Source organism: Paraburkholderia sp. A3BS-1L, assembly GCF_051125215.1.
Taxonomy (GTDB): Bacteria; Pseudomonadota; Gammaproteobacteria; order Burkholderiales; family Burkholderiaceae; genus Paraburkholderia.
On sequence record NZ_CP120443.1, the window covers coordinates 1,368,983 to 1,484,325 of the forward strand.

97 protein-coding genes, 1 pseudogene and 1 riboswitch (2 of these 99 running past the window's edge) are annotated in these 115,343 nt (G+C 65.8%); of the genes and pseudogenes, 46 read left to right on the forward strand and 52 right to left on the reverse strand.

The window, feature by feature from the left end:
- The 4 genes from gsiD to P5W99_RS21400 all read left to right on the forward strand — a co-directional run.
- Positions 1–35 carry the 3' portion of a glutathione ABC transporter permease GsiD gene (gsiD, locus tag P5W99_RS21385; RefSeq protein ID WP_421025404.1) on the forward strand. The gene continues 865 nt to the left of window position 1, outside the view, so the window shows 35 of its 900 coding nt (coding positions 866–900); its start codon lies beyond the left edge, outside the window; its stop codon occupies positions 33–35.
- 41 nt (positions 36–76) lie between these two features.
- On the forward strand, positions 77–1,201 hold the full coding sequence (locus P5W99_RS21390) for a P1 family peptidase (RefSeq protein ID WP_434662846.1): 1,125 nt from the start codon (positions 77–79) through the stop codon (positions 1,199–1,201).
- 3 nt (positions 1,202–1,204) lie between these two features.
- Entirely contained in the window at positions 1,205–2,023 is an 819-nt protein-coding gene (locus tag P5W99_RS21395; RefSeq protein WP_434662848.1) for a M55 family metallopeptidase, read from the forward strand.
- 217 nt (positions 2,024–2,240) lie between these two features.
- Positions 2,241–3,065 (forward strand): GntR family transcriptional regulator, encoded by an 825-nt coding sequence (locus P5W99_RS21400; RefSeq protein ID WP_421025407.1) that lies wholly within the window; start codon positions 2,241–2,243, stop codon positions 3,063–3,065.
- 27 nt (positions 3,066–3,092) lie between these two features.
- Here P5W99_RS21400 and P5W99_RS21405 read toward each other — a convergent pair whose 3' ends face one another.
- The 6 genes from P5W99_RS21405 to P5W99_RS21430 form a co-directional block, all read right to left on the reverse strand.
- Complete coding sequence (locus P5W99_RS21405) at positions 3,093–4,448, reverse strand: MFS transporter (protein ID WP_421025408.1); 1,356 nt, start codon at positions 4,446–4,448, stop codon at positions 3,093–3,095.
- A gap of 34 nt (positions 4,449–4,482) precedes the next feature.
- Complete coding sequence (locus P5W99_RS21410; RefSeq protein WP_421025409.1) at positions 4,483–5,778, reverse strand: MFS transporter; 1,296 nt, start codon at positions 5,776–5,778, stop codon at positions 4,483–4,485.
- Between the two features lie 37 nt (positions 5,779–5,815).
- Positions 5,816–6,640: a GntR family transcriptional regulator gene (locus tag P5W99_RS21415; RefSeq protein ID WP_421025410.1), complete on the reverse strand. Its 825-nt coding sequence runs from the start codon at positions 6,638–6,640 to the stop codon at positions 5,816–5,818.
- A 22-nt stretch (positions 6,641–6,662) separates the two neighbouring features.
- A complete protein-coding gene (locus P5W99_RS21420) occupies positions 6,663–7,508 on the reverse strand; it encodes a TauD/TfdA dioxygenase family protein (protein WP_421025411.1) in 846 nt (281 codons plus the stop codon).
- A 264-nt stretch (positions 7,509–7,772) separates the two neighbouring features.
- Complete coding sequence (locus tag P5W99_RS21425) at positions 7,773–8,147, reverse strand: BON domain-containing protein (RefSeq protein WP_421025412.1); 375 nt, start codon at positions 8,145–8,147, stop codon at positions 7,773–7,775.
- Between the two features lie 28 nt (positions 8,148–8,175).
- The gene (locus P5W99_RS21430) at positions 8,176–9,297 is read right to left on the reverse strand and encodes a porin (protein ID WP_421025413.1); all 1,122 of its coding nucleotides are present in this window, start codon (positions 9,295–9,297) and stop codon (positions 8,176–8,178) included.
- A gap of 286 nt (positions 9,298–9,583) precedes the next feature.
- Between P5W99_RS21430 and P5W99_RS21435 the strand changes: the two genes are divergently transcribed.
- Together P5W99_RS21435 and P5W99_RS21440 are read left to right on the forward strand one after the other, a co-directional pair.
- On the forward strand, positions 9,584–10,642 hold the full coding sequence (locus P5W99_RS21435; protein ID WP_421025414.1) for a 3-keto-5-aminohexanoate cleavage protein: 1,059 nt from the start codon (positions 9,584–9,586) through the stop codon (positions 10,640–10,642).
- Positions 10,643–10,674: 32 nt separating this feature from the next.
- Positions 10,675–11,658 (forward strand): quinone oxidoreductase family protein, encoded by a 984-nt coding sequence (locus P5W99_RS21440; RefSeq protein WP_421025415.1) that lies wholly within the window; start codon positions 10,675–10,677, stop codon positions 11,656–11,658.
- Between the two features lie 139 nt (positions 11,659–11,797).
- On the opposite strand, the gene betA is transcribed toward P5W99_RS21440, so the two are convergent.
- The 4 genes from betA to speB all read right to left on the reverse strand — a co-directional run bounded on the left by betA (position 11,798) and on the right by speB (position 17,722).
- A complete protein-coding gene (betA, locus tag P5W99_RS21445; protein WP_421025416.1) occupies positions 11,798–13,510 on the reverse strand; it encodes a choline dehydrogenase in 1,713 nt (570 codons plus the stop codon).
- A 37-nt stretch (positions 13,511–13,547) separates the two neighbouring features.
- Complete coding sequence (locus P5W99_RS21450; RefSeq protein WP_421025417.1) at positions 13,548–15,080, reverse strand: purine-cytosine permease family protein; 1,533 nt, start codon at positions 15,078–15,080, stop codon at positions 13,548–13,550.
- A gap of 72 nt (positions 15,081–15,152) precedes the next feature.
- The gene (locus P5W99_RS21455; protein ID WP_421025418.1) at positions 15,153–16,667 is read right to left on the reverse strand and encodes an aldehyde dehydrogenase family protein; all 1,515 of its coding nucleotides are present in this window, start codon (positions 16,665–16,667) and stop codon (positions 15,153–15,155) included.
- Positions 16,668–16,747: 80 nt separating this feature from the next.
- Positions 16,748–17,722, reverse strand: a complete 975-nt coding sequence (speB, locus tag P5W99_RS21460; protein WP_213302973.1) for an agmatinase — start codon at positions 17,720–17,722, stop codon at positions 16,748–16,750.
- Positions 17,723–17,897: 175 nt separating this feature from the next.
- Between speB and P5W99_RS21465 the strand changes: the two genes are divergently transcribed.
- Positions 17,898–18,848, forward strand: a complete 951-nt coding sequence (locus P5W99_RS21465; protein ID WP_421025419.1) for a LysR family transcriptional regulator — start codon at positions 17,898–17,900, stop codon at positions 18,846–18,848.
- A gap of 72 nt (positions 18,849–18,920) precedes the next feature.
- Here P5W99_RS21465 and P5W99_RS21470 read toward each other — a convergent pair whose 3' ends face one another.
- The 4 genes from P5W99_RS21470 to P5W99_RS21485 form a co-directional block, all read right to left on the reverse strand.
- Complete coding sequence (locus P5W99_RS21470; RefSeq protein WP_421025420.1) at positions 18,921–20,174, reverse strand: D-amino acid dehydrogenase; 1,254 nt, start codon at positions 20,172–20,174, stop codon at positions 18,921–18,923.
- A 150-nt stretch (positions 20,175–20,324) separates the two neighbouring features.
- Positions 20,325–20,424, reverse strand: a riboswitch (glycine riboswitch).
- Between the two features lie 116 nt (positions 20,425–20,540).
- Positions 20,541–21,278, reverse strand: a complete 738-nt coding sequence (locus P5W99_RS21475; protein ID WP_421025421.1) for an ABC transporter ATP-binding protein — start codon at positions 21,276–21,278, stop codon at positions 20,541–20,543.
- Positions 21,279–21,330: 52 nt separating this feature from the next.
- Complete coding sequence (locus tag P5W99_RS21480) at positions 21,331–22,350, reverse strand: taurine ABC transporter substrate-binding protein (protein WP_421025422.1); 1,020 nt, start codon at positions 22,348–22,350, stop codon at positions 21,331–21,333.
- 24 nt (positions 22,351–22,374) lie between these two features.
- Positions 22,375–23,202: an ABC transporter permease gene (locus P5W99_RS21485; RefSeq protein WP_421025423.1), complete on the reverse strand. Its 828-nt coding sequence runs from the start codon at positions 23,200–23,202 to the stop codon at positions 22,375–22,377.
- A 507-nt stretch (positions 23,203–23,709) separates the two neighbouring features.
- On the opposite strand from P5W99_RS21485, the gene P5W99_RS21490 reads away from it, so the two are divergent.
- From P5W99_RS21490 to P5W99_RS21510, 5 genes are all read left to right on the forward strand, one after another.
- Complete coding sequence (locus tag P5W99_RS21490; protein ID WP_421025424.1) at positions 23,710–25,284, forward strand: PLP-dependent aminotransferase family protein; 1,575 nt, start codon at positions 23,710–23,712, stop codon at positions 25,282–25,284.
- A gap of 155 nt (positions 25,285–25,439) precedes the next feature.
- On the forward strand, positions 25,440–25,844 hold the full coding sequence (locus tag P5W99_RS21495; protein WP_421025425.1) for a nuclear transport factor 2 family protein: 405 nt from the start codon (positions 25,440–25,442) through the stop codon (positions 25,842–25,844).
- A gap of 148 nt (positions 25,845–25,992) precedes the next feature.
- Positions 25,993–27,804: a sulfoacetaldehyde acetyltransferase gene (gene xsc, locus P5W99_RS21500; protein WP_421025426.1), complete on the forward strand. Its 1,812-nt coding sequence runs from the start codon at positions 25,993–25,995 to the stop codon at positions 27,802–27,804.
- Positions 27,805–27,895: 91 nt separating this feature from the next.
- Positions 27,896–28,945, forward strand: coding sequence for a phosphate acetyltransferase (gene pta / locus P5W99_RS21505; protein ID WP_434662861.1), 1,050 nt, complete (start codon positions 27,896–27,898; stop codon positions 28,943–28,945).
- Positions 28,942–29,703 (forward strand): sulfite exporter TauE/SafE family protein, encoded by a 762-nt coding sequence (locus P5W99_RS21510; RefSeq protein WP_421025428.1) that lies wholly within the window; start codon positions 28,942–28,944, stop codon positions 29,701–29,703. The genes pta and P5W99_RS21510 overlap by 4 nt, the downstream gene beginning before the upstream one ends.
- 71 nt (positions 29,704–29,774) lie before the next feature.
- Here the strand turns inward: P5W99_RS21510 and P5W99_RS21515 are convergent, their stop codons facing one another.
- The 4 genes from P5W99_RS21515 to P5W99_RS21530 form a co-directional block, all read right to left on the reverse strand.
- On the reverse strand, positions 29,775–31,517 hold the full coding sequence (locus P5W99_RS21515; protein WP_421025429.1) for a cobaltochelatase CobT-related protein: 1,743 nt from the start codon (positions 31,515–31,517) through the stop codon (positions 29,775–29,777).
- Positions 31,514–32,500, reverse strand: a complete 987-nt coding sequence (locus tag P5W99_RS21520) for an AAA family ATPase (RefSeq protein WP_421025430.1) — start codon at positions 32,498–32,500, stop codon at positions 31,514–31,516. Before P5W99_RS21520 ends, P5W99_RS21515 begins: the two co-directional genes overlap by 4 nt.
- Before the next feature lie 47 nt (positions 32,501–32,547).
- Positions 32,548–34,008: an amino acid permease gene (locus P5W99_RS21525; RefSeq protein ID WP_421025431.1), complete on the reverse strand. Its 1,461-nt coding sequence runs from the start codon at positions 34,006–34,008 to the stop codon at positions 32,548–32,550.
- A 177-nt stretch (positions 34,009–34,185) separates the two neighbouring features.
- Entirely contained in the window at positions 34,186–35,601 is a 1,416-nt protein-coding gene (locus P5W99_RS21530) for an NAD(P)/FAD-dependent oxidoreductase (protein ID WP_421025432.1), read from the reverse strand.
- Between the two features lie 314 nt (positions 35,602–35,915).
- On the opposite strand from P5W99_RS21530, the gene P5W99_RS21535 reads away from it, so the two are divergent.
- From P5W99_RS21535 to P5W99_RS21545, 3 genes are all read left to right on the forward strand, one after another.
- Entirely contained in the window at positions 35,916–36,779 is an 864-nt protein-coding gene (locus tag P5W99_RS21535) for an IclR family transcriptional regulator (RefSeq protein WP_421025433.1), read from the forward strand.
- 217 nt (positions 36,780–36,996) lie between these two features.
- Positions 36,997–38,634: a GMC family oxidoreductase gene (locus tag P5W99_RS21540; protein ID WP_434662865.1), complete on the forward strand. Its 1,638-nt coding sequence runs from the start codon at positions 36,997–36,999 to the stop codon at positions 38,632–38,634.
- Positions 38,635–38,752: 118 nt separating this feature from the next.
- The gene (locus P5W99_RS21545) at positions 38,753–40,072 is read left to right on the forward strand and encodes an MFS transporter (RefSeq protein WP_421025435.1); all 1,320 of its coding nucleotides are present in this window, start codon (positions 38,753–38,755) and stop codon (positions 40,070–40,072) included.
- A gap of 58 nt (positions 40,073–40,130) precedes the next feature.
- Here P5W99_RS21545 and P5W99_RS21550 read toward each other — a convergent pair whose 3' ends face one another.
- The 7 genes from P5W99_RS21550 to sauS form a co-directional block, all read right to left on the reverse strand.
- Entirely contained in the window at positions 40,131–41,150 is a 1,020-nt protein-coding gene (locus tag P5W99_RS21550; RefSeq protein WP_421025436.1) for a CobW family GTP-binding protein, read from the reverse strand.
- Positions 41,147–42,823 (reverse strand): amidohydrolase, encoded by a 1,677-nt coding sequence (locus P5W99_RS21555; RefSeq protein WP_434662870.1) that lies wholly within the window; start codon positions 42,821–42,823, stop codon positions 41,147–41,149. The genes P5W99_RS21550 and P5W99_RS21555 overlap by 4 nt, the downstream gene beginning before the upstream one ends.
- Positions 42,824–42,838: 15 nt before the next feature.
- Complete coding sequence (locus P5W99_RS21560) at positions 42,839–44,251, reverse strand: sodium:solute symporter family protein (RefSeq protein ID WP_421025438.1); 1,413 nt, start codon at positions 44,249–44,251, stop codon at positions 42,839–42,841.
- Between the two features lie 132 nt (positions 44,252–44,383).
- Entirely contained in the window at positions 44,384–44,587 is a 204-nt protein-coding gene (locus P5W99_RS21565) for a DUF3311 domain-containing protein (RefSeq protein ID WP_421025439.1), read from the reverse strand.
- 224 nt (positions 44,588–44,811) lie between these two features.
- Positions 44,812–46,194, reverse strand: a complete 1,383-nt coding sequence (locus P5W99_RS21570; RefSeq protein WP_434662872.1) for an MFS transporter — start codon at positions 46,192–46,194, stop codon at positions 44,812–44,814.
- Positions 46,195–46,255: 61 nt separating this feature from the next.
- Positions 46,256–47,917, reverse strand: coding sequence for an AMP-binding protein (locus P5W99_RS21575; RefSeq protein ID WP_434662874.1), 1,662 nt, complete (start codon positions 47,915–47,917; stop codon positions 46,256–46,258).
- Positions 47,914–49,359, reverse strand: a complete 1,446-nt coding sequence (gene sauS / locus P5W99_RS21580) for an acylating sulfoacetaldehyde dehydrogenase (RefSeq protein ID WP_434662875.1) — start codon at positions 49,357–49,359, stop codon at positions 47,914–47,916. Before sauS ends, P5W99_RS21575 begins: the two co-directional genes overlap by 4 nt.
- Before the next feature lie 217 nt (positions 49,360–49,576).
- Here sauS and P5W99_RS21585 point away from each other — a divergent pair, with 217 nt between their 5' ends.
- Both P5W99_RS21585 and P5W99_RS21590 read left to right on the forward strand, forming a co-directional pair.
- Positions 49,577–50,341 (forward strand): IclR family transcriptional regulator, encoded by a 765-nt coding sequence (locus P5W99_RS21585; RefSeq protein WP_421025443.1) that lies wholly within the window; start codon positions 49,577–49,579, stop codon positions 50,339–50,341.
- A 127-nt stretch (positions 50,342–50,468) separates the two neighbouring features.
- Entirely contained in the window at positions 50,469–50,897 is a 429-nt protein-coding gene (locus P5W99_RS21590) for a DUF3293 domain-containing protein (RefSeq protein WP_421025444.1), read from the forward strand.
- A 7-nt stretch (positions 50,898–50,904) separates the two neighbouring features.
- Here P5W99_RS21590 and otnI read toward each other — a convergent pair whose 3' ends face one another.
- Positions 50,905–51,702, reverse strand: a complete 798-nt coding sequence (otnI, locus tag P5W99_RS21595) for a 2-oxo-tetronate isomerase (protein WP_421025445.1) — start codon at positions 51,700–51,702, stop codon at positions 50,905–50,907.
- 83 nt (positions 51,703–51,785) lie between these two features.
- Positions 51,786–52,667 (reverse strand): LysR substrate-binding domain-containing protein, encoded by an 882-nt coding sequence (locus tag P5W99_RS21600; RefSeq protein ID WP_421025446.1) that lies wholly within the window; start codon positions 52,665–52,667, stop codon positions 51,786–51,788.
- Positions 52,668–52,854: 187 nt separating this feature from the next.
- Between P5W99_RS21600 and P5W99_RS21605 the strand changes: the two genes are divergently transcribed.
- Positions 52,855–54,057 (forward strand): amidohydrolase family protein, encoded by a 1,203-nt coding sequence (locus P5W99_RS21605; RefSeq protein ID WP_434662878.1) that lies wholly within the window; start codon positions 52,855–52,857, stop codon positions 54,055–54,057.
- 18 nt (positions 54,058–54,075) lie between these two features.
- Entirely contained in the window at positions 54,076–55,536 is a 1,461-nt protein-coding gene (locus P5W99_RS21610) for an amidohydrolase family protein (RefSeq protein ID WP_421025448.1), read from the forward strand.
- A gap of 22 nt (positions 55,537–55,558) precedes the next feature.
- Here P5W99_RS21610 and P5W99_RS21615 read toward each other — a convergent pair whose 3' ends face one another.
- From P5W99_RS21615 to P5W99_RS21645, 7 genes are all read right to left on the reverse strand, one after another.
- Positions 55,559–56,407, reverse strand: coding sequence for a bifunctional allantoicase/(S)-ureidoglycine aminohydrolase (locus P5W99_RS21615; RefSeq protein WP_421025449.1), 849 nt, complete (start codon positions 56,405–56,407; stop codon positions 55,559–55,561).
- 85 nt (positions 56,408–56,492) lie between these two features.
- Positions 56,493–57,719, reverse strand: a complete 1,227-nt coding sequence (locus tag P5W99_RS21620) for an amidohydrolase family protein (RefSeq protein WP_434662880.1) — start codon at positions 57,717–57,719, stop codon at positions 56,493–56,495.
- 198 nt (positions 57,720–57,917) lie between these two features.
- Positions 57,918–59,468, reverse strand: a complete 1,551-nt coding sequence (locus P5W99_RS21625) for a gamma-glutamyltransferase family protein (RefSeq protein WP_434664465.1) — start codon at positions 59,466–59,468, stop codon at positions 57,918–57,920.
- 243 nt (positions 59,469–59,711) lie between these two features.
- Complete coding sequence (locus P5W99_RS21630) at positions 59,712–60,248, reverse strand: DUF1097 domain-containing protein (protein WP_434662882.1); 537 nt, start codon at positions 60,246–60,248, stop codon at positions 59,712–59,714.
- 46 nt (positions 60,249–60,294) lie between these two features.
- Entirely contained in the window at positions 60,295–61,563 is a 1,269-nt protein-coding gene (locus P5W99_RS21635) for an amidohydrolase family protein (protein WP_421025452.1), read from the reverse strand.
- A gap of 211 nt (positions 61,564–61,774) precedes the next feature.
- Positions 61,775–62,422, reverse strand: a complete 648-nt coding sequence (locus tag P5W99_RS21640) for a response regulator (RefSeq protein WP_434664467.1) — start codon at positions 62,420–62,422, stop codon at positions 61,775–61,777.
- Positions 62,407–63,567: a PAS domain-containing sensor histidine kinase gene (locus P5W99_RS21645; protein ID WP_421025453.1), complete on the reverse strand. Its 1,161-nt coding sequence runs from the start codon at positions 63,565–63,567 to the stop codon at positions 62,407–62,409. Before P5W99_RS21645 ends, P5W99_RS21640 begins: the two co-directional genes overlap by 16 nt.
- 397 nt (positions 63,568–63,964) lie before the next feature.
- Here P5W99_RS21645 and P5W99_RS21650 point away from each other — a divergent pair, with 397 nt between their 5' ends.
- A complete protein-coding gene (locus tag P5W99_RS21650; protein WP_421027004.1) occupies positions 63,965–64,288 on the forward strand; it encodes a helix-turn-helix domain-containing protein in 324 nt (107 codons plus the stop codon).
- Positions 64,288–65,619, forward strand: a complete 1,332-nt coding sequence (locus tag P5W99_RS21655) for a type II toxin-antitoxin system HipA family toxin (protein ID WP_421025454.1) — start codon at positions 64,288–64,290, stop codon at positions 65,617–65,619. Before P5W99_RS21650 ends, P5W99_RS21655 begins: the two co-directional genes overlap by 1 nt.
- Before the next feature lie 79 nt (positions 65,620–65,698).
- On the opposite strand, the gene cyoD is transcribed toward P5W99_RS21655, so the two are convergent.
- The 4 genes from cyoD to cyoA are packed head-to-tail and all read right to left on the reverse strand — an operon-like array spanning position 65,699 to position 69,639.
- Entirely contained in the window at positions 65,699–66,085 is a 387-nt protein-coding gene (gene cyoD, locus P5W99_RS21660) for a cytochrome o ubiquinol oxidase subunit IV (RefSeq protein WP_421025455.1), read from the reverse strand.
- Positions 66,082–66,687 (reverse strand): cytochrome o ubiquinol oxidase subunit III, encoded by a 606-nt coding sequence (gene cyoC, locus P5W99_RS21665; protein WP_421025456.1) that lies wholly within the window; start codon positions 66,685–66,687, stop codon positions 66,082–66,084. Before cyoC ends, cyoD begins: the two co-directional genes overlap by 4 nt.
- A gap of 3 nt (positions 66,688–66,690) precedes the next feature.
- Positions 66,691–68,703, reverse strand: coding sequence for a cytochrome o ubiquinol oxidase subunit I (cyoB, locus tag P5W99_RS21670; protein ID WP_421025457.1), 2,013 nt, complete (start codon positions 68,701–68,703; stop codon positions 66,691–66,693).
- A gap of 6 nt (positions 68,704–68,709) precedes the next feature.
- Positions 68,710–69,639, reverse strand: a complete 930-nt coding sequence (gene cyoA, locus P5W99_RS21675) for a ubiquinol oxidase subunit II (protein WP_421025458.1) — start codon at positions 69,637–69,639, stop codon at positions 68,710–68,712.
- Positions 69,640–69,976: 337 nt separating this feature from the next.
- Between cyoA and P5W99_RS21680 the strand changes: the two genes are divergently transcribed.
- The 3 genes from P5W99_RS21680 to P5W99_RS21690 all read left to right on the forward strand — a co-directional run bounded on the left by P5W99_RS21680 (position 69,977) and on the right by P5W99_RS21690 (position 73,499).
- Positions 69,977–71,419: a PLP-dependent aminotransferase family protein gene (locus P5W99_RS21680; RefSeq protein ID WP_421025459.1), complete on the forward strand. Its 1,443-nt coding sequence runs from the start codon at positions 69,977–69,979 to the stop codon at positions 71,417–71,419.
- Between the two features lie 307 nt (positions 71,420–71,726).
- On the forward strand, positions 71,727–72,623 hold the full coding sequence (locus P5W99_RS21685; protein ID WP_421025460.1) for a fructose bisphosphate aldolase: 897 nt from the start codon (positions 71,727–71,729) through the stop codon (positions 72,621–72,623).
- Between the two features lie 135 nt (positions 72,624–72,758).
- Positions 72,759–73,499 (forward strand): transglycosylase SLT domain-containing protein, encoded by a 741-nt coding sequence (locus tag P5W99_RS21690; protein ID WP_421025461.1) that lies wholly within the window; start codon positions 72,759–72,761, stop codon positions 73,497–73,499.
- A gap of 95 nt (positions 73,500–73,594) precedes the next feature.
- On the opposite strand, the gene P5W99_RS21695 is transcribed toward P5W99_RS21690, so the two are convergent.
- Positions 73,595–74,617, reverse strand: coding sequence for a ProQ/FINO family protein (locus P5W99_RS21695; RefSeq protein ID WP_421025462.1), 1,023 nt, complete (start codon positions 74,615–74,617; stop codon positions 73,595–73,597).
- A gap of 214 nt (positions 74,618–74,831) precedes the next feature.
- Here P5W99_RS21695 and P5W99_RS21700 point away from each other — a divergent pair, with 214 nt between their 5' ends.
- The gene (locus P5W99_RS21700; RefSeq protein ID WP_421025463.1) at positions 74,832–75,602 is read left to right on the forward strand and encodes an SDR family oxidoreductase; all 771 of its coding nucleotides are present in this window, start codon (positions 74,832–74,834) and stop codon (positions 75,600–75,602) included.
- 44 nt (positions 75,603–75,646) lie between these two features.
- On the opposite strand, the gene opgC is transcribed toward P5W99_RS21700, so the two are convergent.
- Positions 75,647–76,735 (reverse strand): OpgC domain-containing protein, encoded by a 1,089-nt coding sequence (gene opgC, locus P5W99_RS21705; protein WP_421025464.1) that lies wholly within the window; start codon positions 76,733–76,735, stop codon positions 75,647–75,649.
- 321 nt (positions 76,736–77,056) lie between these two features.
- Here opgC and P5W99_RS21710 point away from each other — a divergent pair, with 321 nt between their 5' ends.
- The 7 genes from P5W99_RS21710 (at position 77,057) to P5W99_RS21740 (ending at position 85,011) form a co-directional block, all read left to right on the forward strand.
- On the forward strand, positions 77,057–79,441 hold the full coding sequence (locus P5W99_RS21710) for a bifunctional salicylyl-CoA 5-hydroxylase/oxidoreductase (RefSeq protein WP_434662890.1): 2,385 nt from the start codon (positions 77,057–77,059) through the stop codon (positions 79,439–79,441).
- A gap of 2 nt (positions 79,442–79,443) precedes the next feature.
- On the forward strand, positions 79,444–80,223 hold the full coding sequence (locus tag P5W99_RS21715) for an SDR family NAD(P)-dependent oxidoreductase (RefSeq protein ID WP_434662893.1): 780 nt from the start codon (positions 79,444–79,446) through the stop codon (positions 80,221–80,223).
- On the forward strand, positions 80,220–80,780 hold the full coding sequence (locus P5W99_RS21720) for a MarR family winged helix-turn-helix transcriptional regulator (RefSeq protein ID WP_421025467.1): 561 nt from the start codon (positions 80,220–80,222) through the stop codon (positions 80,778–80,780). Before P5W99_RS21715 ends, P5W99_RS21720 begins: the two co-directional genes overlap by 4 nt.
- A 28-nt stretch (positions 80,781–80,808) precedes the next feature.
- Positions 80,809–81,666 carry an enoyl-CoA hydratase family protein gene (locus P5W99_RS21725; protein ID WP_421025468.1) on the forward strand — a complete coding sequence of 286 codons (858 nt, stop codon included), beginning with the start codon at positions 80,809–80,811 and terminating at the stop codon, positions 81,664–81,666.
- A 4-nt stretch (positions 81,667–81,670) separates the two neighbouring features.
- Positions 81,671–82,858: an acyl-CoA dehydrogenase family protein gene (locus tag P5W99_RS21730; protein ID WP_421025469.1), complete on the forward strand. Its 1,188-nt coding sequence runs from the start codon at positions 81,671–81,673 to the stop codon at positions 82,856–82,858.
- Positions 82,855–83,271: a RidA family protein gene (locus P5W99_RS21735; protein ID WP_421025470.1), complete on the forward strand. Its 417-nt coding sequence runs from the start codon at positions 82,855–82,857 to the stop codon at positions 83,269–83,271. Before P5W99_RS21730 ends, P5W99_RS21735 begins: the two co-directional genes overlap by 4 nt.
- Before the next feature lie 102 nt (positions 83,272–83,373).
- Positions 83,374–85,011, forward strand: coding sequence for an AMP-binding protein (locus P5W99_RS21740; protein ID WP_421025471.1), 1,638 nt, complete (start codon positions 83,374–83,376; stop codon positions 85,009–85,011).
- 77 nt (positions 85,012–85,088) lie between these two features.
- On the opposite strand, the gene P5W99_RS21745 is transcribed toward P5W99_RS21740, so the two are convergent.
- The 3 genes from P5W99_RS21745 to P5W99_RS21755 all read right to left on the reverse strand — a co-directional run bounded on the left by P5W99_RS21745 (position 85,089) and on the right by P5W99_RS21755 (position 88,354).
- Positions 85,089–85,853 (reverse strand): ParA family protein, encoded by a 765-nt coding sequence (locus P5W99_RS21745; protein WP_421025472.1) that lies wholly within the window; start codon positions 85,851–85,853, stop codon positions 85,089–85,091.
- A gap of 218 nt (positions 85,854–86,071) precedes the next feature.
- Positions 86,072–88,006 carry a YadA family autotransporter adhesin gene (locus tag P5W99_RS21750; RefSeq protein ID WP_421025473.1) on the reverse strand — a complete coding sequence of 645 codons (1,935 nt, stop codon included), beginning with the start codon at positions 88,004–88,006 and terminating at the stop codon, positions 86,072–86,074.
- 3 nt (positions 88,007–88,009) lie between these two features.
- On the reverse strand, positions 88,010–88,354 hold the full coding sequence (locus P5W99_RS21755; protein ID WP_421025474.1) for a hypothetical protein: 345 nt from the start codon (positions 88,352–88,354) through the stop codon (positions 88,010–88,012).
- A gap of 57 nt (positions 88,355–88,411) precedes the next feature.
- Here P5W99_RS21755 and P5W99_RS21760 point away from each other — a divergent pair, with 57 nt between their 5' ends.
- From P5W99_RS21760 to P5W99_RS21770, 3 genes and pseudogenes are all read left to right on the forward strand, one after another.
- On the forward strand, positions 88,412–89,449 hold the full coding sequence (locus P5W99_RS21760; RefSeq protein WP_421025475.1) for a DUF2827 family protein: 1,038 nt from the start codon (positions 88,412–88,414) through the stop codon (positions 89,447–89,449).
- Positions 89,450–89,475: 26 nt separating this feature from the next.
- Complete coding sequence (locus P5W99_RS21765) at positions 89,476–90,636, forward strand: DUF2827 domain-containing protein (RefSeq protein WP_421027005.1); 1,161 nt, start codon at positions 89,476–89,478, stop codon at positions 90,634–90,636.
- Positions 90,637–90,644: 8 nt separating this feature from the next.
- Positions 90,645–91,814 (forward strand): annotated as a pseudogene (locus P5W99_RS21770) (DUF2827 domain-containing protein).
- Here P5W99_RS21770 and ydiK read toward each other — a convergent pair.
- Positions 91,811–92,890, reverse strand: coding sequence for an AI-2E family transporter YdiK (ydiK, locus tag P5W99_RS21775; RefSeq protein WP_421046095.1), 1,080 nt, complete (start codon positions 92,888–92,890; stop codon positions 91,811–91,813). The pseudogene P5W99_RS21770 and the gene ydiK overlap by 4 nt on opposite strands.
- Before the next feature lie 244 nt (positions 92,891–93,134).
- On the opposite strand from ydiK, the gene surE reads away from it, so the two are divergent.
- Positions 93,135–93,923 (forward strand): 5'/3'-nucleotidase SurE, encoded by a 789-nt coding sequence (surE, locus tag P5W99_RS21780; protein WP_421025477.1) that lies wholly within the window; start codon positions 93,135–93,137, stop codon positions 93,921–93,923.
- Positions 93,924–93,971: 48 nt separating this feature from the next.
- Here surE and P5W99_RS21785 read toward each other — a convergent pair whose 3' ends face one another.
- The gene (locus P5W99_RS21785; protein WP_434662900.1) at positions 93,972–94,751 is read right to left on the reverse strand and encodes a cyclase family protein; all 780 of its coding nucleotides are present in this window, start codon (positions 94,749–94,751) and stop codon (positions 93,972–93,974) included.
- 210 nt (positions 94,752–94,961) lie between these two features.
- Between P5W99_RS21785 and P5W99_RS21790 the strand changes: the two genes are divergently transcribed.
- Positions 94,962–95,411 carry a MarR family winged helix-turn-helix transcriptional regulator gene (locus P5W99_RS21790; protein ID WP_421025479.1) on the forward strand — a complete coding sequence of 150 codons (450 nt, stop codon included), beginning with the start codon at positions 94,962–94,964 and terminating at the stop codon, positions 95,409–95,411.
- A 19-nt stretch (positions 95,412–95,430) separates the two neighbouring features.
- On the opposite strand, the gene P5W99_RS21795 is transcribed toward P5W99_RS21790, so the two are convergent.
- The 4 genes from P5W99_RS21795 to P5W99_RS21810 all read right to left on the reverse strand — a co-directional run bounded on the left by P5W99_RS21795 (position 95,431) and on the right by P5W99_RS21810 (position 100,446).
- A complete protein-coding gene (locus P5W99_RS21795; RefSeq protein ID WP_421025480.1) occupies positions 95,431–95,883 on the reverse strand; it encodes an acyl-CoA thioesterase in 453 nt (150 codons plus the stop codon).
- Positions 95,884–95,914: 31 nt separating this feature from the next.
- Complete coding sequence (locus P5W99_RS21800; protein WP_421025481.1) at positions 95,915–97,459, reverse strand: indolepyruvate oxidoreductase subunit beta family protein; 1,545 nt, start codon at positions 97,457–97,459, stop codon at positions 95,915–95,917.
- A gap of 15 nt (positions 97,460–97,474) precedes the next feature.
- Positions 97,475–99,631, reverse strand: coding sequence for a thiamine pyrophosphate-dependent enzyme (locus tag P5W99_RS21805; RefSeq protein WP_421025482.1), 2,157 nt, complete (start codon positions 99,629–99,631; stop codon positions 97,475–97,477).
- A gap of 224 nt (positions 99,632–99,855) precedes the next feature.
- On the reverse strand, positions 99,856–100,446 hold the full coding sequence (locus tag P5W99_RS21810) for a BPSL1445 family SYLF domain-containing lipoprotein (protein WP_421025483.1): 591 nt from the start codon (positions 100,444–100,446) through the stop codon (positions 99,856–99,858).
- Positions 100,447–100,800: 354 nt separating this feature from the next.
- Here P5W99_RS21810 and P5W99_RS21815 point away from each other — a divergent pair, with 354 nt between their 5' ends.
- From P5W99_RS21815 to P5W99_RS21825, 3 genes are all read left to right on the forward strand, one after another.
- On the forward strand, positions 100,801–101,277 hold the full coding sequence (locus P5W99_RS21815) for a hypothetical protein (RefSeq protein ID WP_421025484.1): 477 nt from the start codon (positions 100,801–100,803) through the stop codon (positions 101,275–101,277).
- Between the two features lie 215 nt (positions 101,278–101,492).
- The gene (locus P5W99_RS21820) at positions 101,493–102,155 is read left to right on the forward strand and encodes a response regulator (protein ID WP_421027006.1); all 663 of its coding nucleotides are present in this window, start codon (positions 101,493–101,495) and stop codon (positions 102,153–102,155) included.
- A complete protein-coding gene (locus P5W99_RS21825; protein ID WP_434662903.1) occupies positions 102,155–105,628 on the forward strand; it encodes an ATP-binding protein in 3,474 nt (1,157 codons plus the stop codon). The genes P5W99_RS21820 and P5W99_RS21825 overlap by 1 nt, the downstream gene beginning before the upstream one ends.
- 47 nt (positions 105,629–105,675) lie before the next feature.
- Here the strand turns inward: P5W99_RS21825 and P5W99_RS21830 are convergent, their stop codons facing one another.
- Complete coding sequence (locus P5W99_RS21830) at positions 105,676–106,014, reverse strand: hypothetical protein (protein WP_434662905.1); 339 nt, start codon at positions 106,012–106,014, stop codon at positions 105,676–105,678.
- A 245-nt stretch (positions 106,015–106,259) separates the two neighbouring features.
- Here P5W99_RS21830 and P5W99_RS21835 point away from each other — a divergent pair, with 245 nt between their 5' ends.
- The 4 genes from P5W99_RS21835 to P5W99_RS21850 all read left to right on the forward strand — a co-directional run bounded on the left by P5W99_RS21835 (position 106,260) and on the right by P5W99_RS21850 (position 111,508).
- A complete protein-coding gene (locus P5W99_RS21835) occupies positions 106,260–106,601 on the forward strand; it encodes a DUF2946 domain-containing protein (protein WP_421025487.1) in 342 nt (113 codons plus the stop codon).
- 242 nt (positions 106,602–106,843) lie between these two features.
- Positions 106,844–109,243, forward strand: coding sequence for a TonB-dependent receptor (locus P5W99_RS21840; RefSeq protein WP_434662907.1), 2,400 nt, complete (start codon positions 106,844–106,846; stop codon positions 109,241–109,243).
- Positions 109,244–109,350: 107 nt separating this feature from the next.
- Complete coding sequence (locus P5W99_RS21845) at positions 109,351–110,934, forward strand: PepSY-associated TM helix domain-containing protein (RefSeq protein WP_434662910.1); 1,584 nt, start codon at positions 109,351–109,353, stop codon at positions 110,932–110,934.
- Between the two features lie 214 nt (positions 110,935–111,148).
- On the forward strand, positions 111,149–111,508 hold the full coding sequence (locus P5W99_RS21850) for a hypothetical protein (RefSeq protein WP_434662912.1): 360 nt from the start codon (positions 111,149–111,151) through the stop codon (positions 111,506–111,508).
- A gap of 26 nt (positions 111,509–111,534) precedes the next feature.
- On the opposite strand, the gene P5W99_RS21855 is transcribed toward P5W99_RS21850, so the two are convergent.
- Positions 111,535–112,245 (reverse strand): SDR family NAD(P)-dependent oxidoreductase, encoded by a 711-nt coding sequence (locus P5W99_RS21855; protein ID WP_421025491.1) that lies wholly within the window; start codon positions 112,243–112,245, stop codon positions 111,535–111,537.
- A 69-nt stretch (positions 112,246–112,314) separates the two neighbouring features.
- Positions 112,315–113,229, reverse strand: a complete 915-nt coding sequence (locus P5W99_RS21860) for a sterol desaturase family protein (protein WP_421027007.1) — start codon at positions 113,227–113,229, stop codon at positions 112,315–112,317.
- 265 nt (positions 113,230–113,494) lie between these two features.
- On the opposite strand from P5W99_RS21860, the gene P5W99_RS21865 reads away from it, so the two are divergent.
- Together P5W99_RS21865 and P5W99_RS21870 are read left to right on the forward strand one after the other, a co-directional pair.
- Positions 113,495–114,463, forward strand: a complete 969-nt coding sequence (locus P5W99_RS21865; protein WP_421025492.1) for a hypothetical protein — start codon at positions 113,495–113,497, stop codon at positions 114,461–114,463.
- Between the two features lie 290 nt (positions 114,464–114,753).
- Positions 114,754–115,343: the 5' portion of a response regulator gene (locus P5W99_RS21870; RefSeq protein ID WP_213302789.1), read on the forward strand. The gene runs 124 nt beyond the window's last position; the window shows 590 of its 714 coding nt (coding positions 1–590); the start codon lies at positions 114,754–114,756; its stop codon lies off the right edge, out of view.

The window sequence follows — 115,343 nt, forward strand, 5'->3', positions numbered from 1 at the left end:
TGCGCGACGCGCTCGACCCCAAACTCGATCGATGATTCCTGCTGGCTCCGGCGCGAGTCATCGGCACAACCCACCCATGTCCGTACAACAACCGCCGGCCCACGCGGCTGGCTTTCCCTCCCCCTGCTCCGGCGACGCGCCGAGAGTGGGCGTGCTTCCTTCGGGGCCGCGCGATTCGATCGGCGACGTAGCCGGCGTGCGCGTGGGCCACGCGACACTCCAGGACGGCGCGCATCAGACCGGCGTGACGGTGGTCGTGCCGCACGAGCGCGACGTCTTCCTTCACAAGACGCCAGCCGCTGCCGCGATCATCAACGGCTTCGGCAAGAGCGTCGGGCTCATGCAGCTGGATGAGCTCGGCGTGCTCGAAACGCCCATTGCGCTGACCAACACGTTCTCCGTCGGTACGCTGGCCGCCGCGCAAATTCGCGCCGCCGTGAGCCGCCATCGCGAGATCGGCCGCAGCTGGCCGACGTTGAGCCCGCTCGTGTTCGAGTGCAACGACGGCTACCTCAACGACATTCAGGCGATGGCCGTTAGCGCAGAACACTACGCACAAGCCTGCGACGCCGCCGCGCCGGAGTTCGCGCAAGGCTCGGTGGGCGCGGGGCGCGGCATGAGCTGCTTCGGTCACAAAGGCGGCATAGGCTCGGCGTCGCGCGTCGCCACGCTTGCCGACGGGCGCGAGTTCGTCCTCGGCGCACTCGTGCTCGCCAACTTCGGCCGCCTGGAAAACCTCACCATTGCCGGTCAGCCGCTGGGCCGCAAACTCGCCGCCATCGAGAACGAGACCGACGACGATCGCGGCGGGCCGGAGAAAGGCTCGATCATCATGATCCTCGCCACCGATGCGCCGCTCGACGTGCGCCAGCTTGGTCGCGTGGCGAAGCGCAGCGCCGCCGGGCTTGCCCGCACGGGCTCGGTCTACGGCCACGGCAGCGGCGACATCGCGCTGGCCTTCAGCTCGGCCTACCAGATTCCGCATCTACCGGACACGCCGATGCCGGCGCTGAGCATGCTGCACGAAACTCAGCTGGACGCGCTGTTCGAGGCGTGTGCCGAGGCCGTGGAGCAGGCCATCGTGCATGCCATGTGGCGCGCCGCTTCGGTGACGGGACGCGATGGCCACTACCGCCGCTCGATAACGGAGGCCGTGCCCGACTGGCGCCGCCTCGCCGACATGAACTCCAGCGAGAACTGAGCCTTGAAGATTCTGATTTCCACCGATATCGAAGGCGTGGCGGGTGTCACGCACGCCGAGCAAACGCACAGCGGCAACCCCGAATACGAACGGGCGCGCGCGTGGATGACCGAAGAAGCTAACGCCGCCATCCGCGGCGCCTTCGAGGGCGGCGCGACGCAGGTATTCGTCAACGACTCGCACGGCAGCTTTCGCAACCTGCTGCTGGACCGGCTCGATGCCCGCGCGCAAACCATTACCGGCAAGCCGCGCTATCTGAGCATGATGACCGGCGTGGATCTCGGTTGCGACGCCGTCTACATGGTCGGCTATCATTCGCGCGCGCAAACCCAGGGCGTGCTCGCACACACGATCAATAGCTTTGCATTCCGAAACGTATCCGTGAACGGCCAGCCGTTCGGCGAGGCGCATCTATATGGTGCGCTGGCCGGCGAGTTCGGCGTGCCGGTGGCGCTGCGCTGCGGCGACGACGTATTCCTGGCGGAGACGGACTCCGCGTTTCCCGGCTCGATCGGCGTGCAGACCAAGCGCGCCCTGGGCAACGGCGTATGCCTGAGTCTCGCGCCGGAACGCGCCTGTACCTTGATCCGCGAGGCCGCGAAGGCGGCCGTCGCGAACATCGCGGACTTGCGGCCGTTCACGGTCGCGCGCCCGATCGAGTGCGAGCTGACGACGCAAACGCCGGCGTTGGCCGACCTGTTCTGTCAATGGCCGCAGCTGCAGCGCACCGAGGCCAGCGCACTGCGCTTTAGCGCCGAGAGCATGCAGTCCGCGGTGCGGATGCTCAACTCGCTCTCGGCGATGTCGTTCATGTTGCGATAGGACCGCCCTCGCCCGTTGAACGCGTCGTCGAGGTGCTCGCACAACGTGCGTCGCCCGTAACGGCTGGCGGCGCTAATCGATCGAGGTGGCGAAGTGCGTGCGTCGAGCTTGCCGGGCGCATCCGGAAGGGATCGCGGGAAATTTTTGTCGACACTACTATGCCGCCGACTATAATGCCAGACGGTAAATTCGATGAATATCGTTTCCGCTTTGCGCCATGGCCCGAAATAAAACGCAAAATCTGCCCGACCTTTCTGCACTTCTTACGCCAAAGAATTCACTGATGCTGGCCGTCGAGCGAGCGGTGCTGCGCGGGCAGGACTGGGCGGCCGCATCGGTGCCAATTGCCGAGCAGATCGCTGCCCGGCTGGCCGGGGTCATTACGCTCGATCTGGTGAAATCCGGGCAACGCCTGCTGGAAGCGGATATCAGCGAAGTGCTGCACGTGAGCCGCGCGCCCGTGCGCGAAGCGCTGCGCATACTCGAGCGGGATCGCCTGGTTGAGTTTCAGGCCCGACGCGGAGCGATAGTGACGGCACCCGACGAAAACGAGCTGCGGGATATTTTCCGTGTGCGCAGCGTACTTTACGTCACGATGCTCGAACAGGTGGCGCGCGAGAATCCCTCGGAGCTCGAGGCATTATTGACCGAATATGTGCCGAGGCTGGCCAAGGCGGCCGACGAATCGGTGGACGCCTACGCAGTGGAAAGCTTCCAGTTGAATTTCGCCACCATCAGTCTGTGCCGCAACCGGCTGCTGGTCGATATCCTGCACTCCATCTCGTTGCGCACGTTCCGTTACGTCCGGCTGGGACTGGTGGCGGCGCCTCAATCGATGCGCGCCTCCCTGAAAGTCTGGCGCGCGCTTCAGAAGGCCGCTATCAAGCGAGACAGCGAGTTGCTGCTGAGTCTCGCCGCCTCGCGCCTGGACGAGGCAAGAGATGCAGCGGTTAGTGCGATTGCCGCAAAGCCCGCTGGCGCTCGCAGCACGCGTGCTGCGAAAATCCCGTCCGCCAAAGGGAAAACCGCCCCTGCGCAATAAGCGGCTCCCTTGGGCCATATCCTGCACTCAGGCCGCAGTGCCGGTGCTCAGGGTATCGGCGAGGGCCGGCGCCGCATCCGGTTGAACATCGGAGATCCTGGCCGCGTCGGTGTCGTAGCTGCGCATTGCGATGACGAAAAAGATCGCAGCCAATACGCTGCACAGCGGAATGACGGTGAGCGCGTGCTGCAACCCCCAGCGGTCCGATAAGGCGCCCGCGAGAACGGGCCCCACGGCCAGACCAAACACGTTCTGAAATAGGGAAAGCACCGCGGCACCCGTCGAGCGCACGCCTGGGTGAACGACGTCCATGGCGACACCTGCAACCACGCCGACGGTACAGTTCATGAAAAAGCCGCCAAGGACGATCAGCTTGAACTGAATAGCCGCCGCGTAAGTACCGCCGAACGCCGCCACGAAAATCACCGAGGTGACGAGGCAGAGCGCGGAGAGCGCGGGCAGCTTGTTGCGCGGTTGGCGACGTGTCAGGCGCCCCACCACGAAGCCCCAGAGCGTGCAGCTGAGCGCGCCGACCAATACCACCACCGCCGCCGCCTTGCCCGCGGCTTCCGGCGTCATGCCGTGAAAACGGTTCAGATAGCTGGGCAGCCACGACCACATGGCCGATACGGTGATCAGTTGAGCCGACGCGCCCGCGCACACCCACAGCAGCGTGCGCGTGCGCGCCAGCGCGCCGAAGATGCGCTTGAGCGTCAGCCCGAGCGACTGATTGGCCGGGTTGGGGTCCGGCGTTAGCGCGACCGTCTTGTAGTCGCGTACGAGCAGATAAAACAATGCCAGCACGAGCCCCGGCACACCGACCACCCCGAATGCGGCTTTCCAGCCCCACCTGGCCGCGATCATCCCGCCCAGCACCACGCCCAGCACCGAACCCAGCGATGGCGCGGCATAGAAGGCGCCGAGCGCGGCGCTGCGCGAGGACTTGGGAAAGAGCGTCGAGATCAGGGCGACGCCCACCGAACCATAGCCTGTTTCACCTAGCCCAACCACTGCGCGCGCCATGAACAACTGGCTATAGTTGGCCGTGAACATGCATGAGATCGTAGCCAGACTCCAGGTGACGGCCATCACGACGATGCTCTTCACACGGCCCATGCGGTCCGCCACCAGCGCGACCGGCAATCCCCCCGCGCCCACCACGATCGAGACGACCGAGACCAGCGAGCCCAGCTGTTTGTCGCTCAGATGCCATTCGCTCTTGATATGAGGAAAGAGCGAAACGATCACCTGCCGGTCGATAAAATCGAAGAACATGAGCGCGAAGGTCATCGCAAAGGCAAACCAGACCTGCCGCCTGCTCGTCAGGTAGCCGCTGTTTTCGCTGGCCGCGCCGGCCTCGGAGTCGTTGGGTATCACGTTCATGCTTGTCTCCCGGGATTGATGAGGTACGCGACGCTTACCCGCGTCGTGCTTCAGCGATATGGCACCGCCGGCCAACGAGGTACACCGCGAGCGGCAGCGCGGCCGCGACCGGAAGCCAGCGCAATGCGCCTTGAAGCCCCACCGCATCCGCTACCACGCCGGTGACAAACGGACCCGCGGCGAGACCGAGAATATTGTTGAAAAGCGTGAGCGTCGCGAATGCCGAGCCATGGATTGCCGGCGGTGTCGCGCCTGCAATGATCGCGCTGCAGGTGCCGAACGAACTGGCGAGAAACAACACCGCGGGTGCGAGGAGCGCGAGTTGCAGATTGCCCGGCGGCAAGCGGAACGCGATTGCCAGCAGGAGGCCCAGCATGAGGCAATAGGCAACCGCCATGTTCCAGCGCTTGAGCGAAGACTCGCCGCTGATCCGGTCGGTCACCACGCCGCACAGAAACTGTCCCAGACCGCTGACAAGGACAAGGCCGGCCGCCACCACGGCTGCCTTGCTGACAGGCATGCCCCAGTAGCGATTCAGGTAGCTGGGCAGCCACACGAAAAGCGTCCCTTGAATGAAGATCTGCAGCGCACTGCCGAGGTACGCACAAAAAACCGAGCGCGACGGAAACAGGCCGGCAAACAGCGTTCGGGGCGTCAGCTTCACAGGTTCATGCAGCGGCATTGCTTTCGCCTCGACTGGATGCGCATGGGCGAGTCTTTTTTCCGTCACGACAAAGAAGTAAATAGTCACCAGCGCAAAACCGAAAATCGCCATGAGCGCCATCGAATAACGCCAGCCAAAGCGGGCCGCAATGATGCCGGAAACCGAAACGCCGAACACCGACCCAAAAGCAGCGGCAGACGTAAAGCCGCCGGCGATGGTCGAGCGCAGATTTCCCGGAAAGATGCTCATGAGCATGGCGAGTCCGACACTTCCGTACGCCGCTTCGCCGACACCGACGAAAATGCGCGCGACGAGCATTTCGTGGTAGCTGCTCGCAATCGCACATCCGAGCGTGGCCAGACTCCAGAGTGCAGCCATCAGGGCGATGCTCCTGGCACGCCCCCAGCGGTCCGCAATCAGCGAAAACGGCAGGGTCAGGACGCCGACCGCCAACGGCACCACGCCGCTAATCGAACCGAGTTGGGTGTCGGACAGCCGCCACTGGACTTTCAATATCGGAAACAAGGCATTGAGCGCCTGCCGCGACATGTAGTCGGACAGCAAGAGGCAGAACATCAATGCAAATACCACCCATGCGTAGGCTCGGGCGTCACGGCTCACCGAACCTGATTCGGCCGTCACTGAATTAACTGTATAAAGGGTCAATTTTGTCTCCTCCAGTCGCGAATTATTTATGAGCGCATTAATTGAAAGGCACGTGCATACGTTGCGGGCCGCATGGCCTTTCGCTCACGGCAAACCCGCTTTCAGCCGACGCTCCGGCAATGGCGCGTATTGCAGCGTCCCTGGCAGTGTCCAGACGCGAGGCCGCAAGGCAAAGCAGTTGTGTGTTGTCCCGCTTGAGCGCAGCGCTGTGCAGATCATTCCAGTCCCTTAACGACGCGAGAATCGACTGAGGCACCGCCACGAATCCCAGCCGGACGTAACGCAGGATTCGCAATGAAAGTGAATGCAGGAGATCGACCAGAAGCCGGTTTCCGCACAAGCTCACCGTGGCGAAATTCAGAAGAAAGCTTTCTACTGCGTACGCGTCGGCCGACTCCGCGGCTGCCCTGGTTAATCTGGGCATATGCATGCCCAACAACGCCTCGAACCCGGCCGGATTTTCGCGCGCCACTTGTTCGAGCATCGAGAGATAAAGCACGCCGCGCACGCGGAAAATATCCCGCAGCTCGTTTTCGTCGGGTGCCGTCACGATGGCTCCGCGCCGGGCCTGAAACTCGATCAAACGGTCCCGCTCGAGCATGCGCATCGCTTCGCGCACGGGCGCGCGGCTGACTTGCAGCACCTCGCTGATATCGTTCTCCAGCAAGCGCTGCCCCGCTTTCACCAGGTCCAGCGTAATGACCCCGGCCAGCCGGACTGCGATCTGCTGCGCAATCGGCGCTGCGGCATACACGCCGTCCTGCCCGCGCAGCACGGCCCGCTCGACGGCCAGCATGAGAGAATTTTTCGGCGTGAGAAGCGTGGAAAAATCGGGAAGGTTCGGGGTTTTGTTTCGGGCCATGGCCTGGGAATACGCAAATTGCTCAATAAGGCGTATCGCCCTCGATGCCCGCCCGCTCCATTTTGCGAGGCGCCGGCCAGTAATCCATGACCGCGTAGTGCTGGGTGGACCGGTTGTCCCACACCGCAACGCTATTCGGCTTCCAACGGAAACGCACCTGATACTCGGGAATCGAAGCCTGGCTTTGCAGATAATTCAACAGAAGGCTCGCGCCTGGTGTCTTGTCCAGACCGTAACGCACGTTCTCGGCGGTGTGGTAATTGACAAAATGGGTGGTGAAGCTACTGACGTACAGGATCTTCTCGCCAGTTTCCGGGTGCGTGCGCACGACAGGATGTTCCACCTCCGGATTCTGCGCCGCGAGTTTCCTTCGCTCTTCGGGATCCATTGCCGCGCCGAACGAGTGTTCAATGCTGCTTTTCGCTCTCAATCCCTCGATGCGTTTTTTGACTTCATCAGGCAGTTGCTTATAGGCCTCGACCATGTTGACCCAGATGGTGTCGCCGCCCACTTCCGGGCACTCGACACAGCGGAGCACGGCCCCCATGGAAGGGTTAGGACGCCAAAGCCCGTCGGTGTGGTAATTGTTCTCGTAAGGGTTCTTTGCTTCCGAGCGATAGATTCGCACGAGCCCCGGGTGTTCCGGATCGCTTCCCGCAACGGGATGATCCTCGAGTTTGCCGAACCTGCGCGCAAACGCGACATGCTCTTCCCGTGAGAGATCCTGGTCGCGGAAAAAAAGGACCCGGTGCTTGAGCAGCAACGCCTTGATTTCCGCAAACAGCGATGCATCCCGGGATGCATCGCCGAGGCTCACGCCAGCCACCTCGGCGCCGATGCATGCCGTCAATCTTTCTACTTTGATCATGAATGATGTCTCCTTGTATCTGGCGGGGTTTCCGCAGCATCTCCACGGTCGCCGCCCCTATACCCGTGGCGGCTTGCCCTGCGAAGCCCTGAAGTTTTGCTGTACTTGTTGTTGAACAAGATATCAGCAATATTTATTTATGTCGACATAAATTGAAAGATTCAGGGGCCGTGGCTGGCCACCCGGATTTGCGGCGGCATCATGAAGCTGGCTGACAAGACGTGTCAGGGCCGACCCCATCCCATCGGCCCCGGCTTGCGTCTCCTACTGGCCGAACGGCCGCTGCACCGTGAGCTTGCTAGTCACTGAGGTAACCCCTGCGACGCCCTTCACGATTTCGACAACGGTGTTGATCTGCGAAGCGTCCGAAACGGTTCCGCTGATCGTCACGGCGCCGCCTTTCGCGGTGATGCCGATGTTGCCCGCGTCGATTTCCTTATGCTTTGCGAGCGTCGCGTACACCTTGCGTTTTAGCGCGCGATTTGCCTGGCGTGTGGTTTTGGCCGTCGCGCCGGCAGAGGCGCTGGGCGGCGCGACAGCCGATGCCGCTGCCGGCGTCCCGTCCTGCGCCCAGGCGCTGATCAACACCATTGCAATCGCGACACCGAGCGCCGCCCTGAGTCCGTGCATCATCTTCATCGTCGTTCTCCGTTTCGTGCTCGAGTCATCAAAAGCTATGGCGCAGGCCAATCATTGCTGCCGTGGTCGATACGCCCGGTGCGACGGGCTGGCCGTACATGATCGTCTGGTTCATGGCGCCGCGGTTGGCGACATATCCGACCTGCGCGGAGAGGATCGTCCGCTTGGACAGGCTGTAATCCGCGCCCACTGCAAATTCACTCGAGTGGTTCGCCGAGTCGTTGCGATCCTTCAGGTAATAGAACCCGGACGTCACCCTGAAGTACGGCGTGAACTGATAGCCGAGGCCGCCGGATATCATTTCGTAATCCGATCGTTTCGTGTTCGAAGGATTTTTGCCGATGCCGTATGACGCCGATACCGAGATTCCCCGGAAGGTGTACTTCGCGCCGAAATAGTAGAAGCGGTTGTTGTCGAGCCCGGTCGGCGTGGCCGCCGCAAGGTTCGTGTCGTGGGCGTTGTAGTAGACGGCGGACAGATTGAGACCGTAGTTCGAATACCTGAGCACCGCGGATTCGCGCGTGCCGCCCTGAATCTGGCCCGGCACGCCTCCCGGCGCGTACTCGAGCGCGGCCGACGCGCCGTGGAATTTCGGCGACTGGTACACCAGCGCATTGCTGTCGTACAGCGCACCGATCGGCACGTTCGTGTTCGTGCCAGGCCAGCCGGCGGCCTGGTTCAGTCCGAGCCAGGCGCCCAGGATGCTGCCGAAGTACTCGGCAGCACGAACGTCGGTATCAGCCATTGCATAGATCATTGGCGTGTACTGCCGCCCGGCGTCGAAGGTGCCGAACGGCCCGGAGACGCCGACGGTCGCCTGCTGGTTGAACACCGCGGCGGCCCCGGTCGTGTCGGCCAGTCCAAGCTTGCCGTTGCTGCTGTTGAACACGCCCTGCATGCGGAAGTTGACCTTGTAGCCGCCACCGACGTCCTCGGTCCCCTTGATGCCCCAGAAGCTTCCGTAGAGGCTGCCGTCCTTGATGCCGAACACATGCCCGTTGTTGTGCGCGTTCGGCGCGAACGACGACGCAGCCGTGCTTTGATAAAAGAAGCCCGAGTCAATCGCGCCGTACAACGTGACCGATGATTGCGCGTGCGATGCACTGGCGAATACCGCGAGTACCGCTGCGCCGCCCCACTTCAATTTCATTGACGTCTCCTCTGCTTTTGTGATGGCCGGGCAAACCCGGCCGGATACGGATAGCGCGATCATCGTCTATATTTTTTGATGTCGACATTAATGTTTATACCGAGTCGGGTCGGGAGACAGATCAAGACATGGGCTTGCGGCAACAGATTCCCTTCTGATATTTATGTCGACATTATTGTTTGGTGGGGATACACTCCGATCCACAGTGCCCTCGCAGCGGTCGCAGCCGTTCTGCAGGCCACCCGTGTTCTGACGACCTCACATCTCAATCCGGAGATCCATCACCATGAACTTTCTTGACGGCCACCTGTACCCCGAGAACCAGCAGCCTTTGATCATCACCGCCGCGCCCTATGCGCCGGGCTGGATTCCCTCGGACTTTCCGGAGGACATTCCTGTCACGATGGAGGAGCAGATCCAGAAGGCGGTGGATTGCTACGAAGCGGGCGCCACCGTGCTGCATCTGCACGTGCGCGAACCCGATGGCCGCGGCAGCAAGCGCCTGTCCATGTTCAATGAACTGATCGCCGGGGTGCGCGAGCGGGTGCCGGAGATGGTGATTCAGGTGGGCGGCTCGATCAGTTTCGCGCCCGAGTCCGAAGGCCAAGCCGCCAAATGGCTCAGCGACGATACCCGCCACATGCTGGCCGAACTCGATCCCAAGCCCGACCAGGTGACGGTGACCGTCAACACGACACAAATGAATGTGACGGAGCATGCCGGGGTGGATGATTTCAGGGGCGTTTCGCGGGGCTTCCCGAATCTTTACGCCACCTACAAGGACATGATCGTTCCCTCGAACCCCAGCTGGGCCGAGGAGCATGTTCGGCGCTTGTCGGCCGCCGGGATCCAGAGCGAGTTTCAGGTCTACAACATCAACAGCTTTGAGACCATCGAGCGGATGATCCGGCGCGGCGTATACAAAGGACCGCTGGTGATGAACTGGGTGGCGATCAGCGGCGGCATGGATCAGGCGAACATCTTCAACCTCGCCAACATGCTGCGTGCGGTGCCCGATGGCGCGGTGGTCACGGTGGAAAGCTCGGTGCTCAATGTGCTGCCCGTGAACATGATCGGGATCGCGCTGGGTCTTCACGTGCGCTGCGGCATCGAGGACGTGCTCTGGAACCAGACCCGCACGGGCAAGATGAGCTCCGTCGAGCAGATCAAGCAACTGGTGCGTATTGCGGGCGAGTTCGGCCGCCCCATCGCGACCGCGAAACAGGCACGCGAGATCATGAAAATCGGCGTCTTCTACGACACGGCCGAGGAGACGCTGCAGGCCAACGGCTTCGCGCCCAATCGCAACGGCGGCAACCAGGGCTTCCTGCGCAAGCCGGACTGAAGCCTTCAAGAAACCATGGAACAGGAGAAAGCATGGCAAAAGTCGTCAAGTTTTACGAAACAGGTGGTCCTGAGGTTCTGCGTTTCGAAGACGTGGACGTGGGAGAGCCGGGGCCGGGCGAAGTACGCATCCGCCACGTGGCGGTGGGTCTGAATTTCGCCGATACCTACTTTCGCGGCGGTACGTACGTGGTCCCGCTGCCTGCCGGCCTCGGCAACGAGGCTGCCGGCGTGGTCGAGGCCATCGGCGCCGGCGTGACCGATTTCGCGGTCGGCGACCGCGTGAGCTACACGGGCTTCATCAACACGCTGGGCGCGTACAGCACGGAGCGGCTGATTTCCGCAGAACTGTTGATCAAGCTGCCGGATGCCATCAGTTGCGAGGCGGCGGCGGCCATGACGATGCGAGGCCTGTCCGCTGCCTACCTGGTGCGCCGCATCTACCCTTTCAAGGCGGGCGACGCCGTGCTGCTGCACGCGGCCGCGGGCGGGGTTGGCCTGATCGTTTCGCAGTGGGCCAAACTGCTCGGGCTGACGGTGATCGGCACCGTGTCCACCAGTGCCAAGGCCGAGGTCGCGCGCGCCCACGGCTGCGATCACACGATCAACTACAGCCATGAAGATGTGGCCAAACGCGTGCGGGAATTGACTGGCGGAGCTGGCGTGTCGGTGGTCTTCGACAGCGTCGGCAAAGACACCTTCATGTCCTCGCTCGACTCGCTCAAACGCCGCGGCCTGATGGTCTGCGTCGGCACCGCATCGGGCAAGATCCCGCCATTCGATCCGCAAATTCTCGCGCGCAAGGGCTCGGTGTACCTGACTCGCCCCGGACTCGCCGACTACATCGCCGATCCCGCCGAAAAGGCGGAACTGGTCGAGGAGCTATTCGGCCACGTGGCTGCCGGACGCATCCGCATCGAGATCAACCAGCGCTATGCGTTGCAGGACGCGGTGCAGGCACATCGGGACCTCGAAGCAAGAAAAACCACGGGCTCCTCCATTTTCGTGGTGGAGTGAGGGTTATTGCGGAACGGCGACGGAACCGCGCTGGAACCGCAGAAGCCGGGATCGATACAAGGTCGTCCGCCGTTCGCCTGGAACACGGCCGCCTTGCCTCGATCGCTGGGTTCGCGGTTCATTTGCCGTTCGTTCAGGGTTAAGACCGCGTATCGCTGTACTCGGCACGATACAGTTGCCGCTTGGGCGCACGCGTACGCTGCCGGGTCTCCCAGCCTTCGGCGAGCCCCACCTCGGCATTCGACGGCGGCAGCATCGGCTTGCCACGCACGAGATCGGAGGCGCGCTCGGCGAGCATGATGGTCGGCGCGTTCAGGTTGCCGTTGGGCTCGGTCGGGAATACCGAGGAGTCGATCACGCGCAAGCCCGTCATGCCGCGCACACGCAACTCGGAGTCGACCACGGCCATGTCGTCCTCGCCCATCCGGCATGAGCCGCACGGATGCATCGTGCTTTCCAGATTCGCCCGCACGAAGGCGTCGATTTCGTCGTCGGTTTGCACGTCGGGGCCGGGCGCGAGCTCGACATCGCGGAAACGGTCCATCGCCGGCTGCCCGATGATCTCGCGCGTGAGCCGCACGCAGCGCCGGAAGCCCTCGCGGTCCTCCTCGCGGTCCAGATAATTGAAGCGGATCTCGGGGTGCGCGTACGGGTCGCCCGACGTGAGCCGCACATGCCCCCGGCTCCTGGGCTTGTTCGGCCCGGTGAGCACCATGAAGCCGTGCCCCTTGAACGGCTTGTCGCCGTCGTAGCGCATCGCGGCAGGCAAAAAGTGGAACTGAATATCGGGCCAGCGCAGCCCCGCCTCGGAGCGGATGAAACCGCCGGCCTCGAAATGGTTGCTGGCGCCGAGACCATCCTTGAACAGCAGCCAGCGCAAGCCGATCAGGAACTTGTGCCACGGGTCCATCTGGCCGTTGAGCGTGACGGGCTCCTTGCAGCCGTACTGGATGTAGATCTCGGCATGGTCCTGCAGATTCATGCCAACGCCTGGCAGAGCGTGCCTGACCTCCACGCCCGCCGCGCGCAATGCGTCGGCAGGCCCGATGCCCGATCGCTGCAGCAGATGCGGCGAGCCGATCGGCCCCGATGAAATCAGCACTTCGGCGCGGCAGCGCGCCGTGTGCGTGACGCCGCCCCGGTCGTAGACCACGCCGACCGCGCGCTTGCCCTCGACGATCACCTGCCGCGTCATCGCATTCGTGACCACGTGCAGGTTGGGACGGCTCATGGCCGGGCGCAGATAGGCGTTGGCGGTGGACCAGCGCACGCCGTCCTTCACCGTCATGTGCATCGCGCCGAAGCCTTCCTGCATGTGTCCGTTGCAGTCGTCGGTATGGATGTAGCCCGCCTGCACGCCCGCTTCGATCCATGCGCCGTACAACGGATTTTTCATGTTATTGCCGTTGTTGGTGGAGAGCGGCCCGCTCGAGCCGCGATACTGGTCGCCGCCGAACTTGTAATTCTCGGCGCGGCGAAAGTACGGCAGGCAGTTGCGGTAGCCCCAGCCGCGCGCGCCCAGTTCCTCCCATTCGTCGAAGTCGTACGCATGGCCGCGAATATAGACAAGGCCGTTGATCGACGACGATCCGCCCAGCACCTTGCCCCGCGGACAGTGCAGTTGGCGTCCGTTCAGATGCGGCTCCGGCGCGGTCTGGTATTTCCAGTTGAACTTGCGCGTGTTCATCGGCATCGAAAACGCGCTCGGCATCTGGATGATGATGCTGCGGTCGCTGCCGCCGTATTCGAGCACCAGTACGCTCACGGACGGATTCTCGGTGAGGCGGTTGGCCAGCACGCAGCCCGCCGATCCCGCACCCACGATGATGTAGTCGTATTCCCGGCTTTCCATGATGAATTCCTGATTCGTTATCCTGACGATATCACGCTCAGAAGCGCTGCTCGCCCGTGGTGTACTGAGGCATGGTCTTTTCGATGTGCGAGATCAGCGCGTCCTCGCGGCGCAGATCGAGCGAGCGGCTCAGCACGTAGTACGCGATGCCCGAGACGAACAGACCGACCAGCCACGCGAGGTCCACGCTTCCCATCGCTCGCGCGAACGGGCCGACATAGACTTCGTTGGCGCCGTCGAAGATGCAGAAGAACGGGACCATTGCGGCGAAGCCAATGGCATACGACATCAGGCCGCGCGCGCCCCACATGCCGTAGATGTTGTCCTGCGGCAGGAAGAAGTGCGGGATCGCGTAGCGGCCCTTGCGCACGAAGAAGTAGTCGGTGAGGTTGACGGCCGTCCACGGCACGAGGAAGTAAAGCATCACGACGAGATAGATGTTCAGGACCGAGAGCCCCTTGCCCGACGTATAGATGCTGAGTGCGACCCCGAGCTGCAGCACCACGACAAAGAGAATCGCCAGTACGCGCACCCGGGGCGTAGGCTCGATCTTCCTGAACGAATCGAGGCCCGTGATCGCCGTGAGTTTCGCGCTGTAAATGTTCATCGCTATCACGGGAAGGAACGCCACGATCGTGATCGCCACCACCACGCTGCCGAGTCGCGGCGACAGATCGCTGCCCACCTGGTTGAGCGCCACCAGCACGTCGGTGGCGTGCAGGTGGTCGCCGAGCCAGCCGCCCACCGCGATCATCCACGCCCCCGAGAGCGACGCTCCGAGGAACACCGCGGCGATCAGCCGGCCGCTCGGCGTGTTCTTCGGCAGATAGCGCGAATAGTCGGACACATAGGGCGCATAGGCGATGTTGTAGCTCGCGGCGGCGGCAAACTGCGTGATGAAGCCGGTCAAGGTGAAGCCGAGCGGCGCGGGCGGCGGCGTGCCGGGCAGCGCTGCCGGCAGCGGCAGATCGGGCACCCAGTGCATGAGCACCGCCAGGGTGACGAGGCCATACAGCGGCAGCGAGAGATACAGCGCCCATTTGAAGCTGCGATGCATCCAGTCGTGCCCAAGAATCGCCAGAATTGCCGCAGGCACGGTGACGACGAGCGCAACCTTGAGCGGATCCCAGCCGAACAGCGCCTTGAGTCCCTGCATCATCAGCACGAGGTTCACGATGTTGAAGCCCGCGAACACGAACAGCGTGGCGAGCAGCACGAGCACCACGCCGCGATAGCCGAACTGCGCGCGCGACTGGATCATTTGCGGCAGGCCCAGATGCGGGCCCTGCGAGCCGTGAAACGCCATGAACAAGGTACCGAACATGATGCCCAGCGTGCCGGCGACCGTTGTCCATAGCGCGCTCAGTCCGACGCTCGGCCCCACGAAGCCAATCGTCATGGTGAAGAACGTGAAGTTGCCGAGAAACCAGAACGGTCCCTGGCGCGATAGCCGGTCGGTGCGCTCGGTTTCCGGAATGAAATCGATCGAATGCCCCTCGATCGCGCCATGCTCGCCGGCGGCGGCCGTTGGCGCTGCGATCGTTGCTGCGACTCTGTCGTGTGCTTCCATCGTGTGCCCCATGTCGTAATGGACGATGCTGCGTAAAGATAAGCTTGGGTAAGATGCGAGAGAGGCCCCGCCCTACGCGTCGTTCAGCGTGATCCAGACGGCTTTCGTCTCCATCAGCGAGTCGAGCTGCTCGGCGCCGAGGTCCTTGCCGAAGCCCGACGCCTTGAAGCCGCCGAACGGCATCGCCGGATCGATCGTGCTGTGCGCGTTCACGTAGACGCTGCCCGCGCGCAGCTTCGGCACCAGCGCATGCACGCGGTTCAGATCCCGCGAATAGATCGCGGCGGCGAGTCCATAGGGCGTGTCGTTGGCGAGCGCAATCGCCTCGTTCACATCGTCGAACGGCGCGCTCACGAGCACGGGGCCGAAGATTTCTTCCTTCACGATGCGCATGTCCGGTCGGCAATGCGCGAATATCGTGGGCTGAACGAAATAACCCGAGCCTTCCACGTTGCGCCCGCCATACACCAGTTCCGCTCCTTCGCGCCGGCCGGTTTCGATCCAGGACGTCACGCGCGCCTTTTGCTGCGCCGAAACCAGCGGGCTGATGAAGCAATCGCGATCGAGGCCCGGCGCAATCTTGAGCGTGCGCGTGTAGTCGATCAGCGCGGCGAGAAAGCGCTCGTGCACGCCGCGCTGCACGTAGAGGCGGCTGCCCGCGTCGCACACCTGCCCCGAGTTGAAGAACATGCCGTTGGCCACCGCGCGCGCGGCGGCCTCGATGTCCGCGTCGTCGAGCACGAGCACCGGGGACTTGCCGCCCAGCTCCAGCGTGACGCGCTTGACGCCGTCGACCGCCGCGCTGCCGACGCCGCGCCCCACCGCCGTGGAGCCGGTGAACGTCACTTTGTCGATGCCGGGATGGCGCGCCATTGCCGCGCCGATCACGGTGCCGCGCCCGGTCACCACGTTCACCACGCCATCGGGAATGCCGGCTTCCTGCACGAGTTGCGCGAAGCGCAAGGTCGAGAGCGAAGTCAGCTCCGCGGGCTTGATCACAGCCGTGCAGCCCACCGCGAGCGCCGCGGCCAGCTTCCACGCCAGGGTTTGCAGCGGAAAATTCCACGGCACGATGATGCCGACCACGCCCACCGGCTCCTTGCGCGTATAGGCCAGATAGTGGCCGGGCAGCGAAGGCTCGACGGTGCGGCCGTGCAGCTTGGAAGCCCAGCCCGCGAAATAGCGCCAGGTGTCGATGGTGCCCTGGATGTCCACGTCGCGCGCATTCGCGACCGACTTGCCGACGTCGATGGACTCGATCTCGGCGAGCTCGTCGGCGTGGGCCTCGATGAGATCGGCGAGGCGGTGCAGCAGGCGCTCGCGTTCGAGCGGCTTCAGACGCCGCCAGGCGCCGCAGTCGAACTGCGCGCGTGCCGCAGCGACCGCGCGATCGAGGTCGCCGGTCGTGGCGAGCGGAATCTGCGTGATGACGCCTTCGGTGGAGGGCTCGACCACGTCGAGCATCTCGCCCGCGCCGCCCGCCACGAACGCCCCGCCGATCAGCATGCGCTGCGGCTGCTCGAGAAAGCGCCGCGTCTCCTCGCGCACGCCGAACTGCTCCAGATAGTTTCGTACGATGGATTCCAAGGTTGTCTCCTGATCTCGCGCGCCGTCGTGCCCTCGCTGCGCGCGTGTTGACGTTGGGTGCCGCTATCCGCAGGGAGGCCTCAGCGCGGCCGCTGGCTGCGCGCGTGAAAAATGAAGCCGATGGAATTCAGCAGCAACTGCGCCGCGAGAATCGGCGTGACGCCCGCCGGATCGTATGCCGGGGCCACCTCGACGAGGTCCATGCCCACGACGTTGCCGTGACTGCGGCGGGCCAGCCCCTGGATGATTTCGAGCACCTCGTAGTAGGTGAAGCCGCCGTGGCTCGGCGTGCCCGTGCCCGGCGCGATGGACGGATCGAAGCCGTCGATGTCGATCGTGATGTAGTAGGCGCGGCCCTCGGGAATGCGTTCGAGGACGCCTTGCGTGCCGAGCCGGCGCACGTCGCGCACGGACAGAATGTCCGAGCCCGCTGCGCGCGCCGCATCGTAGTCGCTGCGGTTCGACGAAGAAACGTTGCGGATGCCGAGTTGCGTCATGCCGCTGATATGCTGCATTTCCGAGGCGCGCCGCAGCGGATTGCCGTGCCCGTAGCGCACGCCATGGCGCTCGTCGACGAAATCCAGATGCGCGTCGAAGTGCACGATGTGGATGGGACCGCGGCCCTCGAACGCCTGAATCACCGGTGCGTGAATCGAATGATCGCCGCCCAGCGTGATGGGCATCGCGCCGTTCGCGAGGATCTTGCGCACGGCGCTTTCGATGTTGGCGTTGCTCGCCGCCATGTCGGTGTGGACAATGTCGGCGTCGCCTACGTCCACCATGCGGACTTGATCGCGCGTCAGATAGAGCGCGTCGTCTTCGTGGTCGTATGCGCCCGCATGGCCGAACGAGAACAGCGTGGATGCCTCGCGGATGCTGCGCGGCCCGAAGCGCGCGCCCGAGCGCCATTGCGTGCCCATGTCGTTGGGGGCGCCAAGAATTGCCACATCGGCGTCGATGCGGTCCCAGTCGAGGCAGACCGGCGATTTCGCGAAAGTGCAATGTCCCACGAACGGCAAGTCCAGCCGTCCGCTTTCGTACGTATTGCCCGGCATGAGTGTCTCCGTGTGTGATCCGCTGGCTGATCCAGTCAGTAATCGGTGAACGACCCGGTTTCTGCCGGGCCGCCGCTTTGAGACACTATGTGCGCATTATTTTTGACCAAAAATCCCGGGTATCAGATGTTCATATCGGAATATCCGAAGCAAGCGATTATGGAGAACGCGGGCAATGATGCAACTGCAGGACGTCGATCTCAAACTGCTCAGGGTTTTCATGCATGTCGTGCGCTGCGGCGGCTTCTCCGCGGCCCAGGCGACCCTGAACGTGAGCCAGTCGACCATCAGCGAGCAGATGACCACGCTGGAAACGCGCCTCGGTCTCAAGCTGTGCGAGCGCGGCCGCGGCGGCTTCCGCCTGACCGAGCACGGTCTTGCCACCTATGAGGCGGCCCAGCGACTGCAGGTGGCCGTCGAGGCGTTCTGCATGGACACGGACGCGCTCAAGCAACATATCGCCGGCAGGCTCTATCTGGGCATCATCGACAACACGGTGACGGACCTCGCCTCGCCGCTGCCGCGGGCCTTGCAGAAGTTCGTCTCGCGGGGCGACGACGTGCATGTCGACGTCTACGTCGGCACGCCGGCGGAACTCGAAGAGCGCGTGCTCGACGGCCGGCTCCACGTCGCGATCGGCCACTTCCCGATTCACGTGCCGGGGCTCGCCTACACCGAGCTCTATCTCGAGCCCGATGGGCTCTATTGCGGCAAGGGCAATCCGCTCTTTGCCGGGGCACGGGAAAACGGCATTCAGATCGAAGCCATTGCCACGAGCCGCATCGCCGCGCGCGGCTACCTGCAGCAGCACGACCTGAAGATGCTGAGTGCGAGCAAGGCTGCGGCGACCGTCGACAACGTCGAGGCGCAGGCGATCCTGATTCTCTCGGGCGCATATATAGGATTCCTTCCAAATCACTACGCGGCGCGCTGGGTCGAGCGCGACGAGATGCGGCGCATCGGCCCGGAGCAGTTCGGCATGCAGTCGCCCTTTTGCGCGGCGACGCGCCGGGCCTCTGCCGTACCTTCGATTTTGCAGGCCTTCATGGTGGACCTGCACGAAGTCTGGGTGCATGAACACGCGGACCAGCACGCGGACGAAAAGCCGCCCGCGCGCCGCAAATAGCCGCGCCGCCCGCGTGCTTGCGCGGGCGGCCATGAGGTGCTGCGGTCAAGTCAAGCGACGATGCCGCGACGCTCAGGCGGTCGCCAAGCGAACGCCCTGGGCACTGCCCGCCATGCCCTCGATCAGCGCGGCGACGTTCTCCGCCGTTGCCGCCGACAACGTCCAGCCGAGGTGCCCGTGCCCGGTGTTGTAGAACACGCCCGGCATGCGTCCCCGGCCGACCTTCGGCAGCATGCTCGGCAACATGGGCCGCAGTCCGGCCCACGGGATCACGCGCGAGGTGCTGACCTGCGGGAACAGGCGCCGCGTCCACTCGACGAGCGGCGCGACGCGGTCGGCGCGAATGTCCCGGTTAAGGCCGTTGATCTCGGCCGTGCCGGCCACGCGGAAGCGCTCGGCGCCCAGCCGGCTTGTGACGATCTTGGCGCTCTCGTCGAGCAGGCTGACCCATGGCGCCGCACGCTGGCTCGTCTCGTCGTCGAGGCATACGGTGATCGAATAGCCCTTCACCGGATACACGTTCACGCGGTCGCCCAGCATCGACGCGAATGCGCGGCTGTTGACGCCCGCGCAAACGACGATGCGCTCGAACCTCGCGTGGTGAGCGGCGCCCTGCTGCGTCGCCGATACCGTAAAGACACCGTCCGAATCGCGCCGGATCGCCGTGATCTGCGTGTCGTGGCGAAACTCCACGCCGTGCCGCACGCACGCTTGCGTCAGGCCGCGCGTGAACTTGTGGATGTCGCCGGTCGAATCGGAGGGCGTGAAGAAGCCGCCGTAAAACGCGCCCTCCAGCGTGGGCTCGATCTGGCGGATCTCGGCTGCGGTCACCGGCCTGCGGTCGAGACCGCCTTCGGTCAAGATGGCGTTGACCTTCGATGAAGCGTCGAAGCTCTTGCGGTCCCGGAAGATGTGCAGGATGCCGCGCTGTTCCAGGTCGAATTCGATCCCCTCCTTGCGCGCGGTCTCGAACAGGTGTTCGCGGGCCGCGATGGCAAGGCGCACGGTTTCGAGCGTGTTTGCCCGATAGTTCGGAATCTGCCGCAGGAACTCGGCCATCCACGAATATTTGTGCCAGCCCGGCAGCGGGTTTACGAGCAGCGGCGCGTCGCGCGTGAGCATCCAGCGCAGGCCTTTGAGAACGGTGGCGGCGCTGTTCCAGACTTCGGCGTTGCATGCGGAGAGTTGGCCGCCGTTCGCGAACGAAGTCTCCATCGCGCTATAGCGATGGCGTTCGAGCACGGTAACGCGAAAACCGCGCTTGGCGAGGGCGTAAGCGGTCGTGACGCCGGTAATCCCGGCGCCAATAATGGCGATTCGTGACATGACATGGTCCAGATTAGATTGAGCACTTGTCGTTTCCGACACCTGTGCCCCATCTGTCCATGTACCTGAGAGTTTCTTTCCGCGCCGGCGCTGGACGCGCCGGCGCGGAAATCTCCTTCGGTGGGCGCGTTCGCGCCGCTCTCCAGATGTTCTTGCTGCAGGGTCCTTGTGCCTGAGAGTTTCCGGGGCGGTTGCTCCGTCGGCGCCGTCAGGTGCTTTCGCAGTGACGGTCTCTCCCGCTGCAGCGTGTCGAACAGCGCAACGATAGCGGGCCGTTATTGCGCTTGCAAGCGATTTTTCGCTGGCACGCTGCTCATGGGCCGTTGACCGCCGCGCTCGGGGAGCGCATGCATCAATGCGCAAGAATCAATGCGCGAGAATGCCCATCGCCGTCTTCTTCAATTCCAGAAAATGCGGCTCGAACGCGACCTCCGGCGTGCGCGGGCGGTCCAGCTCGATGGGCACGTCGAGTGCCACCCGCCCAGGACGCGCCGAAAGCACCACGAGCCGCGTGCCGAGAAAGATCGCTTCGTCGATGTCATGGGTGATGAACACGATCGTGCAATGAAGCTTCTCCCATAGCTCGGTCAAGAACGTCTGCATGGAATGGCGCGTCTGCGCATCGAGTGCGCCGAAGGGCTCGTCCATCAGCAGCACCTTCGGCTTCATGACGAGCGCCCGCGCGATCGCCACGCGCTGCTGCATGCCGCCCGACAACTCGTAGGGCTTATGTTTGGCGAACGATTCCAGGCCGATGATGCGCAGGATCTCCGCGGAATCCTTGCGCCGTTGCTCTTTGGGAACCCCGTGCAGCGAAGGACCGAACTCGATGTTTTCTTCCACGCTGAGCCACGGAAACAAGCCGGCCTGCTGGAACACCACGACACGGTCGGCGCCGGGCTGTTCCTTGACCTCGCCATCGATATAGATGTTGCCCCGCGAGGGCGACGTCAGACCGGCGAGCAGGTGCAGCAAGGTCGTCTTTCCGCAGCCGGAAGAGCCGAGCACGGTGATGAATTCGCCGCCCCGGAACTGCAGATTGATGTTTTCCAGTGCCGTGGTGGCGCCGAAAGTCTTGTACAGGGAATCGATGACGATGTTCAAGTTCGTCTCCTGTTCGACGGTCAGACCGTCAATGGATCAATGCGCGAATGAGTCAATGCGCCAACGCTTTCGAATACTGCGGCGCGACGTTCGCGTCGAAGTTCGCCGGCACCGACGGGATACGCCCGATCTGGTTGAGCACCTTGGCGGTATTCACCAGCGTCTGGTACGTCGCGGAGGTTTTGACGCCGGCGTCGAGGCCCATCACCTTGGGCGTGGTCTGGTCGGCACCGGAAAAGAGCTCGTAACCGGCGAGCTCGCTCGTCGCAACCGGCACGGTCACGCCGGTGGCCTTCGCCATCTCGGCGATCGCCTGGTCGCGATTCTTCATCGTCACCTGATAGCCCGCGTCGAGCGCCTTGACGAAGCCGGTCACCAGGTCCGGATGCGCTTTCGCCCATTCCGCGTTGGCGATGCACACGTTGTAGCTGGAAGCTTCGCGCGGCAGGTCGCCGTCGGTCTTGATGGCCTTGCCGCCGGCTGCGCGCAGCGCGCTGAAGACCGGATCCCAGACGATCGCCGCGTCGATCGCGCCGGTCACCCACGAGGTGCGCATCTGCGGCGGCGCCATGTTGACCTGCGTGACCGACTCATACGGCACGTGCGCTTGCGCCAGGAAGGTCGCCAGTTCGAAGGAAGCCTGCGAGCCGGCCACGATCGCGATCTTCTTGCCTTTGAGCCCCGCCACGTCGTGGATGCCGCTATCGGGCTTGACCACGATGCCGGCCGCATTGGTATAGCGCTCCTGGTTGTACACGATGGCCATCGGCAAGCCCTGGGCGATGGCGGTGACGAGCGGCGGCACGCCAAGCCCGCACATGAACGTGAGGCTGTTCGACGCCAGCGCGCTCATGGCTGCCGGGCCCGAGCTGAAGAGCTTGTACTCGACATTGGCGTTCATATGCTTTTCGAACAGATGCTCGGCCATCGACACCATGTACGGATCGGCGCCGTTGTCCTCGTAGCCGATGATGACTTCGGGCTTGCCCTGCGAGTAAGCCGCGCCGGGCACCAGGCAGCTGCTGGCAAGCAGGGCCGCGCTCACGCCAAAGATCCATTGCATCTTTTTCATTTTTCGTCTCCTCGGATGACCCGATCAGTTATGTCCGCGCCAGGGAACGACTATGTTTTCGATCTTGCGAATCGCCAGCTCCATGGCATACCCGATCAACCCGATGATCACGATGCCGACGATCACGATGGCAACCTGCAAGGCTTGTCCTGCGAACTGCACGAGCCAACCCAGCCCGCTGCTCGCCGCGATCAGTTCCGCGGCCACGAGACAGGTCCACGCCACGCCGATGCCCACACGCATCGCGGTGAAGATTTCCGGCATGGCCGAGGGCAGCACGACCTTGCGGAAGATTTGCGCGTTGGTCGCGCCGAGCGTGCGCGCCACCGAGATGCGCAGCGCCGGCGTGCTTTTCACGCCCGACATGGTGCCGATGATGATGACCGGAATGGTGCCGACCAGAATGAGAATGGCCTTGGGCAATTCGCCGATGCCGAACCACACCACCAGCAGCGGGATATAGGCAAGCGGCGGAACCGGCCGGATGAACTGCAGCAGCGGGTCGATGATGTCGAATACGATCTTGTTTCGCGACATCAGCAGGCCAACGGGAACGCCGATCACAATCGCGCCGACAAAACCCACAACGATGCGCAAGCAACTAACCAGGATGTCGCTGATGAGCGACTGTCCGCCGTAGCCGTTATGGATGATGTCGACGAAGGCTTGCCACACCGCCACCGGCGAAGGGAGCGCAAAGGACGGAAAAATGCCTGCTTTCGATACCGCCTGCCAAAGCACGACGCAGATCGCGAGAACGGCGGTCGTCAGCCACCAGGAATTGAACTTGCCGTGGCCGCGGCGTATCTTGATCACCGGCTCGATTGGCGAGTCGACGGGATGCTTCATCATTTTCGTCAGTCTGGGTAAGGCTTTCACCGCCGTCTCCTCAAGTTGAAATGCAATGAGCTCGCCGCGGAACGCTTTTATGTTTCACCACGCTTGTTGTTAGCGTCTCGCCCGTTGAACCAAGGATTCTCAATCAATAAAACGGCGGGTAGTACCACGCGGGAAGATCCGATGGAGCCAGTGCCAGATGAGCCTGGCACCATGGATTCCTTCGATGATTCGGACGGCGTGCGCAAACCGCGCGCCCGCTCGCCGTTCTGCGCTCGCGCTGCGTCGCAGCAGCGGCAAGCGCTCGCCCGCACCCGTGAGGGTTCTCCCGAAGGCCGGTGAGGCAGGTTCATCGCGAACCGTCGCTCCGAAATTCACCTAATCGACTCGGGAGGCCCCTATTGAATATTGTGGGCCGATAATGGCCGAATGTCAGGTCGATTTATCGGCTTTGCAAACCGGCGATCGAACTTTCGGACTTTCACCGCCCTCTCACCGCCCTCACCCATCACAGGAGCAAGCATGCCGACCCGCACCCCGTCCGCCCTTTGGGCCCAGCAGTTCCGACGGTCACCGGAGTCGAAAACAAGTCTGCAGCACCAGATTCGCGAGATGCTGGTGGCCTCCATCCTCGACGGACAACTGCCGCCCGACGCCGCGCTGCCGTCGAGCCGCGAACTGGCCGAGCAGCTTGGCGTCGCCCGCAACACTGTCGTGCTCGCCTATCAGATGCTCGTCGAGGAAGGCTATCTGGTCTCGCGCGAGCGCAGCGGCCACTTCGTCAACCCCGCCATGCTGGAAGGCCTGCACGGCGTGACGGTGCAAAAGCAGGCTCAGGAGCGCGTGCAGCAGCGGGAGCAGCAGCGCGCGGATCAAGCCGTCGCGGCCGAGCCGCATGGCGCGGCGTCGCCCTTCGCACCGGTCTGGAAATCGCGCATCCAGCGCCCGCCCTCGGCCCAGCGCAACATCGTCAAACCCGCCAATTGGCAGAACTATGCATATCCGTTCATTTACGGGCAGTTCGATCAATCGCTGTTTCCCACCAACGACTGGCGCGAGTGCTGCCTGAAGGCGCTATCGATCATGGAGATCCGCAACTGGGCGCCCGACCTGATCGAACGCGACGACGAGTCGTTGATCCAGCAGATCCGCACCCGTGTGCTGCCGCGGCGCGGCGTGTTCGCGATGCCCGACGAAATCATCATTACGAATGGCTGCCAGCAGGCGCTCTACCTCGTCGCCGATTTGCTGTTCGGGAAAAACACCACGGTCGGCTTCGAGAATCCGGGATATCCCGATGCCCGCAACATCTTCGTGAACCGCAAGGCGAATCTGCTCGAACTGCCGATAGACGCCGAAGGGATCGATCCGGTGCGCCTCGCCGACTCGCTCGCGCGCTGCGATTACGTGTTCGTGACGCCGAGCCACCAGTGCCCGACCACAGCCACCATGCCCATCGAGCGCCGCCGCGCGCTGCTCGAGCTCGCCCAGCAGCACGACTTCGTCATCATCGAAGACGACTACGAGAGCGAGAACACCTTCTCCGGCACGCCGCATCCGGCCTTGAAGAGCCTCGACACGGCGGATCGCGTGATCTACGTCGGCAGCCTTTCGAAGACCTTCGCGCCCGGCCTGCGTCTGGGCTACGTGGTCGGCCCGCCCGAGCTCGTGCGCGAGCTGCGCGCGCTGCGCCGCCTGATGGTGCGTCACCCGGTGGCCTATATCCAGCGCGCGTTCGCGACCTTCCTCGCGCTCGGGCATCACGACGCGCTGCTGCGCCGGCTCGCCCATGCCTACAAGGAGCGGGCGCGCGCGCTGATGGCGGCGCTCGATACGCATTTACCCGAGGTGCGCTACGTGCCGGTCGGCGGCGGCGCGTCGTGCTGGGTGCAAGGCCCGCCCTGGCTCGACTCCGCGCGCCTCGCCGACGATGCGCGCGAGGCCGGCATCCTGATCGAGCCCGGCGGCGTGTTCTTCGCCGACGACGCCGAACACAGCCCTTGGTTCCGCATGGGCTTCTCCGCCATCGAGCTCGACAAGATCGAACCCGGTGTGCGCGCGCTCGCGCAAGTCGTGCGTCTGCAGCGTCCCGCCTGAGCGTCCCCGCCGCGGCCCTGAGCGGCCCGCATGCTGGCCCAGGCGAAAGATTCGCACTGGTGCTACCGCACTCGATGAGCAAACCTTAACGTGTCGATATACGGTGCCACGCACGACTTCTCGTGCACGGCGCCGGCTTCCAACTGGAGACACGTATGGCAGATACGCTCAGCGCCCAATCCACCGTCACGGCCGACACGCTCGCCGCCTTTTCCGATGCCTTCAACCGTCATGACGCCAATGCGCTGATGGAATTCATGACCGAAGACTGCGTATTCGACGCGGCTGGCGGCCCCGAAGTCTACGGCACCCGCTTCGTTGGACGCGAAGCGGTGCGCGCCGCCTTCGAAGCCGTCTTTCGCACCTTTCCCGACGCCCACTGGGGCGCGGGACGCCACTACGTCGCGGGCGATCGCGGCGTGTCCGAATGGGTGTTCACGGGCACGCACGCTGAAGGCTGGCGCATCGAAGCCGAAGGCTGCGATCTCTTCGAGTTCCGCGACGGACGCATTGCCGTGAAGCGCGCGTTCCGCAAGGAACGCCCGAAGCAACCGGCGTGAGCCCACGCAGCGGCACCAGGCGTTTTGAAACGAAACGTTCCATTTCATTTCAGATTCATCCATCGAGCACAGATTTCCTTGACCCTCACGGGGCGCCGAATAGCATCGAATACACGGCATCCCGTCAAACGACAACCGGAGACAGTAGATGAGCGAAAAGACCTCGACCCAGGCGGCCAGCGGCCCGCAGGACATGACCCCGTCCGAAGCCTTTGTTGAAACCATGGCGGCCAATGGCGTGACCGACATGTTCGGCATCATGGGCTCCGCCTTCATGGACGCGATGGACATCTTCGCGCCCGCCGGCATCCGCCTCATTCCCGTCGTTCACGAGCAGGGCGCGGCTCACATGGCCGACGGCTACTCGCGCGTGTCGGGCCGTCACGGCGTCGTGATCGGCCAGAACGGCCCCGGCATCAGCAATTGCGTGACCGCCATCGCGGCGGCTTACTGGGCCCATAGCCCGGTCGTGATCGTCACGCCCGAGGCGGGCACGATGGGCATCGGCCTCGGCGGCTTCCAGGAAGCGAATCAACTGCCGATGTTCCAGGAGTTCACGAAGTACCAGGGCCACGTGACCCACCCCGCGCGCATGGCCGAATACACGGCGCGCTGCTTCGACCGGGCAATGTCCGAAATGGGCCCGACCCAGCTGAACATTCCGCGCGATTACTTCTACGGCAAGATCAAGGCCGAGATTCCGCAGCCGCGCCGCCTCGACCGCGGCCCCGGCGGCGACGAAAGCCTCAACGAAGCGGCCGATCTGATCGCCAGCGCCAAGTTCCCAGTCATCATCTCGGGCGGCGGCGTCGTGATGGGCGACGCAGTCGAGGAGTGCAAGGCGCTCGCCGAACGCCTCGGCGCGCCGGTCGTGAACAGCTACCTGCACAACGATTCGTTCCCGGCCAACCATCCGCTCTGGTGCGGCCCGCTCGGCTACCAGGGGTCGAAGGCCGCCATGAAGCTGATTTCGCGCGCCGACGTGGTGATCGCGCTGGGCTCGCGGCTCGGACCGTTCGGCACGCTGCCGCAACATGGTATGGACTACTGGCCAAAAGACGCGAAGATCATCCAGATCGACGCCGATCACAAGATGCTCGGCCTCGTGAAGAAGATCTCGGTGGGCATTTGCGGCGACGCCAAGGCGGCCGCGCAGGCGCTCACCGAGCGTCTCGCGAATCGCACCCTCGTGAGCGACGCCACGCGCGGCGAACGCGCCGACCAGATCGCCAGCGAAAAGGCCGCGTGGGAAAAAGAACTCGATTCGTGGACCCACGAGCGCGACGCCTACAGCCTCGACATGATCGAAGAGCAGAAGCACGAGCGCACGCCCACGGGCGGCGAGTATCTGCACCCGCGCCAGGTGCTGCGCGAGCTGGAAAAGGCGATGCCCGAGGACGTCATGGTGTCCACCGACATCGGCAACATCAATTCGGTCTCCAACAGCTACCTGCGCTTCAACAAGCCGCGCAGCTTCTTCGCGGCGATGAGCTGGGGCAATTGCGGCTACGCGTTCCCGACTATCATCGGCGCGAAGGTTGCCGCGCCCCACCGCCCCGCGGTCTCGTATGCGGGCGACGGCGCATGGGGCATGAGCCTGATGGAAACGCTCACCTGCGTGCGCCACAACATTCCGGTGACGGCCGTGGTGTTCCATAACCGCCAGTGGGGCGCGGAAAAGAAGAACCAGGTCGACTTCTACGACCGCCGCTTCGTGGCGGGCGAGCTCGAAAGCCCGAGCTTCGCCGGCATCGCGAAGGCGATGGGCGCGGAAGGCATCGTGGTGGACAAGCTGGAGGACGTGGGCCCGGCGCTCAAGCGCGCGATCGATCTGCAGATGAATCACGGCAAGACGACCATCGTCGAGATCATGTGCACGCGCGAGCTCGGCGATCCGTTCCGCCGCGACGCGCTCTCGAAGCCCGTGCGCCTGCTCGACAAGTACAAGGACTTCGTCTAAGCGGCAAAGTAGCGGCCCGCGCGCGCCCACCCGGCGCGCGCGGGTTTTTCGCATATGGACGTTGCGTTATTTATCTGAATCCCATGAAACCATGAAAGCCCTGAACCGCATCGTCGAAAGCGCCCGCCAGGCGCCCATGCGCATCGTGCTTTGCGAGGCCGAGGACGCGCGTGTGCTCGCCGCCGCGGCCCGGGCGAGCCAGGAAGGCATCGCGCGCATCATGCTCGTCGGCCAGCCGGACGCCATCCGCGCCGCCGCCGCGCTCGAGTCCATCGACCTTGGCGAGATCGCGCTGATCGACCCGCAAACCAGCGCCTGGCGCACCGCGTTCGCCGGCGAGCTCGTCGCGTTGCGCGGCGCCAAGGGCATGACGCCCGCGCTCGCATGGGAAGAGGCCGCCAAGCCCCTCGCCTTCGCCAATCTGATGGTGCGTCTCGGCCACGCGGATGGCTCGGTGGCCGGCGCCGTCCACACGAGCGCCGACGTGGTGCGCTCGGCCATCCAGCTGATCGGTGTCGAGCCTTCGTTCAAGCTCGTATCGAGCTTCTTCCTGATGATGCTGTGCGAGCCGTTTCACCGCTATAAAGGCGCGCTGATCTTCTCCGACTGCGCGCTCGTGGTGGACCCCGACGCGGCGCAGCTCGCCGAGATCGCGATGGCCGCCGCGGACAGCGCGCGCAGCCTGCTGATGGAGGAGCCGCGCGTCGCGATGCTGTCGTTCTCGACGAGCGGCAGCGCCCACCACGCGAGCGTGGACAAGGTGATCGAGGCGACCCGCCGCGTGCACGAGCAGCGCCCAACGCTGTGCGTGGACGGCGACGTGCAGCTCGATGCGGCGCTCGTGGCGGAGATCGCCGAGCGCAAGATCGAGCATTCGCAGTGCGGCGGTCACGCGAACGTGCTGGTGTTCCCGAATCTCGACGCGGGCAATATCGGCTACAAGCTCGCGGAGCGGCTGGGCGGCGCGAAGGCCATCGGCCCGCTGATGCAGGGTCTCAACCGGCCCGCCAACGACCTTTCGCGCGGCTGCTCGCCCGAAGACATTTATTATGTGATCGCCACCACGGCGGTCCAGGCACAAGCGGCCCAGGCGGCCCGCCCGCGCGCCGCCGCTCACTCGCAGGAACCACACGCAGCATGACGCATGAGAAGGTTTTGGCGCTGATCGCCGTGATCGGCGCCGCCAGTTATTTTCAGACAATTACCGGCTTCGGCCTCGGCATGATCGTGATGGGCGCCACCAGCGGCTTCAGCCTCGCGCCCATCGCCAGCATCGCCACCCTGATGAGTCTCGTCACGCTTGCCAACAGCGCGGCCGCGCTGCCCGGCAAGCTCCACCATATCGACTGGCGCGCCGTGGGCGCGGCGACGCTCGGCGTGCTGCCCTCGGTCGTGGTGGGCGTGCTGCTGCTCGATTATCTGAGCACGGCGGCTTCGGGCGTGCTGCAATTGCTGCTCGGCGCGGTCGTGCTGTATGGCGGCCTGAGCGCCGCGTTGCGGCCCGCGCCGCTCGCACAGCGTTCAGGAGACCGCAGCTTTTTCGTGAGCGGCGTATGCGGCGGTCTGTTGAGCGGCATGTTCGGCGTCTCGGGGCCGCCGCTCATCTTCCAGTTTTATCGCCAGCCGCTCAAGCTGATCGAGATTCGCTGCGCGCTGATCGTGATTTTCACGGTGACGTCGCTCACGCGCGTGCTGTTCAGCGCCTGGGAAGGCGCGCTGCCCGTCTCGATCTGCATCGAGGCCGCGCTGGCCGCGCCGGTCGTCATGCTGATGACGGTCGCGGCGCGCCACTACCCGCCTCCGCTCTCCTCCATCGCGATGCGCAGGCTCGCGTTCGGTGTGCTGATGGTGATTGGCGCATCGCTCGTGCTTTGCGCGATGAGGGAAATGGTCGGCTGAATCGGACCTGATCGGACCCAATCGGACCCAATCGGACCGAATATCAGCAGAGCAAGTGTCATACCGAAGTGTCAGACCGAGTGGGCCGCCTGGCAGCGCCCGATCCATCGCGCAAGACCGATCAGCCGCGCCATGTCGAGCGCCTCGCCCGAGTCGATTGCTACGCAGTACGAGTAGTACGGGCTGAGATCCAGCCCCACGCCCAGTCCGATCACATCGACGTCGCGCATGGCCTCGTGCTTCGCCACTACTTCTTTCAGGTGATTGTCCAGGTAGAAGGCGTCGTTCATTTGCGCCGTGGCCGTGTCCATCGGGCTGCCGTCCGAGACCACCACGAGAATGCGGCGCGCCTCGGTGCGGCTCGCGAGCCGCGCGCATGCCCATTCGACGGCCTCGCCGTCCACGCCCTCGCGAAACAGGTCCGCCTTGAGCAGCGCGGCGATGGCCGGGCGCGCGCGGCGCCAGCTTTGGTCGGCGGATTTGAACACCATGTGGCAGGTCTCGTTCAGGCGTCCCGGATGCGGCGGCCGCCCGTTGGCGAGCCAGTCCGCCCGCGCGCGCCCGCCGTTCCAGGCCTGCGTCGTGAAGCCGAGCACCTCGGTGGCGATGCCCGCCTGCTCGCACGCGCGTGCGAGCAGATCGGCCATCATCGCGACCGGCTCGATATGCGCCTTCATGGACCCCGAGCAATCGATCAGGAAGCCCACCACGCAATCGCTGCGCGGCTCGAAGCGCTCCTGTTTGAACACGCGCCGCTCGGCCGGCGAGCTGACGACTTGCGCAAGGCGCCGGCCGTCGATGCGGCCGTCTTCCTCGCCGAACAGCCAGCCGTCGCGCTGCGGCACCGCAATCGCCATCTGCAGCACGCGCGCGAGCCGCGCGACGTTGATGTTGCAAGCGGCGATGCGCCCGTCGAGCCGCTCGCGATACTCGCGCAGCAGCGCCTCGCGGACGTGCGCCGCGGGGCGGATCTCGCGGTCGTACTGCGTGGTGTAGGCGCGATAGCCGTCCGTCGCATCGGCCAGCACGCGGCTCGTGCCGGTGGTCGCGAGCGCGGGCAGCTCGACGCTGGTTTCGTCGAAGTCGACCCAGAGCGAGAACGACGTCAATGCGTCGTCGGGCGCGCGGGCTTCGCTGTCGTCGTCCTGGGCGCGCGCCGCGCGCGCGTCGTCGAGCATCGACGCGATGCGCCGCGCCAGTTCCAGCGCATGCACTGCGTAGGCGCGCTGGTCGGCGCGGTTCGCGCGCAGCCCGGCAAGCTGGACGCCGATCGCCGGCACGATGCCGGCACGCGTCGCCTCGATCAGATCCTCGGTGTCTTCGAGCACGGGCCAGCCAGTCACGCGCGACCACACGATCTGCGCGACCGTATAGAGCAGGATGCCGAGGTGGCCCTCGCTCATGCCTGAGCGGCACCAGGCGCGCGACCACGTTTCGAAGCGGTGCCGCAGGTTCTGCGCGAGCCCCGGCATGCCCGGCGGCAGGCATGCCTCGCAGCGCACCTGCTCGAATAGCTCGAACAACAGGCGCTCGATGGCGTCCTCGGGACACAGCGCCCGGTGCAGCGCGGCATCGGAATGGAGCAGCCGCAGCGCGGCGGCGTCGGCCGCGCCGCGCTGCGAGGGGAAATCGTCCTGGTAGGCGTTGCTGCGCAGATGCGGGGCATGCAGCGCAAGCGGCCGCAATTCGCGGCACAGCCGGCCGCCGCGATAGTGGAGCGCGGCGTCGCCGGTGAGCGCGCGCACGGCGGCCGCGCAGAGCGCCTCGTGCCGCAGCGCGGCGCGCACGGCTTCGGGCGTGGGTGCGGTCGTCACGTGCGCGGCTCCGGCTCGTCGCCACCCGCGCCGCCGAGTTCGACATCGAAGCAGCGCTGGTAGTACTCGGCCACGACGGGCCGTTCCGCCTCATCGCACTTGTTCAGGAAGGTGAGCCGGAAGGCCAGCGCGGGATCGCGGAAAATCTGGCAGTTCTCGGCCCAGTCGATGACCGTGCGCGGCGACATCAGCGTGGAAAGATCGCCGCTCGCGAATCCCTTGCGTGTGAGCGCCGCCATGCTGATCATCGAATCGACGAGTTGCCGGCCGGCCTCATCGGCCATTTCCGGCACGCGCGCGAGCACGATGCCGGCCTCCTCCTCGCGCGGCAGGTAATTGAGCGTGGCGACCACGTTCCAGCGATCCATCTGCGCGTGATTGAGCATCTGCGTGCCGTGATAGAGGCCGTTGAGATTGCCGAGGCCAACCGTGTTGGTCGTCGCGAACAGGCGGAAGTGCGGATGCGGACGGATCACGCGATTCTGGTCGAGCAGCGTGAAGTTGCCGTCCCTCTCGAGAATGCGCTGGATGACGAACATCACATCGGGGCGGCCCGCGTCGTATTCGTCGAAGATCAGCGCCACCGGACGCTGCAGCGCCCACGGCACGATGCCCTCCTGAAACTCCGTGACCTGGCGGCCGTCGCGCACCACGATGGCGTCCTTGCCGACCAGATCGAGGCGGCTGATGTGGCCGTCGAGATTCACGCGCACGCACGGCCAGTTCAGGCGCGCCGCGACCTGCTCGATATGCGTGGACTTGCCCGTGCCGTGCAAGCCCTGCACCATCACGCGCCGGTTGCGCGTGAAGCCGGCCAGAATCGCGAGCGTGACCTCGGGGTTGAAACGGTAGGCTTCGTCGAGGTCGGGCACATGGGCGTCGCGTTCGCTGAACGCCGGCACCATCAGATTCGAATCGAAGCCGAAGCGCTCGCGCACCGACACGATGCGGTCCGGCCCTTCCATCGCGCGTTCCGTCGTCATGGTGTTCTCCCTTTCGTCTCGCTTGCGTTCCGGCTCATTCATCGGCCTCATTCGCCAAAGTTTCCAGCGCCGCCGGCATGCGACAACTTTGCAAAGCCCGCGCCGTAATCGAGTGCGCGCTCGCGCGCCCTTGCACGGCGATGCAGCCACGCATAGGTCACGAGCAGCACCGCGAGGCTCGCGACGCCGAGCCAGAGCGGCTTGCGCTGCTCGGGAATGAACGCCATCGCCACCAGAATTCCCACCATACCGATAATCGCGACCCACGTGAGGTACGGGAAGCACCACATCCGCACGCGCAGCTCGCCGACTGCCGCCGGATCGAGGCGCTTGCGCAGGCGCAGTTGCGACAAGGCGATCAGCAGATAAACAAAGATCGCGACCGTGCCATACGAGTTGACGAGAAACGCGAACACCGTATCGGGCGACACATACGACATCACGACCGAGATATAGCCGAACACGGTGCCGAGCAGGATTGCGCGCACCGGCACGCCGCGGCGGTTCACCTTGGCGAGCGCGGCGGGCGCATCGCCGTGGCGGGTCAGCGCGAACAGCATGCGCGAGGCCGCATAGAGTCCCGAGTTGAGCGCCGAAAGCACGGCGGTCAGCACGATCGCGTTCATGATGTTCGCGGCGGCCGGCAGGCCCATGACTTCGAGCGCGCTCACATAGGGCGTGGCCATGCGCGCCGAATTCCACGGCACGAGCGCGACCACCAGCAGCACGGAGCCCACGTAGAACACCAGCACGCGCGTGATGACCGAATTGGTGGCCTTCGCGACGGCCTTGGCCGGCTCGCGTGCTTCCGCTGCCGCAATCGTGACGATTTCCGCACCGAAGTAAAAACCCGTTGCCGCGACCGCGCCGCTCAATACTGGCCCGATGCCCTTCGGCATGAGGCCGCCATGACCGAGCAGCGTCGGCAGCACGGCGGTCGTGTGCAGCGACGCAGGCCACAGCCCGAGCACATAGAGCCCGCCAAGAAACAGGAAGACGATGATGGCCGCCACCTTGATCGAGGAGAACCAGAACTCGAACTCGCCGTAGCTGCCCACCGAGATCAGGTTCGTCGCGCTCAACAGAACGAGCAGCACGAGACTGATGATCCAGGCTGGCGCATCGGGTAGCCAGAACTGCACGAGCTTCGCGCCCGCCACCGCTTCTACGGCCACCACGATCACCCAGAAATACCAGTACATCCAGCCCGTGAGGAAGCCGGCGAGCTTGCCGGGACCGCGCCAGGTGGCGAACGCGAGCCGCGCATATTCGTAGAACGAGCCGACCGCGGGCATCGCGCAGGCCATTTCGCCAAGCATGCGCATCACCAGCACCACGAGGCCGCCGGTGATGAGGAACGAGAGCACGGCGGCGGGTCCGGTCTGCTGGATCACAACGCCGCTGCCAACGAACAGGCCCGCGCCGATGACCCCGCCTAGCGCGATCATCGTCATGTGGCGCTGCTTGAGGCCGCATTTCAGTTCCTGGTTATCCATAGAAGGTTGCATGTCGTCTCCTGAGATTCAACTCCGGGTTTGTATGAATACGGTGCGGCGCGCTTTGCGCGCCGCCCGGAGTGAGGTCATTCGGTGATTATTTGCTTCGCGATCCGAACGTAATTTCCGTGGATCGTCCGCAGATTGACGGCGTAGCCGCCGCTCGGGCCCGCTCTTCAGGCCCGCAGTTCAGGCTTTCTCGTCGCGCCTGAAGTACTGCAGATAAAGCATGCGCTGGCCGATGCGCCTGAACGGCGCGAACAGGTGGCCAGGCAGCGGCGTGGTGAAAATCGGCAAAGTTTGCTGCGCGCCCTTGCCCGCGATGCGCTCGGCCAGCCGCCGCCCCGCCTGCTGCGAATATGACACGCCATTGCCGCCGTAGCCGAGTGCGTAAAACACCGATTGCCGGGGATCGGGCTGGCACACACGGGGCATCATGTCGTGGCTCACGTCGACCCAGCCCCACCACGAGTAGTCGATGTCCACGCCGCGCAGCGCCGGGAATTTGCGCGCCATGCCTTCCTTGAGCAGATCGAGATGGCGCGGATTCGGCGCGTCCTCGCCGGTGATCGCGCTGCGGCTGCCGATTTGCAGCCGGCGATCGGGCAGGAAGCGATAGTAAAAGCGCAGCGTGCGCGTGTCCGTGAGCACCTGGGTCGTGCGGAAATTGCAGGCCGCGATCTCGGCATCGGTGAGCACGCGCGTGACCATCGAGTTCGAGAGGATCGGCATGATCTTGCTATGCAGCGTGGGATGCAGCGTCTGCGCCGTGTACGCGCCGGTCGCGATGCCCACCGCGCGCGCCCGCACGATGCCGCCCGGCGTGCGCAGATGATGCACGCCGTTGATGGTCTCCCACCCCATCACCGGACTGCTCGTGTGGACTCTGGCGCCCGCTGCGCGCGCGAGGCGCAGATAGCCGAACGCGAGCTTCAGTGCATGGATGCCGATCCCTTCGGGCTCGTGCAGCGCGCCGGCCGCCTCATGGTCGTTGATGAATTCGCGGCGGAAGGTTTCGGCGCTCAGCAGCTCCGACGGGTAGCCGAACACGTCCTTCCACACCTTCGCCTCGGCGGCGAGCTTGGCCATGATGCGGGGCCGGTGCGCGATCAGGAAGTGGCCGCCCGGCTGCGGATCGCAGTCGATTTCAGAGACCAGTTGCTTGAAGTGATCGAAGCCCTGCTGGATCTCGTCGTGCATTTTCAGCGCGACGTCCTTGCCCCAGCGCTCGATCCATTGCGAGCGCGAGAGGCGTCCCGAGGCATTCTGCCCCTGTCCGCCGTTGCGGCTGCTGCAGCCCCAACTGGTGCGGTTCGCTTCCAGCACGACGGCCTTGATGCCGTGCTCGCGCGCGAGGCACAGCGCGGTGGCGAGCCCCGTATACCCCGCGCCGATGATCGCGACGTCCACGTCGAGATCCTTGGTGACCGGGCCGTCGTCGGGCGGCGGGCTGCCGGCGGTCGCGACCCAGTAGGTCGGCGCATAGTCCTTGCCGATGCCCGGGCCTGGCGACACGAGCGGGTCGTAAGTGGGGTCGTACTTGGTAGAAGCGGCGTTCCGCGCAGCAAAGCCGGATACCGCGGGATCGACGGTGCTGTATCCCATGATCAACCCTCCACAATTTTCGTGAAGACGGTTGCGAGAGCGGGTGCTGCCGACTGCGTGTTCGTCATGCTTGTCTCCTGTCTTCATTTTTCGCTCTGTTGGAAAAATTCTAGGCAGACGCGCATGGCGCAGGTAGAGCCAGTGGTCCAGTATCGCCTGGTACAGCGCGTGAAAACCGCAGGGCGTATTCGGGTAATCCGCTAGATAACCGCGTGAACTTTCCGTCGATACTGAAAAAGGCGGCAAAACTCGAACAATTCGTTTCATTTCCGCGTATGCCGGATGCTTTGGCACGCCCCTTATGGAGGAGACAGATGCGCAGCACCGCGCCTGAGAGCGCACCAATCAGCGGACCCATCAGCGCCCACAGCAGCACCCCTGCTCTGCGCGAAGAATCGGCGACCGACGACGCTCGCGTGCTGCGCGCGCTCGTGGTGCTCGAGCAACTGGCCTCGGCGGGCCAGCCGTATACGCTCTCGCAGTTGTCCGCGCGGCTGCATATCCCGAAGGCGACGCTGCTGCGGCTTATCGATTCGCTGGAAGCGCGCGGCTACGTGATCCACATGCCCGATTCGCGCGGGCACGACCGCAGCATCGCGCTGGGGCCGCGCGCGGCGCAGCTCGCGCTCGCCACGCTCGCCAACAATACCTTCACGCGCTCGTGCCGCGTCCTGCTGCGCGCGCTCGTGGAAACGCTCGGCGAAACCTGCAATCTCACCGCGCTCGACGGCGACCGCGTGCTCTACATCGAGCGCGTCGAAACCACGGAGCCGCTGCGCATGGAGATGCGTCCGGGCATGCACGTGCCGCTGCACTGCACCGCGAGCGGCAAGCTGTTTCTCTCGCAGATGACGGTGCTCGAGCGCAACACATTGCTCGACCGCCTCGTGCTGACAAGGATGACGCATCGCACCCTGACGACGCCGAAGGCGCTCGCAGCCGAACTCGAACAGCTGGCGGTGCGCGGCATCGGCATCGACAACGAAGAGTTCGTGCGCGGCATGGTCGCGATTGCGGTGCCGGTGCGCGAACCCGACAGCAAGCGCGTGCTGGCCGCGCTCGCCGTGCATGCGCCCACCGCGCGCGCCACGCTCGAAGAGCTGCTGGAGTCGGTGGAGCGCATGAAGCAAACGGCGAGCAAGCTCGCGCCCCTTCTCCAGGGGCTGTCTTTGCCCTAAGCTGCCGTGATCGGATGCAGGTGCGCCGCCACTTCGGCGGCGAAGCCTGCGCGCTACCCGATGGACTTCTGATCCCGTTTCGGCAGTTTTCGTTTCACTTTCGGCCAGTGCGCGCGATTGGCGCTTGCGGTCGCCCTCTCCATCCACGACATTGGTCCGAAAACAGCGGCGCGGCATGTACGTCGTGCCGCTCCGGGATTTCGAGGAGACGGGATTCATGGACCACGAGGTCGACTACCTGATCGTCGGCGCCGGATCGGCCGGGTGCGTGCTGGCCAACCGGCTCAGCGCCGATCCGCGCAACGCCGTGCTGCTGCTCGAAGCGGGCGGCGAGGACAACAATCCGTGGATTCACGTGCCGGTCGGCTATTTCAAGACCATGCACGACCCCAAACTCGACTGGTGCTATCGCACGGAAGCGGACGAAGCCGTGGCGGGCCGCCAGATCGACTGGCCGCGCGGCAAGGTGCTGGGCGGATCGAGTTCGCTCAACGGCCTGCTCTACGTGCGCGGACAGCGCGAGGACTACGACGGGTGGGCGGCGCTGGGCAATCGCGGCTGGAGTTACGCGGAAATCCTCCCTTACTTCAAGAAGTCCGAGGATCAGGAGCGCGGCGCGAACGACTGGCATGGCGTGGGCGGTCCGCTCAAGGTGTCCGACCTGCGCCTGCGCCGGCCCATCGCCGATCACTTCATCGCGGCTGCGCAGGAAACCGGCATCCCGTTCAACGACGACTACAACGGTGCGGTCCAGGAAGGCGTGGGCTACTTCCAGCAGACGGCGTACAAGGGCTTTCGATGGAGCACCGCGAAGGGCTTTCTCAAGCCCGCGCGCAAACGCAGCAATCTGAGCGTGGAAACGCGGGCGCAGGCGTGCCGGATTCTGTTCGAAGGACGCCGCGCGGTGGGCGTGGAGTATTTGCAAGGCGGCGTGCGCAAGCGCGCGCGGGCGCGCGTCGAAGTCATCGTGGCCTCCGGTGCGATCGGCTCGCCGCAGCTTCTGCAACTGTCGGGCATCGGCCCCTCGCGCGTGCTGGACAAGGCCGGCGTGCCGGTGCTGCATGACCTGGCCGGCGTGGGCCAGAATCTCCAGGACCATCTCCAGGTGCGGCTCGTGTTCCGCACCCGCGAACGCACGCTCAACGACGAGGTCAACCACCCGTTGCGCAAGGCGTGGATCGGCCTGCAGTACGCGCTCTGGCGCACCGGGCCGCTCACGCTGGCCGCAAGCCAGGTGGCCATCTTCACGCGCTCGAACCCCACGGTCGAGCGCCCGGACATCCAGTTCCACATGCAGCCGCTGAGCGCCGACAAGCCGGGCCAGGGCGCGCATCCGTTCTCGGCGTTCACGGCGTCGGTCTGCCAGCTTCGGCCTTATAGCCGGGGCAGCGTGGAAATCGCCTCGGCCGATCCGCTCCAGTACCCCGCGATTCGCGCCAACTATCTGTCCGATCCGCGCGACCATCCGGTCGTGATCGACGGCATACGGGTGGCGCGCCGCATTGCCGCCGCGCCTTCGCTCGCGCCCCACATCATTTCCGAGTTCGTGCCGGGCGAGCAGTACCAGACCGATGACGAATTGCTGGACGCCGCGCGCCGCTTCAGCCAGTCAATCTATCACCCGGCCGGAACCTGCAAGATGGGCGGCGACGCGATGGCGGTCGTCGACGAGCGCCTGCGCGTGCATGGCATCGCCGCGCTGCGGGTGGCTGACGCATCGATCATGCCAGAGCTCGTCTCGGGCAACACGAACGCCCCCGTGATCATGATCGCGGAGAAAGCCGCCGACATGATTCTCGAAGATCACCCCGCCCTCGCCGCGCCACAACAGGCGTACGCCGAGGCGCACTCCTGACGCAGAAAAGCGCAGCAGCAACAGGTTTTCCACACCAAAAATAAAGGATCGCTAACGAACCCGCCGGCATTTCAAGGAACCGCACCGCACCAGGTGCGCCCACAAAGGAGATAGCCCTATGAACGCATTGCCCCGCACCGACGCCACGCAGATGAGGCGCGTGGTGGTCGCGAGCCTGATTGGCGCGACGATCGAGTGGTACGACTTTTTCCTCTACGGCGTCGTCGCCGGCATCGTGTTCAACAAGCTGTATTTCCCGAGCGGCGATCCGCTCATTTCGACCATGCTCGCCTACGGCACCTTCGCGGTGGGTTTTCTGAGCCGCCCGCTCGGCGGCATCGTGTTCGGCCACTTCGGCGACCGGCTCGGGCGCAAGAGCATGCTGATCCTGACGCTTTCGATCATGGGCGTGGCGACGGTCTTGATCGGCACCGTGCCGACCTTCGCGCAGATCGGTCTCTGGGCGCCCGCGCTGCTGCTGATCCTGCGCGTCGCGCAAGGTCTCGGTCTGGGCGGCGAATGGGGCGGCGCGGTGCTGATGTCGTTCGAATACGCGCCCGAAGACAAGCGCGGCTTCTACGCGAGCATTCCGCAAATCGGCCTCGCGATCGGGCTGTGCCTCGCCTCGGGCGTGGTCGCGCTGCTTTCTTCGACGCTCAGCAATGCGCAGTTTCTCGCGTGGGGCTGGCGGCTCGCATTCTTCCTTTCGTTCGCGCTGGTGGCCATCGGCATGTATATCCGCCTGCGCGTGCTGGAAACGCCCGAATTCGAACGCGTGAAGCAACAAGGCGCGGAGATCCGCGTGCCGATCTTCGAGGTGCTCGGCCGCTATCCCGGCAATGTGCTCGCGGGCATGGGCGCGCGCTTTATCGACGGCGTATTCTTCAACGTATTCGCCGTGTTCACGATTGCCTACCTCACGCAGACCATCAAGCTCTCGCGCACCGACGCCCTGCTCGCCGTGATGGCCGCTGCCTTCACGATGATCTTCACGATCCCGTTCTTCGGCCGCCTCTCGGACCGCATCGGCAGAACGCGCATTTACTTCTGGGGTTCGTTGTTCACGGGCTTTTCGTCGTTCTTCGGCTTCTGGCTCATGAAGCATGCCGGCGGCTCGCCCGTGCTCGTGTGGATCGCCGTGATCATTCCGCTCGGCGTGATCTACGCTTCCGTGTATGGGCCGGAAGCGGCGCTGTTCGCGGAGTTGTTCGACGCGAACGTGCGCTATTCCGGCATCTCGTTCGTCTATCAGTTCTCGGGCATCTTCGCGAGCGGCATCAGCCCGATCATCGCGACGTGGCTTTTGCAGCGCAATGGCGGCGATCCGTGGCTCATCTGCGTCTATACGATGTTCGCGGGTCTCGTGAGCGCGCTCTCGGCCATGTGGATGGGCCGCCATCGCCATTCGCGGCCCATGGCGATGAGCGGGGCGCGGTGAACGGTTTCGGCGAGCGCCATCAGTGATTGGCTTCAGTGATTGGCTTCAGTGACTGGCATCAATGAGCGGCATGCCGCGGCGTCTGGCGGCATGCGAGCAGTCCGTCACGCAGGATTGATTCGGTTTCCGAATCGATGAAGCCGATGAAGACGAGCACGCCCTCCTCGCCTCCCGCCGTCTGCTCGCCCTGGGTGGGCGGCGTCATGCGCAGCCGGCGGGCCGCGACCTGGCACACGCGCGTGCTGACGCCGCCCTCGGTATCGGCCACGCGCACGAAGCCCTTCGCGCGCAGGATCGTGCGCGGCAGCGCCTTGAGCCACGCACGCAGACGCGCCTTGTCCAGCACATCGGGCGCGGCCAGCGTCACGCTTGCAAAGCTCGGGAACGCGCCGGCGCCCGACCCGATCGGCTGGTGCTGCCAGCGCCTCGCGTCGGCGAGCGCCAGCGTTTGCGGCACGCTCGCGTCGAATAGCAGCGCGGGCGGCACGCGCCCGTGATCGGCGGCCACGACGATGTCGGTGGCCGCGAGCGCGCGCACGTCCGAGACCGCGCGCTCGCGCGACTCGGGCGCAACGAGATCGAGCTTGGTGACGATCACCGCGCTCGCGCTATCGATCTGCTGCTGCGCCATCGCGCCCACCAACGGATCGACCAGCGTGCGCACGAGCTCGGGCGCGTCCACCACGACGAGCACGGCCGTAAGGCGAAACGCGCCGTTGAGCAAGCCCACCTGGGCGATCTTGGCCGGGTCCGACACGCCGCTCGCCTCGATCAGCAGCAGGTCCGGACGCGCTTCGCGTGCGGCCAGACGCGCGAGCGCGTCGGCGAGCGCGCCGCCGATGGTGCAGCAAATGCAGCCGTTGTCGAGTTCGATCACGTCGTCGCTGCGCGCGCGAATGAGCCGGCCGTCGATGTTCACCGAGCCGAAGTCGTTCACGAGCACCGCGATGCGCTTGCCATGCGGCGCCTCCAGCAAGTGATTGACCACCGTGGTCTTGCCCGCGCCGAGATAGCCGCCGATCACCGCGAGGTCGATCGGCGCGCGCGCATTCGATGGTGTGTCGCGGGCGTTCATCATCGTGGGGCGCGCATGATGCGCCCGCCAAGCACCGTGCCCCACACCGGCACATCTTTCAGGCGCTCGGGCGCGCAGGTGCTGGGGTCTTCGTCGAGCACCGCGAAATCGGCGACCTTGCCCACCTCGATGCTGCCGATCAGATGATCGAGCCGCAGCGTATAAGCCGCGCCTAGCGTGATCGCGTGCAGCGCCTCGTCGACGGTGATCCGCTCGGCCTCGCCGAGCACGCGCCCCGACGCCGTCTCGCGCCGCACCGCGCACCATGCCGTGAAGAGCGGGCTCAACGCCGTGATGGGCGCATCCGAATGCAATGCGTAGGGAATGCCCATGCGCTGCGCCGAGCCGGCCGAGTCCATGCGGTTGGCGCGGTCCGGGCCCATGGTCTGGCTGTAGTGCGCATCGCCCCAGTAGTAGAGATGGTTGGCGAAGAAGTTCACGCACAGGCCCAGCGCGCGGATGCGCCGCAATTGCGCGGCATCCGCCATCTGGCAGTGCTGCAGCGTGTGCCGGTGATCGGGCCGCGGGTGCCGCGCGAGCAGCGTCGCGAGCGCGTCGATCACGACCTCGGTGGCTTCGTCGCCATTGGTGTGAATATGCAGTTGCAGCCCCGCGCAATGGTACGGCTCGAACACCTCGACCAGCTGCTCCGGCGGAATCAGCCACAGGCCGTTGGGCTGCCCGCCCGCGTAGCCGGGCCAGCGCACGCGCGCCGTGAAGCCCTGGATCGAACCGTCGACGATGAACTTCACCGGCCCGAAGCGCAGCTTGTCGGTATTGCCCTTGATCGCTTCCAGCACGCCGGCTGCGCCTTGGGCGGGATTACGCTGCGGCGCGAACGCGGGCACGATGCGCACCGGGTAATCCGGGTCGGCGGTCACGCTTTGCAGCGTCTCATTGCCCAGCGGCGAGAGGTCGTTCACGAGATCGGTGGCCGTGGTGACGCCCGCGAGCTGCGCGACGCGGCCGAAATTCCAGACCGCGTGCGGCTTTTCGCTGGCCGCGATCGCAAGCTTGCCGCCAATCACCTGGTAGACCGGGAACATCGCGGCGAACTCCTGCAGCTCGCCCGTCGGCTGGCCGTGCGCGTCGCGCGCGATGCCGTCCACGTCGGTGTCCTCGTCGATGCCCGCGAGCGCGAGCATCGCGCTGTTCACGTTCATCAAATGCACGCTCGCATGGAGGATCGCAATAGGGCGAGTGGCCGAGACCGTGTCGAGCTCGCGCGTCGTGAGGCGCGCCGCGCCGAAGTAAATCGGATCGAAGCCCCACGCGAGCAACGGGCCATCTTCGGTCATCGCGCGCTCGGCTTGCGCGAGGCGCTCCAGCACGGCGTCGAGCGTGCGCAGGCCGCGCCACAGCGTGCCGTCCGGGCCGCGGCGATCGTAGTAGCCCACGTAGACCGCATCCCATACCGCGCCTTCCATCAAGTGGCAATGCCCTTCCACGAGACCGGGCATCAGCACCTTGTCACGCAGCGTGTCGTCGCGCTGGGAGGCGCTGTACTGCGCCTCCCAGCGCGCGGCGTCCTCGCTCGTGCCGACCGCGAGAATGCGGCCCTCGCGCACGGCCACATGCGTTGCGTGCGGCTGGCCGGGATTGAGCGTGAGAATGCGGCGCGCCGCGAAAACCGTGACCGGCGCAGACGGCGTGGAAGACGATGCGTGCGGATTCATCGAGAGGTTCATCTCCTACGAATGATGGTGAAGCGAATCGGGCATGGCATAGCGGTCACCGGACGGGCGCATCAGGACATGCATGACGAACACCACGAGCACGTTCACGCCGAGGCACACGAGGCCGAGATTGATGCCGCCGAAGCCGATGTGCAGCACATAACACACGATTGCGAGCACCTGGCCGCAGACGATGCCGGCCGCCACCGCGCCGGGGCGCACGCGGCGCCGGGCGAGCAGGAGCAGCATGCCGGGGAGGAACTGCGTCACGCCGTAATACGTCAGGTTGATGAGCAGGAGCATGAGGTTGGGCGTGAGCAGCGTGGTGGCGATGGACACCAGCAGGTAGGCCACGATCACGAATTTCGCCGCGCGCTTCTGGCGCGCCTCGGGCAGGTTCGGAATGAGATTGCGCGTGACGATCGGGCCGATCGCGAGACAGATGCCGGCCAGCACGAGCAGCCCCGAGAGCGCGGCGCCCGCCGCGACGAGGCCGATCAGCCAGTCGGGCAGCAGATGGACGACGGCGGCGAAGAACGCGTCATTGGGCGAGGCGAGCTTGAGGTTAGCACTGATCGCATAGTACGAGGCCACCACGAGGAACGGATACATCAGCATGTAGAGCGGCATCGCGATCTGGGTGCGGCGGATGGTGTTCGGTCCGCGCGCCGTGAAGAAGTTCTGCGCCGCGAACGGCATCATGTAGAAGCCGAGCGACTGGAACAGCATCGTGCTCATGGAGAAGCGCAGTTGCGGCGGCGTCATGGCGTTGCTCACCTGGTGGCTCGCGGCATGAAAGACCTCGTGCGTGCCGCCGGCCATCCACGCAGCGGCCACGCCCGTCACGACGATCGCAAGCAGCATCAAGATGTCCTTGAGCACCGCGATCCACGCGGAGGCGCGCACGCCGGAAATGGCGATATAGGTGAAGGCGAGCGCCGCGCAAACGACGATCAGCCAGACCGGCTGAACTTGCCAGCCGAGTCCCTTGAGCGCGGCGGCGAGGCCCGTGAACTGCAGTTCGCCCCAGGGGATCAGGAACAGGATGGACGAGCCTGCGACGATCAGCTCGAGCATGCGGCTGCGATAGTGGCCCTTGAAAAGATCCGCCTGCGTGATGGCGTTGTGCTGCTTGCCGGCCTCCCAGATGCGCGGACCGATGAAATAGCCGATGGGGTAAGCAAGCAGAATGTAGCCGAGGAACCAGATGCCATAAGTCGGCCCCTTCGCATAGATGCCGCCCGGAAAGCCGACCATCGTGCCGATGCTGTAGATCTCGCCGGCCGTCAGGAAGAACACGAGCGCGGTGCCGAACTGGCGCGACGCGACGAAGAAGTCGTGCACGCTCTGCTTGCCGTGGCCGCGCCGGGAGCGAATGGCGAGATACAGCGAAAAGGCGATCAAGAGCGAGAAAACGAGTGTGGACATGCGCGGCTCTCCAGAGTGGAGACGGTGGGACGGGCGGCGGGATCGGCGGCAGCGGGCGGCAGCGGTTTGCGCGACTGGCTGTGGCGCCAACGGTGGCGCTAACGGTGGCGCCAACTGCGCGGCTGACGCCCGCTAGCTCTCGCTCGCGTAGCGGTGCCGGTCAAAGAAATGCCAGCAGAGGAACAGGCACCCGGAGGTCAGGAGAAACCAGCTGAAGATCCACGCGTAGATGAAGGGCACGCCAAAGACGTAGCGGTCCGGCTGCGCCGCCACCCACGGCAGCGCGCCGATGACACCCAGAAAAGGAAGGCCGATTCCGATCAGATACCTGAGCATCCTTGTCTCCTTGGGCTGTGGCGCCTGGCCCTTTTCCCGGGCCAGGCGCATCGAGCCAACTGGTTGCTTCGAGTATCAGCTGTCAAAAACAGGTACGGATAGTGCCAGATGCGGACTATCGATGAGTCCAATGCCAACGTCACTGCGCCAACGTCACTGCGCCAACGTCAACGCGCCAACCGCCATTGCCGCTGCGCCAACGCCACTGCATCAATGCAACCCGGTCAACGCCACCAGCGCAGCGGCCGCCGCAGCGTGTGCCGTTCGATCCGCACCGCCGGCATGCCGTCGAGGAAGGCGAAGGCGCCCGCCTCCTGCGCGCCCATGCTCCGCTCGCGCTCCTCGTCGGCTTCGACCGTGCGCGAGGTATCGATGAAGAGCGCGGCGACGATGCCCAGCGCAAGCAAGCCCGCCGAGATCATGAACGGCACGTTATAGCTGCCGGTATGCTCGATGAGGTAGCCGAACACGACCGGCGAGACCATCCCCGCGATGCCGAAGCCCGTGTTCATCATGCCGCCTGCCGTGCCCGCGTACTTGCCGGCAATGTCGAGCGGCAGCGTCCAGAGCACCGGATTCGTGATCTCCAGGAAGAAGAACGAAGCGGAGAGGAACAGCACCGCGACCACCGGGTTGGCGGCGGACACCATCGGCAAGAGGAACGCGAGCGAGCCGCCCATGCCTGTCACCAGCACCGCGCAGCGCGCAAAGCGCAGCCGGCCGGTCCACTTGAAGAGCCGGTCGGAGACCACGCCGCCCAGCGTGTCGCCCACCACGCCGGCCAGCAGCGGCAGCGCCGTGAAAAGCGCGAGGTGCTTGAGGTCGAAGCCGCGCGACTCTTTCAGATACGACGGCAGCCAGGTCAGGTAGACCCACAGCAGCCAGCCATAGCAGAAGTCCACGAAGGTGACGAGCCACATGCGCCGCACGAGCTTGCGCCACGGCGTGGCCGCACGCTTGGCGCGGTCGCAGTCGCCCTTGCGATAGCCGATCTCCGCGGTTTCCTCGGGCGTAATGCGCCGGTTCTGCTCCGGCGAGTTGGTGAACACGCGCAGGTAGAGCACCGTCCACATGAGGCTCACGATGCCGAGCAGGATGAACGCGTCGCGCCAGCCGCCCGTCGCCACCACCGCAAGCACGAGCGGCGGCGTGACCGCGCCGCCCAGGCGTGCGAAGCTGTGCGTGATGCCCTGCGCGAAGCCGCGCTCGCCCACCGGCATCCAGTACGTGAACGCGCGCGTGGCGGTGGGAAACGCCCCGCCCTCGCCCACGCCGAGCGCGAAGCGCAGCCCGACCAGCATCGCCACGCTGCCCGCGAACCCCGTGGCCAGCGTTGCCGCGCCCCAGATCAGCGAGAGCACGGTGAGCACGAGCTTCGGCCCGAACTTGTCCGAGAGCCAGCCGCCGATGATCTGCATGAGCGCATAGGGATAGGCGAATGCGGAAAACACGAGCCCTAGCTGCACCGCGCTCAGGCCCATTTCATGGCGGATGAGCGGTCCAGCGACTGCGATGTTCACGCGGTCGATGTACGAAATGAAGTACATCAAACACATGACGCCGAGAATAATGTGGCGCGTTTTTACGCGCTGCGCGTGCTGTTTCATGTCGTCGTCTCCTGAGTCCCTCTTATGTGTCACTCGACCTGCTGCATATGGGCGTGCCGCGTCAGCCCGAGGGCGTCACGAGCTTCAGGCGCTGGACCTTGCCCGAGGGGCCGCGCGGCAGCTCGCTCACGAAGCGGAACTCTTTGGGCGTCTTGTAGCGGCCCAGCTCGCGCAGGCAGTGCGCGCGCAGATCGGCCGGGTCGGGCGCGCCTTGCCAGTGGGCGTCGCGCGGCACCACGAAGGCGACGATCTCCTGTCCGTAGGCGGAATCGGGCACGCCGACCGCCGCCGCATCGAGCACGCCCGGATGGCGCAGCAGCGCCTCGTCGATCTCGCGCGGCGCGATGTTCTCGCCGCCCTTGATGATGAGCTCTTTCGAGCGGCCGTTGATGTAGAAGTAGCCTTCGTCGTCGCGATAGCCGAGGTCGCCGGTCCGCAGCCAGCCGTCGGCGGTGAATGCCTTCGCCGTGTCCTCGTGGCGCTTGTAGTAGCCGCGCATGACCTGCTCGCCGCGCAACACGATTTCGCCGCACTCGTGCGGGCCGCAGACGCGTCCGTCGCGGTCGATGACGCGCGCCTCGCTGCCCGAAGGCAGGCCGATGCTGCCGATCCTGCGCCGAGAAACATCATACGGATTGCTGAAGACCGGCGCGGCGGTCTCGGTCATGCCCATGGTCTCGATCACGCCGATGCCAAAGCGCGCCTCGAACGCGCGGTGGTGGTCGGCGGGCAGCGCGGCGGATGCGCTGCGGCAGAACTTGAGCGCCCTGAGCGCCTCGCGTGCCTCGAGGTCGAGCCCGTCCGGCTCGTCGCCGTCGAGAAGATAGGCGATGATCGTCGGCACCACGTTGATCCAGGTGCAGCCGTAACGGGCGGCGTCGCGCCAGAACGTGCGCGCCGAAAAGCGCGGCGGCAGCACGACCGATCCGGCGTGCCAGAGCGGCGCGAGCAAGGTCACGACGAGGCCGTTGATGTGATAGAGCGGCAGCGAGGCGAGCACGCGATCGTCGGCGCCGAGGCGATGCTCGATGCTGATGTTGCGCGCGTTCGCATGGAGGTTTTCGTGACTGAGCAGCACGCCCTTGGGCGCGCCGGTCGTGCCCGAGGTGTACATCAGCAAGGCGATGTCGGCACCGGCGGCACCGGCGGCTTCGGCGGCTTCGGGGCGAGAGAGATCCGGCCCTCCGGACGCGGCGTTCGCAGCATCGGCGGCGGCCAGTTCCGGCACGAGCAGTGCGGGTAGCACCGGCAGCGCCACCGCATCCGGCTCCGTCTGCACGAGCGCAATCTCGCGCGTCACGCCCTGCTTGCGCAACGCGGCCAGCGCCGCCGCGAGCGCGCCGCCGGTCTGCGTGCTCGTGAAGATCATCCGCGTATCCGAATGCTCGACGACGTAGGCGAGCTGGGTCGTCTGGCACAGGAGATTGAGCGGATGCGCAATCAGTCCGCTGTACATCGCGCCGAGCAGCAGCGTGGCGGTCTGGATGCCGTTGCCCATCAGCACCGAAACGACGTCGCCCGGCTTGAGGCCGGCGTCGCGAAAGCGCTGGTCGAGTGCCTGGCAACGTTCGAGCAGCGCGCCGAAGGTTAGCGTCGCGCCGTCTGCGTTGCGGCTGACACTTTCACCAGCACTTTCATCGGGCGCAGCCAGCAGAAACGGCTTGTCAGGATACTGCGCGGCGCGTGCCTCGATCAACGCGCGAATCGTCATGGGCGCGCTCATTGGCCGAATCTCCGGAAATAGTCACCAAGCAAGGCGTCGAGCTCGGGAACCTGCTCCTCGATCGGGAACGCCACGCGCGTGATGTTCAGGTACTGGCGAAAGCCGAGATTGTCCGAAAAATTGTTGCGGCCCCAGGTGCCGCAGCCCATCGAGAGCGAGAACGGCAGGCCGTTGTCGAAGTTGCCGCCGGTCGCGAAGCAATGCGCCTGGTTGACGATCACGCGCGCCACCGGCAGCGTCGCGCCGAGCGTCTCGGCTTCGTGCGGCTCGCCCGTGTGCAGGCCCACCGAGTGGCCGGCGCCCATGTACGCGTAGAGCTTGCGCACGAGGTCCGCCGCGTCGCTGAAATCGCGCGCGCGGTAGACCGTGAGCACGGGCGCGAGCTTCTCGCCCGAGAACGGATGGCTCGCCCCGATGCCGCTCTCTTCCACCATGAGGAATGCGCATGCGTCCGTTGCGACCTCGTCGAGACCGGCGGTATGCGCGATCTGCGCAGCCGATTTCGCAGTGCAGCGCGCCGACAGCTTGCCGTCGGTCCACATCGCCGCCTGCAGCCGCGCCTTTTGCTGCGCGTCGAGCAGCACGCCACCGCAGGCGGCGAGTTCGCGCAGCATCGCGTCATAAACGGCATCGTCGATGACGACGCTGTTCTCCGACGAGCAACTCGTCGCGTTGTCGAAGGTCTTCGAGGCGGCGATCTTGTGCGCCGCATCGCGAAGGTTCGCCGTGCGCGTGACGATCGACGCCACATTGCCGGCACCCACGCCAAAGGCCGGCGTGCCGCTGGTGTAGGCCATGCGCACGTTCGCCTGTGAGCCGGTCGCGACCACGAGGTCGGCCTCGCGCATCAGCGCGGCGGTGGCGGCCTTGTCCACCGGCGCGGGCAGCATTTGCACGAGCGCCGGGTCCAGCCCCGCTTTCGCGAACTCGGCGTGAATGAAGCCGATGAGCCGCTCGCACACGCCATGCCCCTTCGGCGAAGGCGCGACGATCACCGCATTGCCGCATTTGAGCGCGTTGATGATCTTGTTGGCGGGCGTCGCGCCCGGATTCGTGGATGGCGTGATTGCCGCGACCACCCCGACCGCGCGCGCGATCTCGACGATGCCCGTGGCCTCGTCTCGCGCAATCACGCCGCAAGTCTTTTTGCCATGCAGGTCGCGCAGCAGCCCGAGCGTCTTGCGGTAGTTCTTGCGGAACTTGTCTTGCGCGTTGCCGAGCCCGGTGTCGCGCACCGCCTGCTCAGCCAACTCGCGGTTGCGGCCGGGTTCCATGATCGCCCACGCGGCGGCGGCAACGGCGGTATCGAGCGTTTGCTGGCCGGCGAACTCGAACGCTTGCTGCGCAGTGCGCGAGCGCGCGACCAGCGCATGGAGTTGCGCGGCCTGGGCGTCGGATTGGCCCGCGCCGGTGGCCGAAACTGCGGTGTCCCTCACATTCATCGACGAGCTCCGATTGATTCGTTGGTTGTGTTGCCAATCTATTCGTCGGCGCGCGAATGCGAGTCCCGATTCCCGCATAATCCGCGACACACGGTTGCCGAGGCACGGAAAATGCGTTTTTCGGGACTTTCACCAGTCCCGAAAAACGCACTGCGCGATGCACAATGGCGCCAGCGGTCGCGCCAACCGCAGCGCGCAACCGATACAGGAGACCCGCGTGTCCACGTCGAACCAGTCGAATGCGGCGGCAGTCCGCGCGTTCCGCGTTCTGGAAACGCTCGCCGAGGCGGGCCGTCCTTTGTCGATGATGGATCTCGTGCAGGCGCTCGGTTTGCCCAAGCAGACCGTGCACCGCATCCTGGCCCAGCTCACCGATGCCTGGCTCGTCACGCGCGGCGCCAACGACAAGCTATACGAGTGTTCGCCGCGTGTCAGACAGCTGGCGGTGAACGTGCTCATGCATGCGGGGCCGGCGGCGGCGCGGCACCTGTTGCTCGAACAGCTGGTCGAAAAGATCGGCGAGACCTGCAACCTCACCACGCTCGCGGGCAACGACGTGATCTACGTCGATCGTGTGGAGACCGAATGGCCGCTGCGCATGCATCTCCAGCCGGGCTCGCATGTGCCGCTGCACTGTTCGGCAAGCGGCAAGCTGCTGTTGAGCTTTCTGCCCAGGGAGCGCCGCGAGCGCATGCTCGAAGCGCTGCCGCTGCGAGCCTATTCGGAGCGAACCATCACCGACCGCGACGTATTGCGCAAGGAACTGGCGCTGACGCGGCGTCGCCAGCTGGCGATCAATAATCAGGAGCATCTCCAGGGCTTGATCGCGATTGCCGTACCCGTGATGCTCGAGCGCAACCGGGCGTGTGCGGCGATTGCGGTTCAGGCGCCGGTCGGGCGCCTGACGCTGGACGATTTGCTGGCGTTCGTGCCTGATCTGAGGCGCGCCGCGGTGGAGACGGCGAAGACGTTTCGGGAGTGAGGTTGGGGCTTGGTGGGTTAGGCCGCGATACCTGTGGTCGTTGACCACCACGGCGTCGCCTCGCTGTTCAGCGCGGCGGCCAGGCTGCGTACATTCGGTTCATCAACTGGCATGAAACGGAGGATTCGTGTTTCCAGACTCGAGCATCGCGCGCGAGACGATCGAGGCGTACCTCGAAACGCATTACGAGGTGCTGGGCGACGCGCCTGCAACGCTGCGTCCCGGCGAGTTCAACGCCGCGCTTGCCGCACTCCATGAAGCCCGCCACGTCGCCTGTAGCGCGTTCATTACCGCCTGGAATCCGCTGAGCGAAGGTCTCGACGCCGAAACCAACGCGGCCCGGCAAGCGGTGCTCGCAAGCGAGCTCGACGCATTCGGCTTCGCATATATCGAGGGCGTCGGGCAGCATCCATCGAACCACTGGCCCGGTGAGGCGAGCTTCCTGGTGCTGGGCATCACGCTCGATGCCGCAAAAGCGCTAGGCGAAAAACACCAGCAGAACGCAATCGTCTGGTGCGGCGCCGACGCGGTGCCGCAACTGATTCTCCTGCGCTAATGCCGATTCACTGCGCGGCTTGCAAATATGGGCGCAGCCAGCCCAGCCCAGCGGAGGTGGCCGCCTTCGGCCGGTACTCGCAGCCGATCCAGCCGTCGTAGCCGAGCGCGTCGATCACATCGAACAGGTAGGGATAGTTGAGCTCGCCCAGATCCGGCTCGTGCCGCTCCGGCACGCCGGCAATCTGGATATGGCCGATGCCGCCGATGTCGCGCCTGAGTTTCATCGCGACGTCGCCTTCGACGATCTGGCAGTGATAGCAGTCGAACTGCACGCGCAGGTTCGGCGCGCCCACTTCGCGGCAGATGGCCTGCCCTTCGTCCTGGCGGCTGAGGAAATAGCCGGGCATGTCGCGCTGATTGATCGGCTCGATCAGGATCTGGATCCCTTCGCCGCGCGCGGCCTCGGCGGCCCACGCGAGATTGCGCAGATAAGTTTCGCGGTGGCGCGCGCGATCGACGCTCGTGCCGTCCGCGCCAACGAGGCCGGCCATCACGTGCAGCTTGTCGTTGCCGATCTTGCGCGCGTAGTCGAGTGCGGTCTCGACCGAGCGGCGGAATTGGTCTTCCCGGCCCGGCAGCGAGGCCAGACCGCGTTCGCCCGCGGCCCAGTCGCCGGGCGGCGCGTTGAAGAGCGCCTGCACGAGGCCGTTGCCGTCGAGGCGCGAGCGGATTTCGGCCGCCGGGTGCTCGTAGGGAAAGAGATACTCCACCGCGCGAAAGCCGTCACGGGCGCAGGCGGCAAAGCGGTCGAGGAACGCGTGCTCGTTGTACATCATGGTGAGATTCGCTGCGAAACGCGGCATGGCATCAGCTCCGGCTGGAAAACAAGCAATGGAACAAGAATGGGGGCATGCGGGCCTTCAGTGCAGGGCTTCAGTGCGGGGCTTCAGCGCCGCGGCTTGCCGATCATGCGCGACATCGCCCGCGCCAGCTCCTTCACCACCGTGTCGGCGGTCGGCCGGTGCAGCAGCGCGAGGTCCATGGTTTCGATCGCGGGCAGCCCGCTCTTTTGCGTGAGCACGACGTGATCGGCCGTAACGGAGCGCAGCGGCAGCAGGCTGATGCCGAGCCCGTCGGCCACGGCCGCCTGGATGCCGCTCAGGCTCGAACTGATGAAGCTCATGCGCCAGCGCCGCCCGAGCCCTTCGATCGCGTTAGTCATGTCGTCGCGATACAGTCCGCGCGGCGGGAACGCCACCAGCGGAATCGGGTCGAGCTGAAACGACGGGTTCTTCGCGCTGTCGATCCAGCGCAGTTGCTCGGGCCAGCTGGCCACGGCCTCGCGGCTGTTGCGGCGGTGCTTCACGAGCGCGAGATCGAGGTCGCCGCGGTCGTAGTTGCGCTCGACGTCGCGGCTCAAGCCGCTCGTGACTTCGAGCTTCACCAGCGGGTGCTCGCGCGTGAATGCCGCGAGCATGTGCGTCGTGGGCCCGCCGACGAAATCCTCGGGCACGCCCAGGCGCACCGTCAAGCCCACGGTCGCCCCCGCCAACGATTCGAGCATTTCGTCGTTGAGCGCCAGCATGCGCCGCGCGTAGGCCAGCAGCGTCTCGCCGGCATCGGTCGGACGCACGTCGCGCGCGCCGCGCTCGAGCAGCTTGTGCCCCGCCATGTCCTCCAGACGCTTCACTTTCTGGCTCACCGTCGACTGCGTCGAATGCAGCCGCGCCGAGGCTGCCGTGAACGTGCCGCAATCGGCCACCATGACGATGGCCTTGAGCAGGTCCAGATCGAACAGCGGCCGATGTCCTCCTGAGTCGCTTTTCATCGGGCTATTTGGTTTTCGAATGGAATACCGCCTTCTATCACGTAGCGTGAAGGCTGGCAATCGGGCCCGCAGTCGGGACCTCGGTCAGCCCATCGGTCAGGCTGGCAATCGCCGGGTATTCGCTGGCAAACTGGCGAGATCGACGCCGTGCCCTGCGCGGCCCCATGGCCACTACTGTGGAATCGGCATGACTTCTTCTCTTCATCCTCTCTTCATCTCCAACGTCCGCCTTTCCGATGACCCGCGCGGCCAGCCGGTATCCGTCTCGGTCGCTGGCGGCCGCATCGAGGCGATGGGGCCGAACCTCGCGCCGCCGTCCGGCGCCCGCATCGAAGACGGCGGCGGCGCGCTGCTGCTGCCGGGCTTCGTCGAGGGGCACACGCATCTCGACAAGACCCTCTGGGGCCGCGACTGGTACGTCAACGAAGTCGGCCCGAATCTCACCGACCGCATCGCGAACGAACGCGCGTTCCGCAAGGACTCGGGGCACGATGCGGGCGTGCAGTCGCTCGCGCTGTCGCACGCGTTCCTCGCGGCCGGCACGACGCGCCTGCGCACCCACGTCGATATCGATACCGACGCGGGCCTGCGCTATCTCGAAGGCGTGCTCGGCACGCGCGACACGCTGGCCGGCGTGCTCGACATGCAGATCGTCGCGTTCCCGCAATCGGGCCTGCTGATCCGCCCCGGCACCGAGAAACTGCTCGACGATGCGCTCGCCGCCGGCGCGGACGTGCTGGGCGCGCTCGATCCCGCCTTGATCGACGGCGATCCCGCGCGCTCGCTCGACACCACCTTCGCGCTCGCCGAGCGTTACGGCAAGCCCATCGACATTCATCTGCACGAACCGGGCGAGATCGGCGCGTTCACGTTCAAGCTGCTGCTCGACCGCGTGGAGGCGCTGGGCATGCAAGGGCGCGTGGTGGTGAGCCACGCGTTCTGCCTGGGCGCATTGCCCGAGCCCACGGCGCTGCTCGAACGGATCGCGCGCCTGCGCGTGGCGCTGCTGACGAGCGCCCCGCCCTCGCGCCCGGTGCCGCCGCTCAAGCGCTGCCGCGAGCTGGGCATCACGATCTTTGGCGGCAACGACGGCATTCGCGATACGTGGACGCCGTACGGCGTGCCCGACATGCTCGAACGCGCGATGCTGATCGGCATGCGCTACGACCTGCGGCGCGACGACGATCTGGCGGTCGCGTTCGACTGCGTGAGCGCGGCGGGCGCGCAAGGCTGCGGTTTCGCAGATTACGGCCTGCACAAGGGCGCGCGCGCCGACCTCGTGCTGGTGGACGCCGAAACGCTCGCGCACGCGGTGGTCGCGCGGCCCGTGCGCAAGCTGGTGGTGGCGAACGGGCGCATCGTTGCGCGCGGCGGCGTGCTTGCCGCCTGAACGACTAAGAGGATGCACATGGACCATCGAGAACACGTGGACGTGCTGATCATGCACGGTTGCGTGATTACGGTCGACGTCGCGCGCCGCGTGATCGAGGACGGCGCGGTGGCGGTCAAGGGCGAGCGCATCGTCGCGGTAGGCACGAGCGCCGGGCTTGCCGAAAAATATTCTGCGGACCGCACGATAGACGCGCGCCGAAAAGCCGTGCTGCCCGGCTTCATCGACGCGCACGCGCATGCGGGCCATGCGATGCTGCGCAGCATCGGCGGCGCGGACGGCGATGCGTGGACCGACGCCTGTGAAACGATCTATACGCGGGCCTCGGACGAGACGTTCTGGGAGATGGAGTCGCATCTCGCGGCGCTCGAACGCCTGAAGGCCGGCGTGACGACGGGGGTATCGCTGCTCGGCGGCGGCGATTCGATCATGCGCGTGGACGATCCGGTCTACGCGCGGCGCCATTGCGACGCCGTGGTCAAGACCGGCACCCGCTCGATGGTCGCGGTCGGCGCTTCGCGGCCGCCCTCGCCGCGCGCCTACACCACGTATGCGTCTGATGGCACACATGGCAGCGTGACGCGAGATGTCGATTTCGATCAGATGTACGAAGTATGCGAGGCAATCGCCGACACTTGCCACGGCGACGCGAACGGCCGCATCCGGATCGCGCTCACGCTGCCCGTGTACGCACCGCAGCACTACCCGGCGCAGGCGCAATGGGAAGGCACGGCGCGCCGCGAGGCGGCCCGCTACATGGCGCTCGCGCAGTCGCGCGGGCTCTCGTTCACGCAGGACGGCCATCGCGCCGGCACGCTGGAATTTGCGCATCGCGAGCTGGGGCTCATGAATGCGAAGTCGTTCATGTCGCACGCGATCGACCTCACCGAGGCGGACATTGCCGTGTGTGTGGAAACGGGTGCCTCGATCGTGCACAACCCGAGCGCGATCATGTCGGTCATCGGCCGCTGCCCGGTGCCGGAGCTCATCGATGCGGGGGTCAACGTGGCAATCGGCTCGGACGCCGCCGCGCCCGACCGCGGCTACGACATGTTCCGCCACATGTGGCAGTGCATGCACTATCACCGCCGGCACTTCCGCGATCCGGACGTGCTGCCGCACGGCAAGGTGCTGGAGATGATCACGATCGACGCCGCGAAGGCGCTGTCGATGGACGGAGAAATCGGCTCACTCGAAGCGGGCAAGCTGGCCGACATCATCCTCGTCGACCTGTTCAAGCCGCATATGATGCCGATGAACATGCCCGTCTATCGCGTCACGTGCTTCGCGAATGCCGCGGACGTGTGCATGACGATGGTGGGCGGACGGATTTTGATGGAAGACTACCGCGTGCTGTCGGTCGACGAAGCGGAGATTCTGGAGGGGGTTCAGGCCGCTGCGGAGCGCATGCTCGAGCGCAGCGGCCTGCGTCGCCTGCTGGACATGCCGGCGACGCTATGGGGGACCAGCCACTATTGAGCGGCGGGCCTGAAGCCGGCTATTACGCCTTGCGCTTCGGCTGCTGGCCGAGCGTGAGCTTCACCGTGCGGTTCACATCCTTGTACAGCAGATAGCGGAAGCGCGACGGGCCGCCCGCGTAGCAGGCTTGCGGGCAGAACGCGCGCAGCCACATGAAGTCGCCAGCTTCGACTTCCACCCAGTCCTGGTTCAGTCGATAGACGGCCTTGCCTTCGAGCACGTAGAGGCCGTGCTCCATCACGTGCGTTTCAGCGAACGGAATCACGCCGCCCGGCTCGAACGTGACGATGTTCACGTGCATGTCGTGGCGCATGTCGCTCATGTCGACGAAGCGCGTGGTGACCCAGCGGCCTTCGGTGCCGGGCATCGGGATCGGCTCGATATCGCGCTCGTTTGTCACGAAGGCTTCGGGCATCGGCACGCCTTCGACTTCTTCGTAGTGCTTGCGCAGCCAGTGGAAGCTCGCCACGGCGCCGCTGCGGTTGTGCAGCGTCCAGTTCGTGCGCGGCGGGATGAAGGCGTAGCCGCCCGGCACGAGCTTGTGCTCGACGCCGTTGAGCTTGAGCTCGAGCTCGCCGTCGACCACGAAGATCACGCCTTCAGCGAGATCGTCGAGTTCGGGACGGTCGCTGCCGCCGCCGGGGCTCACTTCCACGATGTACTGCGAGAACGTTTCGGCAAAGCCGGTCAGCGGACGCGCGAGCACCCACAGGCGCGTGTTGTCCCAGAACGGCAGGTAGCTCGTGACGATGTCACGAATCACGCCCTTCGGGATGACCGCGTAGGCTTCGGTGAACATGGCGCGATCGGTCAGCAATTCGGTTTGAGCCGGATGGCCGCCCTTCGGCGAGTAGTAAGGACTGGATGACATTCTTGGTGCTCCGTGAGGATTTGATGTCACAACTTCAAAGACGAGGCCGCGCGCGGACAAAAGCGCGCGAAGGCGCTCGGGATAGTCAGCCGCGCTGGCCGGATGCAGCCGGCGTGGTTTCGAATTTCATGCGGGGTGTATCACCCCAAAATTGCCCGCTTCGGACGATGACGCGTTCGGCGGGTGCGGCGGCCACCGCGGCTGCCGCGTGCGGCGCCTTGACGATCACGAACGAGGCTTCGTTGCCGGTCTTCAGGCCGTAGTCGCGCTTGCCGATCACGGCCGCGCCGGCGTCGGTCGCCATCTCGAGTGCCACCCGCAGCTCTTCGTCAGTATAGAACCCGGATCGGTAGCCAACGAGCATGGCGCGCTGCAGCATGTCGCCGTTGCCGTACGGCCACCAGGCGTCCTGAATGTTGTCGTTGCCGCTGAACACGCGCACGCCGGCGGCGCGCAACGGGAGAATCGGCGGGAAGGCGCGGTCGCCGGGGGCGTTGGTCATGATCGACACGCCGGCTGCGGCCAGCGCGTCGGCGATGCGCGCGACGGCGTCCGCCTCCACGTCGCCCAGCGCATAGGCATGGCTGACCGACACCCTGCCCTCCAGGCCGGCCGCGCGGGTGCGCGCGGCGATCCGGTGAAGCTGCTCGATGCCTTGTTCGCCGGCTTCATGCAGATGAATATCGATCTTCACGCCGCGCTTTTGCGCGATGCCGAAGACGATGTCGAGCTGGCCGTTGGCGTCGCCGTCGAGCGTGGTCGGGTCGATGCCGCCCACCACGTCGACGCCTTCTTGCGCGGCGGCATCGAGCACCTCAGCCGTGCCCGGGCACGACACCACGCCCGCTTGCGGAAACGCGACGAATTCGATGTCCATGATGCCGCGCCATTTTTCGCGCGCTTCCATCACGGCGTGAAGATGGGTCAGGCCGGTCGTGGCGTCCACGTCGACGTGGCTGCGCATGGCGATGGTGCCGAACGAGGCCGCCTGGCGGATGAGCGCGTCGGCGCGCTGGGCAATCGGCGCGGCGCTGGCGAGCGCGGATTTTTCGTCGGCGAGGCGCTCGCGCAGCGTCGCGGCGACGCGATGCGGATGCCAGCGGTCGCCGAGGAAGCTTTTATCGAGGTGGATATGGCCGTCGACGAAACCCGGCAGCACGAGGTGCCCCTGGAGGTCGACGATTTCGGCGGCCCCGGTTTCGGGCCGTTCGGCGCCGAGGCTGGAGATGCCGGCAAAGCGTCCATCGCGTACAGCGAGATTCAGTGGCTGGCCGTCAGCGCCTACGGCATTGACGAATACGCGATCGAACATGATGACGGTGTCTCGGCAATTCAGGACCCACTCAACGCGTTGCGGTCTGCGTTGCGCTCGCTGCGCGTCGGGGCCCTATGAGAGGATGAATGCCGTCACGATATCCGAAGCCCGTATTATCGACAAATTAAATGTTGAAATGGCCGCCATTCATTTTCTAGATAGCTCGCCACTTGCCTGATTGCTCGCGGTGCTTCACTACAGCCCGAGCGCGCGCCCGTCGCTGCGCGGATCGTGGGCGCCGGTCATGTGCCCGTCCGCGCCGATGCGCATCGCCCCGGGGTGCCCGGCCAGCTGGCTTTGCGCGGGAATGGGGCTCATTTCGTGGCCGCGCGCGGCCAGTTCACCGAACACTTGCGCGCCTGCGTCCTCTTCGAGCTTGAGGCTGTCGCGGCTGTCCGAGAAGGTCTTGCCGAGCAAAAAGCGCGGCCGGCCGAGCGCCGAAAGCGGGTCCATGTCGTAGTCGATCAGGCGCGTGAGCACGGCCGCGAGGGTCTGCGGCTGCCCGTCCGCGCCCTGGGTGCCGTACAGCAGGTGCGGGCGGCCCGCCTTCAGGTACATGCCGGGGTTCAGTGTATGGAACGGCCGCTTGCCGCCGCGCAGCACGTTGGGGCTCTTCGGGTCGAGGCTGAACGAGGCGCCGCGGTTGTGCCACAGGATGCCCGTGTCGCCGGCCACCACGCCGCTGCCCCAGTCGAAATATACGGTTTGCAGCATGCTCACGCTGTTGCCCTGCTCGTCGGCCGCGCCGATATACACCGTGTCGCCATGCTTGAACGTGTGCGGCCAGGGCATCGCGCGGTCCATGCGGATACGGCGCGCATGCGCGTCGAGCGTCTGCGCCGATAGCATCTGGTCGACCGGCACGTCGACGAAATCGGGATCGGCGACGTAGCGGTCGCGGTCGAGAAACGCCAGCTTCACCGCTTCTACGAGGACGTGATAGTAGTCGGCGCTGTTCTCGGGAATCGAGGCGAGATCGAAGCGATCGAGAATGCCCATGATTTCGAGCGTGGTCACGCCCTGAGTTGGCGGGCGCAGGCCCAGCAGCTCGCCGCCGCGATAGCCCACGCGCAGCGGCACTTCCTCGCGCGCCGTCGTGCGGGCCAGGTCGTCGAGCGTGAGCGGCGAGCCCGCCTGCTTCAGGCCGGCGGCCACCCGCTCGGCCAGATCGCCTTCATAGAATTCGCGGCCGCCGTGCGTGGCGATGCGCTCGAGGCTGCGCGCCAGTTCGCGCTGGACGAACGGCTCGCCGGCCCGAGGGATGCGTCCGTGCGGCATGAAGACCCGCGCGAAGCCCTCCCAGCTGGCCAGCTCGCCGGCGCGCAGCGTTTGCCAGAATTGCTGCGAGGGCGTCACGGGAAAGCCGTTGGCCGCGTACTCGATGGCGCGCGAAAACAGCGACGACCAGCCCTGCTTGCCGCCCCACGCGCCGCGGCTGAGCGAGTAAGCCTTGTCCCAGACGGCAACCGAGGCGCCAGTCGTCAGCGCTGCGCCGGGCCCGCGCACCGGAATCGCGCCTGTGTAGCCGGACGTTTTCGCGGCGGCCTGGCCAATGCCGGAGAGCGTATGCACGTGGCCGGCGCGGTCGCTGATCACCATGAAGGCGTCACCGCCGAGCCCGGTGAAGTGCGGGTAGGTCACGCTCAGCACCGCGCCGATCGCGATGGCCGCCTCGATCGCATTGCCGCCCGCACGCAGCACTTCGCGTCCGGCTTCGCTTGCCAGTTCGTGCGGGCTCGTCACCATGCCGCGCGACGAGCGCGCAAGCCGGGGCGTTTCGATTGATGTGCCGGGCGTGCGCGTGACGGGCGCTTCGAGGGCCGCGTCGTCGAGCAGCGCCTGCTGCGCCATCTCTTCTTCGATGTCCGTCCCGGTGTCGGTCTGGGCTTGCGCTACGAGCGTCATGGTGCTTCCCCTATGCATTTATCGCTTGTGCCGCGGACAGTCAGTGGGCTGCCGCGGCCCTTCGTGTGATTTTTCGAGCAGCCGTCAGACTTCCGGCTTCCAGCCCTTCCACCAGCGGTGCGTGGTGACTTCGGGCGCCGAATAGCGCTCCTTCACCCACGCATAGGCCGGTCCGAGCGCGTTCATCGCAATCGCCGCAAACAAGTCCATGAACGGGTTGTGCGCAACCGGACCAAAGCCGCCGAACAGCGTGCCGAAGTACGTCGCGAATCCGAAGAACATGCCCGGGATGAAATTGAACATGACGAACTGGCGGGCCAGCGACATCATCAGGCCGTTCAGCGTGAAGAGGATCGCCATTTGCGCGAGCAGCAGCGTGTTGCCGCTGAATTGCCGCGCCGCCTGCTCGAAGCAGAGAACGATCAGGAATGCGAAGAACGATCCGACCGGCAAGGTGGGCCAGATGCGCTTGAGGTTCCTGGCGCTCGGCCCGCCCATCGCGAAGGTCGCGGCCCAGCTGATGAAAATGGCCCACGGCGGCAAGTGCAGCGGCAACATGGCGATCGGTATCGTCGTGACTGCAAGGGCTGATGCGACGACTTCCGCGGGTAGCTTCTTCATGCTCGTCTCCTTGAGTTTTCGATTGAACGTTCAGGTTCTGTTCACGTCAGGCACAGCAACACGAATGCCGGTGGATTTCGCAGTGGTGCGTGGTGACCACCGTAATGCGGCCGCGCTTGATGACCCACAGCCGCGGCGGGATGTCGAGCAGCGCATCGGCCACCCGGAAAGTGTCGAGAATGACGAGATCGGCTTGCTTGCCCACCGCGATGCCGTAGCCGTGCTCGATCCCGATCGCGCGCGCGGCGTTGCGCGTGCCCATGTCCAGAATCGCCTGCTGATGCTCCGGCACGCCGAATTGGGCCACGTGCGCGAGCATGTTGCCGATCTGCAGCATGTCGGCCTTGCCGAACGGCGTGAACGCGTTGCGCACGTTGTTCGACGAATAGGCGACGTTGACGCCCGCGTTATACAAGGCCTTGACGGGCGTGAGGCCGCGCCGCTGGTTGTGCGTGTCCTTGCGGCCGCCCAGATAGAGGTCGGTGGCCGGCAGCGTCACGATGCTGATGCCCGCTTCGCGCATGCGCTCGATCACCGGCTTGAGCGCCTCGTCGTCGAGGGCGCCGAGGCTCGTGACGTGTCCGAGCGCCACCCGCCCCTGGTAGCCGGTCTCGATGGTCTTCTGCGCGATATATGAAATCGCGGCGAAGCGCGGGTCGGTGGTGTCGTCGGCGAAGTCGGCATGCATGTCGACCGGCAGGTCGAAGCGCTGCGCGAGCTCGAACACCATGTCGATATGGCGCTGCGTGTCGACCCAGTTGAGTTCGTTGTATGGGCAACCACCCACCACATCTGCACCCATCTGCAAGGCTTCGACCATCAGCTCGTGGGTGCCCTGGGACTTGAGAATGCCCTCCTGCGGAAACGCCACGATCTGCAGGTCGAGCAAATCTTCGTATTCGCCTTTCAGCTCGAGCAACGTCTCCACGCCGATCAAGCCTTGGATCAGGTCGACGTCGGGGTGCGCGCGCACGGCAACGGTGCCGTTCTTCACCGCCATGTCGAGCACCTGGCGCGAACGATCGAGCACGTCGTTGCGCTCCTGCTTGCTCTTGAGCACGCCCGTCACGCGAATCGCCTCGTCGAGCGTGCCGAAGCGGGCCGGCAGCCGGCGGTGCAAAAGGGCCTTGTCGAGATGCAGGTGCGCCTCGATCAACCCCGGAATGGCCGCGCGCCCGCCCGCGTCGATAATCTCGTCGGCCGTTGCGTCGATGCCTGCTTCGAGCGCCACGATGCGGCCGTCGCGAATGGCGATGTCGACGGGCGGTTCATCGTCGCGAACGCAGACGTTGTTGATCAGAAGGTCCACATGCATGATTGGGTCTCCTTACGTAATGGGTCGGCCGGGAGCGTGCGCGGTCACTGCCCGGCGCGGCGGGCAGGCGCTGCGGCCCTGCCTGGCGGCGGTCCGCAACGACTTGCGCGTTATAGACAGATTAGGCGTGCGGCTGTGCGCCTGGCATCGGGATCGGCTGGTTTTGGTCCAGGGATTTTCCGAGACGCACCGCACAAAGCGGCTGCCGGACTCAGGTATCCGTGCCCGCGAAGACGAGACCGTGCTGGATGGCGTAATAGACGAGCCCGGCGGTCGACGGGATCTCCATCTTGTCGAGGATGTTGGCCTTGTGCGTGCTGACGGTTTTGCTCGACAGCGAGAGGCTGTGCGCGATGTCGTTGATGCTGCTGCCCTCGACGAGCATCTGGAAGATCTGGAACTCGCGCGGCGTGAGAAACGTGTGAGGAAACGCGCTGGCGGGCTGCTGCAACTGCTTGACCAGCTTCTCGGCCACCAGCGCCGAGACGATCGTGCCGCCCCGGGCGACCTTGCGTATCGCGCCGATCAACTGGTCGGACTCGGCGTTCTTGGTCAGATACCCAGCCGCGCCCGCGCGGATCGCCTGAACCGCGTATTGCGACTCGCGGTACATGCTCAGGACCAGTACCGGCAGCGCCGGGTGGCTGGCCTTGATCTGCTGGATCAACGCGATGCCGCTCTTGCCCGGCATCGACATGTCGAGCAGCAGCACGTCGACGGCCGTGCTGCGCAGTTGCTCGACGACGTCGGTGCCGTCGACGGCTTCCGCCGCCACCTCCATGTCGGGCACCGTGGAGAGGATGCGTTTCAGACCGTCGCGAATGATCGCGTGGTCGTCGGCGATCATGATGCGCATGATGGGCTCGCGTCGTTGGCAACTGCGTTTGCGGCGGGGTTGGCAAGCGGGTTGGCTAGAGGGTTGGCAAGCGGGCCCGAAGCCGGCTCCGCGGGTGAAGCGTGCAGCGGAATGCGGGCGCTCACGCGCGTGCCGTGGCCGGGGCGGCTCGTGACGTCCAGTTGCCCGCCCAGCATCAGCGCGCGCTCGCGCATGCCGAGCAGGCCGAGCCTCGGTCCGTTGGCGGCGTGCGAGGTGTCCATGCCGCGGCCGTTGTCGGCAATCGCCAGGTGGCAGTGATCGTCGTGCGCGTCGAGTTCGACCACCACGCGCGAGGCCCGCCCGTGTCGGCTCGCATTGGTGAGCGACTCCTGGACGATGCGGAAGATGGCCGTGCTGCGCTCCGCATCGAGCTCGCCCAGCAGCGTCTCGGGCATGCTCAGCCGCAGGTCGCACGGCAGCCCGGTGCGCTGCGTGAACGATTCGGTCAGCCATTCGAGCGCCGCGTGGAGCCCCAGCTCGTCCAGCACCGGCGGGCGCAGATCGGACGCGATGCGATGCACGGCGTCCATGGTGGTGTCCACCAGATTCTTTAGCATGCCGATGTGGTCGATCTGCCCGAAGGTCAGCGCGCGCGCCTGGGTCTCCAGATAGTTCAGGCCGAGCCGCAGCCCGCTCAGCAACTGGCCGAGCTCGTCGTGCAGCTCGCGCGAAATGCGCGAACGCTCGGTTTCGCGCACCGACTGCAGCCACGCGGAAAGCTCGCGCAACTGCGAGCGCGAATCGCGCAGCTCCGTTTCCGTGCGCTTGAAGTCGGTGATGTCGCGCGAGATGCCGACCGTGCCGACGATGCGCCCGTCCGCGCCGCGCACCGGCATCTTGACGGTGTCGAACCAGAGCAGCTTGCCGTTGGGGCCGGGGCGCCGCTCCTCGTAGCGGCGGCGCTTGCCGTTTTCGAGCACCGCGCGGTCGGTGTCCAGATATACCTCGCCCAGTTCCGGCGACCAGACCTGGTCGGGCGTGCGGCCGATGATGTCCTGCTCGGGGCGTCCGCACGCTTCCATGAACGCTTCATTGACGAGGACGTAGCGTGACTCGGTGTCCTTCAGCCATGCCTGGTCCGGGATGTTGTTCAGAATGGCCCGGTGTAATTCGCCATGGTTCTCCACGACTGCTCCTCGCAAGGGACACGATGGAGGCCCGCAGGCACGTGCAGCTCGCGCGATGGGCCCCCGAATGCATGCAATATATCAATCCAGTCAAGATCACGCGCCTCTAGTTTTCCCGCATATTCCTGGATTGCGGGAATTCATGATTTATTTGTCTGACTCATCCTCCGCGCCTCGCCGGCAGCGGCGTGTTCCCGCAGCGTGTTCCCGCAGCGCGCCGCTTCAGTCTCAAGGCTGTAAATTTCATATACAACCTGAAGCCTGTATTTTTCATTTACAGTCTTAAGGTTGTATTTAACATTTACAGCCTATAGACTGTGAACTGTCCTTTGCCACGTCACTGCAGCAGGAGCCTCGCGTGGACTATTCGCTCAAGACCGTCAGCCAGTTGCGTCCCATGCTGCTGGGCTTTCGCAAGCAAGCCGGCCTCACCCAGGAACAGGTCGCGCAGCGCCTCGGCATCTCTCAGCAAAGCTATGCCGCCTTCGAAGCGCACCCCGAGTCCGCAAGCGTCGACCGGCTGTTTCGCGTCCTGCGGTTGTTCTCGGTCGAAATGCGCCTGTCCTCAGAGGCTTTGGCGGCGCCCGCCGGCCCAGCCGGGCAAAAGCGCGCTGCAAAAAGCCCCGCCCAAACTGCCGCAACGCGCGCGTCCGCTCCCGCCGCGGCCAAGCCCGCGGCGCCAAAGCCCCGCGCGAAGCCGCGCAAACGGGAGGACTGGTAATGGCGCGCCCCCGTCAGACGAACCGGCTCGACCTGTGGATGAACGGCCTGCCCGTCGGGTACTGGGAGGTCGTGCGCGGCGTGGAGCGCCTCGCGTATTTCGAGACCTGGCGCGACGACGAGCAAGGCCGGCCGCTCTCGCTTTCACTACCCTTCACGCCGGGCAACCAGCCGTTGCGCGGCGCCGCCGTGGCCGACTACTTCGACAACCTGCTGCCCGATAGCGAGCGGATCCGGCGCCGCATCGCGGCGCGCTACCGCACGGCCAGCACCACGCCGTTCGAGTTGCTGGCCGTGCTCGGGCGCGACTGCGTGGGCGCGCTGCAACTGCTGCCTGCGGGCGAGGAGCCGGCGGGCCTCGAAACCATCGAAGGCAAACCGCTGTCGACGGCCGACATCGCCCGGCTGCTGCGCGACACCACCGCCGCGCCGCCGTTCGGCGAGCACGAGAGCGTGGACGATCTGCGCCTCTCGATTGCCGGCGCGCAGGAGAAAACCGCCCTGCTGCGGCACCAGAACCGCTGGCTGCTGCCCATGGGCAGCACGCCCACCACGCACATCCTGAAGCTGCCGCTCGGTCTCGTCGGCAACATGCGCGCCGACATGCGCACGTCGGTCGAGAACGAATGGCTATGCGCGAAGATCGTCGCGGCTTATGGGCTGCCGATCGCGCCCTGCGAGATCGCCCGTTTCGAGGACACGAAGGCGCTCGTGGTCGAGCGCTTCGACCGCCGCATGGCGCGCAATGGCCGCTGGATCGTGCGCCTGCCGCAGGAGGACCTGTGCCAGGCCACGGGCACGCCGGGCCTGCACAAATACGAGGCGGACGGCGGGCCCGGCATCGAGAGCGTCATGACGGTGCTCGGCGGCTCCGTGCGCCGCGAGGACGACCGCCGCCATTTCTTCATGGCGCAACTGGTGTTCTGGCTGCTCGCGGCCACTGACGGCCACGCCAAGAATTTCAGCATCGCGCATCTGCCGGGCAGCCGCTACGCCGCCACGCCGCTCTACGACGTGCTCTCGGCGCATCCGATCATCGGGCGCGGGCGCAATCAGCTGCCGGCGCAGCGCGCGAGCCTCGCCATGGCCGTGCGCGGGCGCAACGCGCACTACCGTATCGCGCAGATCCTGCCGCGCCACTGGATCGCCCAGGGGCAGCGCGTAGGGTTCACCGTCGCGCAGGTCGAGGCGATGATCGAGACGGTGGCCGGGGCAACCGAACGCGTGATCGGCGAAGTCGCTGCCCAGCTTCCCGGCGACTTTCCACTCGATGTGGCCGAGTCGGTATTCGCGGGCATGCGCAGGCTGGCAAGGGTTCTGGCGGCCGCTTGAGCCGATGTGAGCCGATGTTGAGCCGAGGCCGGCAACGCGCGCGAAGCGCGTTGCCGGACGGACAAGAGTGAACGTCCGATTAGTCGTGCGCCATGGCGCGTTCTACGGTCGTCTGCGTGGGCATCATGTTGACGTTCGCGTTGTGCATGACCCACAGCGAAAGTCCGACGATCACCGCAATCAGGAAAGCCGAGCACACGAAGATGCCGGTGTTCGCGCGCTGGCTGCGCGAGGCGCCGATATGCAGGAAATACACGAGCTGCACGACGAGCTGAGCAACGCACAGCACGACGATGGCCGCGAGCCCTGCCCTGGGCGGCACCACATGCAGCATCACCACCCCGAACGAGGCGAGCGTGAGCACGAGCGAAAGTATCGTGCCGATCATATAGCTCTTGAGGCTGCCGTGCGAATTGTCGTGACTGCCGTCGTGGCTGCCCGAATGCGTAACGTGGGGTGAACTCACAGCATGCCTCGCAGATAAACAAAGGTGAAAACGCAGATCCATACGAGATCCAGGAAGTGCCAGAACATGCTCAGGCACGCGAGGCGTCGGCGGATCGCGCCGGTGAGGCCGAACTTCCAAGTCTGATGCATCATGATCGCGATCCACAGCAGACCGGCCGAAACATGCAGGCCGTGCGTACCGACCAATGTGAAGTACGCCGAAAGATACGCGCTCGTATGCGGGCCCGCGCCATCGGCGACGAGCTTCGCGAATTCGTTCACCTCCATGCCGATGAAGCCCACGCCGAACGCGAATGTGATTGCCAACCATACGATCACTTGCGCGCGTCGCTGCGCGTGCAGGCCCAGCATCGCCATGCCGAACGTGACGCTGCTCGCGAGCAGTAGCAGCGTTTCGCACAGCACGTAAGGCAGTTCGAAGAGCTGCCTGGCGCCAGGGCCGCCCGCAGTGGCATTCGCGAGCACGCCGAAGGTGGCGAAGAGCGTCGCGAAGATGAGGCAGTCGCTCATCAGGTAGATCCAGAACCCCAGCGTGGTCCTGGTGCCGTCATCATGGCCGTGAGCGTGGCCATGAGCGTGAGATAGTGCAGCGTGAGCCATGGTTTAAGCCATCTCCTCGATTTGCTCGGGTTGTTCAATGCGTGGCTTGATGCCGAGCTGCCTGAAGCGCGCGTCCTCGATGCGCGCCACCTCCGCGGCCGGCACCCAGTAATCGACGTCCTGGTCGTAGCTGCGCACGATGAACGTGGCGATCATGCCGGCGAGCCCCAACGCCGCGAACAGCCACATGTGCCACACGAGCGCAAAGCCCAACAGCAGGCTGAACGCGGCGATAACGAAGCCCGCCCCCGTGTTGCGCGGCATGTGGATGTCTTCGTAGGCGCGCGGCTGCACGTACGCGCGGCCGGCTTCCTTGTTGTCCCAGTGTTGCTCCATCGAGGTGATTGCCGGCAGCACGGCGAAGTTGTAGAACGGCGCGGGCGAGGCCGTCGACCATTCGAGGCTGCGGCCGTCCCACGGATCGCCGGTGAGGTCGCGGTTCGCATCGCGCTCGCGAATGCTCACGTAGATCTGCATGATGAAGGCGAGGATGCCGAGTCCCACGAACACCGCGCCCACGAGCGCCACCACCAGCCACGGATGCCATCCGGGCACCGCGTAGTGATTCATGCGGCGCGTCATGCCCTCGAAGCCGAGGATGTAGAGCGGCGTGAACGCGAGCCAATAGCCGATCAGCCAGCACCAGAACGACACCTTGCCCCAGAACTCGTTGAGCGTGAAGCCGAACACTTTCGGGAACCAGAAGCTGATGCCCGCAAGACAGCCGAATACCACCCCGCCGATGATCACGTTATGGAAGTGCGCGACGAGGAACAGCGAGTTGTGCAGCACGAAGTCCGCGCCCGGCACGGCGAGCAGCACTCCGGTCATGCCGCCCACGGCGAAGGTCACCATGAAGCCGATGGTCCAGAGCGTCGCGCTGTGATAGCGAATGCGGCCGCGATACATCGTGAAGAGCCAGTTGAACAGCTTCACGCCGGTCGGGATCGAGATGATCGTGGTCATGATGCCGAAGAACGCATTGACGTTCGCGCCCGAGCCCATCGTGAAGAAGTGATGCAGCCACACGAAGAACGAGAGAATGCCGATCGAGGCCGTCGCGTACACCATCGACTTGTAGCCGAACAGCGGCTTGCCCGAGAACGTCGCAATGATCTCCGAGAACGCGCCGAACGCGGGCAGGATCAGGATGTATACCTCGGGGTGTCCCCACACCCAGATCAGGTTGATGTACATCATCGCGTTGCCGCCGAGTTCGTTCGTGAAGAAATGCATGTCGAGATAGCGGTCCATCGTGAGCAGCGCGAGCGTGCCGGTAAGCACCGGGAACACCGCGACGATCAGGATGTTGGTGATGAGCGCCGTCCACACGAACACGGGCATCTTCATGAGGTCCATGCCGGGTGCGCGCATGCGCAGAATGGTCACGATGAAGTTGATGCCCGAGAGCGTGGTGCCAAGGCCCGATATCTGCAATGACCATATGTAGTAGTCCATACCTGCAGTCGGGCTGTAGCCCAGCTCCGAAAGTGGCGGATACGCGACCCAACCCGTCGCGGCGAAGTCGCCGACGAACATCGACACCATCACCAGCACCGCGCCCACCACCGAGAGCCAGTACGAGAGCGAGTTCACGAACGGATACGCGACGTCGCGCGCGCCGATCTGCAGCGGCACGACCACGTTCATCAGACCGAGAATGAGCGGCGTGGCCACGAAAAAGATCATGATGACGCCGTGCGCCGTGAAGATCTGGTCGTAGTGATGCGGCGGCAGATAGCCCGCTGCGTCGTTGAAGGCGATGGCCTGCTGCACGCGCATCATGATCGCGTCGGCGAAGCCGCGCAGCAGCATGACGATCGCCAGCACGATGTACATGATGCCGATGCGCTTGTGATCCACCGAGGTGAGCCATTCGCGCCACAGATAGCCCCACTTCCCCGCGAGCGTGATCGCGGCGAGCAGGACAAGACCGCCGAGCGCCACGACGGCGCCCGTGCCCATGATGATCGGCTCGTGCCAGGGAACGGCATCGAGCGTGAGTTTTCCGAACATATGTGTTTACTCCGCTGCCAGGAGGGCCGAGGTGGTCGAACGGGCCGCGCTGGCCGAACCGGCCGACGTGGTGGGCACGAGGCCACGGGGATCGCGGGTGAGCGCCGGGTTGTTCACGCCGTTCATGCCGTTCACGCCCGTGCCCGAGCCGCAGATCGGATTGCCGTGAACGCCGCGCATATACTGGCCGACTACGCCGTCGAAGAGTCCCGGCGCGATGTTCGAATAGAAAGCGACAAGCGCCTTCTCGCCCGGTTGCGCGAGCTGGATGTAGGCACTGCGGCTCAGCACCGCGGGCGAGGCTTTCGCGCGCGCGATCCATGCGTCGAAGCCGGCGCGGTTCGTGGCGAGCGTGTCGAAATGCATGTCCGAGAAGCCTGCCCCGCTGAACGCCGCCGAGCGGCCCGCGTAGGTGCCCGGATGGTTCGCGATCAGATGCAGTTGCGTCTGCATGCCCGACATCGCATAGACCTGGCTGCCGAGCTGCGGAATGAAGAACGAGTTCATCAGCGAGTCGGCGGTCAGGCGGAATGACACGGGCGTGTCGACCGGAATCGCCAGCTGGTTCACCGAGGCGACGCCGTAATCCGGATAGAGGAAGAGCCACTTCCAGTTCAGCGCGACCACGTCCACGCGGATGGGTTTTTGCTGTGATTCGATCGGCTTGTACGGATCAAGCGAATGCGTCGTGCGCCAGATCAGCACGCCAAGCGCGAGCACGATCATGCAGGGAATCGACCAGACCACCACTTCGATCGCAGTGGAATGCGCCCATTTGGGCGCATAGGCCGCGCGCGTATTCGAAGCGCGATAGCGCCACGCGAACCAGAGCGTGAGCGCGACCACCGGAATCACAACGAGCAGCATCAGGCCGAGCGCGATCAGGATGAGGTTTTTCTCCTGCACGCCGATGTCGCCTTTCGGGTCGAGCAGCACGGAGCTGCAGCCGCCGAGCAGCGAGAGCGCGGCTGCGCCGCACAGTGTCGCGGCGGTGCGGACGGAACGTATGGAATGGTGCGGGGATGAGCTTAAGGAGTCAGATTGAGGAAGTGGCGGGCCAGCTTCGACGGCTGACCCTCTTCGTGTGTGCGAGGTACGCATGTCGGGTTCCATGGTTGACTAGTCGCGCAAACCCATCCAGACGTGCTCACATCGTTTCGCCGCGGCGGCCCAACAGCACCGCCCGGATAACCATACATAGCCTTAATGTATGGATTTACGCGCTTCGTGTCCGCATGCTAGAGTAAGACATCATGCATACATCAGCGACAAAATGACGCAAAATGGCCGGATCGATCCGGACATCACCGCCGCTTCCTGGGCCAGGACGTGGGCCTCGGCTCTACAGGTCGGCAACGGTCCGCGCTATCTGCGGCTCGCCGACTTCATCGAGCGCGCCGTGGCCGAGGGCACGCTGGCGCCGGGCGAGCGCGTGCCCGCGCAGCGCGCGCTCGCGGCGCTGCTCAGCGTCGATCTCACCACGGTGACGCGCGGCTTCAACGAGGCGCGGCGGCGCGCGCTGATCGTGGCGCGCGGACCGCTCGGCACCTTCATCGCGCCACCGCGGGCGGCGCTCGGGCAGCGCGTGAATCTGAGCATGAACATCCCGCCTCCCCCGGCCGGCATCGATGCCAATGCGTTGCTGCGCGAAGGCCTCTCGCGCCTGCTGCTGCGCAGCGATGCCGACTTGCTGATGACTTATCACCTCGGCGGCGGCGGCGCGGCCGATTGCGCGACGGGCGCGAAGTGGCTTGAGCCAATGCTCGGCAAGATCGACCCCGCGCAGCTGGTGGTGTGTCCCGGCGCGCAAGCGGCGCTGGCCGCGCTGATCCTCGCGTTCACCGGGCCGGGCGAGGTGGTGCTGAGCGAGCCGCTCGTCTATCCGGGGCTGCCGCACGCGCTCGCGCAACTGGGGCGCCGACTCGAAACCGTTGCGACCGACGCCGAAGGCATGCTTCCCGACGCGCTCGAAGCCGCTTGTCGTCAGGCCGGCCAAAACGGGCCGCACGTCGCGCGCCTCGTGTATCTGAACCCCACGCTGCAAAATCCCACCGCCACGACCATGCCGGAGACGCGCCGCCGCGCGATTCTGCGCGTGGCGGCGCGCTGCGGCCTGCACATTGTCGAAGACGATCCCTACTGGCGCTTCGCGCCCGATGCGCCTGCGCCGCTCGCGCGTCTCGCACCGACGCAGGTCTCTTACCTCTCCACGCTCTCAAAAACGCTCTCGCCCGGCCTGCGCACAGCGTTTCTCGCGATGCCCGACACCGCGTCGCACGCGCGCGTGCTGGCCGCGCTGCGCACGTTCTCGCTCATGGCCGCGCCGCTCACGAATGCGCTGGCCCTGCAATGGATCGAAGACGGCACGGCCACGCATATCTTCGAAGGCGTGCGCGCCGAGGCACAGGCACGCCAGCGCATGGCGGCGCAGGCGCTCGGCCCGGCAGCGGGCGAGAACGCGGGCATTCATCTCTGGTACGAGTTGCCGAGCTACTGGCCGGCGCGCGAACTCGCGGCGGCCGCGAGCGCCGAAGGCCTCGCCGTGGCGCCGTCCACGGCATTCGAGCAAGGCATGGACACAACCCGTAGCCCGACAAACGCGATTCGCATCTCGCTGGGCGCAACCGCCGAGCGCACGCGTCTGCAGGCGGGGCTACGGCGGCTTTCCGCATTGCTCGCGAGCGACCGGTCGGCGCCCTCGCAAGTGCTCGTCTGACTCAGCCCTTGCCGCGCCAGATGGCTGCCGGCGTGTCCCTGGGCGGCGGACTGCGCGCGCCATTCAACGCCGCATCCGGCTTCAACCTCGACACCGGCTGACGATACGCCGACATTCGTACAAGCGCCCAAAAGACCCCGCCGCACACATCGGCCGAGACGCTGCCGCGCTGCGCCAGTACACTCACCGGATCGGGTGCGGCCGAATCGGACTCCCTGAATTGGCCCCAACCGCCGGTCCCGCCACCGGGCCCCAATAACCGCGCCATGCGCGAGCAGCGCCGGCGCCTGTTTCGGGAGGTTTGAACATGGCCAACGACACGATGCTGCAGCAGATGCGCGCCAAGCCGGGATTCATTGCCGCGCTCGACCAGAGCGGCGGCTCGACGCCTGGCGCACTACGGCAATACGGGATCCCGGAGAGCGAGTACAGCGGCGACGCCGAGATGTTCCGGCTCATGCACGAGATGCGCGTGCGCGTCATTAGCGCGCCGGCCTTCACGGGCGCGAAGGTGATCGGCGCGATCCTCTTCGAGCAGACCATGGACGGCCAGGCGAACGGCAAGCCGGTGCCCGCATTCCTTTGGGAGGAGCGCGGCGTGGTGCCCTTTCTCAAGGTCGACAAGGGCCTCGAAGCCGAGGCCGACGGCGTGCGGCTCATGAAGCCGATGCCCGGCCTCGACGCCTTGCTGGAGCGCGCATTGAAAGCTGGCATCTTCGGCACCAAGATGCGTTCGGTGATCGAGCACGCGTCGCCTGCGGGCATCGCCGCCATCGCGAAGCAACAGTTCGAGGTGGGCGAGCAGATCGGCGCGCGCGGTCTCGTGCCGATTCTCGAACCCGAGGTGTCGATCAAGGCCCCGGACAAGGCGCAGGCCGAAACGCTGCTGCGCGACGCACTCGTCGAGGGACTCGACGCCCTGCCCGCCTCGCGCAACGTCATGATCAAGCTGACGATCCCCGACACGCCCGACTTCTACAAGCCGCTCATCGACCACCCGCGCGTCGTGCGCGTGGTCGCGCTCTCGGGCGGCTATACGCGCAGCGACGCGTGCCGTCGGCTGGCCGCCAATCACGGCATGATCGCGAGCTTCTCGCGCGCGCTGATCAACGACCTGACCCGGCAGATGAGCGATGCGCAATTCGATGCCGCGCTTGCCGAGAGCATCGACGAAATCTACAAGGCTTCCGTCGAGAAAGTCTGAGCGCCATCAGCGCAGCGCGTTTTGAGAAACCCAGCCGGGCCACGCTCCGGCTGGGTTTCTTTCTGGCCGGCTATACTGTGCGCCTTTCATTCGTTCACCTGTTGTTTGTACACGAAACTCACGAAAGGACCGGCCATGAGGCGGTTACTCTGCCTGCTCGTCATGCTGCCTGGCCTCGTGCAATACGCGGCGGCCCAGCAGCCCCCAGCAGACGACAAGAAGCTCCCCGCCTACCTGAGCCAGAAGTTCGGACTGGCCAAGGACAAGGCTGCCCAGATCTCGCTGGCCGTCACCACGGCAGCCGAAAAATACTCGCTGCCGCCCGCGGTGCTGCTCGCCATCATCTCGATCGAATCGCGCTTTCGCGAGAAGGCGCGCGGCTCGAACAACGCGACCGGGCTCATGCAGGTGGTGCCCTCGGCGCACCGCAATTTACTGCGCAACGTGAAAGACCTCACGGATCCCGAGGTCAATATCGATGTGGGATCGTCGATTCTCTACGGCTACCAGCGCGCGGCCGGCGGCGATCTCGACGCGGCGATGAAGAACTACGGCGGCTCGAAAGCCTATGCGGAAAAGATCCGCGTGCGCGCGGCCGAATTCAGCCGCGTGCTCGATGCCGCGAGCGCGCCGCAAGCGCAGGCGGCCGCAACGGATGCGCCGCCAACCTTTAGCGGAGCATTCTCCGCCGACACGAACGACGCGATGCCCGCAAGCGGCTCGTCGCCGGCCGGCACTGCAGCGGCCGTGGCGGCGCAAAATTCCGCATCGCCGTCCGCATCTTCCCGCGCTGCGGCGAGCGCCCCGGTTGCCGAGGCGTCGGCCATGCGCGGCGTGCTGGAAACGCGCACCCACGCGCGCTCGCGCGAACGCTGACGGTTCAGCCGCGCTGAGAATCGATATTCCGGGGTAATCCGCATCGAGCGTCCAGCATCGGCCATGCCGGGGCTGGAGCGTTTCTGCGTTGTCGATCAGCTGGGCGTCGCGGGGGCTTCGCCGTTGCTGTCGGGCGTTTCGCCGGCTGCTTCGGGGGCTTGCGCCTGTGCCGGTTCAGCCGCTGGTTGCGTCGCGGCCGCTGCCGGATCCTGCGCGGGGGCCGCATCGGCTGCTGCTGGCGCAGCAGCCTGCCCGGCTTGCGCCGCTTGCTGCGCGTTTTGCTGCTCCTTGGCGCGCGCCTCGGCCTTGGCCTTCTGATGCGCGAGCGCGGCCTTGGCGCGGCCGACGTGCGAAGGGTCGATGCCCGGGCCTTCCGAGGCGCTGCCATCGAGCTCGTAACGCGAGCCGCCAACGGCCACGCGCTCGTGATAGCGCGGATGATTCACGTGGCGCTTGAGCACGGCGACGATTAGCGTGCGTTCGTAATCGGGATGGCGCGCGACGAGGTCTTCGACCACGCCGATCTTCAGCGGCAAGCGCTCGCGGAATGCCGGATAGTGCTTCGCGAACACGTTCCAGACCGCGTTGAGCTGGCGATTGCGTTCGATGCGCGCCTTTTCGGTCTCGCTCAAATTGGCCATCGACTGCTGTTGGCGCGCCGGACGCTGGCGCTGACCACCGCGCTCGCCGTCATGCGGGCCGCGCTGGCCGCGCGCCTGACGGGCCTGCTGCCCCCGCGCGTCATGACGCTTTTCGGTCGAGTTGCCGGCCGCCTCGCCGCCCTCGCCAGCGGGCTTGCCGTGCGCCTGGCCGCGCTGCTGCTGCGGACGCGCGCGCCCGCGCGCCTCGTCCGCGCCGGCGGGACGGGGGCCCTTGTTGCCCTGGGAGCCTTTGGGACCCTTGTGGCCGGGCGCGCCCTGCGCGCGCCGCTGCCCCTGAGCGCCCTTCTGCGGCTCGGTCTTTGCGCCCGCCCGGTTTCCTTTGGGCGCGTGCCGGCCTTGCGGCGACTGCGCGTGTTCTTCGGCAGGTTGTCCGGTACCCAGGCCCATGCTCTTCTTGATTTCCAGAAGCCCGTCTTTGAAGCTCAGGGTACGGCGTTGTTGCGATGCGGCTTTCACGTCCAGATCTCTTCCTTATTGGATCGGACGCTATGATACCGAATTCGCGCGGCCTGTTTGGATCCCGCACGCGCGACCCCGGTTTCGGGCCGGCTCGCGAGACCGTCCGGCGCAACCGGCCTGGTTGATGCGAAGCCCCGAAACACCTTCCGCGCGATGCCGGCGCAGCCCATGCGCATCACGCATTTTCCCGCTGACCATGACCGCTCCCACCATGACTTCCTCTCCCGTCCGCGCTATCGTGACCGGCCATTCCCGTGGACTCGGCGCCGCCCTCGCAGAACTGCTGCTGGAGCGCCAGATCGATGTTCTCGGCCTTGGCCGCAGCGCGCATCCCACGCTGGCCGCGCGCGAGCCGTCGTCGTCCGCGGCGCAGTTGCAGCAAGCCGCGCTCGATCTCGGCGATTGCGCCGCGCTCGAACGCTGGTTCGCGAGCGGCGCGCTGCGCCAGTTCGCGCACGGCGCGCAGTGCGTGCTGCTGTTCAACAATGCGGGCACCGTCGAGCCGATCGCGCCGCTCGGCGCCCAGCACGCGGGCGCCATCGCTCGCGCGATCACGCTCAACGTCGCGGCGCCGCTGATGCTTGCCAACGCGCTGGCTTCGGGCGAAGCATCGGGCGACGCGCTGGAGCGCCGCATCATGCACATTTCGAGCGGCGCGGCGCGTAACGCCTACGCGGGCTGGAGCATTTATTGCGCGACCAAAGCCGCGCTCGATCATCACGCTCGCGCGGTGGCGCAAGACGCGCGGCCCGACGTGCGCATCTGCAGCGTCGCGCCGGGCGTGGTGGACACCGCCATGCAAGCCACCATCCGCTCCACCAGCACCGAGCAGTTCCCGCAGCGCGAGCGCTTCGAGCAACTGAAGGAAAGCGGCCAGCTTGCTTCGCCGCGACATGCGGCGCGGCAACTGATCGATTACGCGCTGAGCGACGCGTTCGGCGCAACGCCAACGGCCGACGTGCGCGAACTCGCGAGGAACTGAAGGCAGTCGACGCAGCGCGTCGCTCACGCGGGCGCGCTGCGCTTTCACGTGAGGGCGGCGCGCGAGCGCTCCCCCTTCCATCGCCGCGCGCCGCCGGCTAGCACCAGCAGCGCGCCAATAGCCAGCAGATCGCCCGCGAGCCGCGCGGGCCAGAAAGCGCTCACATGCGTTGCACGCAACAGCGTGTCGATCGCATTCGACACGAGCGCGCCGCCAACGAAGCACACGAGCCCCTGCTGGCCCACCGTGACCACGCCCGGCAAGCGCCGCGCGAGCCAGCCGATCCAGCCCAGCCGCACGGCCTGCGCGGCCAACCAGGCTACCGCGCCAAAGCTCACGATACGCAGGCTCGCGAGGTTCTGCTTCATGTAGCCCGGCGCTGGCTCGAGGTCGACGAACAGCTTCATCACGGCGAACAGCACGACATGCGCGCCCGCGAGCACCGTGAGCGCGCGGCCCAGACGCGAAATCTGGAACGCCGCCGAAACCGGATAGAGCCGGCACAGCAGGCCGAGCACGAACATCGCCTGCCACGCGAACGGATTGAATGGCCAGTTCGAGCCGGGCACGGCGGGCAGATAGCGCACGAGCCAGCAGCCGCCCAGCCAGATGCCGAAGCTGCCCAGCAGTGCGACGTCGGGCGCGCGCCGCGCGAGCGGCATGATCGCGGGCAGCGCGAGCACGAGAATCACGTAGAGCGGCAAAACCCCCGCCAGATACGGCTGATCGCGAAACACCGCGACATTGCCGAGCATTGCGAACGGATGCGCGACGAAGCGCTGAAAGCCTGAATCCGCGACGAGCGGCGAATCCACGCGCAATCCAACAGCCGCTGCACCCGAAAGCAGCATCAGTGCAGCAGCGCACAAATAAGCGGCATAGATTTCGCGCCCACGCCGCAAGAAGCGCTGGTTGGCAGCGCCCACGCCCTTTTTCGCCGCGATTGCGAGCCAGCTCGCTGCCGACACGTACCCGCTCACGAACACGAACACCTCGGCCGAATCGCAGTACGCGAAGGTGTGCAGCATGCCGTGCGACAGCATGCTGGCGGGCATGTGATCGAGCGCGATGGCAAGCAACGCGAAACCGCGGAAAAAATCGATTTCGATCGATCGCTTCGATGTCTGACTCATCAATCAAGGCTCCGGTTGGAACGGTTTTTCTCTTTCATCGGGATGACTGATTATTTGCGCAGCGCTATACGGCAGCGATAATGCGAAAGCGTTTCGTCATGACTGGGCGCTGCAGCCGCTACGCCAAGCGAATTCAGTGCCGGCTCGAAGCACCCGTCCGCCACTCGCACGCCCTCCAGCATCGCATATTCCGCTGAGCGCCCGCAGGTTCCGCTCTTTGCCCACCCGCGTCAGGGCTTTCCCGGTGTCCTTCGTGCAATTACTTGACACTTAAAGTAATTCGGCCTAATCTGCCCCTGCAGACTGACCAAGGGAGCGAACATGCGAATCGTTTGTATCGGTGGCGGGCCAGCCGGACTTTATTTCGGCCTTTTGATGAAGCGTCGTCACCCGGACTACGAGATCACGGTGATCGAGAGAAACCGCCCATACGACACGTTCGGCTGGGGCGTGGTGTTTTCCGATCAGACGCTCGGCAATCTGCGCGCGGCCGATCCGGAAAGCGCGGACGAGATTCTCGACGCGTTCAATCACTGGGACGACATCGAGATCCATTTCCGCGGGCGCTCGATTCGCTCGTCGGGTCACGGTTTCTGCGGCATCGGCCGCAAGCGTCTGCTGAACATCCTGCAGGCGCGCTGCGAGCAGCTCGGCGTAAAGCTCGTGTTCGAGACCCAGATGAGCGACGACGATGTGCAGGACGCCGACCTCATCATCGCCGCCGACGGCCTGAATAGCGCCACGCGCCAGAAGTACGCGGCCACCTACCAGCCCGACATCGATCTGCGAGACTGCCGCTTCGTGTGGCTCGGCACCTCGAAGCTGTTCGACGCCTTCACGTTTGCCTTCGAAGAAACCGAATTCGGCTGGTTCCAGGCGCACGCCTACCGCTTCGACGACAGCACCTCGACGTTCATCGTCGAAGCGCCCGAGCGTGTGTGGAAGGCGGCGGGCCTCGACGAAATGAGCAAGGAAGACAGCATCGTGTTCTGCGAGAAGCTGTTCGCGCGCTATCTCGACGGCCATGAACTGCGCTCGAACGCGGCGCATCTGCGCGGCTCGTCGCAATGGATCCGCTTCCCGCGCGTGGTGAGCCGCGAGTGGGTGCACTGGAAGACCAGCGCGAACGGCAAGCAGACGCCGGTCGTGCTGATGGGCGATGCTGCGCATACCGCGCACTTCTCGATCGGCTCGGGCACCAAGCTCGCGCTCGAAGACGCCATCGAGCTCGCCAACAGCATGGAAGCGCATCCGGGCGACCTGCGCGCCGCGCTTCATCACTACACGAGCGTGCGCAGCGTGGACGTGCTGCGCATCCAGAACGCCGCGCGCAATTCGACGGAGTGGTTCGAGCACGTGGACCGCTACGCGAAGTTCGAGCCCGAGCAGTTCGCGTATTCGCTGCTCACGCGCTCGCAGCGCATCTCGCACGAGAACCTGCGCGAGCGCGACGCGCACTACCTCGGCGGCTTCGAGTCGTGGCTTGCCGCGCGCGCGGGCGTCGATGCGGATGCGCGCGCAGCAGCCGGCCAGCGCGCCGCGCCGCCGATGTTCACCCCGTTCACGGTGCGCGGCGTCACGCTCAAGAATCGCGTGGTGGTGTCGCCGATGGCGCAGTACTCCGCGCGCGACGGCGTGGCCGGCGACTATCACCTGATGCATCTGGGCGCGCGCGCGATGGGCGGCGCGGCGCTCGTAATGACCGAGATGACCTGCGTGTCGCCCGAAGCGCGCATCACGCCCGCCTGCCCCGGCATGTATGCGCCCGAGCATCTCACCGCATGGCGGCGCATCGTCGATTTCGTGCACGCGAACTCCGATGCGAAGATCGGCATCCAGCTCGGCCACTCGGGCGCCAAGGGCTCGACGCGGGTGGCGTGGGAAGGCATCGACCAGCCGCTCGACGAGGGCAACTGGCCGCTCGTTTCCGCGTCGCCGCAGCAGTATTTGCGCGGCGTGAGCCAGCATTCGCACGCGGCCAGCCTGGAAGAATTGCAGGAAATCGAAGCGCAATTCGTGCGCTCCACGCAGATGGCCGCCGAGGCGGGCTTCGACTGGCTCGAACTGCACTGCGCGCACGGCTATCTGCTGTCGAGCTTCCTCTCGCCGCTCACGAACCAGCGCACCGACGAATATGGCGGCTCGCTCGAGAATCGCCTGCGCTATCCGCTCCAGGTGTTCGGGGCGATTCGCGCCGTATGGCCCGACGACAAGCCCATTTCCGTGCGTATTTCCGCGCATGACTGGGTCGAAGGCGGCATCACGCCCGACGACGCCGTGCAGATCGCGCGTGCCTTCAAGGCGGCAGGCGCGGACATGATCGACGTTTCGTCGGGCCAGGTGAGCAAGGACGAAAAGCCCGTGTATGGCCGCATGTTCCAGACGCCGTTCGCGGACCGCATCCGCAACGAAGCCGGCATCGCGACCATCGCCGTGGGTGCAATCTCGGAGGCCGACCACGTGAACGGCATCATTGCGGCGGGCCGCGCCGACCTTTGCGCGGTGGCGCGCCCGCACCTCGCCAACCCGGCGTGGACGCTCGGCGAGGCCGCGAAGATCGGCTACTTCGACGTGAAGTGGCCGAACCAGTACACGGCGGCGAAGACCCAGCTCGAACGCAACATCGAGCGCGAACGCGCGGCCGCCGCCGCGGCTGCGGGGCTCTCTCCGCTCGAACGCGCCCAGCGCGCGGAAGGCACGGTGTGAGCATGAGCGACGATACGCTGAAAGGACAGCACGCCGTGGTGACCGGCGGAGGCAGCGGCATCGGCGCGGCGACGGCCGCCGCGCTGCTGCATGCGGGCGCGCGCGTCACGCTGATGGGCCGCGACGCGGTGAAGCTCCAAGCGCAGCGCGAGGCGTTGGGAGCCGGCGAGCGCATCGCCTGCGTGAGCGTCGACGTGACCGACGAACGCGCCGTACACGATGCGTTCGCGAGCGCTGCCGATGGCCTCGGCGCGATCGACATCCTCGTGAACAACGCGGGCCAGGCCACTGCCTCGCCGTTCGCCCAGACCGGGCTCGATCTCTGGCAGCGCATGCTCGACGTGAACCTCACGGGCGTATTCCTCTGCACGCGTGCCGTGATTCCGGCGATGCTCGCGCGCAAGAGCGGCCGCATCGTCAACGTGGCGAGCACGGCGGGCCAGGTCGGCTATCCGTATGTGGCCGCGTATTGCGCGTCGAAGCACGGCGTGATCGGCATGACGCGCGCGCTTGCGCTCGAAGTCGCCACGCAGGGCGTGACGGTGAACGCGGTATGCCCCGGCTATACGGAAACGGAACTGCTGCAGGCCTCGCTCGACCAGATCACGCGCAAGACCTCGCGCAGCGAGGCCGAGGCGCGTAGCATCCTCGTGCGTCACAACCCGCAGCAGCGCTTCGTCCAGCCGGAAGAAGTCGCCAACGCGGTGCTGTGGCTGTGCGCGCCCGGGTCGTCCGCGATCACCGGGCAATCGATATCCGTTTCCGGTGGAGAAATCACATGACCTCGCCTGTGCCGAAACAGAAGCCGCGCAAGGCGCCTGCCGCGAAGACGACGCGCAAGGGCGTCGAAAAGCTCGCGGAGAACGTCGTCGACATGGAGATGAGCACCGGCGCCGACAGCCACATGGGCCTGCGCCTGTGGCTGCGCCTGCTCACCACGACCAACCTCGTGCAAGCCGAGCTGCGCCGCCGCCTGCGCACCGAATTCGACACCACGCTGCCGCGCTTCGACTTGATGGCGCAGCTAGAACGCCATCCCGAAGGACTCCGGATGACCGAGCTCTCGCGCCGCCTGATGGTCACGGGCGGCAACGTCACCGGCATCACCGATCAGCTGGAAAAGGAAGGCCTCGTCACGCGCGACGCCGACCCCGAGGACCGCCGCTCGATTGCCGTACGCCTCACGCCCGAGGGCCGCGCCGCGTTCGACCGCATGGCCGCCGCGCACGAGCAGTGGGTGGTGGAAATGTTCGGCGGCCTCTCGCTCGACGAGAAGTCGAAGATGCACGAGCGCCTCGGCAAGCTCAAGCAACATCTGCGCGACAGCCTCGAAGGCTGAGCGCGCTCCAAGCTAAAGGAGACATACCTTGACGACAGAACGCTCCAGCGCGGATGCGCTCTTCGCGGGCAACCGCACGACGCTGGCCGGCTACGAGGCGAAGCACTTCGGCTGGTCGGTCGAGGGCCGCGTGGCGACCATCACGCTGAACCGCCCCGAGCGCAAGAATCCGCTCACGTTCGAATCGTATGCGGAGTTGCGCGACCTGTTCCGCCAACTCGCCTACGCCACCGATGTGAAGAGCGTCGTGGTGCACGGCGCGGGCGAGAACTTCTGCTCGGGCGGCGATGTGCACGACATCATCGCGCCGCTCATCGACTTGCCGATGCCCGAGCTGCTGATGTTCACGCGCATGACCGGCGACCTCGTGAAGGCGATGCGCCATTGCCCGCAGCCGATCATCGCCGCCGTGGACGGCGTGTGCGCGGGCGCGGGCGCGATTCTCGCGATGGCCTCCGACATGCGCTATGCCACCGCGCGCAGCAAGCTTGCGTTCCTGTTCACGCGCGTGGGCCTCGCGGGCTGCGATATGGGCGCGTGCGCAATCCTGCCGCGCATCATCGGCCAGGGCCGCGCGGCCGAGTTGCTCTATACGGGCCGCTCCGCGAGCGGCGAGGAAGGCCACGCCTGGGGGTTCTATAACCGGCTGTGCGAGCCGGAAGTGCTGCTCGCGGAGGCGCAAAAGCTTGCGGCCGATCTCGCGGCGGGCCCGACCTTCGCGCACGGCATCACCAAGACGATGCTGCATCAGGAATGGACCATGAGCATCGACGAGGCGATCGAATCGGAAGCGCAGGCGCAGGCGATCTGCATGGCGACGCGCGACTTCGGCCGCGCGTATGACGCTTTCGCGGCGAAGACGCGTCCGGTTTTCAAGGGAGATTGAGCCAGTGAACGCTGACAACACCCTGCATGGCGCGCTCGCGTGGCCGTTCTTCGAAGACCATCACCGCGCGCTTGCAAAAGGCGTCGAGGAGTGGTCACGCCTGCATCTCGCGCATGTGCCGCACGACAATGTCGACGATACCTGCCGCACACTCGTGCGCAAGCTGGGCGCGGCGGGCTGGCTGCGCTACGGCGTGGGCGGCACCGCCTGGGGCGGCCATGGCGACACCATCGACACGCGCGCCGTGTGCCTGCTGCGCGAAACACTCGCGAAGCATTCGGGCCTCGCCGATTTCGCCCTGGCGATGCAGGGCCTCGGCTCGGGCGCGATCTCGCTCGCGGGCAGCGATGCGCAGAAGTCGCGCTATCTGCCGCGCGTCGCGAGCGGCGAAGCCATCGCCGCGTTCGCTCTCTCCGAGCCGAACGCGGGCTCCGACGTGGCCGCGATGGCGCTGGCCGCGCGCGCCGACGGCCAGGACTACGTGCTCGACGGCGAGAAGACGTGGATCTCGAACGGCGGCATCGCCGACTTCTACGTGGTGTTCGCGCGCACCGGCGAAGCGCCGGGCGCGCGCGGCATCAGCGCGTTCGTCGTGGATGCCGACACGCCGGGGCTCGAGATTGCCGAGCGCATCGACGTGATCGCGCCGCATCCGCTCGCCCGTCTGCGCTTCGCCGGCGCGCGCGTGAACAAGAGCCAGATGCTGGGTGCGCCGGGCGAAGGCTTCAAGATCGCCATGCGCACGCTCGACATCTTCCGCACCTCGGTGGCCGCCGCGTCGCTCGGCTTTGCGCGCCGCGCGATGGACGAAGGTCTCGCGCGCGCCGCGTCGCGCCAGATGTTCGGCCAGACGCTCGGCGATTTTCAGCTCACCCAGGCGAAGCTCGCGCAGATGGCGCTCACCATCGACAGCAGCGCCCTGCTCGTCTATCGCGCCGCGTGGCTACGCGACCAGGGCGTGAGCGTCACGCGCGAAGCGGCCATGGCGAAGTGGCATGCGAGCGAAGGCGCGCAACAGGTGATCGATGCCGCCGTGCAGCTCTGGGGCGGCATGGGCGTGCAAAGCGGCAACATCGTCGAATCGCTCTACCGCGAGATTCGTTCGCTGCGCATTTACGAAGGCGCGACCGAGGTTCAGCAACTGATCGTCGGACGTGATCTGCTCAAGGCCTACCAAACGGAACACTCATGAAAAAAGCACTTCTTCCCGCAGGCTGGGTCAAGCCGCGCGGTTATGCCAACGGCGTCGCCGCCGTGGGCACCCAGGTCTATATCGCCGGCCAGATCGGCTGGGACGAGAACGCGCGCTTCACGAGCAGCGAGTTCGGCGCGCAGGCCGTGCAGGCGCTGCGCAACATCGTGGCCGTGCTCGACGCAGCGGGCGGCAAGCCCGAGCATCTGGTGCGCATGACCTGGTACGTCACCGACAAAAAGGAGTACCTGGCATCGCTCAAGGAGATCGGCGCGGCGTTTCGCGAGCTGATCGGCGACTACGACATCGCCATGAGCGCCATCCAGGTGGTCGCGCTCATGGAGGACGAGGCGAAAGTGGAAATCGAGGCCACGGCCGTGATTCCCGACGATGCCCGCTTATCCAGCCAATAAGCGAGCCCATAATCGACCCCATAAGCGACCCCATAATCGGACCAACAAGAGCCACGCAACAGAACACCCTACAAGGCTGTTCGCAGCCAAGCCGGAGACACCATGCAACCGACCGCTCACGTCGACACCTTTGCACGCGATAACCTGCCGCCCGAATCGCAGTGGCCCGCGTTGCTTCTCGACAATCCCGACGTCGCCTATCCCGCGCGTCTGAACTGTGCGGCCGAGTTGCTGGACCGCGCCATCGAGGCCGGGCATGGGGCGCGCCCGGCCGTCTGGTCCGAGGTCGACGGCAAGCCGCAAGCGACCACCTATGCGCAATTGCGCGAACTGGTGGACCGCAGTGCTCACGTGCTGGTGGACGACATGGGCCTGAAGCCCGGCAACCGCGTGCTGCTGCGCGGCCCCAATACGCTGCAGATGGCCGTTGCGCTGCTGGCGTCGTTGAAGGCCGGGCTCGTGGTGGTGCCCACCATGCCACTGCTGCGCGCGAAGGAGCTCAGGCAGATCATCGACAAGGCGAGCGTGAACGCGGCGCTGTGCGACGTGCGCCTCGCCGACGAGCTCGCGCGCTGCACCCAGGCCGACGACGAATTCTTCTGCGCGAACCTCGCCCAGGTGCGCTACTTCCACGACGATGCGCCCGGCAGCCTCGAAAGTCTCGCGGCCAGCAAGCCCGCCGCGTTCACCGCATGCGACACGGCCAGCGACGACGTCTGCCTGATCGCGTTCACGAGCGGCACCACGGGCACGCCGAAGGGCTGCATGCAGTTCCACCGCGATGTGATCGCCATGTGCGACCTGTTCCCGCGCCACGTGCTCAAGCCCACCGCAGACGACGTGTTTTGCGGCACGCCGCCGCTCGCGTTCACATTCGGGCTGGGCGGCCTGCTCTGCTTCCCGCTGCGCGTGGGCGCCTCGACCGTGCTGATCGAAAAGCTCACGCCCGCGCTGCTGCTGCAAACCATCGAGCGCTTTCGCGCGACCATCGTATTCACCGCGCCCACCTTCTACCGGCAGATGGCGCCGCTCGTGAAGGACTACGACATTTCAAGCCTGCGCAAGACCGTATCCGCGGGCGAGGCGCTGCCGCAGGCGACGCGGGACTTGTGGCGCGAGGCAACCGGCATCGAAATGATCGACGGCATTGGCGGCACCGAGATGATCCACATTTTCATTTCCTCGGCGGGCGGCGAGGTGCGGCCCGGCTCGATCGGGCGCGCGGTACCAGGCTATGAGGTGCAGGCGCTCGACGACGACATGCTGCCGGTGCCGCCCGGCGTCACCGGCAATCTCGCGGTGCGCGGGCCGACGGGCTGCCGCTATCTGGCCGACGAGCGGCAGAAGAAGTTCGTGCGCGACGGCTGGAATCTGCCTGGCGACGCGGTCACCATCGACGCCGACGGCTACGTGTTCTACCAGGCGCGCGCCGATGACATGATCGTCTCGTCGGGCTACAACATCGCGGGCCCCGAGATCGAGACCGTGCTGATGCAGCACCCCGCCGTGGTGGAATGCGGCGTGACGGGCGTGCCCGACGAATTGCGCGGCCAGGTGGTGAAGGCGTTCGTGGTGCTGCGCCCCGGCTTCGAGGGCAATGAGGCCATGGTGGCCGAGCTGCAAGCCTTCGTGAAGAACGCGGTGGCGGCCTACAAGTACCCGCGCCTGATCGCGTTCCTCGACGCGCTGCCGAGAACCGAAACCGGCAAGCTCAAGCGCTCGGCGTTGAAAACGATGTGAGCGCGCCGAAACGCGGCGACGGGTCCGGCGGGCTCCACTCCCCGGGTCCGCCGGACGCCGGACGCCGGACGGCGCAGCTACTGCGTCAGCTCCTGATGCAAGGCCCGATATTCACGCGAGAGCTTGTGTCCCGGATCGAGGTGGACAACGGGAGTCGCCTGCTGATGCGATTCGCGAATCTTCACCGACGAAGACAGCCGCGAAGCCAGCACCGGCAAGCCCTCGCCGATCAGTTCGTCGACCAGCTTTTGAGGCAGGCTTGCGCGCGGCTGAAACTGGTTGATGACGATGCCCTCCACCTCCAGCGCGGCGTTGTGATCCTGCTGGATCTCCTTCACGTTTTCGAGCAGCGTGTAAAGCGCGCGCCGGGAGAAGTCGTCGCAGTCGAACGGAATCAGGCAACGCTCGACGGCGATCAGCGCGGCGCGAGTGTAGAAGTTCAATGCCGGCGGCGTGTCGATATACACCGCGTCGTACATGTCGAGCTCGTTGAGCGCGTCGCGCAGCTTGTAGATCTTGTAGCGGGATTCCAGCTTGCCGTGCAGCGTATCCAGGTCGGCATGACCGGGCATGATGTCGAGGTTCTCAAACGGTGTCGGATGAATGAACGACGTCACGTCCACGGGTTTGAAGCTGAACGTCAACGCGGTCTCAAAGAAGCTCGCCACCGTGGAACGCACCTCGCCGGCTTGCGCGCCCAGCAGGTACTGGGTTGAATTCGCCTGCGCATCCAGATCGATGACCAGCGTTCTCAGCCCTTCGCTGGCGCTAATTGCTGCAAGATTGCAAACGATCGTCGACTTCCCTACGCCGCCTTTCTGATTGAATACGACACGCCGCATGCTCGTCTCTCGAATGGAAATTTTTAATAGAGCCGACAGCATACCCGATCGTTGCTGCACTGCCGCATACGAATAATAAGGTCAGGATTGGACGGCCGGATGGAAGCGCTTGCGGCTGCGCGATGCAGTCGTAAAAAAACGGGCGACCGTTGCCGGCCGCCCGTCGTTCACTGCACTGCTGCTTTTAGTTTTGGTTTTACTCCCCTGCTAGTGCTGGCTTACCACTTCCAGCCCACCCCCGCGTTCACGCCGACGTCATGACCCGTTGTCGAGACACCGGCGCCGTAACCCCAGCGGCCGTTGCCCGACAAGCCCTTGAAGTTCACCGCAACCGCGCTGTAGCCCTGGTATGAACCGAAGCCCACGCCCACCGTCTTCTCGCCGGCGTTGAGCGACGGCAGATACGTGCCGCTCATGGCCATCGCGAGTGCCGTGCCGGCGTAGGCCGTGCGCGCCACGTTGTTCACGTTGCTCTGCACGCTGCCGAGCTGCGAGACCGTTGCGGCATCGGTCGGGGCCACGCCCGCCGCGATGTTGGTGAGGCGGCGCTCCGTGCCGGCCGCGCCGAACGAGACGGTGTTGTCCTGATCGGCGACCGAGCCCTGGCCGATGGCCACCGAGTTGGCGCCCGGCGCCGAGGCGCCATAGCCTACCGCCACCGAACCGGCACCCGAGGCGCGCGAGTTCACGCCCACCGCCGTGCCGTTATGACCCGCGGCGATCGAACCCGAGCCGACTGCCACGGTGTTCGCGTTCGCCGTCGTGGCGCGGTGGCCCATGGCCGTCGAGTTGTCGCCTGTGGCGTTGGCGCTCGAGCCGTAAGCCGTTGCGCCTTCGCCGTTGGCGGTCACGCACAGACCCGAACCCGTTGCGTCCACACCGTTCACCGACGAGCAGTTCTGCGCGCTGACGTTCTGAATCGCACCGCCCGTCGCGCCACGCGTTTGCACCGTGCCGTCGTTGTTCATGCCGCCGGCCAGCGTGCCCATGAAGGCGTTGCCCGCGGCATTCGCAGCGTCGATCATCTGGACCACCGGCGCAACCGTGGTGGACAGCGAGTTCACCTGCGAGCTGACCGTCGAGAGGCCGGTCGACAGCGAGGCCACGCTCGACGAGGTCGACAGGGAGTCGATGCTCGTCGAGGTCGACGAGGACAGGCTGGCCAGGTTGCTATCGGTGGTCGAGAGACCAGTGGAGAGCGAGGACAGACCAGTGGAGGTCACGGTCGAGAGCGAGCTGAGACCCGTCGAAGCCGAAGTCGACAGCGTATCGATGCTGGTCGACAGCGAACTGATGCTGGTCGAGGACGAGGTGGCCAGATCGGCCAGTGCCGTCGACAGCGAGTCGGTGTTGCCGGTGGCGTTTGCGGTTGCCGTCGACAGGCTCACGAGGCTGCTGTTGGTCGTCCACAGACCCGTGGACAGCGAGTCGACGCCGCTCGAGAGGCTCGCGACGTTGCTGTTGGTGGTCGACAGACCCGTCGAGAGCGAGCTCAAGCCCGTCGAGGACGAAATGGACAGGCTCGTGAGGTTGCTATCCGTGGTCGAGAGACCGGTCGACAGCGAAGACAGACCCGTGGAGGTGACTGTCGAGAGCGAGCTCAGCCCCGCCGAGGCCGACGTGGACAGGCTCGCGAGGTTGCTACCGGTCGTCGAGAGACCGGTCGAGAGCGAGCTGACGCTCGTCGAGAGGCTCGAATCGCTCGTGCTCAATTGGGCAACCGTTACGGCATCTTGCGGTGCCGAGCCGTCCGCGACGTTGGTGACGCGACGCAGCTCGCCCGCGTTGCCGACCGAGACCTCGGCCACGGGTGCCGCCGTGCCGGTGGCGTAGCCGGTGCCCGTCGGAGCGGCGGCGCCGGTCGTGCTGTTGGCGCCAATCGCCACGCTGTCCGCATAGGTAGCGTTCGCGTTCGGGCCGATCGCCACGGCGTTCGTTGCGCTGGCCGTCGTGGTGCTGCCGAGCGCAAGCGCGCCGGTGCCGTTGGCGGTCGTCGTGAGACCGAGCGCGACCGCGCCGTTGCCCAGCGCCTTGTTGGCGCTGCCGAGCGCGACCGCGCCGTCGCCGGTCGCGCTCTGCGCACGGCCGATGGCCACGGCGCCGCCGGCGGCGGTCGTGCTGTTCGCGTTGGTGGCGGCCGAGCCGATCGCCACGTTCTACCCCGTCGCGCCCGCCACCGAGCTGTCGCCCTGGGCGATGCCATAGTTGCCTTGCGCCACCGCGAGATAGCCGAGCGCAACGGCCGACTGGCCCGCTGCCGTGGACTGTCCACCCAACGCGAGCGCGGCCCTTCCGCTCGCATTCGCGAGCGTGCCAATGGCGACCGTGTCCGTGGCGCTCGCGGTCGCGTACGTGCCAAACGCAAACGAGCCCTGGCCCGATGCGGTCGCGTTGATGCCGAGGGACGATGCGCCCGTACCCGAGGCAACCGCGCCCCAGCCATTCGCGTTCGAGCCGATGCCGGTCGCCTGCGAGCCGCAGCCAGTGGCGAACGAGTTCATGCCGGTCGCCAGCTCATTGCACAAGCTTTCCAGCGGCTCCCGCTCGCGGAGTCGGTCGTGCTCATCGACGTCGGCAGCGAACAGCGCCTGCCGCAACCGGTCGACGCCATCGCGCCGGGCCTCTCCATCCTCACCCAGCGCGAAGCGACGGACGCCGTCGACGTGGTCATCGAAATGGCCGGCGCGCTCGATAACGCGTGGCTCGACCTGATGGGCGCGCGTGGCCGCAAGGTGGTCTATTACTGCTGCGGGCAACCGTACGTGGGGCTCGTAGAGCCGGTCGTGTTCAACAAGCCCGTGCACACCTCGCGCCCGGACCGCTGCGACGAAATCTGGGTAGTCCCCAAGGACCGCCTGCACGTGCCGATGATGCGCACGCTGCACCGCTGCCCCGTCCACGTGGTGCCCTATGTGTGGCACGCGGGTTTCCTGCAGGCGCGCATCGCCGAACTGGCCCAGCACGGCCTGGAATACGGCTATGGAACAGAGCGCAGCCGCAGCGCTCGCGAAGCTGCCGGCGGCGCGCTGCGCGTGGCGATCTTCGAGCCGAATATCTCGGTAGTGAAGTGCTCGAGCATCCCGATGCTGGCCTGCGATGAGGCGTACCGCGCCGACCGCGCGAGCATCGCCGCGCTGCACGCGCTCAACACGCTGCACATGAAAGATCATCTGACGATGCTGCATCTGGCCAACTCGCTCGATCTCGTGCGCGAGCATCGCGCCACCTTTCATGGCCGCGACGATATCGCGGGCTTCATGAGCCAGCACACCGACGCCGTGGTCGTGCATCAATGGGACAACGACCAGAACTACAGCTATCTCGACGTGCTGTACGGCGATTACCCGCTCATTCACAACTCGCCATGGCTTGCCGGCTTCGGCGCGGGCTATTACTACCCGGGCTTCGACGCTCACGAAGGCGGCCACCAGCTGATCGCCGCCGCGCGCACGCACGACGCCGGGCTTACCGCGTACCGCGCCCGCACGCGCACCGTGTTCGACGCAGTTGATCCGTATAACGAAGCAAATCTGCGTGGCTATGCGCAGCGCCTGCAAGCGCTCGTCGAGCACGCCCCGATCCGGAGGTCCGTATGAACACGCCTGACACCAGGCAGCAAAACATGCAGCCCGCATCCTCGCAATGCCGCCGGGCTGCATCGACGCCGCACGGCCTCAAGGTTGGCGTATCGCTCTTCGTGCGCAAGGGCGAGCAGTCGCTGTGGGAAAACGGCATCTTCCAGAACTGCCTCTTTCTCGTGATGCTCCTGCGCAAGGTTCCATCGGTGGCCGAGGTTTATCTCGTGATCGGCGGCGGCGACGGCGACCTCGAAGATGCGCGCCGCTTCGTCAAGGACGCGCCTGCGCCGCTCATCGACATGGCCGAATCGGCCACGCGGCTCGACCTGATGGTCGAAATGAGCGCGCAGCTCGACCGCGCGTGGATTGCCAACTTCCGCGAGCGCGGCGGCAAGGTCGTCTCGATGCGCGTGGGCAACGACTATGTGATCGACATCGAGCGCATGATTTTCAACCTGCCGCACGCGCTGCTCATCAGCGGCGCGCCTTACGACGAGATCTGGACGCTGGCCGAGTACGAAACCACTTGCATGCCGTACTATCGCAGCGCCATGCGCGCATCGGTGCGCATCATGCCTCATCTGTGGACCCCGCTCGTGCTCGAGAAGGCCGCCGCCGCGCTGCCCGAAGGCCAGCATTTCGGCTACGAGCCGGGCCGCCGCCGCTGGCGCGCGGGCATCTTCGAGCCGAACATCTGCATGGTCAAGACCAGCCAGATTCCGATGCTGTGCTGCGAGAGCGCGCACCGCGCGAATCCCGATGCGCTCGAACACGTGTGGGTCTACAACATCTTCAAGTCCAGGGAGCATGCAGGCTTTCGCAGCTTCGCCAATAGTCTCGATATCGTGCGCCACGGGCTGGCGTCGTTCGAAGGGCGCTATCCGTTCTATCAGGTCATGGCGCGGGACGTGGATGTGGTCGCCACGCATCAATGGGAGAACCCGCAGAATTACCTGTACTACGAAGCATTGCACGGCGGCTATCCGCTCGTGCACAACTCGCATCTGATCGGCAACTGCGGCTATCGCTATCACGACTTCGACTGCGAGGAAGGCGGGCAAGCCTTGTTGCACGCACTCGCCACGCACGACAACAACCTGGATTCGTACAGGCGCGATGCGCAAGCGTTCCTCGCGACGCTGCACCCCGAGTACGCCGCCAACGTCCATGCCTACGGCGCCGCCATTGCCGCGCTGTTCGAATAGGGAGCAGCATGAGCACCGCCACGCAAAACGGCAAGAACCGAGCCAAAGACCTCAGAATCGGCGTCACGATCGGGCTGCATCAGCCCAACGAAACGCCCTGGAACAACGGCATCAAGCAGAACGCAGTGTTTCTCGCCGACACGCTGCGGCACTGCCCCGGCGTCGCGAGCGTCACGCTCGTGAACACCACCGCCGTGCCGGTGACGCGCGAACTGCCGTGGAGTCTCGATCGCTGGCCCACGCGCGCGTTCGACGAGGCGAAGGACGAACTGGACCTCATGATCGAACTGGGCGGCCAGCTGGACGGCGAACGCACCGCGTGGCTGAAGTCGCGCGGCGTGCGGCTGATCTCCTACTGCTGCGGCTTCGAGTACATCCACGCCACCGAGGGGATGCTCTTCAACAAGCCCATGTGGAACGGCAATCTGTTCGTCAACTAGCGCTACGACGACATCTGGATCATTCCGCAGGTGGCCGGCAACAGCCAGTCCTACCTCGAAGTCCTGCGCCGCACGACGGGGCGCGTCGTGCCATTCGTCTGGAGCCCGGCGTTCCTCGAGGAGCGCACCCGCGCGCGGCCTGGCGGCGGCGTGTACGCGCCACGCGACGAAGGCCGCGCGCCGGCCCGGCTCACGGTGATGGAGCCCAACATCAACGTCGTGAAGTTCTGCCTCTACCCCGCGCTGATTGCGGATCTGGCCTATCGCGCGCGCCCCGATGCCATCGAGCTGCTGCAGGTGACCAATGCGCTGAAGCTCGTGCAGGAGAACCGCGATTTCATCGCGCTGATGAACCAGCTCGAAATCGTGCGCGAGCATAAGGCGCTGTTTCTCGGCCGCCACGACATGCCGACCTTCCTCGCGCAGAACACCGACGTGGTGGTCTCCCACCAGCTGGAAAATCCGCTGAACTACTTCTATCTGGAAGTGTGCTGGCAGGGCTACCCGCTGGTGCACAACGCCACGCTGTGCCGCGAGCTCGGCTACTACTACGAGGCCAACGATGCCCATCATGGCGCACGGCAGCTCATCCGGGCCATCGACGCGCGCGGGCGCAACACCGCCGGCTGGCGCATGCAGCAGCGCCGGGAGATCGCGCGCTTCTTGCCGTTCAACGAGCGGGTCGTGAAAACGTATCAGGCATTGCTCGATGAGTTGATGGCGCGGCCGCTGCGCTAGGCTTGCGGAGCTTCAGGCTGGGTGGTCGGCGCCTTGTTCATCCACGCAGTCAGCAGCGCGGACGACACTGCGAGGATCGCCGGGCCGATGAACAGGCCCACGATGCCGAACGCAACCATGCCGCCGAGCACGCCGGAGAGGATCAGCAGCATCGAGAGGTTCACGCCGCGCCGGATCAGCACCGGACGCACGAAGTTGTCGAGCATGACGACGAAAATGGACCAGACTCCGAGCAAGATCGCCGCGAGGTGCGCGTCGTGAACGAACAGCCAGATCGCACTGCCGAACAGCGGCAGGCCCGGGCCGATCTGCGCGAGGCAAAGCATCAGCATCAAGGCGACGAGCACGCCCGCGCCCGGGACGCCCGCCACCGCGAGCCCGATGCCGCCGAGCGCCGACTGGAGCACCGCCGTCACGACGATGCCGAGCGCCACCGCGCGGATCGCCGCGCCCGCGAGACGCACCGCCTCCGCGCCATAGCGCGGGCCCACGCGCTCCGCGAAGCGCAGGATGAAGGCGGCGGCCTGCTCGCCTTGCATGTACAGCACGCCGGTGATGATCACGGTGATGAACATGTGGATCACGAACACGCCCACCGAAGCGGCGTGCCCGATGAGCCAGTGTGCCGCGATGGTGACGTAGGGCTCGAGCCGCGCGAGCAGGCCACCGGGGCCCGCGTCGGAGAGCGACTGCCATTCGCTCGCCGCCCGTGGGCCGATCATGGGCACGTCGTGAATCCAGCCAGGCGGCGGCGGCAAGGCGTACGTGGGCAGCTTGCGGATCAGATCCATGATCTCGGCGCCGTGCTCGGCGAGCGTGGAGATCGCCTGGTAGAGCGGCAGGACGATCACGACCAGCAGGATCAGCAGCATGACGAGCGTGGCAAGCCCGCGCCGATTGCCGAGACGCCGCTGGACGGCGAGCATCGCGGGCCACGTTGCAACGACGATCATGGTCGCCCAGATCAGCCCCGGAATGAACGGGCGCATGACGTACAGGGAGCCGACCGTCAACGCACAGAGAATCGCGACGACAAACAGGACGCGAGCAATATCTGGCAGGTCTTGCGACTTCACGGGCTCTCCTCGCGGCAGGCAGGCCGCATTCACTACATTGACGATTGAATCGACGAACTCGAACTTGAGCGGCGGCCCGGAGCACGGCGCCGCCGAGCCGCTAGTCTATCCCGGATGGACCATGATCCGGCGCGAAATAGCGCGCAATCGTCCTGACTGCCGATGGGGCCCGGTGGTGACCGAGGGTGCACGATAGTGCCCCCTGGTGGCCGATAATAGCCGTCCACTTCCAACGAGACCTGCCATGTCCTCATCCGACCCGAAACTGCCCTGCGTGCTCCTCACCAACGACGACGGCATCGACGCGCCCGGCCTCGCAGTGCTCGAAGCCGTCGCCGCCGAACTCGCGCACGAAGTGTGGGTGGTCGCGCCCGAGCACGACCAGAGCGGCACGTCCCATTCGATCAGCCTGCATTCGCCGCTGCGGGTGAGCCGGCGCGGCGAGCGCCGCTTCGGCGTGCTCGGCACGCCCGGCGACTGCGTGGTGATGGCGGTGCGCCACCTGATGGGCGACGTGAGGCCCACGCTCGTGCTCTCGGGCATCAACCGCGGCGCCAATCTCGGCGTGGAGACGATGTTTTCGGGCACGGTGGGCGCAGCCATGACGGGCTTGCTGCTTGGCCTGCCCTCGATCGCGCTGAGCCAGACCTTCCGCGACCGCGAGCATGTGCGCTGGGACACGGCCCGCGCGCTCGCGCCGGACGTGATCCGGCGCCTCGCGGCGATTTCGCACGAGGCGCCGGTATGTCTGAACGTGAATTTCCCCGACGTGGATGCGAGCGCGGCCGGACCGCTCACTGTCACGCGCCAGGGCGTGGGGCTCGTGCAGGGCATCGACGTGGTTCCGCAAATCGATCCGCGCGGCATTGAATATCACTGGCTGCGCTTCACGCGCGGCCCGCGCGAGAACGGGCCGGATTCGGAAACGGCCGTGGTCATCTCGGGGCGCATTTCGGTCACGCCGCTCAATTTCGATCGCACCGACGAGCGCACCTTCGCGGTGCTCAGCGAGGCGCTGGGCGCGGGCCGCTGAACCACCAGGCAAGAAGCCGCCGGGCCGTTGCGGCGGCGGCGATTCAGCTCAGTCCTGCACCAGCGCGAGCACGCGCAAGGGGCTGCCCGAGCCGGCCTGGATCTTCAGCGGCGCCGAGACGATCACCGCGCCCGTGGGCGGCAGCTGGTCGAGATTGCGCAGGCATTGCAGGCCATAGCGGTTCGAGCCGTGCATGAGCGTGTGGCACGGATACGGCACGGGCCAGGCATAGGCCTGCCCCGCGTCGGTATTGATGGTCTCGACGCCGAAGCCATGCACCTTGCGCTCGTGAATGAGCCACTCGACCGCCTCCTGAGTCGGCCCCGGCGTGTGCGCGCCGTCTTCGCGCAGGTTCAGGAACTCGGCCGGATCCGTGCGCTTCGACCAGTCCGAGCGCAGCAGGACCCATGCGCCCGCGGGAATGCGGCCGTGGCGCGCCTCCCAGGACTGCAGAAAGTCCACCGTGAGCAGCCAGTCTGGATTTGCTGCGACTTCGGCGCTCGCGTCCAGCACCACGGCCGGCGCAATGAAATTTTTCACGTCGATGGTGTCCACGGCGTTTTGTGCGTGGTCCTTGCCGGAAATCCAGTGCACCGGCGCATCGAAGTGCGTGCCGGTATGCTCGCCGCACGAAAAATTGTTCCAGTACCAGCCAGGGCCGCGCTCGTCGTACTGGCTGATCTTCTCCATCTTGAACGCCCACACCTGGCCGAATTGCGGCGGTAGTTGCAAGGCCGGGAAATCGGGCGAAAGCGTTTGCGTGAGATCGACCACGCGCACACGGCCGCTCGCCAGGTCAGTGGTCAGTTGCTCCAGACTGCTCGTCATGTTGGGCTCCTCTGCTCGTTGGACTGCCGACGTGCCCGGCTTTCACCACACCCGGCCACACACGCCAAAATTATCTTTAGGCCTAAATCAATCCAAAATCATGGTTAACCCCTTTTCCCCTTTCGGAAACAGGGAGGCGGGTGCGAGGGTCGTGGTATGTTTGCGTTCCGGCGGAGGTCGTCCACACTCCGCAGCCCGTCAATTTCCCGTATGAGCCCGTCTTCTCCCAACAGCTTTGTCGACAGTTACACGCCGGCGCTGCTCGCCCAGGTCAGCCAGCTGATCTCCGGCGAATTCCATGTGATCGTGCAGGCGGCCGGCTTCGAGGTATCTGACTGGCGCGTGCTGTCCACGCTTTCCGATGGGAAAGCCATGAGCATCGGCCGCCTGGCGCAGATTTCCGTGACGAAACAGCCGACCGTGACGCGGCTGCTCGACCGCATGGAGGCGCAAGGCTATGTCAAGCGCATCCCCAGCGAGACGGACCGGCGCGTCACGTTCGTGCGCATCACGCCGCAAGGGCAGAAGCTAGTTTCCGAACTGATCGTGCAGGCGAGGCGGCACGAAGATCAGGTGCTCGCGCCGCTCGGCGCGCAAAAGGCTGAGGAACTGAAGGCCACGCTGCGCCTGCTGATCGATCTGCATCGCCCGCCTGCCTGAGCGCCTGGCCACGCCCTGCTCAGTGTTCGCGCGCCCGCACCTCGGCTGCCGGCGCCGCGCGTCCAATCGCGTCGCGCAAATCGTCGGGAATCGGCATGGCCTTGTGCGTGTCGAGCGAGGTCGTCACGATGGTCTGCCGGGCGCTCATGCGCACGACGCCGTCGGTACCCGTGCATGCCCACGCCAGCGTGAGCGACGCATGCCCGATGCGCTCGACGTCGAGTGAGAGCCACACCTCGTCGCCCATCTTGCTGACCGCCTTGAAATCGACTTCCAGACGCACCGTGGGCAGGCCCACGCGCCGCGCACCGATCACACCGTGATAGCCCTCGGGCAGCAGCGTGTCGATCCACGACTCGATGAGGTCGTTGAACAGCACGAAGTACTGTGGGTAAAACACGATGCCGGCCGGATCGCATTCGGAAAAGTGAATCTTGTGCCGCTGTCTGAAGGTAGGCGCACTGGTTTTCATCGCAATCAAGGTTTCCCGGATAACGCCGCGATTATGCCAGCGCATGCCGCGCAAGCGCGGCACGCAGCTTGTGGCCGTGCTCGTCGGCGAGTGCCGCGTCGCGAAGCTCGCGCAAGGTCGCGGGCGCGAGCCGCGCCCCCGCTTGCACGACCGCCCCCATCAGCGTCTGGTAGTTCGCGAGCCCGCGGGCATGGGTGTCGCTGTAGCCCTTCACGAGACGCTGGCATTGCGCGACCTCGACGGCCAACGCCGGATTGTGCTGCGCGGACTGCGCAATCTGCTGCAGCCACGCCTCGATGCGCGCGGTCTCCAGTTCGTAGCGCAGCGTGCGGCGGCGCATGCCGCGCAGGCGCGCGACCGCGTGGAGCATCAGATAGCCGCGCAGCGAGCTGGTCTTGATCACGCGTCCCGCTTTCGTGTGTCGCTCGACGAGCCGATGAACGGCGTGAGGCCTCGCGAGCCAGCGGCCGATTCCAGCGGGCAGGGTCTCGCAGATTTCCTCGATGCGCGGATGCATGAACTCGTTGATCGCGAGCAGCTGGTCCGGCTGCGCGCGCACCTCGCCGCGCACGCGCTCGAAACGCGAGGCGCGCGTCTTGAGGTCGGCCACGCGGATCGTATCCTCGTACGACATCCATAGCGCAAGATAGCGCGCCGTCTCGCGCAGCAAGTTGACCGGCGCATCGGCCACCTTGCCGCGCAGTTTCGCGAGCCGGTCGAGATACAGCGCCGCATAATCGGGATCCTGATAATCGATCAGCCTGCGCACGCCCTCGATGGCGAACGGCTGGACCTCGGCTGGCAACTCCGTGCGCACACGCTCGAGCAAGCGGGCCACTGCCGGGTCGCGCGGCGCCGGCGCGGGTTGCTGCGCATTCGGCTGCGCGCCTTCCTGCGTGGCGGCTTGCGCTGTGTCCTGTGCGTTGTCCCGTGACTCGTCCTGCGCTTCGTCCATGCCCGCGCGTGCATGGCCCAGATCGAAAGCACGCAGGCTGGGCTTCACGCCCACGCCGCCGCGCTCGATGGTTTCCTCGAACTGGCGGCGGCTGAACGGCAGCACGCCGGTGCCCGCGAGCGCGCCGAACAGCACCGCGCTGATCACGCTGCCGCTCGCTTCGGCCGCCTGCGCCATGTCGAAGCGCACGAAGCGCTTCGCGGCCTGGCCCGCGTGAGCGATCAGCGCGCGGTCGTCCACGCGGCCATCGCCCATGGCGGTTTTCTCGGCGATCGAATACACGCGGTGCGTCGAGGCCACGAGCGTCGTGCGCTCCGGCGTCACGAGCCCGCGTTGCACCGCGCGGCCTGCTTCCATCAACTCCGAAGCGAGCACCACGTCGACGTCGCCGGGCAGCGGCATCAGGGCGAGAATGGGCGCGCGCGCTTCGGTCTCGTCGCGCGCGAACAGCTCGACGTAATAAATGGTCGCCCCCGTGCGCTGCGCGACGCCCGGCACCGAGGTGGTCTGCGCGTAGTAGCCGTTGTGCTCGCCCAGGTCGACGATCCAGTCGGCCAGCACGCCGCCGCCCTCGCCGCCCATGGCGAGAATCGCGATCTTGATCGGTTGTGCTTGAGTCATGATCTCTCCTCGCGCTCAGAAGGCATAACGCGCACGGCGGCGCGCTTCACGGCGCTGCAGCCAGCCGATCGCGGCGTTGCGCACGCGCTGGCGCAGCTTGTCCATTTTCGAAGGATTGCTGATGATTTGCGCGCGGTAGAACGACGGGCACAGCACGGCCGCGTGCGAAACCTCGCCGCATAAACCGCACCCCACGCAACTGTCGAGCACGCTTGCCACCGGATCGGTGCGCAGCGGATCGGGGTTGGGCTTGATCGATAGCGACGGGCATCCCGAGAGGCGGATACACGAGTGATCGCCCGTGCAGGTATCCGAATCGACGCCAAAGCGCTCGCGCACCACGCGCTCGCCGGCGGCAATCGCCTTGCGCTGCTTCGGCTTTTCGCGGCGCTGCTTGTTCAGCATGCATTCGCTCTGCGCGATCAGCACCTTGGGGCCTTTCTCGCCCGTGGTGAGCGCTTCCCTGAGCGTCGCCATCATCGTCTTGAGGTCGTAGGTGCGGCGCACGGCCTTCACCCACTTCACGCCCACGCCGCGCACCGCCTGCTCGATTTCGTGGCCCGTACTGCGCGTGGGGTTGAGCGCCGTCGACGAAAGAATGTCCTGGCCGCCCGTGGCCGACGTATAGCTGTTGTCGACGACGATCGTGAGGTTGTCGCTCTTGTTGAAGACCGCGTTGGCAATGCCGCTCGTGAGGCCGTTGTGCCAGAAGCCGCCGTCACCCATCACCGAAATGGCGCGCTTGTCCGCGCTCGCATTGAGCGCCGACGCGCTCGCGCTGCCGAGCCCATAGCCCATGGTGGTCGCGCCCAGATTGAAGGGCGGCAGGATCGAGAACAGGTGACAGCCGATGTCGGCGCTCACGTGGTGCGGACCCAACTCGCGCTCGACGAGCTTCATCGCCGTGAAGATAGGGCGTTCGGGGCAGCCCGTGCAAAAGCCGGGCGGGCGCGCGTGCACGCTGGCGTCGAGCGCGGGCACGGTTTCCTCGGCGGGCACGGCCTTCACCGGAATCACCTTGCGCGGCGCCGCTAGCGGTTCGAGCACGCCATAGCGCTCGAAGAACGCGCGCAGCCCCTTCATTACCGTGGCCGTGTTGTATTCGCCGGCGAGCGGCAACATGTCCTTGCCATGCAGCGCGGCGCCCACGCCGCGTTGGCGCAGGATCGCGCTCGCGTTCTGCTCGACGAAGTTCGGCTGCCCTTCCTCGATCACGAGCACTGCGCGCTTGCCCGCGCAGAATCGTTCCCACTCCGAATCGATGAGCGGGTATGCCACGTTCATCACATAAAGCGGAATGGCCGATTCGCCGTAGACATCGGCGAGACCCAGCCGTTCGAGCGCGCGCAGCACCGTGTTGTAGCTGCCGCCCTGCACCGCGATGCCGATATCGCGCGCGTCGGCCGAGAAAAATTCGTTGAGTTGTCGCTCTTCGATGAATTGCACGGCGGCCGGCCAGCGCTCGTGAATCTTCTCGCGCTCGTGCAGAAAGCTCGCGGGCGGCAGCACGATGCGCTCGACATCGCGAACCGGATGCTCGAGCGCGTCCTTGATCGTGAAAGCCGAGCGGCGGTTATCGGACGCCACGAACTGGCCGTGCACATGGCACGCGCGAATGCGCAGTTGCAGCATGACGGGCGTGTGGCTCGCCTCCGAAAGGTCGAAGCCGTCCTTCACCGCCTGCACGATCGAGGGTAGATTGGGGCGCGGATCGAGCAGCCAGATTTGCGACTTCATCGCGAATGCGTGGCTGCGCTCCTGCATGATAGAGGAACCTTCGCCGTAGTCTTCGCCGACGATGATGAGCGCCCCGCCCGTCACGCCGCCCGAGGCGAGATTCGCCAGCGCGTCGGACGCGACGTTGGTGCCCACCGTGGCCTTGAAGGTCACCGCGCCGCGCAGCGGATAGTTGACGGAGGCGGCCAGCGACGCCGCGGCGGTGGCCTCGCTCGCGCTGTTCTCGAAGCGGATGCCATGATCGCCGAGGATGTCCTGCGCGTCCGCGAGCACGTCCATCAGGTGCGAAATCGGCGCGCCCTGGTAGCCGGCCACATAGGCCACGCCCGATTCGAGCAGCGCCTTCGTCACGGCAAGAATGCCTTCGCCGCTGAACACCTCACCTGCGCCGAGACGCAGTTTCTTCACTTCCTCGACAAACGACCGCTCCGCCATGACCGCCCCCTTCGTTGATCGCCCTCTGCCGCCGCGCACATTCGTGCCGCGTGCCGGGTCATTGTAATTTAGATATAAATATTTCCAAAATCATGGATAACCCGGCAAAGCGGCACCCGACGGCACGCCGCTGCATAAGAAAGGGTACGACCGCCTGAGGTGCATTTTCATGCAGCCGGCACTATTTTGCCGGCTGCATGAGCCAAGCGGCGCTCAAGCGGCGATCAGATCACCAGCCGCGAGACCTTCACGCCTTCGAGCGAGACACCGGCCATCAAGCCGGCGTTGGTCAGCACGAACGCCTCGACTGGACTGGTTGCCGTCGAGGTGTCGACATTGCCGTTCGCCCCCACGGTGACGAGCGCAACCGTGGCGTCGGCGCCTGCCGACCAGCCCTGGCTGTTAACGAAATCGTTGAGCGCGCCCTGGTTCATGAACGCAAAGACGATGGCCTTGGATTGCGCACCGATCTGCAGGCCGAACGAGCCTCCCAGCGTGCTGTAGTAGCCGTCGGTGCGCCCGTTCACGCGCAGCGCGCCGGTGCCGTATTGCGCGCCGAACCAGAACCCCGCCGAGATCACGCTCGGGAACACGAGCACGCCGCTCGCCTTCGCAAGCAGCTCGCGCGACCCGGCCACGGTGCCGTAGAGGCGCGCGAGCGTGGCGTCCACGCCCGCATCGATGGAGCTGCGGCGCGCTGCGTTCTGGCTGGCGCTGTCTCCCGAACCCAGCGGGGTTGTCGTGCAGCCGGCGAGAGCGAAACCGCTTGCGGCAAGCGCGGCACTGGAGCCGAGAAGAAATTGACGTCGGCGCATGAAGTATTCCTGTCTGAACGGTTCTACGAAAAAGCGCGTGCGCAAATGCTGCGCGACGCGCCACGAGACAGCGTGCGAGGCCGCCTGCCTCTCCTGGCGGTATAGGACAATGCGCCGCGCATCGAGTTCGCATCCTCCCTTCGAAAGATCACGGCGCCGCTGCTCGCAGGCCTGTAATGTCGCAACGCAACATCATTGTCCTTCGGCCGTGTGACATCACTCGGCGGCCTTCGGCGCTGTCAGTCCGTTTCTCGAAATCGTCCGATTTTCTCTGTCAGCCTGAGTCGATACAGTCGAGACATGACGCGATCAACGCCACACCCGGCACCCAGCCATCTCGAATCAGATACCACCATGTCCGCCGCTCCCCACCTTCATTGGAACCGTTGCGCCGCGTCGTGGATCTCGCGCGCTTGCGAATGGGCGAGCGACATCGGGATCTATCTCCTGCCGTTCTTCTATGTGGCCTTCTTCGCCTTGCTGTTTCTGCTCTGGCACGAGCCCGCCTCCACCTTCTGGCTGATGGCAGCGTGCGGCGCGCTCGGTTGGGCGATGGCAGCAGGCGCCATCATGTTTTGCCTCGCCAACACGAGGCCTCGGCGCGCCTTTGTGGCTCGCCACATAGAATCCCCGCCCCCCAGGCAGCCGCGCTTGCGCCACGTGCCACTGCAGTTCGCGCAAATGCCCACGCGCTCATGCAGTCAGGCTTGCTCCACGACGTCGGGCGGTGACGCGCGTTTCTCGGTCGCCTGCTTCCACTCGCGCTGCCAGGTCGCCAACAGCGACGATGCGCATGGCATCGGCAGCGAGCGCCTGCAAGCCCGGCACTGATCCTGTCGCGAGCCATGCACGCGCCGGGCACAGCCCCGCAACATTCAAACGCCCTGAGAGGACATATTCCGACGCAAAACCCAGAGACACCCTACAATAATTCAGATAAACCACTGACATACAATGAGATAAGCATCATGCATCGCCGCGGGATCCATAGCGCTGCTGCCATGCACTTTCTCCACACTGCGAATCCAGGCAATACGCTCACGCTCATGACGAACGCGACACAAGAACTGCGGATCGTGGTGGCCGACGACCACCCGGTCGTGCTCACCGCCGTCACCGACTACCTGGACCAGATACCCGGACACAAGGTCGTGGCGACCGCCGGGTCAGGCGCCGAGCTTCTCGATACATTGCGCAGCACCCCTTGCGATCTCATCGTCACGGACTTCTCGATGCAGGGCGAGATCGAGGACGAAGACGGGCTGCGTCTCATCAGCCGCTTGCGCCGGCTCTATCCGGACATTCCTCTCGTCGTGTTCACGATGCTCACCAACGGCGGCATTCTGCACGAACTCGCCGAGCTGGGCGTGGCCGGCCTCGTTGGCAAGGACGAACCGATCCCCACGCTCGCACAAGTCTGCCAGCGCGCGCTCGTCGAGCCCGGCACGACGCTCTCCGCGCGCATAGCCGAGCGGCTCGCCACGGAAGGCTCGACCGCCGACGAATTCCGCCGCACCAACCCGCTTTCGCCGCGCGAACTCGAAGTCGTGCGCCTGTTTGCGCTCGGCCTGAGCGTCACCGAAATCTCCAGGCGCCTGAGCCGCTCGGTCACGACCGTCGCCACTCAGAAGCGCGCGGCCATGCGCAAACTTCACCTCGAATCGAATGCCGATCTGATCCGCTACGCGAGCGAAAACGGATTCGCATAATGGAACGGCGCATCGGCTCGGTGGTTTCGCCCCTCGATGCGCTCAGGGCGCTCGAGCGCAACCTGAAGCGCGAGCGGCGCGTCTTCGCCATGCTGATCGCGATGCTCGCATTCGCCGGGCTCGTTGCGGCAATCGTCACGGCGCTCAGCATTGGCGCGGCGTCGCTCTCGAGCCAGGCCGCTCAACTGCGCGCCGTCACGGCGCAAACGAACGAGCTGGTGGCGCAGCGCTATTCCCTCCTGTCGAGCTTGCGCTTGCTGTTCACGCTCCAGGAGGCCGGGATGTTCACGCCGCAGCCCGTAACCGAAGCGCCACCGCGCTGCACGCCGGTCTTTGGCGCGGGCGAGTCGGCGCCGGCCCTGCGTACGTTCTGCGAGCGTGCCGCGCAAATGGCTTCGCGCATCGACGAGAATGCGCCGATGCTGATCGTGCTCCTCGACGGCAGCGCCGCCTGGAGTCACCAGCTCGCGCCCCAGCCGCACAGTGCGCAGAACGGGGCCGAGGCATTGCGCAACGGCGAGGATGACGCGCGCGTGCTGGTGGACGCGGCGCTGCTGCGCATGAGCGCACGCGGCACCGACCCGAAGGATCCGCGGACCTGGCGCGAAGTGACCTGGTTCCGCCCGCCTGCCGGGCTCGGCTTCGCGCCTCGGCTCGTGCTGGCGGCGGGCACCGTTCTCAAGGATAACGAACCTTATGCGCTGGTGATAACTAGCATCGATCTCGACGAGCTGCCGAAAGCGCAAGCGCCGGACGGATCGACTATCGAGCCGACCCTGTTCGACGGCGACGGCACGTTGCTGGCCAGCACGCTGTCCGCGCCCGCCGCGCAATACGTCGACCGGGTGGTCGCGACCTTGCCCGTCGAGCGCTTTCATCTGCTGCCGCGTTTCGGCTGGGCGCTGCGCGAGCAGCCGCTCGAATACGGGTTTGGCCATTACACGCTCGCGCTGTCCTGGGGCGCCGAGCTCGCGCGGATCCGCATGCCGCTCGTCATTATCCTGCTGATGACGGCGGCGCTGCTCGCGCTGCTCGTGGCACTCTCGCGCTACTGGAACCGGCACGTGCTCGAGCGCACCTATGGCGAAGCCACGCGCGCGCTCGAAGGCGAACTGCTCAACCACCTGCTCGTGCATGCCACGCCAGTGGGCCTGTGCATCGTGCGGCAGCGCGACTTCGAAATCGTGATCGCGAACCAGATTGTGCGCAACGTGCTCGGCCTCGACGAGCACGCCACGCGGCTGCCCGCCGCGCTGTGTGTCGAGTTCGAGAAACATATGCCCCATGCGCCATCGACGGCCGGCGACACGCCCATCTACGTCCTGCCGTTCTCGCTCGTGCGCGAAGACGGCGACAGCGTGCATCTGGAGATCACGTACGCGCCAGCTTCCATGAACCGCGAGGACGTCATGTTCTGCGCCTTCGCCGACATGTCGAAGCACCACGAGGCCGAGCGCCTGCTGCGCGAAGCGAAGCGCACGAGCGACGAAGCCGCGCGCGGCAAAGTGAGCTTCTTCGCGGCAATGAGCCACGAAATCCGCACGCCGCTTGCCTCGCTCGTCGGCAACATCGAGCTGGTGGCGCGCGGGCCGCTCGCGCCCGAGCAGGAAGCGCGCGTGCAGGCCATGCAGGTCTCCTCCTCGGAGCTGCTGCAGATCGTGAGCGACGTGCTCGACTTCTCGAAGATCGACGTCGGTGCGATGACGCTTTCTGAGGAACCCGAATCAATCGCCGCGCTGCTCGTGCGCATCGCGCTCACCCATGCGCCACTTGCCGCGCGCTCGCAGCTGCCGTTCTATCTCGTGGTGGACCGCGCGATTCCCGCGCGGCTCTATTTTGACTCCGTGCGGCTCGCGCAGATCGTCAATAACCTCTTGAGCAATGCGTTCAAGTTCACGCATTCGGGCAAGGTCGTGCTGCGCGCGAACTGGCGCGGCGACGCGCTCGAAATCAGCGTGGCCGACTCGGGCGTGGGCATGCCCGAGTCCCTCAAGGCGCGCCTGTTCCAGCCGTTCACGCAAGGCGACGAGCACCGGCTCACCGAGGCGCGCGGCACCGGCCTCGGCTTGTCGATCTGCGGACGCCTCGCGAAACTCATGCGCGGGCGCTGCGAAGTGGAAAGCACGCTAGGCGTGGGCACGCGCGTCATCGTCACGCTGCCGCTGCGTGTGAGCGACGCGACCCCCGCCGGAAAGGAATGGACCTTGCCCGAAGTGCATCCGGCCATGCTGTGCCGTGCGCCCGAGAACCACGAATGGCTCACGAATCTCTTCGACCCCAAGGTCAGCGCGCCCACCTGGCTGAGCGCGAGCGAGCCGCCGCCGCGCGAAGGCGCATGGGACTATCTGCTGGTGACGGGCGAGTATTCGGCCGACGATGTGCAACGCCTGTGGGGCAGCATGGCCGACGTTATTTGGCTGAGCCAGGACGGGCCGCTCGTGCCGCTTGCCCGCGAAGACGGCGGCGTGGAAGTGAGCCTGTACAGTCTTGCGGGCATTCGCACCGCCACGCAAATGCTGCGCGCCCGGTCCGATGCGGCGGGGCATGGAGGGAACCAGGCGGCGCCCGCTGTGGGGGCTGTGGGGGCTGTGGGGGCTGTGGGGGCTGTGGGGGCTGTGGGGGCTGTGGGGACTGTGGGGACTGCGGGCGCCGCCGCTTCACAAGCGCTGCAAAACAGCGAATTCCGGCGGCTGAACGTGCTGATCGCGGAAGACAATCTGCTCAACCGCAGTCTCCTGCGCGATCAGCTGCGCACGCTGGGGGCGAACGTGACCGAAGCGAAGGACGGCGAAGAAGCGCTCGCGCGGCTCGATGACGTGCATGTCGACGTGGTGCTCACCGATCTCAACATGCCGAAGATGAATGGCTATGAGTTGCTGCAGGCCGCGCGCGCGAAGCGCGCGGCGCTGCCCGTCTACGCGGTGAGCGGCAATGCGCTGCCCGAACAAATCGCACAAGGCCGCCTGTCCGGCTTCACCGATTATCTGAGCAAGCCGGTGCCGCTCGCGGCGCTCGCGCGCGTGCTCGCCGACGTCGCCGAGCATCTGCCGGACACGGCGCAAGATGCCATCGTTCCTCCCGCACCGGTTCAGCCCGAAAAAAACCACCAGAACACCATAAGCGATATGAGCGACCTGAGTGATGCGATCGACGATGAAGCGGACTTGCCGCGCTTTCCTGTCTTGTCGTCTGCGCTCGCGCCGCTCTTCGTCGAGCAAGCCGATCACGATATCGCCGACTATGCGCGGATTGCGGCCACGCACGATTTCCAGCGCCTGCGCGACTGGGCGCATCGCGTCTCGGGCGGCCTCGCCGTGCTGGGACCGTCGATGCTCAACGAAGCCTGTCTGGAATTGCGCGCGACGCTGCGCGAAGCCGGCCAGTGGACCGACGAGGTCAGCGCTTTTTCGGAGGAGGTGGTGGCCGAACTGGAGGCGCTGCGCGAGCAGGCCGCGATGCGAGATTCAGCGTGAATCCGCGTGATTGGCCTGACATGGACCAAACCCGCCGCGCTGCGGGTTCAAACGTGCTTCTGAAGAAACGCGGGGGGTGTGGGCTGCGCCTGCGCGGGGCAATCGCCTTGCAGATTGCGCACGCACCACTGGCGCAGCACGCTTGCCTCCAGCGGGCAGCCGATGGGGCTGTGCGGCGTTGCATGCGTGCGCGCTTCGAGACGCAGCGCATACCCGTCGGGCAATTCGATGCCGCAACGGGGCGTCCGCACGCCGATCTCGCGCGGGTGCGGTGCAGCGTTCAGCGCCGCGGCGTCATCAGGACGAGGCGCGCGCACGCCGCAAGGTTCGGCGGTGCGGGCCATCCATCTCAGGCTGGGCGCCTGGCGCGTTGAAAAGACGGGCATGATCGTTCGCCGCGCAAAAGGCGGCGCCATAAGCGTTACAGACAGCGACCATGGTCGCTCACTGCCTCGATGCGAGCCATAGAACGCCTTCGAAAACGCCGCATCGGCCCGATTTCCGCACTCGATACGCCACGGCTTATGACCATCTTCAGCGTGCCGTCGGGGGCCCGCAATGCGCGCGCGTCGTGGTAGACTGCGCCGCGCATTTCGTTCGCTCCGTCATGAATCCACGCAAGCACAAACTATTGACCACATGGCTTGGCCTCGTCGCCATGTGGCTCATCGTGCTCGCGCCGCTCGTGAGTCAGCTGGTTGCCGCGCACTACGCGCACGTGCCTGACGCCGCGCTCTGCTCGGCGATCCAGCCGGCTTCCGGCGAGCCGCATCTTTCGCATGCCGATGCATTCGGCGCGTGCGGATACTGCGATCTGCTCGAACATCATGTCGCGATGCCGGGTGTTCCTTTGCCCGAGCCGTCGCGCGCACTCGTGGCGACGCTCGATCGCGTCGCGCCGCTCTCCACCCGCCACACGCCGTTCGGCGCCTTCCCTTCAGGCAGGCCGCGCGATCCCCCGTTCGTTTCCTGAGCCCAGCCGTCACCGGCCACCGGTTCGCGTTTTTCCCGCACTCACACTCACGCTTCGCCGCTGCCTGCGCGGATCCATGACAAAGGCGCCCGCGCCTGCGTTGCCGCTCGCAACGGCAGCGCACGTCGCCGTGTGTGCGTTCAAACGCGCGCTTCGATACGCGCAGCACGCGCCATCCCGCTCGCGGCGAAAGGCGTAGCGCTCACGTGGCCGCACGTTCATCGCATTTGGGAAACTTCGTTATGTTCACGCCCGCTCCGCGCGGCGCGCGCATTCGCACGCACCTGCATGCGCGCCCTCGCACGCCCGTCAAACCCTGGTTCAAGTCGTATTTCAAGCCACGTTTCAAGCCACCGTCTGGTCTCGTGCCGCTATCGTTGCTTGCATCGCTCGCGCCTGCTGCATCGTTCGCGGCCACGGACGAAGCCACGTTGCCCACCGTCACCGTGAGCGCCACGAGCAGCAGCACGAGCGCCGCCGCTACGCCCGCCGTCGATCCAAACCTGCCGGCCACACTGGAGACTGTCACGCCGCAGCAGTTCGGCCACTGGAGCGTCGTCAACACCGAGGACGTGCTCAAGTACATGCCGAACCTCGCGGTGCGCAAGCGCTTCATCGGCGACCTCAATTCGATCATCGCCGTGCGTGGTACGAGCAATACGCAAAGCGCGCGCGGCCTCGTCTATGCCGATGGCCTGCTGGTGTCGAATTTGCTCGGCAACGGCTACGCTTTCCCGCCGCGCTGGTCGATGGTGTTTCCCGACCAGATCCAGCAGGTGGACGTGATCTACGGACCCTATTCGGCGCTCTACGCAGGCAACTCGCTCGGCGCCACGGTGCTGATCACGACGCGCATGCCGAAGCAGTTCGAAGCCACCGCCGACGTCAAGGCGTTCACGCAGCACTTCAGCCTCTACGGCGTGAACCAGAATTTCAACGGCAGCGAGATGAGCGCCTCGGTGGGCGACACGATCGGCAAGTTCTCGTACCTGCTCGGCGTCAATCACCTCGAGAACACGAGCCAGCCGCTGCAGTTCGCCACGCTCGCGCAGTCGAAAACACCCGCGAAGCCCGGCGCCATTCCCGTGCACGGCGCGGACTTCTACAACAACCAGACCAACGTGCCCACGGCAGTGCTGGGCGTGAACGGAGAAGGCATCGAGCACACGGTCCAGGAGCAGCTCAAGCTGCGCATGCAATACGACTTCACGCCCACCGTGCGGGGCGGCGTGACGCTCGGCTACTGGCACCGCACCTACGACAGCCAGACCTCGACCTTCCTCTACGACGCCAACGGCAACCCGGTGTACAGCGGCAAGGTTTCGATAGACGGCTACGAGTACAACATCCCGGCGGCAGCGCTCGCGCCCAGCCGCGGCGCGAGCGAAAACTGGCTCTATGGCGTCTCGCTGCGCACACATCAGGCGAGCGGCTGGAACGCCGAGGCCATTGCTTCGTACTACGACGTGAGCAATAGCGTCGCGCGCAACGCCAATGCCGGCGGCGCCGGCGACGGCCCTGGTACGATGACGCTCGGCGACGGGACCGGCTGGAAGACGCTCGACCTCAAGGCAACATGGACGCCCAGGCGGCCCGATGCGGGCCTCGCGGCACACTGGCTCAGCTTCGGCTACCACTACGAGAACTATTTCACCGACAACCAGACCTGGAACACGCTCACCTGGCGCGATGGCGGCGCGAGCAGCTTCGCCAACGCGTTCGCGGGCAAGACCGGCACGCAAGCGTTCTACACGCAAGACGCGTGGCGCTTCCTGCCGCGCTGGAAGCTCGTCGTTGGCGCGCGCTACGAAGATTGGCGCGCCTATGACGGCTATCAATCGCTCGGTGCATCGAGCGCACCCTATCCGGACGCAGGCGATCATCACGTCTCGCCGAAGGCCTCGCTGTCGTTGGACGTCACCGACGACCTCACGCTGCGCGCCTCCATTGCACGCGCGTATCGCTTCCCTACCGTGAGCGAACTGTTCCAGGGGCAGGTAAACGGCTCGTCCATTGTCAATAACAATCCGAACCTGCGCCCCGAGGACGATCTCTCGAAGGAACTCACCGCCGAATGGGCACACTGGAATGGCCTATGGCGTTTCACGATCTTTCAGGATGACGTAAAGAACACGATCTTCAGCCAGACCGACACCACGGTGATTCCGAACGTGACGAGCTTCCAGAACATCGGCAAGGTACGCTCGCGCGGCGTGGAGACGAGCTATCAGGGGCAGGACGTGATCTGGCAAGGCCTCGACCTTGCTGCAAACGTGGCGTACACGCAGTCGAAGATTCTCGAAAACGCGCAGAACCCGGCGAGCGTGGGCAAGTACTTCTACCGGATTCCGCTTTGGCGCGCGAATCTCATCGCGACTTACCGCTTCGATGCGAAGAGCGCGTTCACGCTCGCAGCCCGCTATTCTGGCCGCCAGTACAACACGCTCACCAACGCCGACACCAACCCGAACGTGTTCGGCGGCACGAGCACGTACACGGTCGCCGACATCAAATACACGTTCCGGCCCACGAAGAAGAGCGAGATTGGCGTGGGCATCGACAACCTGTTCGACGCGCGCTACTTCGTCTATCACCCGTATCCGGGCCGCACATATTACGTCGGGGCGAAGCTCGGGCTGTGAGCGAACGCATGCAATCGCCATTGCCGCACTCGCGGCTTCAATCACCATCACTGCTGGTCCAACGCTGCGCCCATGGCGACGCACCACCGGACCACAAGGAGCACCCGATGTCCGCCACGCTGCCTGCCTCCGCCACGCGCGTCGCCCGTACTGCCGGCGCCGTTCATCCAGGGTATCGCACGCTATGGCGCTGGCATTTCTATGCCGGCCTGTTCGTCATGCCGTTTCTGATCGTGCTCGCTATCACCGGCACGATCTATTGCTTCCAGCCGCAGATCGAGCCGCTGCTGTATCCGCACCGGCTCGTGGTCGCGCCCGCCGCGACGCCGCGCCTGCCCGCCGATGCCTTGCTCGCGCGTGCGCGAGACGCGATGCCGCCGGGCGCGCGCATGTTGCGCGCGCATGTCGAAGCGAATCCCGCACGCAGCGCGGAGTTTGTTTTCGCGCGCGCCGGCGGCGTCAAGGAGAGCGTCTATGTGAACCCGTACAGCGGCGAAGTGCTCGGCTCGCTCGACGTGGAAAGCCGCTTCATGCAGATGGACCGCATGCTGCACCGCAAGCTGCTGCTCGGCAAAACTGGCGAACTGCTGATGGAACTGGCCGCTTGCTGGACGCTCGTGATGATCGTCACCGGCGTCGCGCTTTGGTGGCCACGGCAGTCGCGCGCGCTGGGGGCCGCAGGGGAAACGTCGAACACCGCGTCGGGTGCGGGCACCGGTTTGGCAACGATACGCGCGGCGCTGTGGCCGCGCTTCGGCGCAACGGGCCGGCCGTTCTGGAAGAGCGTGCACAGCACCATCGGCATCTGGCTTGCGGTGGGCGCGCTCTTGTTCGTCGTGAGCGGCCTGCCGTGGACGGGCTCGTGGGGCAAACAGTTCAAGGCGCTCGCAACCCGCGCAAGTCTCGGTGCGCCGCGCGGCGCATGGGGTGGGGGCCTGCCGTTGCAATCGACGCTGCAGGGTGGGCAAAATGCGGCGCGAAGCACGGCGCATGCAGCGCCCGGCAGCCACGCCGATCACGCGGGCCACGACATGGCGTCGATGCCTGGCATGGTGATGGACGACCTGCCGCTGCCCAACGTGCCATGGGCCGTGGGCGCGGTCCCGGTGCCGCAGTCGCCCGGCGCGCGCACGCAGCCCGTCTCGCGTTGGACGCTCGACCAGGTGATCGCGCAAATGCGTAAGCTCGGCGTGCAGAGCGGTTACGACGTCGCGCTGCCCGCCACGGCAACGGGTGTCTACGTCGTTTCGTACTTTCCCGCGGACCCGCAAGAGGAGCGCACGGTTTATATCGACCAGTACAGCGGCAAGGTGCTCAAGGACATCGGCTACGGCGATTACGGCGTGGTCTCGCAGGCTGTTGCGTATGGCACGTCGCTGCATATGGGCCGCTACTTCGGCCTTGCGAACCAGTTGATTTGCGCGGCGATCTCGCTCGGGCTCGCGGCGCTTGCCGTCACTGGCTTCGTCATGTGGTGGCTGCGTCGCCCTGCCCGCCCGGCCAACTCGTCACGCACGGCCGGTGGACTCGGCGCGCCTTCGCGCGAGCGCGCCGCGCCGCCCATGCGTGCCTGGAGGGCCGGTCTCGCCATGCTCGGCGTGATCTTTCCGCTGATGGGCGCGACGATCGTGGCCGTATGGGTGCTCGATCGGCTCGCTTTCGGCCGCACGAACACTCTTTCGTCTTCCTGACGAGTGGTCGTCGCAGGAGGGCTGCGCGACCGCCATGCCCCACTCGCCACGGGCGCGCCAAATCTCATTTGAGCGATGTCAGGCGTGCTGCGGTAATCTGAGGACACAATTGCTCTTGATCCCCGTCCGCAATCGGGTGTCAAAGCAGTATCGAGGCCTTGCATGAAATCAGGGCGTGCAGTTTTGCTCCGGCCCCGATCGTCAGGAGACCACTGTGTTCCGGCTCATTTTCGCATTGGCGATGGCTGCGACGCTTGCAGGATGCGTCGCGCCTTACCCCGGGTATCCCGGCTATTACGATTCCACATATGGCTATGGCTACTCTTATCCCTACGCTTACGGTTACCCCTATGGCGGCTACCCCGCTTACTACTACGGGCCTAGCTTTGGCTTCGCCTACTGGGGCGGGGGCGGATGCTGCTACCCGTACCACGGCTGGCACGGTGGCTGGCATGGCGGCGGTTGGCACGGTGGAGGCTGGCACGGAGGCGGCGGTGGCTGGCACGGCGGTGGTGGAGGCTGGCACGGCGGCGGCACCTGGCAAGGCGGCGGTGGACACGGCGGCCGGCACTAGCCCCGCGTCACCCAGTGCGAACCCCGTCATACCCGCCCATTCACGGCAATCTCCGCGCCCGTCACCGCGCTGGCGCCCGGGGAAAGCAGAAACGCAATCACCGCCGCGATTTCATCGGGCTGCACCCAGCGCGTGAAATCGGCGTCGGGCATCTCGGCGCGGTTTTGCGGCGTGTCGATGATGCTCGGCAAAATCGCATTGACGGTCACGCGCTGGTCCTTGAGTTCCTCGGCCAGCGCCTCGGTAAGCCGCGCCACACCCGCCTTCGATGCCGCGTAGGCGCCCGTGCCGAGCCCGGCCTTGCGCCCCGCGCCCGCACCGATGTTCACGATGCGTCCAGCACCCCGCGCGAGCAGATGCGGCAGGGCCGCCTTCGACGCATTGAGCGCCGTCTTCACGTTCAGATCGAACATCAGGTCCCACGTGCGCACGTCGCCATCGGCGATCGTCTCCCAGCGGAACGCACCCGCGATGTTGACGAGCGCATCGAGACCGCCCAGCGCCTGGCTTGCCGTCTCCAGCGCCTGCTTCGCCGCCGCCGCGTCGACGAGGTCGATGCCGCCGATGCGCACCGCCTGGGCCAGCGCCGCGGGCCAGGCGTCATCGCCGGGCGCCGCGCCCCGACCGATCAGCGCCACGCGCGCGCCGCGCGCCGCGAGATATTGCGCGCTCGCCATGCCAAGGCTGCCGAATCCGCCGGTGACCGCCACCGCCTTGCCCTTCACTGAGTCTTCCATGTTGAGTTCCTGCGAGTCGTGGGTTCGGCTCATGCCGAACCCTAGGTTGGACATTCCGGCAGCAGCGTATCAGAGGCGCGACTCGGGCTGCGCCGCCGCCAGGCTGCGCCTGCGCAGCGCCTCCGTGGTTTCGCCCGTGCCATCCGCACGCCAGCCCGGCGGCAGGATCATGTGGCGCACGGCGGTCCACCAGTCGGGCGCGGCGGCGATGTCACGCGCGAGGCTCGTCCAGTGCTCGAACTCGACCACGAACGGATTGCGCGAGCGCGTGGGCGTGACGAGCCCGTAGCGGCATGGCTCGTCGGCGCGCTCTGGCACATAGGTGCCGAACAGGCGGTCGAACACGATCAGCACGCCGCCATAGTTCGCATCGAGGTAATCGACATTGGACGCATGATGCACGCGATGCGCCGAAGGCGTATTGAACACGTATTCGAGCCAGCCGAGCTTCGGCATCCAGGTGTTGTGCAGCCAGAACTGATAAAGCAGGTTGAACGAGAGCATCGCGACCGCAATCTCGGGGCGCACGCCGAGCCAGACGAGCGGCGCGAAGAACACGACTGGACCGGCGAGCTTGCTGGTCCATCCGAGGCGATACGCGGACGACAGCGTCAGTTGATTGGGCGAATGGTGGACCGCGTGCGATGCCCAAAAAAAGCGCATGCGGTGCGAGGCGCGGTGATAGCAGTAATAGCAGAATTCCTGGCCGACGAAGATGAGCAGCACGAGCAGGACGTTATCGATCGTGAGCGTGAAAAGCCGGTGCGCCCACGCGAAATGAAACACCGGCGCGGCGAGCGAAACTGGCAGAAGCGCGAACAGTTTTCGTCCGACGAGATCGGCGAGCGAGAGCCAGACTTCGGACCAGTCGAATGGGACCTGGCCGTTACAGCGTTTGCGAAACGCAAGCACCCCGGCCTCGATCAGCGAGGCCGCGACGATAAGGAGCGTTACGTATGACGAAATTTTTCCTGTGGAGAGCATGGTAAGCAGTGTGCGAATGAAAGCGCATGGCGCGATGTTGGAAAGGACGCGTCGCTCGCTGCTGCCCTGCGTGTCGCGTCGGATGAAGGGCACTTTAAAAGCGCCGGACGCCGAGAACCACTCACAAATTATGTCGCCGCATGTCGCGCGCGCACGGTGTAACACCGCGACATGGTTTTGCACGAGACTCGCGGCAGGGACCGCCCTATAGTTCGTTCCGCTGACACGCCGATGCGTGCACCGAACCGAACCGCAAGGATCCCAAATGAAATCGCTGACCCGCTCTCTCCTCGCCGCCTCCCTCCTCGCCCTCGCCAGCGCACCGGCTTTCGCGGGCTGGGCGGCCCACGGCACCGCCTACACGCCGCACGGCGCCTATAACGGCGCGCACTATGCCTCGTGCGGCGGCGGCAGTTGCTCGCATGCGGGCGGCGTGGTCGGCCCATGGGGCGGCCTCGCCACCAATACCGGGACCGTCACGCGCACCGCGCCGGGGCAGTTCTCCAACACCGGCACGGCAGTCGGCCCGAACGGGCGTTCGGTCGAGCATGCCGGCGACACGAGCTGCGCCGGCGGCACCTGCTCGCACACTGGCACGATGTCGGGCGAGGACGGCCGCAGCGCATCGACCTCGGGCAGCGTGACGCGCACCGCGCCGGGCCAGTATTCGTCGAATGGCACGATCACGGCCGCGAACGGCAATAGCATTAGCCACAGCGCTTCGACGAATTGTGCGGGCTCGACCTGCTATCGCTCGGGCACGGACACCGGCACGGCGGGTGGCACGGTTACGCACTCGGGCAGCGCCACCCGCGTCGCGCCGGGAGTAGTGACGACGTCGGGCGGGTCTACCGTCGTTCGGGAAGGCACGGTTGTGACCGGTGGCGCTACGGTCGTCCAGGGCGGGGGCGCGGTTGCAGTGGCACCGGCTCCGGTGGTCGTCGCGCCGGCGCCCACGACCAGCGCGGTCTACGTGGCCCCGCCGCCCGCGCAGAACACTGTCGTCGTCGCTCAGGCGCCCAAGACCGTGTATGTTGCGCCCCCGCCGCCCAAGCCCGTGTATGTCGCGCCGCCCGCACCCAAAGTCGTCTACGTCGCGCCGCCTGCGCCAAAGGTCGTGTATGCCGCCCGCCCGCTACCGCGCGCCGTCTACGTTGCGCCCGCGCGGCGCGGCGCGATCTGGGTGCCGGCTCACTGGGCTGGCGGCGTATGGGTGCCCGCGCACTGGGCCTGATTGACGACCTGATTAACGACCTGATTAACGACCTGAGGGATGGCCTGATCAGCAACCGCGCCTCGCGCTAACGCGCAACGCCCGTTCGCGCCGACGTGCGCGGTGTGGCCCGCCGCGCACAAGCGCGCGGACCACCCCTGAACGTTCGCGAGGCGACGTTCGGGCCGCGCCAACTCGCCTAATATCGTAGAAGCCGGCGCGGTCCGGTAGCACCCCTGATCATTGCGCTCCGGCCACACGCCGGATGCTTCGAAACATCGGCGCACCGCAACCACCGCAGGAGGCGGTCCATGGAGCAGGCAAACCGGATTCTCGTTCTCGACGACGAAGCCGAGCTGCGCAACATGCTGCAGCGCTTCCTGAGCGGGCATGGCTTCGAAGTGCGCGCCGTCGCCGACGGCAAGCGGCTCGACCGCATGCTGCAGCGCGAGCCCTACGACCTGCTGGTGCTCGATCTGATGATGGAGCCCGAGGACGGCCTGAGCGTCTGCCGCCGCCTGCGCGCGGAAGGCCACACACTGCCGATCCTGATGCTCACGGCCAAGGGCGACGCCGCCGACAAGGTGATCGGCCTCGAAACCGGCGCCGACGACTACCTCGCCAAGCCCTTTCTGCCCGACGAACTCGTCGCGCGCGTGAAAGCGTTGCTGCGCCGCCAGAAGATGGCCGCGGGCGACCCCACCGTCACGACGCAGCGGCTGCGCTTCGGCAGCTTCGTCTTCGACGTCGGCCAGCAAACGCTCCTGCGCGATGGCGTGCCCATCGAAATTCATTCGGCGCAGATGCTTCTGCTGCATGCGCTCGGCTCCTCGCCGAACCGCGCCGTGAGCCGCGAGAACCTGCTCGCGCGCGCACGCGGACGCGACCATGCCGCACTCGA

What these genes read in the sequence shown, in the direction of transcription:
- P5W99_RS21390 (WP_434662846.1), top strand. Translation starts at nt 77, where the DNA reads ATGTCCGTACAACAACCGCCGGCCCACGCGGCTGGCTTTCCCTCCCCC.
- P5W99_RS21400 (WP_421025407.1), top strand. Translation starts at nt 2,241, where the DNA reads ATGGCCCGAAATAAAACGCAAAATCTGCCCGACCTTTCTGCACTTCTT.
- P5W99_RS21405 (WP_421025408.1), bottom strand. Translation starts at nt 4,448, where the DNA reads ATGAACGTGATACCCAACGACTCCGAGGCCGGCGCGGCCAGCGAAAAC.
- P5W99_RS21415 (WP_421025410.1), bottom strand. Translation starts at nt 6,640, where the DNA reads ATGGCCCGAAACAAAACCCCGAACCTTCCCGATTTTTCCACGCTTCTC.
- P5W99_RS21420 (WP_421025411.1), bottom strand. Translation starts at nt 7,508, where the DNA reads ATGATCAAAGTAGAAAGATTGACGGCATGCATCGGCGCCGAGGTGGCT.
- P5W99_RS21425 (WP_421025412.1), bottom strand. Translation starts at nt 8,147, where the DNA reads ATGAAGATGATGCACGGACTCAGGGCGGCGCTCGGTGTCGCGATTGCA.
- P5W99_RS21430 (WP_421025413.1), bottom strand. Translation starts at nt 9,297, where the DNA reads ATGAAATTGAAGTGGGGCGGCGCAGCGGTACTCGCGGTATTCGCCAGT.
- P5W99_RS21435 (WP_421025414.1), top strand. Translation starts at nt 9,584, where the DNA reads ATGAACTTTCTTGACGGCCACCTGTACCCCGAGAACCAGCAGCCTTTG.
- P5W99_RS21440 (WP_421025415.1), top strand. Translation starts at nt 10,675, where the DNA reads ATGGCAAAAGTCGTCAAGTTTTACGAAACAGGTGGTCCTGAGGTTCTG.
- betA (WP_421025416.1), bottom strand. Translation starts at nt 13,510, where the DNA reads ATGGAAAGCCGGGAATACGACTACATCATCGTGGGTGCGGGATCGGCG.
- P5W99_RS21450 (WP_421025417.1), bottom strand. Translation starts at nt 15,080, where the DNA reads ATGGAAGCACACGACAGAGTCGCAGCAACGATCGCAGCGCCAACGGCC.
- speB (WP_213302973.1), bottom strand. Translation starts at nt 17,722, where the DNA reads ATGCCGGGCAATACGTACGAAAGCGGACGGCTGGACTTGCCGTTCGTG.
- P5W99_RS21465 (WP_421025419.1), top strand. Translation starts at nt 17,898, where the DNA reads ATGATGCAACTGCAGGACGTCGATCTCAAACTGCTCAGGGTTTTCATG.
- P5W99_RS21470 (WP_421025420.1), bottom strand. Translation starts at nt 20,174, where the DNA reads ATGTCACGAATCGCCATTATTGGCGCCGGGATTACCGGCGTCACGACC.
- P5W99_RS21480 (WP_421025422.1), bottom strand. Translation starts at nt 22,350, where the DNA reads ATGAAAAAGATGCAATGGATCTTTGGCGTGAGCGCGGCCCTGCTTGCC.
- P5W99_RS21485 (WP_421025423.1), bottom strand. Translation starts at nt 23,202, where the DNA reads ATGATGAAGCATCCCGTCGACTCGCCAATCGAGCCGGTGATCAAGATA.
- P5W99_RS21490 (WP_421025424.1), top strand. Translation starts at nt 23,710, where the DNA reads ATGCCGACCCGCACCCCGTCCGCCCTTTGGGCCCAGCAGTTCCGACGG.
- P5W99_RS21495 (WP_421025425.1), top strand. Translation starts at nt 25,440, where the DNA reads ATGGCAGATACGCTCAGCGCCCAATCCACCGTCACGGCCGACACGCTC.
- xsc (WP_421025426.1), top strand. Translation starts at nt 25,993, where the DNA reads ATGAGCGAAAAGACCTCGACCCAGGCGGCCAGCGGCCCGCAGGACATG.
- pta (WP_434662861.1), top strand. Translation starts at nt 27,896, where the DNA reads ATGAAAGCCCTGAACCGCATCGTCGAAAGCGCCCGCCAGGCGCCCATG.
- P5W99_RS21510 (WP_421025428.1), top strand. Translation starts at nt 28,942, where the DNA reads ATGACGCATGAGAAGGTTTTGGCGCTGATCGCCGTGATCGGCGCCGCC.
- P5W99_RS21520 (WP_421025430.1), bottom strand. Translation starts at nt 32,500, where the DNA reads ATGACGACGGAACGCGCGATGGAAGGGCCGGACCGCATCGTGTCGGTG.
- P5W99_RS21525 (WP_421025431.1), bottom strand. Translation starts at nt 34,008, where the DNA reads ATGCAACCTTCTATGGATAACCAGGAACTGAAATGCGGCCTCAAGCAG.
- P5W99_RS21530 (WP_421025432.1), bottom strand. Translation starts at nt 35,601, where the DNA reads ATGGGATACAGCACCGTCGATCCCGCGGTATCCGGCTTTGCTGCGCGG.
- P5W99_RS21535 (WP_421025433.1), top strand. Translation starts at nt 35,916, where the DNA reads ATGCGCAGCACCGCGCCTGAGAGCGCACCAATCAGCGGACCCATCAGC.
- P5W99_RS21540 (WP_434662865.1), top strand. Translation starts at nt 36,997, where the DNA reads ATGGACCACGAGGTCGACTACCTGATCGTCGGCGCCGGATCGGCCGGG.
- P5W99_RS21545 (WP_421025435.1), top strand. Translation starts at nt 38,753, where the DNA reads ATGAACGCATTGCCCCGCACCGACGCCACGCAGATGAGGCGCGTGGTG.
- P5W99_RS21550 (WP_421025436.1), bottom strand. Translation starts at nt 41,150, where the DNA reads ATGATGAACGCCCGCGACACACCATCGAATGCGCGCGCGCCGATCGAC.
- P5W99_RS21555 (WP_434662870.1), bottom strand. Translation starts at nt 42,823, where the DNA reads ATGAATCCGCACGCATCGTCTTCCACGCCGTCTGCGCCGGTCACGGTT.
- P5W99_RS21560 (WP_421025438.1), bottom strand. Translation starts at nt 44,251, where the DNA reads ATGTCCACACTCGTTTTCTCGCTCTTGATCGCCTTTTCGCTGTATCTC.
- P5W99_RS21565 (WP_421025439.1), bottom strand. Translation starts at nt 44,587, where the DNA reads ATGCTCAGGTATCTGATCGGAATCGGCCTTCCTTTTCTGGGTGTCATC.
- P5W99_RS21570 (WP_434662872.1), bottom strand. Translation starts at nt 46,194, where the DNA reads ATGAAACAGCACGCGCAGCGCGTAAAAACGCGCCACATTATTCTCGGC.
- P5W99_RS21575 (WP_434662874.1), bottom strand. Translation starts at nt 47,917, where the DNA reads ATGAGCGCGCCCATGACGATTCGCGCGTTGATCGAGGCACGCGCCGCG.
- sauS (WP_434662875.1), bottom strand. Translation starts at nt 49,359, where the DNA reads ATGAATGTGAGGGACACCGCAGTTTCGGCCACCGGCGCGGGCCAATCC.
- otnI (WP_421025445.1), bottom strand. Translation starts at nt 51,702, where the DNA reads ATGCCGCGTTTCGCAGCGAATCTCACCATGATGTACAACGAGCACGCG.
- P5W99_RS21600 (WP_421025446.1), bottom strand. Translation starts at nt 52,667, where the DNA reads ATGAAAAGCGACTCAGGAGGACATCGGCCGCTGTTCGATCTGGACCTG.
- P5W99_RS21605 (WP_434662878.1), top strand. Translation starts at nt 52,855, where the DNA reads ATGACTTCTTCTCTTCATCCTCTCTTCATCTCCAACGTCCGCCTTTCC.
- P5W99_RS21610 (WP_421025448.1), top strand. Translation starts at nt 54,076, where the DNA reads ATGGACCATCGAGAACACGTGGACGTGCTGATCATGCACGGTTGCGTG.
- P5W99_RS21615 (WP_421025449.1), bottom strand. Translation starts at nt 56,407, where the DNA reads ATGTCATCCAGTCCTTACTACTCGCCGAAGGGCGGCCATCCGGCTCAA.
- P5W99_RS21620 (WP_434662880.1), bottom strand. Translation starts at nt 57,719, where the DNA reads ATGTTCGATCGCGTATTCGTCAATGCCGTAGGCGCTGACGGCCAGCCA.
- P5W99_RS21625 (WP_434664465.1), bottom strand. Translation starts at nt 59,468, where the DNA reads ATGGTGACGAGCCCGCACGAACTGGCAAGCGAAGCCGGACGCGAAGTG.
- P5W99_RS21630 (WP_434662882.1), bottom strand. Translation starts at nt 60,248, where the DNA reads ATGAAGAAGCTACCCGCGGAAGTCGTCGCATCAGCCCTTGCAGTCACG.
- P5W99_RS21635 (WP_421025452.1), bottom strand. Translation starts at nt 61,563, where the DNA reads ATGCATGTGGACCTTCTGATCAACAACGTCTGCGTTCGCGACGATGAA.
- P5W99_RS21650 (WP_421027004.1), top strand. Translation starts at nt 63,965, where the DNA reads ATGCTGCTGGGCTTTCGCAAGCAAGCCGGCCTCACCCAGGAACAGGTC.
- P5W99_RS21655 (WP_421025454.1), top strand. Translation starts at nt 64,288, where the DNA reads ATGGCGCGCCCCCGTCAGACGAACCGGCTCGACCTGTGGATGAACGGC.
- cyoC (WP_421025456.1), bottom strand. Translation starts at nt 66,687, where the DNA reads ATGGCTCACGCTGCACTATCTCACGCTCATGGCCACGCTCACGGCCAT.
- cyoB (WP_421025457.1), bottom strand. Translation starts at nt 68,703, where the DNA reads ATGTTCGGAAAACTCACGCTCGATGCCGTTCCCTGGCACGAGCCGATC.
- P5W99_RS21680 (WP_421025459.1), top strand. Translation starts at nt 69,977, where the DNA reads ATGACGCAAAATGGCCGGATCGATCCGGACATCACCGCCGCTTCCTGG.
- P5W99_RS21685 (WP_421025460.1), top strand. Translation starts at nt 71,727, where the DNA reads ATGGCCAACGACACGATGCTGCAGCAGATGCGCGCCAAGCCGGGATTC.
- P5W99_RS21690 (WP_421025461.1), top strand. Translation starts at nt 72,759, where the DNA reads ATGAGGCGGTTACTCTGCCTGCTCGTCATGCTGCCTGGCCTCGTGCAA.
- P5W99_RS21700 (WP_421025463.1), top strand. Translation starts at nt 74,832, where the DNA reads ATGACTTCCTCTCCCGTCCGCGCTATCGTGACCGGCCATTCCCGTGGA.
- opgC (WP_421025464.1), bottom strand. Translation starts at nt 76,735, where the DNA reads ATGAGTCAGACATCGAAGCGATCGATCGAAATCGATTTTTTCCGCGGT.
- P5W99_RS21710 (WP_434662890.1), top strand. Translation starts at nt 77,057, where the DNA reads ATGCGAATCGTTTGTATCGGTGGCGGGCCAGCCGGACTTTATTTCGGC.
- P5W99_RS21715 (WP_434662893.1), top strand. Translation starts at nt 79,444, where the DNA reads ATGAGCGACGATACGCTGAAAGGACAGCACGCCGTGGTGACCGGCGGA.
- P5W99_RS21720 (WP_421025467.1), top strand. Translation starts at nt 80,220, where the DNA reads ATGACCTCGCCTGTGCCGAAACAGAAGCCGCGCAAGGCGCCTGCCGCG.
- P5W99_RS21735 (WP_421025470.1), top strand. Translation starts at nt 82,855, where the DNA reads ATGAAAAAAGCACTTCTTCCCGCAGGCTGGGTCAAGCCGCGCGGTTAT.
- P5W99_RS21740 (WP_421025471.1), top strand. Translation starts at nt 83,374, where the DNA reads ATGCAACCGACCGCTCACGTCGACACCTTTGCACGCGATAACCTGCCG.
- P5W99_RS21745 (WP_421025472.1), bottom strand. Translation starts at nt 85,853, where the DNA reads ATGCGGCGTGTCGTATTCAATCAGAAAGGCGGCGTAGGGAAGTCGACG.
- P5W99_RS21755 (WP_421025474.1), bottom strand. Translation starts at nt 88,354, where the DNA reads ATGAACTCGTTCGCCACTGGCTGCGGCTCGCAGGCGACCGGCATCGGC.
- P5W99_RS21765 (WP_421027005.1), top strand. Translation starts at nt 89,476, where the DNA reads ATGCAGCCCGCATCCTCGCAATGCCGCCGGGCTGCATCGACGCCGCAC.
- surE (WP_421025477.1), top strand. Translation starts at nt 93,135, where the DNA reads ATGTCCTCATCCGACCCGAAACTGCCCTGCGTGCTCCTCACCAACGAC.
- P5W99_RS21785 (WP_434662900.1), bottom strand. Translation starts at nt 94,751, where the DNA reads ATGACGAGCAGTCTGGAGCAACTGACCACTGACCTGGCGAGCGGCCGT.
- P5W99_RS21790 (WP_421025479.1), top strand. Translation starts at nt 94,962, where the DNA reads ATGAGCCCGTCTTCTCCCAACAGCTTTGTCGACAGTTACACGCCGGCG.
- P5W99_RS21795 (WP_421025480.1), bottom strand. Translation starts at nt 95,883, where the DNA reads ATGAAAACCAGTGCGCCTACCTTCAGACAGCGGCACAAGATTCACTTT.
- P5W99_RS21800 (WP_421025481.1), bottom strand. Translation starts at nt 97,459, where the DNA reads ATGACTCAAGCACAACCGATCAAGATCGCGATTCTCGCCATGGGCGGC.
- P5W99_RS21805 (WP_421025482.1), bottom strand. Translation starts at nt 99,631, where the DNA reads ATGGCGGAGCGGTCGTTTGTCGAGGAAGTGAAGAAACTGCGTCTCGGC.
- P5W99_RS21810 (WP_421025483.1), bottom strand. Translation starts at nt 100,446, where the DNA reads ATGCGCCGACGTCAATTTCTTCTCGGCTCCAGTGCCGCGCTTGCCGCA.
- P5W99_RS21815 (WP_421025484.1), top strand. Translation starts at nt 100,801, where the DNA reads ATGTCCGCCGCTCCCCACCTTCATTGGAACCGTTGCGCCGCGTCGTGG.
- P5W99_RS21820 (WP_421027006.1), top strand. Translation starts at nt 101,493, where the DNA reads ATGACGAACGCGACACAAGAACTGCGGATCGTGGTGGCCGACGACCAC.
- P5W99_RS21825 (WP_434662903.1), top strand. Translation starts at nt 102,155, where the DNA reads ATGGAACGGCGCATCGGCTCGGTGGTTTCGCCCCTCGATGCGCTCAGG.
- P5W99_RS21830 (WP_434662905.1), bottom strand. Translation starts at nt 106,014, where the DNA reads ATGCCCGTCTTTTCAACGCGCCAGGCGCCCAGCCTGAGATGGATGGCC.
- P5W99_RS21840 (WP_434662907.1), top strand. Translation starts at nt 106,844, where the DNA reads ATGTTCACGCCCGCTCCGCGCGGCGCGCGCATTCGCACGCACCTGCAT.
- P5W99_RS21845 (WP_434662910.1), top strand. Translation starts at nt 109,351, where the DNA reads ATGTCCGCCACGCTGCCTGCCTCCGCCACGCGCGTCGCCCGTACTGCC.
- P5W99_RS21855 (WP_421025491.1), bottom strand. Translation starts at nt 112,245, where the DNA reads ATGGAAGACTCAGTGAAGGGCAAGGCGGTGGCGGTCACCGGCGGATTC.
- P5W99_RS21860 (WP_421027007.1), bottom strand. Translation starts at nt 113,229, where the DNA reads ATGCTCTCCACAGGAAAAATTTCGTCATACGTAACGCTCCTTATCGTC.
- P5W99_RS21865 (WP_421025492.1), top strand. Translation starts at nt 113,495, where the DNA reads ATGAAATCGCTGACCCGCTCTCTCCTCGCCGCCTCCCTCCTCGCCCTC.